This is a genomic window from Methylobacterium sp., assembly GCF_019745455.1.
Taxonomy (GTDB): Bacteria; Pseudomonadota; Alphaproteobacteria; order Rhizobiales; family Beijerinckiaceae; genus Methylobacterium.
In genome coordinates this window covers 1-111,500 of the sequence record NZ_JAIETD010000017.1, presented here as the reverse complement: position 1 = coordinate 111,500, position 111,500 = coordinate 1, and the positions used below count along the sequence as shown (strand labels likewise).

Annotated in this window: 105 protein-coding genes, 1 pseudogene and 2 riboswitches (1 of these 108 running past the window's edge); of the genes and pseudogenes, 41 read left to right on the top strand and 65 right to left on the bottom strand. The window is 67.1% G+C overall.

Going from position 1 to position 111,500, the window contains the following annotated elements:
- A protein-coding gene (locus tag K2Y56_RS02715; protein ID WP_292504672.1) for a hypothetical protein crosses the window boundary here: on the top strand, positions 1-341 show its 3' portion. 103 nt of this gene lie to the left of the window's left edge; only the last 341 of its 444 coding nucleotides appear in the window; the start codon falls outside the window, past its left edge; its stop codon occupies positions 339-341.
- Between the two features lie 7 nt (positions 342-348).
- Here K2Y56_RS02715 and K2Y56_RS02710 read toward each other — a convergent pair whose 3' ends face one another.
- Together K2Y56_RS02710 and K2Y56_RS02705 are read right to left on the bottom strand one after the other, a co-directional pair.
- Positions 349-648, bottom strand: a complete 300-nt coding sequence (locus K2Y56_RS02710) for an antibiotic biosynthesis monooxygenase family protein (protein ID WP_292504669.1) — start codon at positions 646-648, stop codon at positions 349-351.
- 48 nt (positions 649-696) lie between these two features.
- The gene (locus K2Y56_RS02705; protein WP_292504667.1) at positions 697-1,563 is read right to left on the bottom strand and encodes a Kdo hydroxylase family protein; all 867 of its coding nucleotides are present in this window, start codon (positions 1,561-1,563) and stop codon (positions 697-699) included.
- A gap of 239 nt (positions 1,564-1,802) precedes the next feature.
- On the opposite strand from K2Y56_RS02705, the gene K2Y56_RS02700 reads away from it, so the two are divergent.
- Both K2Y56_RS02700 and K2Y56_RS02695 read left to right on the top strand, forming a co-directional pair.
- Positions 1,803-2,273 carry an RNA polymerase subunit sigma-70 gene (locus tag K2Y56_RS02700; protein ID WP_292504664.1) on the top strand — a complete coding sequence of 157 codons (471 nt, stop codon included), beginning with the start codon at positions 1,803-1,805 and terminating at the stop codon, positions 2,271-2,273.
- A 141-nt stretch (positions 2,274-2,414) separates the two neighbouring features.
- Complete coding sequence (locus tag K2Y56_RS02695; RefSeq protein WP_292504662.1) at positions 2,415-2,726, top strand: hypothetical protein; 312 nt, start codon at positions 2,415-2,417, stop codon at positions 2,724-2,726.
- Between the two features lie 28 nt (positions 2,727-2,754).
- On the opposite strand, the gene K2Y56_RS02690 is transcribed toward K2Y56_RS02695, so the two are convergent.
- Together K2Y56_RS02690 and K2Y56_RS02685 are read right to left on the bottom strand one after the other, a co-directional pair.
- Positions 2,755-2,994: a hypothetical protein gene (locus tag K2Y56_RS02690; RefSeq protein ID WP_292504659.1), complete on the bottom strand. Its 240-nt coding sequence runs from the start codon at positions 2,992-2,994 to the stop codon at positions 2,755-2,757.
- Positions 2,995-3,262: 268 nt separating this feature from the next.
- Positions 3,263-3,736, bottom strand: coding sequence for an Hsp20 family protein (locus K2Y56_RS02685; RefSeq protein ID WP_292504656.1), 474 nt, complete (start codon positions 3,734-3,736; stop codon positions 3,263-3,265).
- A gap of 179 nt (positions 3,737-3,915) precedes the next feature.
- Between K2Y56_RS02685 and K2Y56_RS02680 the strand changes: the two genes are divergently transcribed.
- Positions 3,916-4,905, top strand: a complete 990-nt coding sequence (locus K2Y56_RS02680) for an alpha/beta hydrolase (protein ID WP_292504652.1) — start codon at positions 3,916-3,918, stop codon at positions 4,903-4,905.
- 97 nt (positions 4,906-5,002) lie between these two features.
- The gene (locus K2Y56_RS02675; RefSeq protein WP_292504649.1) at positions 5,003-5,485 is read left to right on the top strand and encodes a peroxiredoxin; all 483 of its coding nucleotides are present in this window, start codon (positions 5,003-5,005) and stop codon (positions 5,483-5,485) included.
- 7 nt (positions 5,486-5,492) lie between these two features.
- Here the strand turns inward: K2Y56_RS02675 and hisN are convergent, their stop codons facing one another.
- The 3 genes from hisN to K2Y56_RS02660 form a co-directional block, all read right to left on the bottom strand.
- Complete coding sequence (hisN, locus tag K2Y56_RS02670) at positions 5,493-6,281, bottom strand: histidinol-phosphatase (protein WP_292504646.1); 789 nt, start codon at positions 6,279-6,281, stop codon at positions 5,493-5,495.
- Positions 6,282-6,357: 76 nt separating this feature from the next.
- The gene (locus K2Y56_RS02665; protein ID WP_292504644.1) at positions 6,358-8,331 is read right to left on the bottom strand and encodes an AI-2E family transporter; all 1,974 of its coding nucleotides are present in this window, start codon (positions 8,329-8,331) and stop codon (positions 6,358-6,360) included.
- Between the two features lie 118 nt (positions 8,332-8,449).
- Positions 8,450-9,214: a 5-oxoprolinase subunit PxpA gene (locus K2Y56_RS02660; protein ID WP_292504641.1), complete on the bottom strand. Its 765-nt coding sequence runs from the start codon at positions 9,212-9,214 to the stop codon at positions 8,450-8,452.
- 482 nt (positions 9,215-9,696) lie between these two features.
- Here K2Y56_RS02660 and K2Y56_RS02655 point away from each other — a divergent pair, with 482 nt between their 5' ends.
- A complete protein-coding gene (locus K2Y56_RS02655; protein ID WP_292504639.1) occupies positions 9,697-10,752 on the top strand; it encodes a methyl-accepting chemotaxis protein in 1,056 nt (351 codons plus the stop codon).
- A 175-nt stretch (positions 10,753-10,927) separates the two neighbouring features.
- Here the strand turns inward: K2Y56_RS02655 and K2Y56_RS02650 are convergent, their stop codons facing one another.
- A complete protein-coding gene (locus tag K2Y56_RS02650; RefSeq protein WP_292504636.1) occupies positions 10,928-11,287 on the bottom strand; it encodes a helix-turn-helix domain-containing protein in 360 nt (119 codons plus the stop codon).
- 106 nt (positions 11,288-11,393) lie between these two features.
- Here K2Y56_RS02650 and K2Y56_RS02645 point away from each other — a divergent pair, with 106 nt between their 5' ends.
- Entirely contained in the window at positions 11,394-12,140 is a 747-nt protein-coding gene (locus K2Y56_RS02645; RefSeq protein ID WP_292504634.1) for a glucose 1-dehydrogenase, read from the top strand.
- A 173-nt stretch (positions 12,141-12,313) separates the two neighbouring features.
- Here K2Y56_RS02645 and K2Y56_RS02640 read toward each other — a convergent pair whose 3' ends face one another.
- The 3 genes from K2Y56_RS02640 to K2Y56_RS02630 form a co-directional block, all read right to left on the bottom strand.
- Complete coding sequence (locus tag K2Y56_RS02640) at positions 12,314-13,606, bottom strand: nicotinate phosphoribosyltransferase (RefSeq protein WP_292504733.1); 1,293 nt, start codon at positions 13,604-13,606, stop codon at positions 12,314-12,316.
- A 117-nt stretch (positions 13,607-13,723) separates the two neighbouring features.
- Positions 13,724-14,227, bottom strand: coding sequence for a pyridoxamine 5'-phosphate oxidase family protein (locus K2Y56_RS02635; RefSeq protein ID WP_292504631.1), 504 nt, complete (start codon positions 14,225-14,227; stop codon positions 13,724-13,726).
- Positions 14,228-14,358: 131 nt separating this feature from the next.
- Complete coding sequence (locus tag K2Y56_RS02630; RefSeq protein WP_292504628.1) at positions 14,359-15,240, bottom strand: NAD(P)H-hydrate dehydratase; 882 nt, start codon at positions 15,238-15,240, stop codon at positions 14,359-14,361.
- Positions 15,241-15,460: 220 nt separating this feature from the next.
- Between K2Y56_RS02630 and K2Y56_RS02625 the strand changes: the two genes are divergently transcribed.
- Positions 15,461-16,585, top strand: coding sequence for an Mrp/NBP35 family ATP-binding protein (locus K2Y56_RS02625; protein ID WP_292504627.1), 1,125 nt, complete (start codon positions 15,461-15,463; stop codon positions 16,583-16,585).
- A gap of 4 nt (positions 16,586-16,589) precedes the next feature.
- Positions 16,590-17,210: a molybdenum cofactor guanylyltransferase MobA gene (mobA, locus tag K2Y56_RS02620; protein ID WP_292504626.1), complete on the top strand. Its 621-nt coding sequence runs from the start codon at positions 16,590-16,592 to the stop codon at positions 17,208-17,210.
- Between the two features lie 92 nt (positions 17,211-17,302).
- Here the strand turns inward: mobA and K2Y56_RS02615 are convergent, their stop codons facing one another.
- The 10 genes from K2Y56_RS02615 to K2Y56_RS02570 all read right to left on the bottom strand — a co-directional run bounded on the left by K2Y56_RS02615 (position 17,303) and on the right by K2Y56_RS02570 (position 27,374).
- Entirely contained in the window at positions 17,303-18,214 is a 912-nt protein-coding gene (locus tag K2Y56_RS02615; RefSeq protein WP_292504625.1) for an EamA family transporter, read from the bottom strand.
- A 99-nt stretch (positions 18,215-18,313) separates the two neighbouring features.
- Positions 18,314-18,775 (bottom strand): peptidylprolyl isomerase, encoded by a 462-nt coding sequence (locus tag K2Y56_RS02610; protein WP_292504623.1) that lies wholly within the window; start codon positions 18,773-18,775, stop codon positions 18,314-18,316.
- A gap of 2 nt (positions 18,776-18,777) precedes the next feature.
- A complete protein-coding gene (locus tag K2Y56_RS02605) occupies positions 18,778-19,278 on the bottom strand; it encodes a hypothetical protein (RefSeq protein ID WP_292504620.1) in 501 nt (166 codons plus the stop codon).
- A gap of 12 nt (positions 19,279-19,290) precedes the next feature.
- Entirely contained in the window at positions 19,291-19,812 is a 522-nt protein-coding gene (locus tag K2Y56_RS02600; RefSeq protein ID WP_292504730.1) for a peptidylprolyl isomerase, read from the bottom strand.
- 74 nt (positions 19,813-19,886) lie between these two features.
- A complete protein-coding gene (gene coaD, locus K2Y56_RS02595) occupies positions 19,887-20,387 on the bottom strand; it encodes a pantetheine-phosphate adenylyltransferase (RefSeq protein ID WP_292504617.1) in 501 nt (166 codons plus the stop codon).
- Between the two features lie 159 nt (positions 20,388-20,546).
- On the bottom strand, positions 20,547-21,371 hold the full coding sequence (locus tag K2Y56_RS02590; protein ID WP_292504616.1) for a porin family protein: 825 nt from the start codon (positions 21,369-21,371) through the stop codon (positions 20,547-20,549).
- Between the two features lie 206 nt (positions 21,372-21,577).
- A complete protein-coding gene (gyrA, locus tag K2Y56_RS02585) occupies positions 21,578-24,307 on the bottom strand; it encodes a DNA gyrase subunit A (RefSeq protein WP_292504614.1) in 2,730 nt (909 codons plus the stop codon).
- Between the two features lie 249 nt (positions 24,308-24,556).
- Positions 24,557-25,498, bottom strand: a complete 942-nt coding sequence (locus K2Y56_RS02580) for a GAF domain-containing protein (RefSeq protein ID WP_292504611.1) — start codon at positions 25,496-25,498, stop codon at positions 24,557-24,559.
- An 88-nt stretch (positions 25,499-25,586) separates the two neighbouring features.
- Positions 25,587-26,147 (bottom strand): single-stranded DNA-binding protein, encoded by a 561-nt coding sequence (gene ssb / locus K2Y56_RS02575; RefSeq protein WP_292504609.1) that lies wholly within the window; start codon positions 26,145-26,147, stop codon positions 25,587-25,589.
- 210 nt (positions 26,148-26,357) lie between these two features.
- The gene (locus K2Y56_RS02570; RefSeq protein ID WP_292504606.1) at positions 26,358-27,374 is read right to left on the bottom strand and encodes an NADP-dependent oxidoreductase; all 1,017 of its coding nucleotides are present in this window, start codon (positions 27,372-27,374) and stop codon (positions 26,358-26,360) included.
- Between the two features lie 159 nt (positions 27,375-27,533).
- On the opposite strand from K2Y56_RS02570, the gene K2Y56_RS02565 reads away from it, so the two are divergent.
- On the top strand, positions 27,534-27,902 hold the full coding sequence (locus K2Y56_RS02565; RefSeq protein ID WP_292504604.1) for a DUF4174 domain-containing protein: 369 nt from the start codon (positions 27,534-27,536) through the stop codon (positions 27,900-27,902).
- A gap of 67 nt (positions 27,903-27,969) precedes the next feature.
- Here the strand turns inward: K2Y56_RS02565 and K2Y56_RS02560 are convergent, their stop codons facing one another.
- Complete coding sequence (locus K2Y56_RS02560) at positions 27,970-28,482, bottom strand: hypothetical protein (protein ID WP_292504602.1); 513 nt, start codon at positions 28,480-28,482, stop codon at positions 27,970-27,972.
- A gap of 308 nt (positions 28,483-28,790) precedes the next feature.
- Between K2Y56_RS02560 and K2Y56_RS02555 the strand changes: the two genes are divergently transcribed.
- Positions 28,791-29,510 (top strand): phosphodiester glycosidase family protein, encoded by a 720-nt coding sequence (locus K2Y56_RS02555; protein WP_292504726.1) that lies wholly within the window; start codon positions 28,791-28,793, stop codon positions 29,508-29,510.
- Positions 29,511-29,517: 7 nt separating this feature from the next.
- On the opposite strand, the gene K2Y56_RS02550 is transcribed toward K2Y56_RS02555, so the two are convergent.
- Complete coding sequence (locus K2Y56_RS02550; protein WP_292504600.1) at positions 29,518-29,871, bottom strand: hypothetical protein; 354 nt, start codon at positions 29,869-29,871, stop codon at positions 29,518-29,520.
- A 2-nt stretch (positions 29,872-29,873) separates the two neighbouring features.
- Positions 29,874-30,992, bottom strand: coding sequence for an NADH:flavin oxidoreductase/NADH oxidase (locus K2Y56_RS02545; RefSeq protein ID WP_292504597.1), 1,119 nt, complete (start codon positions 30,990-30,992; stop codon positions 29,874-29,876).
- Between the two features lie 291 nt (positions 30,993-31,283).
- Here K2Y56_RS02545 and K2Y56_RS02540 point away from each other — a divergent pair, with 291 nt between their 5' ends.
- Positions 31,284-33,086: a hypothetical protein gene (locus tag K2Y56_RS02540; protein WP_292504596.1), complete on the top strand. Its 1,803-nt coding sequence runs from the start codon at positions 31,284-31,286 to the stop codon at positions 33,084-33,086.
- A gap of 19 nt (positions 33,087-33,105) precedes the next feature.
- Here K2Y56_RS02540 and K2Y56_RS02535 read toward each other — a convergent pair whose 3' ends face one another.
- Positions 33,106-35,040 carry a propionyl-CoA synthetase gene (locus K2Y56_RS02535; RefSeq protein ID WP_292504593.1) on the bottom strand — a complete coding sequence of 645 codons (1,935 nt, stop codon included), beginning with the start codon at positions 35,038-35,040 and terminating at the stop codon, positions 33,106-33,108.
- Between the two features lie 175 nt (positions 35,041-35,215).
- Positions 35,216-35,392, bottom strand: coding sequence for a DUF465 domain-containing protein (locus K2Y56_RS02530; protein ID WP_292504591.1), 177 nt, complete (start codon positions 35,390-35,392; stop codon positions 35,216-35,218).
- Between the two features lie 213 nt (positions 35,393-35,605).
- Here K2Y56_RS02530 and K2Y56_RS02525 point away from each other — a divergent pair, with 213 nt between their 5' ends.
- From K2Y56_RS02525 to K2Y56_RS02510, 4 genes are all read left to right on the top strand, one after another.
- Positions 35,606-35,824 (top strand): DUF465 domain-containing protein, encoded by a 219-nt coding sequence (locus K2Y56_RS02525; RefSeq protein WP_292504589.1) that lies wholly within the window; start codon positions 35,606-35,608, stop codon positions 35,822-35,824.
- 94 nt (positions 35,825-35,918) lie between these two features.
- Positions 35,919-36,416, top strand: coding sequence for a 5-(carboxyamino)imidazole ribonucleotide mutase (purE, locus tag K2Y56_RS02520; RefSeq protein WP_292504587.1), 498 nt, complete (start codon positions 35,919-35,921; stop codon positions 36,414-36,416).
- Entirely contained in the window at positions 36,413-37,528 is a 1,116-nt protein-coding gene (locus tag K2Y56_RS02515) for a 5-(carboxyamino)imidazole ribonucleotide synthase (protein ID WP_292504585.1), read from the top strand. Before purE ends, K2Y56_RS02515 begins: the two co-directional genes overlap by 4 nt.
- Positions 37,529-37,818: 290 nt before the next feature.
- The gene (locus K2Y56_RS02510; RefSeq protein WP_292504584.1) at positions 37,819-38,691 is read left to right on the top strand and encodes a tetratricopeptide repeat protein; all 873 of its coding nucleotides are present in this window, start codon (positions 37,819-37,821) and stop codon (positions 38,689-38,691) included.
- A 20-nt stretch (positions 38,692-38,711) separates the two neighbouring features.
- Here the strand turns inward: K2Y56_RS02510 and K2Y56_RS02505 are convergent, their stop codons facing one another.
- The 4 genes from K2Y56_RS02505 to K2Y56_RS02490 form a co-directional block, all read right to left on the bottom strand.
- On the bottom strand, positions 38,712-39,164 hold the full coding sequence (locus K2Y56_RS02505) for a GNAT family N-acetyltransferase (protein ID WP_292504582.1): 453 nt from the start codon (positions 39,162-39,164) through the stop codon (positions 38,712-38,714).
- Between the two features lie 11 nt (positions 39,165-39,175).
- A complete protein-coding gene (glpX, locus tag K2Y56_RS02500) occupies positions 39,176-40,174 on the bottom strand; it encodes a class II fructose-bisphosphatase (RefSeq protein WP_292504581.1) in 999 nt (332 codons plus the stop codon).
- Between the two features lie 113 nt (positions 40,175-40,287).
- On the bottom strand, positions 40,288-41,610 hold the full coding sequence (locus K2Y56_RS02495; protein ID WP_292504579.1) for a homoserine dehydrogenase: 1,323 nt from the start codon (positions 41,608-41,610) through the stop codon (positions 40,288-40,290).
- 152 nt (positions 41,611-41,762) lie between these two features.
- On the bottom strand, positions 41,763-42,458 hold the full coding sequence (locus K2Y56_RS02490; protein WP_292504576.1) for a ceramidase domain-containing protein: 696 nt from the start codon (positions 42,456-42,458) through the stop codon (positions 41,763-41,765).
- Positions 42,459-42,549: 91 nt separating this feature from the next.
- Here K2Y56_RS02490 and xth point away from each other — a divergent pair, with 91 nt between their 5' ends.
- Together xth and K2Y56_RS02480 are read left to right on the top strand one after the other, a co-directional pair.
- A complete protein-coding gene (gene xth, locus K2Y56_RS02485) occupies positions 42,550-43,347 on the top strand; it encodes an exodeoxyribonuclease III (RefSeq protein ID WP_292504574.1) in 798 nt (265 codons plus the stop codon).
- A gap of 82 nt (positions 43,348-43,429) precedes the next feature.
- On the top strand, positions 43,430-44,053 hold the full coding sequence (locus K2Y56_RS02480; RefSeq protein ID WP_292504573.1) for a glutathione S-transferase family protein: 624 nt from the start codon (positions 43,430-43,432) through the stop codon (positions 44,051-44,053).
- A gap of 31 nt (positions 44,054-44,084) precedes the next feature.
- On the opposite strand, the gene K2Y56_RS02475 is transcribed toward K2Y56_RS02480, so the two are convergent.
- The 12 genes from K2Y56_RS02475 to K2Y56_RS02420 all read right to left on the bottom strand — a co-directional run bounded on the left by K2Y56_RS02475 (position 44,085) and on the right by K2Y56_RS02420 (position 56,378).
- Positions 44,085-44,990, bottom strand: a complete 906-nt coding sequence (locus K2Y56_RS02475) for a tetratricopeptide repeat protein (protein ID WP_292504571.1) — start codon at positions 44,988-44,990, stop codon at positions 44,085-44,087.
- On the bottom strand, positions 44,977-46,707 hold the full coding sequence (gene ilvD / locus K2Y56_RS02470) for a dihydroxy-acid dehydratase (RefSeq protein ID WP_292504723.1): 1,731 nt from the start codon (positions 46,705-46,707) through the stop codon (positions 44,977-44,979). The genes K2Y56_RS02475 and ilvD overlap by 14 nt, the downstream gene beginning before the upstream one ends.
- 316 nt (positions 46,708-47,023) lie before the next feature.
- Positions 47,024-47,824 carry an ethanolamine ammonia-lyase subunit EutC gene (eutC, locus tag K2Y56_RS02465; RefSeq protein ID WP_292504568.1) on the bottom strand — a complete coding sequence of 267 codons (801 nt, stop codon included), beginning with the start codon at positions 47,822-47,824 and terminating at the stop codon, positions 47,024-47,026.
- Positions 47,821-49,203, bottom strand: coding sequence for an ethanolamine ammonia-lyase subunit EutB (locus tag K2Y56_RS02460; RefSeq protein WP_292504565.1), 1,383 nt, complete (start codon positions 49,201-49,203; stop codon positions 47,821-47,823). The genes eutC and K2Y56_RS02460 overlap by 4 nt, the downstream gene beginning before the upstream one ends.
- 43 nt (positions 49,204-49,246) lie before the next feature.
- On the bottom strand, positions 49,247-50,107 hold the full coding sequence (locus tag K2Y56_RS02455; RefSeq protein ID WP_292504722.1) for a transglutaminase family protein: 861 nt from the start codon (positions 50,105-50,107) through the stop codon (positions 49,247-49,249).
- 83 nt (positions 50,108-50,190) lie between these two features.
- Complete coding sequence (locus tag K2Y56_RS02450) at positions 50,191-50,796, bottom strand: LUD domain-containing protein (RefSeq protein WP_292504564.1); 606 nt, start codon at positions 50,794-50,796, stop codon at positions 50,191-50,193.
- Positions 50,793-52,415: a lactate utilization protein B gene (locus K2Y56_RS02445; protein WP_292504562.1), complete on the bottom strand. Its 1,623-nt coding sequence runs from the start codon at positions 52,413-52,415 to the stop codon at positions 50,793-50,795. The genes K2Y56_RS02450 and K2Y56_RS02445 overlap by 4 nt, the downstream gene beginning before the upstream one ends.
- On the bottom strand, positions 52,412-53,155 hold the full coding sequence (locus K2Y56_RS02440; RefSeq protein WP_292504560.1) for a (Fe-S)-binding protein: 744 nt from the start codon (positions 53,153-53,155) through the stop codon (positions 52,412-52,414). Before K2Y56_RS02440 ends, K2Y56_RS02445 begins: the two co-directional genes overlap by 4 nt.
- A 59-nt stretch (positions 53,156-53,214) precedes the next feature.
- A complete protein-coding gene (locus K2Y56_RS02435; protein WP_292504557.1) occupies positions 53,215-53,508 on the bottom strand; it encodes a helix-turn-helix transcriptional regulator in 294 nt (97 codons plus the stop codon).
- Between the two features lie 18 nt (positions 53,509-53,526).
- Positions 53,527-53,865: a type II toxin-antitoxin system RelE/ParE family toxin gene (locus K2Y56_RS02430; protein ID WP_292504554.1), complete on the bottom strand. Its 339-nt coding sequence runs from the start codon at positions 53,863-53,865 to the stop codon at positions 53,527-53,529.
- A gap of 87 nt (positions 53,866-53,952) precedes the next feature.
- Entirely contained in the window at positions 53,953-55,713 is a 1,761-nt protein-coding gene (gene poxB, locus K2Y56_RS02425) for a ubiquinone-dependent pyruvate dehydrogenase (RefSeq protein ID WP_292504552.1), read from the bottom strand.
- Between the two features lie 53 nt (positions 55,714-55,766).
- Entirely contained in the window at positions 55,767-56,378 is a 612-nt protein-coding gene (locus tag K2Y56_RS02420) for a cysteine hydrolase family protein (protein ID WP_292504548.1), read from the bottom strand.
- A 200-nt stretch (positions 56,379-56,578) separates the two neighbouring features.
- Between K2Y56_RS02420 and K2Y56_RS02415 the strand changes: the two genes are divergently transcribed.
- The 6 genes from K2Y56_RS02415 (at position 56,579) to K2Y56_RS02390 (ending at position 61,509) form a co-directional block, all read left to right on the top strand.
- A complete protein-coding gene (locus tag K2Y56_RS02415; RefSeq protein ID WP_292504546.1) occupies positions 56,579-59,056 on the top strand; it encodes a PBP1A family penicillin-binding protein in 2,478 nt (825 codons plus the stop codon).
- 141 nt (positions 59,057-59,197) lie between these two features.
- Positions 59,198-59,398, top strand: coding sequence for a hypothetical protein (locus tag K2Y56_RS02410; RefSeq protein ID WP_292504545.1), 201 nt, complete (start codon positions 59,198-59,200; stop codon positions 59,396-59,398).
- A 157-nt stretch (positions 59,399-59,555) separates the two neighbouring features.
- A complete protein-coding gene (locus tag K2Y56_RS02405; protein WP_292504543.1) occupies positions 59,556-60,833 on the top strand; it encodes a cytochrome P450 in 1,278 nt (425 codons plus the stop codon).
- A 19-nt stretch (positions 60,834-60,852) separates the two neighbouring features.
- On the top strand, positions 60,853-61,029 hold the full coding sequence (locus tag K2Y56_RS02400) for a hypothetical protein (protein WP_292504541.1): 177 nt from the start codon (positions 60,853-60,855) through the stop codon (positions 61,027-61,029).
- Positions 61,030-61,105: 76 nt separating this feature from the next.
- Positions 61,106-61,291, top strand: coding sequence for a hypothetical protein (locus K2Y56_RS02395; RefSeq protein WP_292504538.1), 186 nt, complete (start codon positions 61,106-61,108; stop codon positions 61,289-61,291).
- Entirely contained in the window at positions 61,291-61,509 is a 219-nt protein-coding gene (locus tag K2Y56_RS02390; protein ID WP_292504535.1) for a hypothetical protein, read from the top strand. Before K2Y56_RS02395 ends, K2Y56_RS02390 begins: the two co-directional genes overlap by 1 nt.
- Positions 61,510-61,659: 150 nt before the next feature.
- On the opposite strand, the gene egtD is transcribed toward K2Y56_RS02390, so the two are convergent.
- The 5 genes and pseudogenes from egtD to ubiG all read right to left on the bottom strand — a co-directional run bounded on the left by egtD (position 61,660) and on the right by ubiG (position 67,825).
- The gene (gene egtD, locus K2Y56_RS02385; RefSeq protein ID WP_292504533.1) at positions 61,660-62,634 is read right to left on the bottom strand and encodes an L-histidine N(alpha)-methyltransferase; all 975 of its coding nucleotides are present in this window, start codon (positions 62,632-62,634) and stop codon (positions 61,660-61,662) included.
- Positions 62,631-63,575, bottom strand: coding sequence for a class I SAM-dependent methyltransferase (locus tag K2Y56_RS02380; RefSeq protein ID WP_292504532.1), 945 nt, complete (start codon positions 63,573-63,575; stop codon positions 62,631-62,633). The genes egtD and K2Y56_RS02380 overlap by 4 nt, the downstream gene beginning before the upstream one ends.
- Before the next feature lie 350 nt (positions 63,576-63,925).
- Positions 63,926-65,899 carry an oligopeptide transporter, OPT family gene (locus tag K2Y56_RS02375; RefSeq protein WP_292504529.1) on the bottom strand — a complete coding sequence of 658 codons (1,974 nt, stop codon included), beginning with the start codon at positions 65,897-65,899 and terminating at the stop codon, positions 63,926-63,928.
- 185 nt (positions 65,900-66,084) lie between these two features.
- A pseudogene (locus K2Y56_RS02370) lies at positions 66,085-67,055 on the bottom strand (NADPH:quinone oxidoreductase family protein).
- A gap of 23 nt (positions 67,056-67,078) precedes the next feature.
- Positions 67,079-67,825, bottom strand: a complete 747-nt coding sequence (ubiG, locus tag K2Y56_RS02365; RefSeq protein ID WP_292504527.1) for a bifunctional 2-polyprenyl-6-hydroxyphenol methylase/3-demethylubiquinol 3-O-methyltransferase UbiG — start codon at positions 67,823-67,825, stop codon at positions 67,079-67,081.
- A gap of 203 nt (positions 67,826-68,028) precedes the next feature.
- Between ubiG and K2Y56_RS02360 the strand changes: the two genes are divergently transcribed.
- The 5 genes from K2Y56_RS02360 (at position 68,029) to K2Y56_RS02340 (ending at position 75,280) form a co-directional block, all read left to right on the top strand.
- Complete coding sequence (locus K2Y56_RS02360; RefSeq protein ID WP_292504524.1) at positions 68,029-69,264, top strand: aspartate kinase; 1,236 nt, start codon at positions 68,029-68,031, stop codon at positions 69,262-69,264.
- 83 nt (positions 69,265-69,347) lie between these two features.
- The gene (gene ptsP, locus K2Y56_RS02355; RefSeq protein ID WP_292504523.1) at positions 69,348-71,612 is read left to right on the top strand and encodes a phosphoenolpyruvate--protein phosphotransferase; all 2,265 of its coding nucleotides are present in this window, start codon (positions 69,348-69,350) and stop codon (positions 71,610-71,612) included.
- A 72-nt stretch (positions 71,613-71,684) separates the two neighbouring features.
- On the top strand, positions 71,685-72,770 hold the full coding sequence (prfA, locus tag K2Y56_RS02350; protein ID WP_292504521.1) for a peptide chain release factor 1: 1,086 nt from the start codon (positions 71,685-71,687) through the stop codon (positions 72,768-72,770).
- A gap of 35 nt (positions 72,771-72,805) precedes the next feature.
- Positions 72,806-73,672 carry a peptide chain release factor N(5)-glutamine methyltransferase gene (gene prmC / locus K2Y56_RS02345; RefSeq protein WP_292504719.1) on the top strand — a complete coding sequence of 289 codons (867 nt, stop codon included), beginning with the start codon at positions 72,806-72,808 and terminating at the stop codon, positions 73,670-73,672.
- A gap of 408 nt (positions 73,673-74,080) precedes the next feature.
- Positions 74,081-75,280 (top strand): DUF4167 domain-containing protein, encoded by a 1,200-nt coding sequence (locus K2Y56_RS02340; RefSeq protein ID WP_292504518.1) that lies wholly within the window; start codon positions 74,081-74,083, stop codon positions 75,278-75,280.
- A 42-nt stretch (positions 75,281-75,322) separates the two neighbouring features.
- Here the strand turns inward: K2Y56_RS02340 and K2Y56_RS02335 are convergent, their stop codons facing one another.
- Complete coding sequence (locus tag K2Y56_RS02335; RefSeq protein WP_292504516.1) at positions 75,323-76,096, bottom strand: hypothetical protein; 774 nt, start codon at positions 76,094-76,096, stop codon at positions 75,323-75,325.
- Positions 76,097-76,378: 282 nt separating this feature from the next.
- On the opposite strand from K2Y56_RS02335, the gene K2Y56_RS02330 reads away from it, so the two are divergent.
- Complete coding sequence (locus K2Y56_RS02330; RefSeq protein WP_292504717.1) at positions 76,379-76,543, top strand: YqaE/Pmp3 family membrane protein; 165 nt, start codon at positions 76,379-76,381, stop codon at positions 76,541-76,543.
- Between the two features lie 8 nt (positions 76,544-76,551).
- On the opposite strand, the gene K2Y56_RS02325 is transcribed toward K2Y56_RS02330, so the two are convergent.
- The gene (locus tag K2Y56_RS02325) at positions 76,552-77,805 is read right to left on the bottom strand and encodes a cellulase family glycosylhydrolase (protein WP_292504514.1); all 1,254 of its coding nucleotides are present in this window, start codon (positions 77,803-77,805) and stop codon (positions 76,552-76,554) included.
- Positions 77,802-79,067, bottom strand: a complete 1,266-nt coding sequence (locus tag K2Y56_RS02320; RefSeq protein ID WP_292504513.1) for a VpsF family polysaccharide biosynthesis protein — start codon at positions 79,065-79,067, stop codon at positions 77,802-77,804. Before K2Y56_RS02320 ends, K2Y56_RS02325 begins: the two co-directional genes overlap by 4 nt.
- A gap of 203 nt (positions 79,068-79,270) precedes the next feature.
- Here K2Y56_RS02320 and K2Y56_RS02315 point away from each other — a divergent pair, with 203 nt between their 5' ends.
- The 3 genes from K2Y56_RS02315 to K2Y56_RS02305 are packed head-to-tail and all read left to right on the top strand — an operon-like array spanning position 79,271 to position 83,403.
- Positions 79,271-80,422, top strand: coding sequence for a glycosyltransferase family 4 protein (locus tag K2Y56_RS02315; RefSeq protein WP_292504510.1), 1,152 nt, complete (start codon positions 79,271-79,273; stop codon positions 80,420-80,422).
- An 18-nt stretch (positions 80,423-80,440) separates the two neighbouring features.
- Positions 80,441-82,339, top strand: coding sequence for an asparagine synthase (glutamine-hydrolyzing) (asnB, locus tag K2Y56_RS02310; protein WP_292504509.1), 1,899 nt, complete (start codon positions 80,441-80,443; stop codon positions 82,337-82,339).
- Positions 82,336-83,403 (top strand): glycosyltransferase, encoded by a 1,068-nt coding sequence (locus K2Y56_RS02305; RefSeq protein ID WP_292504507.1) that lies wholly within the window; start codon positions 82,336-82,338, stop codon positions 83,401-83,403. Before asnB ends, K2Y56_RS02305 begins: the two co-directional genes overlap by 4 nt.
- Here K2Y56_RS02305 and K2Y56_RS02300 read toward each other — a convergent pair whose 3' ends face one another.
- Both K2Y56_RS02300 and K2Y56_RS02295 read right to left on the bottom strand, forming a co-directional pair.
- Positions 83,404-84,567, bottom strand: a complete 1,164-nt coding sequence (locus K2Y56_RS02300) for a GNAT family N-acetyltransferase (protein ID WP_292504506.1) — start codon at positions 84,565-84,567, stop codon at positions 83,404-83,406. It abuts the gene before it with no gap.
- Positions 84,568-85,500: a hypothetical protein gene (locus K2Y56_RS02295; protein WP_292504505.1), complete on the bottom strand. Its 933-nt coding sequence runs from the start codon at positions 85,498-85,500 to the stop codon at positions 84,568-84,570.
- A 132-nt stretch (positions 85,501-85,632) separates the two neighbouring features.
- On the opposite strand from K2Y56_RS02295, the gene K2Y56_RS02290 reads away from it, so the two are divergent.
- A complete protein-coding gene (locus tag K2Y56_RS02290; protein ID WP_292504504.1) occupies positions 85,633-87,051 on the top strand; it encodes a lipopolysaccharide biosynthesis protein in 1,419 nt (472 codons plus the stop codon).
- Positions 87,052-87,056: 5 nt separating this feature from the next.
- Here K2Y56_RS02290 and K2Y56_RS02285 read toward each other — a convergent pair whose 3' ends face one another.
- From K2Y56_RS02285 to wecB, 3 genes are read right to left on the bottom strand one after another with little or no spacing between them, the layout of a single operon-like run.
- Positions 87,057-87,839 (bottom strand): WecB/TagA/CpsF family glycosyltransferase, encoded by a 783-nt coding sequence (locus K2Y56_RS02285; RefSeq protein WP_292504503.1) that lies wholly within the window; start codon positions 87,837-87,839, stop codon positions 87,057-87,059.
- Positions 87,840-87,870: 31 nt separating this feature from the next.
- Entirely contained in the window at positions 87,871-89,133 is a 1,263-nt protein-coding gene (gene wecC / locus K2Y56_RS02280; protein ID WP_292504501.1) for a UDP-N-acetyl-D-mannosamine dehydrogenase, read from the bottom strand.
- A complete protein-coding gene (gene wecB, locus K2Y56_RS02275) occupies positions 89,130-90,350 on the bottom strand; it encodes a UDP-N-acetylglucosamine 2-epimerase (non-hydrolyzing) (protein ID WP_292504499.1) in 1,221 nt (406 codons plus the stop codon). The genes wecC and wecB overlap by 4 nt, the downstream gene beginning before the upstream one ends.
- Positions 90,351-90,889: 539 nt before the next feature.
- On the opposite strand from wecB, the gene K2Y56_RS02270 reads away from it, so the two are divergent.
- The 4 genes from K2Y56_RS02270 to K2Y56_RS02255 all read left to right on the top strand — a co-directional run bounded on the left by K2Y56_RS02270 (position 90,890) and on the right by K2Y56_RS02255 (position 96,272).
- Positions 90,890-92,632: an alginate lyase family protein gene (locus K2Y56_RS02270; RefSeq protein ID WP_292504497.1), complete on the top strand. Its 1,743-nt coding sequence runs from the start codon at positions 90,890-90,892 to the stop codon at positions 92,630-92,632.
- Positions 92,633-92,703: 71 nt separating this feature from the next.
- Positions 92,704-94,770 carry an exopolysaccharide transport family protein gene (locus K2Y56_RS02265; RefSeq protein ID WP_292504496.1) on the top strand — a complete coding sequence of 689 codons (2,067 nt, stop codon included), beginning with the start codon at positions 92,704-92,706 and terminating at the stop codon, positions 94,768-94,770.
- 111 nt (positions 94,771-94,881) lie between these two features.
- Positions 94,882-95,790, top strand: a complete 909-nt coding sequence (locus K2Y56_RS02260) for an NAD(P)H-dependent oxidoreductase (protein WP_292504715.1) — start codon at positions 94,882-94,884, stop codon at positions 95,788-95,790.
- A 32-nt stretch (positions 95,791-95,822) separates the two neighbouring features.
- Positions 95,823-96,272, top strand: a complete 450-nt coding sequence (locus K2Y56_RS02255; protein ID WP_292504493.1) for a GNAT family N-acetyltransferase — start codon at positions 95,823-95,825, stop codon at positions 96,270-96,272.
- Positions 96,273-96,275: 3 nt separating this feature from the next.
- Here K2Y56_RS02255 and gcvP read toward each other — a convergent pair whose 3' ends face one another.
- From gcvP to gcvT, 3 genes are all read right to left on the bottom strand, one after another.
- Positions 96,276-99,122: an aminomethyl-transferring glycine dehydrogenase gene (gene gcvP / locus K2Y56_RS02250; RefSeq protein ID WP_292504491.1), complete on the bottom strand. Its 2,847-nt coding sequence runs from the start codon at positions 99,120-99,122 to the stop codon at positions 96,276-96,278.
- Positions 99,123-99,199: 77 nt separating this feature from the next.
- On the bottom strand, positions 99,200-99,562 hold the full coding sequence (gene gcvH / locus K2Y56_RS02245; protein ID WP_292504488.1) for a glycine cleavage system protein GcvH: 363 nt from the start codon (positions 99,560-99,562) through the stop codon (positions 99,200-99,202).
- Between the two features lie 24 nt (positions 99,563-99,586).
- Positions 99,587-100,741, bottom strand: coding sequence for a glycine cleavage system aminomethyltransferase GcvT (gene gcvT, locus K2Y56_RS02240; RefSeq protein WP_292504486.1), 1,155 nt, complete (start codon positions 100,739-100,741; stop codon positions 99,587-99,589).
- 56 nt (positions 100,742-100,797) lie between these two features.
- Positions 100,798-100,893, bottom strand: a riboswitch (glycine riboswitch).
- Between the two features lies 1 nt (position 100,894).
- A riboswitch (glycine riboswitch) is annotated at positions 100,895-100,994 on the bottom strand.
- A 190-nt stretch (positions 100,995-101,184) separates the two neighbouring features.
- Between gcvT and K2Y56_RS02235 the strand changes: the two genes are divergently transcribed.
- Positions 101,185-102,321 (top strand): hypothetical protein, encoded by a 1,137-nt coding sequence (locus K2Y56_RS02235; RefSeq protein ID WP_292504483.1) that lies wholly within the window; start codon positions 101,185-101,187, stop codon positions 102,319-102,321.
- A gap of 3 nt (positions 102,322-102,324) precedes the next feature.
- Here the strand turns inward: K2Y56_RS02235 and K2Y56_RS02230 are convergent, their stop codons facing one another.
- The 3 genes from K2Y56_RS02230 to K2Y56_RS02220 all read right to left on the bottom strand — a co-directional run bounded on the left by K2Y56_RS02230 (position 102,325) and on the right by K2Y56_RS02220 (position 104,300).
- Positions 102,325-102,717: a hypothetical protein gene (locus K2Y56_RS02230; protein ID WP_292504480.1), complete on the bottom strand. Its 393-nt coding sequence runs from the start codon at positions 102,715-102,717 to the stop codon at positions 102,325-102,327.
- Between the two features lie 163 nt (positions 102,718-102,880).
- Entirely contained in the window at positions 102,881-103,540 is a 660-nt protein-coding gene (locus K2Y56_RS02225; protein ID WP_292504478.1) for a 3-oxoacid CoA-transferase subunit B, read from the bottom strand.
- Positions 103,541-103,562: 22 nt separating this feature from the next.
- Positions 103,563-104,300 carry a CoA transferase subunit A gene (locus K2Y56_RS02220; protein ID WP_292504477.1) on the bottom strand — a complete coding sequence of 246 codons (738 nt, stop codon included), beginning with the start codon at positions 104,298-104,300 and terminating at the stop codon, positions 103,563-103,565.
- A 361-nt stretch (positions 104,301-104,661) separates the two neighbouring features.
- Between K2Y56_RS02220 and K2Y56_RS02215 the strand changes: the two genes are divergently transcribed.
- The gene (locus tag K2Y56_RS02215) at positions 104,662-106,575 is read left to right on the top strand and encodes an AsmA-like C-terminal region-containing protein (RefSeq protein ID WP_292504474.1); all 1,914 of its coding nucleotides are present in this window, start codon (positions 104,662-104,664) and stop codon (positions 106,573-106,575) included.
- 25 nt (positions 106,576-106,600) lie between these two features.
- Here the strand turns inward: K2Y56_RS02215 and K2Y56_RS02210 are convergent, their stop codons facing one another.
- From K2Y56_RS02210 to K2Y56_RS02195, 4 genes are read right to left on the bottom strand one after another with little or no spacing between them, the layout of a single operon-like run.
- A complete protein-coding gene (locus K2Y56_RS02210) occupies positions 106,601-107,374 on the bottom strand; it encodes an ABC transporter permease subunit (protein ID WP_292504472.1) in 774 nt (257 codons plus the stop codon).
- Positions 107,371-108,276 (bottom strand): ABC transporter permease subunit, encoded by a 906-nt coding sequence (locus K2Y56_RS02205; protein ID WP_292504470.1) that lies wholly within the window; start codon positions 108,274-108,276, stop codon positions 107,371-107,373. The genes K2Y56_RS02210 and K2Y56_RS02205 overlap by 4 nt, the downstream gene beginning before the upstream one ends.
- Positions 108,273-109,355: an ABC transporter ATP-binding protein gene (locus K2Y56_RS02200; protein ID WP_292504468.1), complete on the bottom strand. Its 1,083-nt coding sequence runs from the start codon at positions 109,353-109,355 to the stop codon at positions 108,273-108,275. The genes K2Y56_RS02205 and K2Y56_RS02200 overlap by 4 nt, the downstream gene beginning before the upstream one ends.
- A 19-nt stretch (positions 109,356-109,374) precedes the next feature.
- Positions 109,375-110,067 carry a Crp/Fnr family transcriptional regulator gene (locus K2Y56_RS02195; RefSeq protein ID WP_292504466.1) on the bottom strand — a complete coding sequence of 231 codons (693 nt, stop codon included), beginning with the start codon at positions 110,065-110,067 and terminating at the stop codon, positions 109,375-109,377.
- Between the two features lie 160 nt (positions 110,068-110,227).
- On the opposite strand from K2Y56_RS02195, the gene K2Y56_RS02190 reads away from it, so the two are divergent.
- A partial coding sequence (locus K2Y56_RS02190) for an ABC-F family ATP-binding cassette domain-containing protein (protein WP_292504712.1) occupies positions 110,228-111,500 on the top strand: 1,273 nt, incomplete at its 3' end.

Sequence of the window (111,500 nt, the reverse complement as noted above, 5' to 3'; positions counted from 1 at the left end):
CCGCCGAAGAGGTCGCCCTTCGCAGCGAAGCCAGGGAACGGCTCAAGGCCGGCTACCAGGACAATCGTCGGGCATCGAGGAGGCCGGGCGCCGATGGGGGAGCCAGGGCACAATCCTCGAAGTCATGGCCGCTCTGGGCCGTCTTCGACATCCTGCTGCTGTTGCTGATCGTGCCGCTCGTCGTTTCGGTCCCGCCGGTTCTCGATTGCAGGCGTGTTCACCAGGACATCGGGTTCTTCGCCGAGAACTCCTTCGAGAAATGCGCAAGGAAAGGCATCTCCGAGCGCTGGGAGATCCTCGACAACCGACTCAAGATGCTTGTGCGCGGCTCGGGCCAGTGAGCCGGTCTCAGAACGCCTTCAGTGACAACTCGGTATGCTCCACCTGCGGCGGGCTCTCGAAGTACGGAGAGACCAGCGCCCGGTAATCCTTCCAGGGCTGCGTGTTCACGAACCCGGTCGTGTGGTCTTCCAGGGTATCCCACTCGATCAGCAGCCGATAGCGGAGCGGCTTCTCCACCGAGCGCCTGACCATGAAGCTGCGGCATCCCTTGGCGTTCTGGAAATAGATGGCGGCCTTGGCGATGGCGCCTTCGAAATCCGCCTCGGTGCCGGGCTTCAGGTCGATCTGCGCGATTTCGAGGATCATTCGTCTGTTCCTGCTCACTCGTTGGCCGGCGTTGAAGACGGCTCTGGCTTACCGAAGTGCGCGCCCGAGCTTCCTTGCAAGGATGCGTTGCGGACTGCGCTCGGGATCGGCCTGGTCGGCGACACGCAGGTATCCCGTCTGCTCAAGCATGTAGCGCCCGCCCATGGCCCCATGCATCACGAGATCGGAGAAGGTCACCCAGGTCTGGCCGGGGGCGAAGGTCACGTCCGCCTGGGGTGCGCTCGTCTGGTACGCCTCGTCCTGCTTGAGGGCGTCGTGCAGGTGCAGCATCAGGTGGTCGTATTCTGAGCGCCGCGCCTTCGTGATGCGCAGGGCCGCGAGGAGGCGCGCGGAGAGCGGCGAGTAGCCCGGCAGCCGCGGCAGGAACCGCTCCGCCATCGATCCGAAATCCTCGCCGACCCGCCAGAGCCGCGGCTGACCTTCCGGGTTGATGTTGCGGAAGATCCTGAGGATCCGCTTCTCGCCGATCGGGTTCGATGGGAAGGCGTCGACATGAAGGCGGGTGTCGTCGCGCCGCCAGCTCAGCTTTCGCTGGTCGACCTCGAACGGGCGATACGAGGTGCCCGCCAGCGTCACCTTGCCGGCATAGGCCGGCAGATGGGTGCGGATGAGGTCTTCCGCGAAGCCGCGATATCGGATGAGGAGCGCGCGCAGGGCCGCCCGCTCCTCCTCGGTTCCGGCTGCGCCCTTCAGGATCGCGGCCTCGCCGCGGATGTTCACGTTCTTGGCCTTGCCGTCGGCGAAGGGACGCTCGACGAAGCGCTGCTCGAACGGGCTCAAGGGGAAATCGAGATCCGGGAAGACCAGCACGGCACCGCCTTCGAGGGCCTCGACGAGGCTCGAAGTCTGGGCCGGGACGCCGCCTTGCGGAACGGACACGATGGGGCTGATCATCGGTATGACACTCCGGGCGGCGACAGGGCCGCGGCGGTGTAGCCGATGCGATGGCCGAAGGCCAAGCGCCTCGAGGCCATGGGCGCGCGCCGCTCGGCGACAGGGAGAGGCTCTTTGCGGTGGATGACGCTTGCCGACGGTTGTCACCAGTGGCGAAGGAGACCACGGTCCTCGGCAACCGCGCTATCATGGGTAGCGTTATGCTTTAACCGCTTGCCGAGCCGACGGGGATCACGCCGATGGCGACGTTGAAGGAATTCGAGGAGGCCCTGCGCGAGCACGGCATGCTGATGGCGCTCGCGCTGCTCGAGCGCCTTCGCGAGCGCGACCGCGCGACGCGGACGATCAAGCCGGCCCGCCGCCTCACCGGCCAGAAGATGACACCTGAGCTCGCCCGCGCGATCCTCGACCTTCACGCCACGACCGGGATGACCCAGCAGGAGATCGCCTTCAAAGTCGGCGTCAACCAGGGCCGGGTCAACGAGGTGATCAAGCGCGGAAAGTGGCTGAACGACGACCCGCATTCCGAGGAGGCGGTGGCCCGCGATCGTGCCAAGGCGAAGATGCGCGGCGATGCCAAGCCCCGGCCCCCGGTGCGGTCGAGTGCGGCGAGGAAACCGCCGGCCGCCGATGCGGCAAAGTCGGACCGGGCCGCGCCCCGGCCCAAGCCTGCGAGTCCTCAAGGGCAGTTGATCTTCGGCGATCTTTAGGCGTTGCAGGGATCGATCAATGCGAACGTCCGATGTGCGCGAGACGATCTCGTGCGCGTCGGGAGGTTTCGCGCGTTTTTGCATGGACCCGAGGCGCCGGCCCACAGGTTTCCCAAATAATATCAAGGGAAAGGGCTGATCATGGATAAGAGGTTCGCGGCCGCGGCTTTCTGTGCCATCGGGGCCGCTGCCCCAACGCCGGCCGAAGCGCAGCGCGCCTCCACCGTCGACATGACATGCCGGCAGGCGCAAGGCACCGTCGCCCGCGCCGGCGGCATCGTGCTCGGGACAGGTGGCGCAACCTATGATCGCTTCGTCCGCGACCGTGGCTTCTGCGAGGTGACCGAGATCACGACGCGCGCCTTCGCTCCGACCCGCGACACTCCGCAATGTTTCATCGGCTATCGTTGCAAGGAGCCGGGCCGCGAGGATCGCTTCGGCAGCGGGTTCTGACGGATCGACGTTGACGGCGGGGAGAGCTCTAGCGGCTCAGCCAAGTTCCAACGAAACACAGAACGGCGGAATAGACGGGATGGCCCTGCTCATCCGTCACCAGCACCGTGAAGCTCTGGCGCTCGCTATCCTTCGGAACTTCGTTAAGCACGATCTCGGGAAGCAGGCGCTTCGCCATATGGGCTGCGGCTCGCGTATCGTCGCACACGGTGCCTTCTTGGTCGCGCTCGATGTGACCGTCATGAACATCGAAGAAGTAGCGAGGCATGACTTGCTCCACGCAGAAAAAGGCGGGAGCACACACGTCTCTCAAGCGCGAAAGCCGAAACGAGTATCGCGACAGGGCGAAGCTAATAGACTTGGCCAGATCGGCAATAACATAGGCGATTTATGCCAATCTCGGTGGCATTTGGCTCAGCTACTCTGTGACCTGCGATGTTGAGGGTCTACTCGATAGTAAAAAAGGCGCCCCGGTTCTTGGCCGGGACGCCCGAACGATCACGCCTTCGCTACGTTCGGCGAAGCCCGCTCATCGCTCACGCGGCTTGCTGGACATGACCCTCAATCACCGGCTTGGACGCAGTCGCGCCAGCGGCGATCTGGATGGTGCGCGGCTTCTTGGCCTCGGGAATCTCGCGGACGAGATCGATGTGCAGGAGACCGTGTTCCAGCGCAGCACCCGTCACCTGAACGTAGTCGGCGAGCTGGAAGCGTCGCTCGAAGCTCCGGGCGGCGATACCCTGGTGAAGCATCTCGGATTTCGGGGCGTTGTCGGCTTTGCGCTCGCCCTTCAGGGTCAGCGCATTCTCCTTGACCTCGATCGAAAGATCGGCCTCGGTGAACCCGGCCACCGCCACGGTGATCCGGTAGGCGTTCTCGCCCGTCCGTTCGATATTGTAGGGGGGATAGCTTGGCACCGCGTCGCTCGCCACGAACTGGTCGAGGGCGGAGAACAGGCGGTCGAAGCCGACAGTGGAACGGTACAGGGGTGCAAGATCAAACTGGCGCATTACACATCCTCCAAGAGAAGCAACATGCATAGTGATGTCCGCCCGAGGGCCGGACCTGCGCACCGCCGTATTGGCCGGTACCACCGATAAGTCGGCATTTGCTTCAGAGCTTGCAAGGGGGCGATGCATCCTTGCCTGCGAATTTTTTCGATCGGTTTACTCATATTCCGGACGTCTCGATGTTGACCCTGACCGATACTCCCGGAAACCCGGTGCCCCCTGGGGGTGTCTTGGTTCCTGTGACGACCGAAGACGGGGTTGCCCTGCGGGCGGCACATTGGCGGCCGACGACCCGGACCGTCAGGGGTACGGTCTGCCTGATCCAGGGCCGGGCCGAGTTCATAGAGAAATACTACGAGACGATCGCGGATCTGCGGGGGCGAGGCTTCGCCGTAGTTACCTTCGATTGGCGCGGCCAGGGGGAATCCGCCCGTGACGTACCAGACGCCCATTGCGGCCATGTCGGCCGCTTCGACGAGTTCCGTCTCGACCTCAAGGCCATCGAAGAGACGATCCTGCGACCGCTGACGCCGCGCCCGCATATCGGCCTCGCCCATTCGATGGGCGGGGCGGTGGCGCTGACTGGCGCGATCGACGGCTGGCTGCCCTTCGAACGCATGGTGATGGTGGCGCCGATGCTGGGCATCAAGATGGTGCGCTGGCCGCGCGCATCGAGCCTCCTCGCGCGTGCACTCCATCGGCTGGGTCTGGGCCGCCGCTACATCATCGGGGGCACCTCCGTTTCGATCGCGACGAAGCCGTTCGAAGGTAACCGCCTCAGCGGCGACCCAATCCGCTACGCCCGGAACGCGCAGGCGGCACGGGCAGTCGAGGCCGGCGCTGTCGGCGATCCCAGCATCGCCTGGGCTGCGGAGGCGTTCCGGGCAATGGCGCGTCTGCGCGACCTGCGTCTTGCCGGGGCGATCAAGATCCCGACTCTCATCATCGGAGCGGGGGCCGATCCCGTCTGCGACACGGCCGCGACCGAGCGCTTCGCCGCCAGGATGCGGGTCGGCGACATCATCGTCCTTCCGGGAGCCCGTCACGAGATACTGTCGGAGAGCGAGGCGATCCGGCAAGATTTCTGGGCAGCCTTCGACGCCTTCGTGCCGGGTACGGTGCCTGCCGAGCTCGGCCAGAAGGCCGTGGCTGCTCCAAGCGTGATCTGAGACGAGGTCCCCGACCTCGACACCCCACGACGGTCACGCTAGACCGGCCGCGCATCGGGCGGGGCCTAAGTCCGGCCAGCACTTCAGGAGACCAGCGATGACCATCGAGGTTGGCCAACACCTGCCGCAGGCGACGTTCCGGGTGAACGGGCCGGACGGTCCCGAAGCCAAGACCACCGACGACCTGTTCAAGGGCCGCCGCGTCGTCCTTGTCGGCGTGCCCGGCGCTTTCACGCCGAGCTGCCACCGCAACCACCTGCCGGGCTTCGTCGCCAAGCTCGACGAGATCAAGTCGCGCGGTATCGACGCGATCGCCGTCACATCCGTGAACGACGTGTTCGTTCTCGACGCCTGGCAGAAGGCGAGCGGTGCCGAGGGCATCGAGTTCCTGGCCGACGGCAATGCTGAATTCGCTCGCGCCACTGGCCTCGACATGGATGGCGCCGGCTTCGGTCTCGGCCCGCGCTCCAAGCGCTACTCGATGCTGGTCGATGACGGCGTCGTCCGCATCCTCAACCTCGAAGAGGTCCCGGTGAAGACAGAGATCTCGGGCGCCGAGGCGCTGCTCAAGGTGATCTGAGCGGGCTTCAGCCCCTCAGGATCTCCAAGGCGATCTTGTGCAGGCGGGCATCGCCCGCCGCGACGATGCGGCCGCCCTGGTTTGCCGGGCCGCCGTCCCAGTCCGTGACGACGCCTCCCGCCCCCTCGATGATCGGGATGAGCGCGACGATGTCGTAGGGCTTGAGCCCTGACTCGACCACGAGGTCGATCTGGCCGGACGCCAGCATGCAATAGGCGTAGCAATCGGTTCCGTAGCGCGAGAGTCGGACGCGGGCCTCGAGGGCCGTAAAGCCGTCGCGCTCGCGTCCTTCCGCGAAGAGGCGGGGGTCGGTGGTAGCGAGAACCGCCTCCGACAGGGTGCCGAGGCGCCGCGTGCACAGGGCGCGCTCGCCGCGAGGCCCCTTCAGCCGGGCATTGCGACCATCGCCCGAGAAACACTCGCCGATATAGGGCTGGTGCATGAGGCCGCGTACCGGGGTTCCCGCACGGGTGAGGCCGATCAGCGTCCCCCAGGTCGGAAGACCGGCGACGAAGGCGCGCGTGCCGTCGATCGGGTCGAGCACCCAGACATATTCGGCGTCGAGACGCTCGTCTCCGAATTCCTCGCCCAGAATGCCGTGGGTCGGGAAAGTTCTGCGGATCAGGTTGCGAAGGGCAAGTTCCGCCGCCCGATCGGCCTCCGTGACCGGATCGAACGGCGCCGTGCCGCGAGTCTTGTCGTCCATGCCGAAGGCTGCGCGGAAGAAGGGGAGGATGGCCTGGCCCGATTGTGCGGCCAGATCCTCCATGAACCGCGCGAGATCCACCACAGCCATCGCATCGCCCTTGACCCATCCTGCTGCAAGGCAAGCCGCGACCGGGAGCGACCGTCAAGGATTATTCGCGGGAGCCTCACACAGTCGCGGCAGCTGGCTCCTCGATGGTGCGGCCGACGAGGAGGTCCACCGGCGAGATCCCCGGCGCGGGTTCTTCCCGCGTAAGGATGTCGGGACCTGGGGAAGCCGTAGCTGCGGCAGCTACCGCGTCGAGGGAGGAACGGAACGAGACGAGGTCGTCGTCGGCCCCGACGGATCTGCGTGTCGCCTCGTCCTCAAGGGGCGTATCCTCGGCTTGCCAGAGGCCTACCCCGACACGCGCATCCGGAATCTTACGCTTGAGTCGCGTGACCAGCCGCCGCAGATGCGTCGGCTCGCCGTTGATGGCCAGCGACACGACGCAGATCATCCTCGCCGGGCCCGGATCGAATTCGTCGATCTTCGCGCGAGACACCTCGGAGAACGGCACGATCCGCGTTCCGAAGCCGCGTTTCGCCAGGAGTTGGGAGAGGATGGCGCAGGCCGCTTCGTCGACGAAGCTGCGGCCGGCAACACACAGGACGGCGCCGGGCTGACGCCAGGCCGGTGGCACCGGCGCCGGATCGGCGCTCGCGTCGGCGACGACCTCCCGGTCGGCCATCTCCTCCACAAGGCCGGCGATCGACGCCCGGATATCCGTCTTCTGCTCGGCGGCGAGAACCCCCCTGGTGGCGTCTCGCGCGGCGAGCTCGAGACCCTTGAGGACGACGTCGTCGTAGTAGCTGAGGAGGGAGCATTTCTGCAGGAGCAACTCGGCATGCTCCTGTGCTTCCTCAGGGTCGTCGGCGAGGATGCGCTGATAGAAGTTCTCGACTGGCGTCAGCGCCGGCCTGTCGCCGAACAGCACTTCGAGGAATTCGAGCTTGTCGACATGCCGCCCGAGGACGACGAGGCAGACCGTGAGCGGCGTGGACAGGATGAGACCCACCGGTCCCCAGAGCCAGGTCCAGAACAGGGCCGAGACGAGCACCGCGAAGGGCGACATGCCCGTCGACTGCCCATACAGCATCGGCTCGATGAAATGGCCGACCAGCGGTTCGAGGACGAGGAACAGGATCAGGGTGGCGATGACCATGGACCAGCCAGGATCCACCGCCGCTGCGAGGGCGACCGGGAACAGGGCCGAGACGACGGCGCCGATATAAGGCACGAACCGCATCAGCGCCGAGAAGATCCCCCACAGGACCGGGTTCGGCACCCCGATGAAGTAGAGACCCACCCCGACGACCACACCGAACGAGACGTTGAGCCCGAGCTGGACGAGAAAGTACCGGCTCAGGCGTCTTGCCGCATCGTCCATCGCCAGGGTGGTCCGGTGGAGGTCGCTCGACCCCGCCAGGCGGATCATGCGGTCGCGAAGATCTTCTCGCTGCATCAACAGGAACAGCAGCACGATGAAGATGATGCCGATCGTCGCCAGCGGGTGGAGGATCGGCGAGAGCAGCGTGTTGGCAAGCTCGATCGGGGTCGGCGAATGTTCACGCACCTCGACGAGAACCGGCTTCTCTGCAGGCTTCTCGGGGGCATTCTGCGTCGTCGGCGCCGTCGCTGGCGCTTCCTCCTTCGACTTGTCGCCCTCCCGCATCGAGCGGCCGATATTCGCGACGTAGTCGGTCATTCTCCCGGCCGGACTGTCGCGCAGGCCTTCGATCTTGCGCTCGATCGTGTTGCGGTAGCGGGGCACGTCGCCGGCGAGGTCGGCAAGTTGGACTCCGATCAGCGTCGCCAAGGCCGCGGCGATGCCGAGGGTGAGCAGGACCGAGGACGCCACGGCGAAAAAGCGTCCGAGCCGGAGCTTTCGCAATAGGTTGACCAGGGGGCCGAGCACGAAGGACAGCAGGATCGCGATCGCGATCGGGATCAGGACCTCCCGCCCGAGGTAAAGCCCGGTGACCAGGATCGCCGTGACGATGATCGGCGAGACGAACATGGCCGGCGGCGTCTCCGCTGCCGTGACGCGGGTACCCCTCAGGGGTGCGAGGGGCGGCTTCGCGTTCGTTCTGGTGACCATGCCGGCTTCGTCGACCTCGCGGGCGGACCGCCCGGGTTGAGGAACGGAGATCAGCCTGAAATGATCCAAAACGAGCGCACGATTTCTGACGGAAACGTGATTGGCCTCGCCGGACTCGTCAGGGATCGGTAAATGGGGCCAACCTGTAGCCGGCATTTTCGAGTGCGGCGCGCACCGTTCGGGCCGTCGCGACGGCGCCCGGATTGTCGCCGTGGATGCAGATCGTGTCGATCTGCACTGGGATCAGGCAGCTGCCGACGGTTTCTATGGCGCCCACCTGCACCATCCTCAGGACACGGCTTGCCACCATTTCGGCATCGTGGATGACGGATCCCGGTGCATCCCGGCCTGCCAGATGACCATCCTCCGCATAGGCGCGATCGGCGTAGATCTCACGCACGACCCGGAGGCCTTCGCGCGACGCTGCCCGCTCGGCGCATAGGCCAGGCATCGCCACGACCGCGAGGGTCCGGTCGACGGCGCGCACCGCCCGCGCGATGGCCGCCGCCACGTCGTCTTCGCGGTTCGACAGGTTCGCGAGGGCGCCATGTACCTTGACATGGCCGACCCGGTGGCCGGCCATGGCGGCGCAGGCCTGGAACGCGCCGATCTGGTAGGCGATGTCCGCCTCGATCTGCGCGGTGCTCATACGCATCGGCCTGCGGCCGAAGCCGCGACGATCCTCGAAACCCGGATGTGCGCCGATGGCGACGCCCCGTGCCTTCGCCGCCGCGGCGGTCGCGACCATGATCCCGGGGTCGCCGGCATGGAAGCCGCAGGCGACGTTCGCCGATGTCACCATGTCGAGGAGGACTGCGTCGTCGCCGATCGCGTAGGGGCCGAAACCCTCGCCGAGGTCGGCGTTGAGATCGATGACATTCATGCCGAGTTCGTCTCTGCGCTTTGGGTAAAAAGTCGAAAGGACGGGTCGGGCTTCCGAAGCTCGGCGGCTCCATCCGGTTACCCATCGCTGCCATCACTTGTCGCCCAACCCGAATGCGATGAGAAGCCGATGCGGTGTCGGGGCGCGCCAAACGATGCTTGCCGATGGGGCGCGGGGGCGAAATCACTTCAATAAATTTTGCGCCGCCACGAAGCGTCCCGAGATATTGCAATTACGCCGATCGGCTTAGGCCCAATAAAAACGTCCGAACTAGATCCCTTACAGACCGTACTTAACCTGCATTACTAATCTTCGGCAAATGCTCTCAATTTAAGCATACCTTGCAACCGTAGGAGGTTAAAAACCACGCGAGATTGGTAAATCGTTAATCCGTTTATTGAGATAAGTCAGCGGTCGCACAAGCTGGAAATGGGGTTGCCGTGACGAGATTGATCAACGCCGCCGGGGCGTCAGGTCCTTCGATGACCACATCTCCCCCAGGGAAGGCGAACGGATTGGGCCTTGCCGAAGAGATTGCCGAGATCCGCCGCATTTCCTCCGACAAGAGCCGCCGGATTCAGGGCATCACCGGCCAGGTCAAGATCCTGGCGCTCAACGCGTTGATCGAGGCGGCGCGTGCCGGTGAGATGGGTCGCGGCTTCTCTGTGGTGGCGCAGGAGGTGCGGTCGATCGGGTCGGAGGTGGAGGCGATCGCGAAAGCCCTCGACGCCGAGCTATCGGGCCGGATAGCAAGCCTGCAGGACCGTTTCCGGACCATGTCTGAGGCGACCGAGAACGACCGCCTCATGGACCTCGCTCTCAATGCTGTCGAACTGATAGATCGTAACCTCTATGAGCGGACCTGCGACGTGCGCTGGTGGGCCACCGACACGGCGATCGTGGATTGCGCGGCCGGGCCAACCCGTGAGAATGCCGCCTATGCCGGCGAACGCCTGAAGGTGATCCTCGGAGCCTACACGGTCTATCTCGACCTTTGGCTTTGCGATCTCGACGGTCGTGTTCTCGCCCATGGGCGGCCCGACCGCTATCCTGGCGTTATCGGCCGCAACGTTTCCACCGAAGCGTGGTTCCAGGAGGCCGCCGCTCTGCACAACGGAGACGGCTACGTCGCCGCCGACGTGGCGCGTCAGGACCTCCTCGGTGGCGCCCAGGTCGCGACCTACTGCGCTAGCATCCGCGCCGGCGGCAGCGCGAGCGGCCACCCCCTTGGGGTCCTCGCAATCCATTTCGATTGGGAATCGCAGGCGCGCGCCATCGTGGAGGGAGTGAGGGTCTCGACCGAAGATCGGCCGCGGACCCGCGTACTTCTCGCCGATGCGCAGGGCCGTGTACTTGCCGCCTCCGACGGCCAGGGGGTGCTAGCGGAAACGGTGAACCTTCCATCCGCCGGACAGGCGAGCGGGGCCCAACGCGACCCGAGGACCGGCATCGTTACCGCCTTCCACCGCACCCCCGGCTACGAGACCTATGCGGGGCTGGGCTGGTACGGCGTCATCGTGCAGAAGCCAGCCGGCTGAGACGCCCTACGGGCGACCTCCTCGGTCCACCAACCCATGTTCCGTATCGTGCAAGGTCAGCCTGGAGCCGATCCAAGGCGCAGCATGAGGTTCGGTCGCATCGGCGGCACGATCCTCTGCCGTGGATGGATATCTAGTCTGCCTCGAGGATCGGATGAACGCTGGCTCGTTGCTCCTACCATTGTGCGCCCGGCGCGCAGGAGCCTTCTCCCCCCTCCGCCGCGTAGGCGTTGATGATCGCCGCAAGCAGTCCTGGAAAGCGTGCCTCCACCTCAGACCACCGCGAATGGTTCCGCATCTCGACGCCGTGACGCTCGCTGCGGATCAAGCCAGCCTCGCGGAGCACCTTGAAGTGATTGGATAACGATGATTTCGGGATGACCCGATCGCCCAATGCGGAGACCGCCGAGCAGGCCTGGACGCAGCCGGCGCGCATGATGTTCGCGAAGATCGCCGCGCGGTTCGGATCCGAGAGCGCATGCAAGATCGCTTCGGGCTGGACGTCCTCGATGGCGGGGTGAAACAGAGGCCTCATGATTTCTTCATATGGGGACTTGAACTGAGTTCCCATAGTTCCGAAGTTCCGAACTATGGGAACGGGCGATCATCTCGGCACCGGCCCACATCGGAGACTAGCACACATGTCGAAGCTTCAGGGCAAGGTCGCCGTCGTGACCGGCGCATCCAAGGGCATCGGGGCGGGCATCGCCAAGGCCCTGGCGAAGTACGGCGCCGCGGTCGTGGTCAACTATTCATCGAGCAAGGCCGGCGCAGACGCCGTCGTCGAAGCGATTACCTCATCGGGAGGAAGGGCCATCGCCGTCCAGGCGGACGTCACCAAGGCAGCGGAGGCGCAAGGATTGATGGCTGCGGCGGTTGAACAGTTCGGCCGCCTCGACGTGCTGGTCAACAATTCCGGCATCTACGAATTTGCATCGATCGAAGAGGTTACCGAGGAGCATTACCGCCGGCTCTTCGACGTCAACGTCCTGGGCGTCCTGCTGGCGACGCAGGCGGCAGCGAGGCATCTCGGGGAAGGCGGCAGCATCGTCAACATCTCTTCGGCCATCACCCATGTGCATACGCCGACCGCGGCAGTCTATGCCGGGACCAAGGGTGCATTGAATGCCATCTCGGGTGTGCTCGCCAACGAGCTTGCTCCGCGCAAAATCCGGGTCAACGTGGTCAGTCCCGGCTTGGTGATCACCGAGGGCACGCATACGGCCGGCGTCGTCGGGTCCGAGATGGAGGCGGGCATCATCGCACAGACCCCACTTGGACGTGCCGGCCAACCCGAGGACATCGCGGGAGTCGTTGCGTTCCTAGCCTCCGACGATGCCCGCTGGCTGACCGGCGAGGACATCACCGCCAGCGGGGGCATTCGCTGACACGCAGCGCCGATCCTACGCGTGCTCCCCTTTGAGGAGCGCACGTTGGAATTGGGAAGAGGGGATGAGAGGCCGCGCGCTGCCTGCGGATTGGCTCCTCCTCCCGTCTTGTACCCAAAATCGGCTCGGCAAATGCCAGCCTCGACGGGCGCAACGAAGAGTCTGGCTCGTCGTCACACCACGACCGGCATCGCTTCGAGGTCGCCGATGCCGAACACCCGCTTGTAGCGGGCGACTTCCGATTCCGGCCCGATCGCCTTAGAGGGGTTGTCCGAGATCTTCACCGTCGGCCGGCCATTGGCCGAGATCACCTTGCAGACGATGGAGATCGGATCGAGCCTTCCCTCCGGCACGAGTCCGCGGAAATCGTTGGTGAGCAGAGTGCCCCAGCCGTAGCCGATGCGCATGCGGCCGTGGAAGCGCGCGTGGATCGCCTCGATGGTGTCGATGTCAAGACCGTCCGAGAAGATCGCCAGCTTCTCGCGCGGATCGGAGCCGCGTGACGTCCACCAGCGGATCACTTCCTCGCCGCCCTCGATCGGCTCCTTCGAATCGATGCGGATGCCGGTCCAGGCATCGATCCAGTCCGGGGCATGGCTCAGAAAGCCGGTGGTGCCGTAGGTGTCGGGCAGCATGACCAGGAGGTTGCCGGCATAATCCTGCTGCCAATCCTTGAGGACGGCATAGGGCGCTTCGGCGAGCGCGGCGTCGTCCTCGGCGAGCGCGGCGTAGACCATCGGCAATTCGTGCGCATTGGTGCCTACAGCCTCGACCTCGCGCCGCAGGGCGATCAGGCAGTTCGAGGTGCCGAGGAAGGCCTCGCCCAGCCCTTCGCGCATCGCCTCGACGCACCAATCCTGCCACAGGAAGCCGTGCCGCCGCCGCGTGCCGAAATCCGCGATGGAGAGGCCGGGCAGGCGCTTCAGCCGCTCGATCTTCTCCCAGACCCGGGTCATGGCGCGGGCATAGAGGATCTGCAGGTCGAACTTGCCGAGGTGGCGCAGCACGCCACGCGAGCGCAGCTCGTTCAGGATCGCCAGCGCCGGCACCTCCCACATCGTGGTCTCGATCCAGGATCCGTGGAAGGTGAGCACGTACTGCCCGTCGCGCGCCTCGAGCTCGTATTCGGGCAGCCGGAAGCCCTCGAACCATTCCATGAAATCGGCCGAGAACATCTGGCGGCGGCCGTAGAAGGTGTTGCCGCGCAACCAGGTCGACTCGCCACGGCTCAAGCGCAGCGAGCGGGCATGGTCGAGCTGCTCGCGCAACTCGCCGAGATCGACGAACTCGGCGAGGCGGATCTGGCGGCTGCGGTTCTGGATGCCGAAGGTGACGGCGGTGCCGCGATGGCGGCGAAAAATCGTCTGCGCCATCAGGAGCTTGTAGAAATCGGTGTCGAGCAGCGAGCGGACGATCGGATCGATCGAGAAGTTGTGGTCATGGACCCGTGTCGCGAGATCGACCATGGCGTTCGACATCATCCCCGCGGAACCTCGAGCGCCCGCCGGCGGCAGAGGCGCATGGGTCCGGCGGCCGAGTCAACGGGGCGATGCGAGCGACGCGCACCGCCCCGGATCGATGCCTCAGGCGAGGTTGACCTTCTTGGTCTCGGTCTTTGGCGACTCGCCCGTCACCGCGGCTTTCACGTAGCCGTAGAGGTGCAGCATCGTGGCGTTCGGGCTGTCCCAGTACTCGCCCTTCTCGGGATGGACGCGGATCAGCGCCACCTCCGGATCGTCTTTGCCGTTGGGGAACCAGGTCTTGAGGGCCTCGGACCACTTGTCGTTGATGATCGATTGGTCGGTGACGATCTCGGCCTTGCCCGCCACCGAGACGTAGGTCTGGCTCGACGGATCCGAGTAGGCGAGATTCACTTGATTGTCCCGGCTGATCTCGGCGGTCTTCGGGCTGTGGAGCTTCGTGAAGAACCACAGGTCCCCTGCCCCATCGGTGTCCTGGCTCCACATCGGCCGGCTGTAGAGCTTTCCGTCGGCATCGGCCGTGGTCATCATCGCGACCTTGATGTCCTTGATGAGGTCGAACAGTTTCGCCGCGCCCTCGTGGTCGCGGTGGTTGTGGTCCTGCATGGTCGATGCTCCGTCGATCGGTCTGTGTCCGAGGATTAGGATGGGCTGAGCGCCGGATCAGGCGGCTGGGCCAGCCTCGGATGTCGCCTCGACAACGGGCGGGCTCACGGATGGTTTCGACGCGCGGTCCCTCACCCACCGATCTCCGCGAGGAGCCGGGGCACCTCCGCGGCGATCTCTCTAGCGAGGAAGCCGAGAGGACCGACCGAGCGCGCCAGCCGGGCACCAGCCTCGCCATGAAGGAAGACGCTCCAGATCGCCGCCCTCACCGGGCCGGCGCCGCGAGCGAGAAGGCCTGCGATCAGCCCGGCGAGAACGTCCCCCGAGCCCGAGGTCGCGAGGCCGACGCCGCCCCCGGCATAGTGCCAGCGCTCGCCCTCGGGGTTCACGATCCAGGTCTCGGCCCCCTTCATCACGACGACTGCCTGGAGCAGGCCGGCGGCTTCCAGGGCCGCGCCGGCCGGATCGGTCTCGACCGCGTCCCGGTCGATGTCGAGGAGCCCGGCCATCTCTCCGGCATGCGGCGTGAGGATGCAGTGGCCTGAACGGGAGCGCATGGCGTCGGCATTCTCGCGCAGGCCTCCGAGCGCCCCCGCATCGAGCACGAGGGAAGAGGCATGGCGCGCCAAAAGGTCCAGCGTCAGCGCTCTCGTCCCCCCGCTGGACCCCATGCCAGTGCCGATCAGGATCGCATCGCATTTCTTCGCCAGGCCTGAGACCTGGACCTCGGCGCGGCCGGCATCGATCTCGCCACCCTCGTCCTCGGGGAGTCCGACGACCCTCGCCTCGGGCATCGCCACGGCCATCGCCACCGCTACGCTCGCCGCGGTGGCGATCCTCAACCGACCGGCGCCCGCCCGAAGGGCCGCGGTGCCCGCGAGGAGCGCCGCGCCGGGAAGCTCGATCGAGCCCCCGACGACCAGGAGAGTGCCGCGCTCTTCCTTGCTCCCGGCCTCTGGCAAGGGCAGCGGCAGCTCCCGTAATCGGTCCGCTGTGAGCTCGATAGGAGCCATCGCTTCGCCTTTGAGGCCGCATCGGATGCGTTCGTCGCCGTCGCCTGCGCCAACCTCACCTGCCGGGCTAATGTTCTTGCCTTCGCCGGCGATCGACCTTCCTCATGTTCAGTCCGTCCGGTGCACTGGTGTTTCGCTGCCGGGCGGTTACATGGTCGGGACAGGCGGATCGCGGGCCCTGAGGCAGCGAACCGCTTCCTCTACAGAAGGACGTGTGCCCGTGGCGATGACCCGTGACGATGTGATCAAGGCGCTCTCCGCCGTCACCATCGATGAGAGCGGGACGACGCTGCCGGCCTCCGGTCGGCTCTCGCAGGTCGTGGTCGACCCGACCAACCGAGTCATGTTCTCGATCCTGATCGATCCGAGCGAGGCGACGCGGTTCGAGCCGATCCGGCGCAAGGCGGAAGGGGCGGTGCTCGCCATGGCGGGGGTCTCCGGCGTCTTCGCGAGCCTCACCTCCGAGCGCGGGCCGAACCAGCCGGCTCCCGCGCCGGCTCGTCCCCCATCCCCAGGTCAGGCCGCCGGGCCGCGCACCGGCCCTGCCCTTCCCGGCGTCCGCCACATCGTCGCGGTGGCGTCGGGCAAGGGCGGCGTCGGCAAGTCGACCACCGCGTGCAACCTCGCTCTCGCCCTCTCTGCTCAGGGCCTGAAGGTCGGGCTTCTGGATGCCGACATCTACGGCCCCTCGGTGCCGAAGCTGTTCGGCCTCTCTGGCAAGCCCAAAGTGATCGAGGAGCGCCTGCTCGCGCCCATGGACGGCTACGGCATCAAGGTGATGTCGATCGGTTTCCTGATCGAGCCCGAGACGGCGATGATCTGGCGAGGGCCGATGGTGCAGTCGGCGATCACCCAGATGCTACGCGAGGTCGCCTGGGGCGAACTCGACATCCTCGTCGTGGACATGCCGCCCGGTACAGGCGACGCCCAGCTCACCATGGCCCAGGCAACGCCCCTTTCGGGCGCCGTCATCGTCTCGACGCCACAGGACCTCGCGCTCATCGACGCCCGCCGCGGCGTCACCATGTTCCGCAAGGTCGCGGTGCCGATCCTCGGCGTCATCGAGAACATGGCGACCTTCGTGTGCCCGAATTGCGGCCACAGCTCCCACATCTTCGGCCATGGCGGCGCCCGCGCCGAGGCGGCACGGCTCGACGTGCCGTTCCTCGGCGAGATCCCTCTCAACATGACCATCCGCGAGACCTCCGATGCCGGCCGGCCGGTGGTGGCGGTCGATCCCGACGGACCTCAGGCGCAGATTTACCGGACGATCGCGGCGCAGCTCTGGTCGAACCTCTCGGGTGGCCCCGCGACACGTGCCGCGCCCCGCATCGTCATCGAGTAACTTCATGGCGGAGGTCCTGGGTGTCATCCTGGCTGGTGGCCTCTCGCGCCGGATGGGTGGGGGCGACAAGCCGCTGATGCAACTCGCCGATCGCACTCTGCTCGATTGGGTCCGCGAGCGCTTCGCGCCGCAATGTGGAGCCGGCGTGATCCTCAACGCCAACGGCGATCCGGGGCGGTTCACAGGTTTTCCAGGAGCCATCGTGCCGGACGGAGTACCCGGCCATCCGGGGCCGCTGGCCGGCATCCTGGCTGCCCTGGACCATGCCGCCGCTCACCACCCGGACGTCACCCATGTGGCGAGCGTCACCGGTGACGCGCCGTTCCTGCCCCTCGATCTCGTGGCTCGGCTGAAAGCCGGGCTCGGCCAAGCCCCCATCGCCATGGCGGCTTCCGGCGGTCGTCAGCATTTCACCACGGCCTTGTGGTCGGTCTGCTTGACCGACGACCTGCGGACCGCCCTCGTCGAGCGAGAGGAGCGCCGAGTCGGCTCCTATCTCGCCCGCCATGGCGCCACCGCGGTGGAATGGTCAGCTAAGCCGGTTGACCCGTTCCTCAACGTCAACACGCCGGAGGATCTGGTGCTAGCGGAGGAGCTTATGCCGCTGTCTACTGCATCCGGATAATCGCATCGATTCGTTCAAGCTAAACGCGCTCCCGTCCCTGCAAGAGGTATGAGAGACGCGCGCGCCTGATCGAAGCGACGAAACGGCAGGTCTCAAACGGCCGGTGGCAAGCGGGTGGCAGCGGCCCGATCACGCCAGCGCGGATAGAGGACGCCGATCGCGAGGCCGCCCATCACGAGGAGGGCCGCTCCGATCTTCCAGGCGGGCAGCGACTCCCCGAGCCAGAAAGCGGACGCCCCCATGCCGAAGACCGGCACCAGGAGCGCCATCGGCGTGATCAGGGCGGCGGGGTGCCTCGCCAGGAGCCAGCCCCAGACAGCGTAGCCGAACATCACGTTGCCGACCGCCTGCCACAACACAGTCCCCCAGGTGATGACGTCTGCCCGTGCAAGGCCGTCGCGGATCGCGTCCCAGCCTTCGACGGCAAAGGAGAGGACGAAGAGCGGCGGCGCCGAGAACAGGCTCCCCCATATCACGTAGGGGAGCATGTTGCGGACGCCCCCCGCCTTAGCCACGGTGTTGCCGCTGGCCCAACTCATCGCCGCCAAGGCCACGAGGGCAAGGCCCAGCGGCGTCGTCGTAGCGTCGGTATGGGCAGCGATGACGCCGATCCCGGACGCCGCCAGAGCCAGGGCGGCCCATTGGTAGCCACGCACCCGTTCGCCGGTAAGTGCGATGGAGAGTCCGATCGTGAAGAAGACCTGAAGCTGGATCACCAGGGAGGCGAGGCCCGGCGAGATATGGCCGCTCAGCGCGACGAACAGCAGGCCGAACTGCCCGGTCCCGATCAGCAATCCGTAGGCCGCGAGGTTCGCCCAGGAGACCTGCGGACGCGGCAGAAGCAAGACGCCCGGAAGGGCCGCGAAGAGGAACCGCAGGGCCGCGAAAAGCAGCGGCGGCAGATGGTCGAGGCCGACCCGCATGACCACGAAGTTGGTACCCCAGACCGTCACCACCGCCACGGCGAGGAGGACGTCGCGAAGCGGAAGTGACGCGGCGCTCATCGGGACGCTTTCACGGATCGCCTGGGCCTTGCCGGGCGCTCGTCCCGAACGAAGGGGAGCGCCGGCAAGGGCGCTCCCGAAGAATCAGATCGGCCTCGTTCAGGCCGCAGCGCCGACCGTCGCCTTGACGATCTTGTCCGGCGAGCGCGGCGGCTCGCCCTTGTTGAGGGTGTCGACGACGTCCATCCCTTCGACGACCTTGCCCCAGACCGTGTACTGCTTGTCGAGGAAGCGCGCGTCGTTGAAGCAGATGAAGAATTGCGAGTTGGCCGAATGCGGAAAGTTGGTGCGGGCCATCGAGCAGGTGCCGCGCACGTGAGGCTCGGCATTGAACTCGGCGTTGAGATCGGGAAGCTCGGAGCCGCCCGAGCCCGTTCCGGTCGGATCGCCGGTCTGGGCCATGAAGCCGTCAATGACACGGTGGAACGGCACGCCGTCGTAGAACCCCTGCGCGGCCAGCGTCTTCAGCCGCTCGACATGGTTGGGGGCGAGGTCGGGCCGAAGGCCGATCACGACGCGGCCCTTGGTGGTCTCGAGGGTGATGGTCTCGTTGTCAGCCATGGTCAAACTCCCTGTCCTGCGGGTCCTTGATAGACGAAACGAAGCGCGATGGGGCGCCCCGCGATGGCGCCGCCGAGCGCTGGCGTGATTCTGGCCGGCGTAGAGCGGCGGATGGCGTCGCGAGCGGCTTCGCTGAGCAGCCGGAAGGCTCGGCTGTCGCTGGGCTGCGTTGCGAAGGTGATGCGCGGCTCCCCGATCACCGAGCCGTCGCGTCTCAGGGCGAAGCGCGCCGTGACTTCGGCGCGCTCCAGGCGGGCAAGCCCCGCGGGCGACTTCCAGCAGGAGGCGAGCCTCGCGTAGAGCTCCTTCAACGTATCCGCCGCCCGGCTGTCACCCTGCCGTTCCGCCGGGACCTGGACGGTGCCGCGCAACGTCGTCGGGAGTGAGAGGGTCGGGCCGCGCCCGTAGGTCCACGCCGCGACATCTTCGGCACCGAGCCCTGTCAGCGCGGCCGCCAGGATGGCCCTGACGGCGTGCCGGCCGAGGATCCCTGCGGCTGCCATGCCACTTCCCGGCTATCGCGCTCCCTGAGCGAGCTTCATCGTCAGGATCTTGTCCGGGTTGTCCACGGCACCGCCCGGTGCACCGGGGGCGGCCTTCTTGATCTTGTCGACGACTTCCATTCCCGACGTCACGACGCCCACCACCGTGTACTTGCCGTCGAGGAACGATGCGTCGCCGAGACAGATGAAGAACTGCGAGTTCGCCGAATCCGGCGAGGACGAGCGGGCCATGCCGACGGTGCCGCGCTTGAACGGCGCCTGGGAGAACTCGGCAGGGATGTTGGGCAGGGTGGAGCCGCCGGTGCCGTTGCCCTTGGGATCGCCGGTCTGGGCCATGAAGCCGTCCATGACGCGGTGGAACTTGAGGCCGTCATAGAAGCCCTGGCGGATCAAGGCCTTCAACTGCGCCGCATGCTTGGGGGCGATGTCGGGCCGCAACTCGATGGTCACGCGCCCGTCCTTGGTCTCGAGATAGACGGTGTTCTCACCGGCAGAGAAAGCCGGCAGGGCAGAAAGGCCGAGGCCCATCGCCATAGCGGCGGTGACGATTCGGCGCGTGAACGGGCTGCTGGTCGTCATGTGTCGTTCTCCGGTCTTCTATTGGGTGGTCAGGATTTGCGGAAGCGCGCAGCCAGGCGTTCGGCGACCGCTCCAGGCACGAAGGGCGAGACGTCTCCGCCCATCGCGGCGATCTGGCGTACAAGCGTTGCGGTGATCGGCCGGACTCCCATGGAGGCGGGCAGAAACACCGTTTGCACCTCGGGCGCCATCGTGCCGTTCATGCCGGCGAGCTGCATCTCGTAATCGAGATCGGTGCCGTCGCGGAGCCCACGAATGAACAACGTCGCGCCGTGTCGGCGGGCGGCAGTCACAGCGAGGTCGTCGAAGGTGGTGACCGAAAGCTGGGTGCCCTCCGCTGCCGCCAGCGGCTCGCAGGTGGCTCGCAGAAGCTCCAGCCGCTCCTCCGGAGAGAACAGCGGCGTCTTGCCGGGATGGACGCCCACGGCGATGACCAGACCCTGCACGAGGCGGCAGGCTTGCCGGATCACGTCGAGGTGGCCGTTCGTCACCGGGTCGAAAGAGCCGGCATAGAGCGCGGTGCGGATCATCGAGGGGCGGCGTAGAGCATTTTGGACGGGAACGGAACCACCGCCCGCCCATCATCGCTCAACCTCCGGATCTAAACGAAAAAGAGCGGGCGCCCCGTTGAAGGAGCACCCGCCCTGATCGTTCGATCCCTGGCCGGTTTATTGCACCGGCCGAAGGTCCTAGTAGGAGCCGAACTTGTAGTTGATGCCGGCGCGGGCGATGCTGCCCTCGTTCTGGAACCGGGTGTTGTAGCCGATGCCGGGGCCGCCGACGCTGGCAACCAGAAGGTTGCTGCTGCCGAGGTCGTAACGGAGGTACTCCGCCTTGATCGTCACGGCGCTGGTCTTGAAGAAATTCAGGAACGAGTCGGTGGGGAGCGCGTATTCGACGCCGCCGCCGTAAACGTAGCCGGTCTCCATCTGGTTGCGCTGACCCGAGTAGGTGATCGGCACGCCGGTCTGGAACTGGACACTGTGCGTGACGTCGCCGTAGGCGAAGCCGCCGGTGCCGAAGACGAGGAACCGGTCGAAGGCGTAGCCGACGCGGCCGCGGACGGTGCCGAGGAACGACATCTCGGTACGATAGATGTTGGTCAGGCGGTTCGGGTTGGCGGCCGGGATGAAAATCGAGCGGGTGACGCTGCTGTCGAGATCCGTGTACTGGGCGTCAGCCTCGACACCGACCACCAGGCCGTTGCCCGGGGTGAACTGATAGTTGTAGCCGACCTGGCCGCCGGCGGTGAAGCCTTCGGTCGAGACACGGACGCCCGGCTCGCGCAGGCCGAGATTCACGTTGTTCTGGAGGGCGCCGATGCCGGTGGTGCGAGCGGTGTCGCTCTCGCTGAAGACGTAGCCGGCGTTGATGCCGAAATAGGCGCCGGTCCAGGTGAAGACGGGGACCGGAACGAAGACCGGCGGCGCGGCGCGGCGCGGAAGGTCGGCAGCAGCCGCGGTGCCGGCCATCATGGCGAGGGCAGAGCCGGCGAGGAGGATCTTCTTGAACACGGGGCCGTCCTTCGTGAGGAGGTGTTTCACTGACCCCAGACTTAGCCGTTTCCCGCCGTGGCACCTATGACTTTGCGGCAACACTGAGATTGGAAGAACGATTTCGCACGATTCAGTTTTGCACACGATCGGATGGCGATCGTCATCCGCGATGATTGGTAAAATCCGCGTGAGCGCCGCCCAGATCGGAGCGGCGCTCGCGCTGATCAGGCGATGTCGTCGCCGGTCTCGTCCTCGCCCTCGATGTGCTCGACCGAGACCACGCGTTCCGTTTTCTCGGTGTTGAACACCGTGACCCCCTGCGAGGCACGTCCGACGATGCGGATATCGTCCACGGGCACTCGGATGAGCTGACCGCCATCGGTCACCAGCATGATCTGGTCCGAGGGTTGGACCGGGAAGGAGGCGACAAGATTGCCGTTGCGCGGGTTCACCCGCATGGCGGTGATGCCTTTGCCGCCGCGCCCGGAGGTCCGGTACTCGAACGACGAGGTCCGCTTGCCGTAGCCGCGCTCCGACAGGGTCAGCACGAACTGCTCGGCGGCGCCCATCTCGTTGTAGCGATCGAGGGAGATCGCCGTGGCCTCGGCACTCACCTCTTCCGCCTCGGCGCCGTTGGTGTCTTCGCCGTCGGCTTCGCCGATGACGGCGCGCCGCATCTTGAGGTAGCCGGCCCTCTCCTCCGGCGAAGCCTCGAAGGCGTTGAGGATGGTCATCGAGATGACGCGGTCGTCCTTGGCCAGGCTGATGCCGCGCACGCCGGTCGAATCGCGACCCTTGAAGACGCGGACATCCTCGACGGGGAAGCGAATGCACTGGCCCGCCGCCGTCGTGAGCAGCACGTTCTGGTCGGCGCGGCAGATCTCGACATGGACGATGTGATCGCCCTCATCGAGCTTCATGGCGATCTTGCCGGCGCGGTTCACCTGAACGAAGTCGGACAGCTTGTTGCGCCTGACCGATCCCGAGGCGGTGGCGAACATCACGTCGAGCGTCTCCCACGACGACTCGTCCTCCGGCAGCGGCATGATCGTGGTGATGCGCTCGGTCCCGGCCTCCATCGACAGGATGTTGACCAAGGCCTTGCCGCGGGCGTTCGGGGCCGCCATCGGTAGGCGCCACACCTTCTCCTTGTAGACTTGGCCCTCGTTGGAGAAGAACAGGATCGGCGTGTGGGTGTTGGCGACGAAAAGCCGGGTGACGAAATCCTCGTCGCGCGTCGCCATTCCGGAGCGGCCCTTGCCGCCGCGGCGCTGGGCCCGGTAGGTCGAGAGCGGCACGCGCTTGACGTAGCCGGCATGGGACACGGTGACGACCATGTCCTCGCGCTGGATCAGGTCCTCGTCCTCGACGTTGGAATCCCAGTCGAGGATCACGGTCTTGCGCGGCGTCGCGTAGGCCTCGCTGACCTCCGCGAGCTCATCCTTGACGATGGTCATGATGCGAAGGCGCGAACGCAGGATGTCGAGATAGTCTGCGATTTCGTCGGCGAGCTTCTTCAACTCGTCGCCGATCTCGTCGCGGCCCAGGGCGGTGAGGCGCTGCAGTCTCAGGTCGAGGATGGCGCGGGCCTGGACCTCGGAGAGGCGGTACGTGCCGTCATCGGCGACGCGATGGCGCGGATCGTCGACCAGGGCGATCAGCGGAGCGATGTCCTGTGCCGGCCAATCGCGGCCCATCAGCGCCTCGCGGGCGGTGTTCGGGTCGGGCGAAGTCCGGATCAGGCGGATGACCTCGTCGATATTGGCGACCGCGATGGCAAGACCACACAGCACGTGGGCGCGTTCGCGCGCCTTGCCGAGCATGAACTTGGTACGGCGGGATACGACCTCCTCGCGGAAGTCGACGAAGGCCTGCAGCAGGTCCTTCAGGTTCATCAGTTCGGGGCGGCCGCCGTTGAGCGCAACCATGTTGCAGCCAAACGACGATTGCAGCGGCGTGTAGCGGTAGAGCTGGTTCAGCACGACGTCGGCCATGGCGTCGCGCTTGATCTCGACGACGATGCGCATGCCGTCGCGGTCGGATTCGTCGCGAAGGTCGGAGATCCCCTCGACGCGCTTCTCCTTCACCAACTCGGCGATCTTCTCCATGAGAGTCGCTTTGTTCACCTGATACGGAATCTCGGTGAAGATCAGCGCCTCGCGCTCCTTGCGCAGCTCCTCGACGTGGGACTTCGCCCGCATGACGATCGAGCCGCGGCCGGTGGCATAGGCCTGTCGGGTGCCGGCGCGCCCTAGGATCGAGCCGCCGGTTGGGAAATCAGGACCGGGCACGATCTCGGTCAGCGCCTCGACGTCGAGGCTCGGATCGTCGATGAGGGCGATGCAGGCGTCGATCAGCTCGCCGAGATTGTGCGGCGGGATGTTGGTGGCCATGCCGACCGCGATGCCGCCGGCGCCGTTGACGAGGAGATTCGGGAAGCGCGCCGGAAGGACCTTCGGCTCCTCGCGGGACTCGTCGTAGTTCGGCTGGAAGTCGACGGTGTTCTTGTCGATGTCGGCGAGCAGCGCGTTCGCCGGCTTGGCGAGCCGAGACTCGGTATAGCGCATGGCCGCGGGCGGATCGCCGTCCACCGATCCGAAATTTCCCTGGCCGTCGATGAGCATGAGGCGCATCGAGAAGTCCTGCGCCATGCGGACCAAGGCGTCGTAGATCGATTGGTCGCCGTGCGGGTGGTAGAGACCGATCACGTCGCCGACGATGCGGGCCGACTTGACGTATTTGCGCTCGGGCAGGAACCCGCTCTCGAAGGCCGAGTAGAGGATGCGGCGGTGGACCGGCTTCAAGCCGTCACGCGCATCGGGAAGCGCCCGGCTCACGATCACGCTCATGGCGTAATCGAGGTAGGAGCGCTTCATCTCGTCGGTGATGGAAACGGGGCGGATATCGCTGGCGGGCGGCGTCGCGCCGGCGCCGTTCTCGTCGTTCTCAGCCAAGGTCTTCGATCTCTATCGTGTGCGGGCTCGGCATCCCGCCGCCGAGGTGGCGATCAGGATCTCGCCGTGAGGCGAGGCGAGCGTTTTTGGAAGCCGCCGCCAGGTTGCGATGGCAGGCCTTTATTCCCCTTCAATATAGGCTATCGCCATGGGCGGCGCCACCGCAGCCAGGGCCTTAACCGCGAGGAAAAAGCCGCTCCGGTTCAGAAACTTAGGCGATGTGCTCGTCCCGCTTCCCGCAAGGGACGTTCAGAAATACCAGGCGGCCACGGCCGTGAGGCGTGCCTCGCGGCTGAACACGGGAATGGCGACGAGGGTAGTCAGACCAGCCTCGGCGAGGCTGCGCGAGATCAGAGACGGCTCATGCGAGAAGTCGGTGGTGATCACCGGGAGCCCGGTAAGCAGAATCTTGCCGATCGTTCCGTCCTCCCTGGCGAGGCTGAGGGAGCCGTAGGTTTCCAGCAAGTCGCCCTCGACCTCGCAGAGTCCCGCCTCGTAGATGAGGTGTTCGCCATCGTGCTCCGCCTTCCAGACCTCGAACCGTCTCGCGATCGGCGTGCCGAGCGCCGAGAGGAAGGTCATTACCCAGTCGCGGGTCCGGTCGCCGTGACAGGGCATGCCGAATGCGGTGGTGCGTCCGATTTTGAGCGCCTCCGCCTTGCGCAGGAAACGATGCGAGCCGTAGTGCTCCTTGACGACGATCGGTCGGTCGCGCTCCCAGACCTCTCCCGGCAGGCCCTCGCCTTTGCCGAACTGGATTGCCTTCGAGTTGCGCTCGAAGAATTCTGCATTGCCGTAATAGCCGTCCTGGACCTCCATCGCGCTCGATTGGGCCGGATCGTTGGCCCAGACCTCAATGGCGCCGACCTTCTCGGCATCGTCGGCGCAGAAGAAGGTCACCACCGCGCGCAGGGAGTCGCCGGCGAAGATCGGCAGCGCCAAGCCACAGGTCAGGCCGGCGTCGGCAGCCGCCGCGCCGCGCTTGAAGTAGGAATTCTGCAAATTCTTAAGGACGATCGGCCGGCGCGTCGCCCAGGCCTGACCCGGCAGACCTTCGCCATAGCCGAAAACGGTCTGGTGGCTCTCGGCGTGAAACCCGTGGAGGTCCCCGTAGCTGCCGGTGCCGAACTCCAGCCTCGACCCATCTCGCGATGGAACCCAGACTTCGGTGACGCGGATGAAGGATGCCATGGCGCCTGCTCACTCCCTCGTTTGCCGAGGGGAGAGCAAATTCCAGGCCGGGCCAGCCTCCCGCGACGTAGCCCGGCTCGCGACGATCCTAGAACGGAATGTCGTCGTCGAGGTCGTAGTTCGGCTTTGATCCGCCGCCGGATGTCGGTGCCGGACGACGCTCGCTACCCGAGGAGCGTCCGCCGCCGCCGTAATCGCCACCGCGATCCGAGCCGCCACGTCCGCCACCGCCGTAGTCGCCGCCTCTGCTGATCTGGCCGCCGCTCTCTTCCTCACCCGCGAACTCGCCGCCGCCACCGCGGCCGTCGAGCAGCGTGAGTTCGCCGCGAAAACGCTGAAGCACGACTTCGGTCGTATATTTCTCGACGCCCGACTGGTCGGCCCATTTGCGGGTCTGAAGCTGACCCTCGATATAGACCTTCGAGCCCTTGCGTAGATACTGTTCGGCAACCTTGGCGAGGTTCTCGTTGTAGATCACGACCGAGTGCCACTCGGTCTTCTCCTTGCGCTCGCCCGACATCTTGTCTTTCCAGGACTCGGACGTCGCAATGCGCAGGTTGACGACGGGATCGCCCGAACCGAGTCGGCGCGTCTCGGGATCGCGCCCGAGATTGCCTACCAGGATCACCTTGTTGACGCTGCCGGCCATGCTTCTCTCCTGTCGATCGATCTCACCCGCGGCCACGCCGTGCCGTCGCGACGTGCCTTTCATGGTCCCTGGCGCCGGTCGCCGCAATCGCGAGATGCAGCTTGTCCACGGGACTCGCAGGCTCGCTGCCGACGGCGCTTAAACGCGCGTTTGTTCTACTCTTGTTCTCATTGTCGAGCAAGATCGCTTCTGCTCCGAACTGCCCTTCGTTCAAGAGATCCGGACCAGCATCTTTCCGAAATTGCGGCCCTTGAGGAGCCCGATGAAGGCCCCGGGCGCCTTGTCGAGACCTTCCACGATGTCCTCGCGGTGCTTGACCCGCCCGTCCCTCAGCCACGTCCCGACCTCGCCGAGGAAGGCGGCCTCCTGCTCGGCGAAATCCCACACGATGAAGCCCTGGATGTGCAGGCGCTTCGTCAGCACGGCGCGCATGAGGAGTGGCGACCGGTCCGGGCCGGGCGGAAGGTCGGTGAGGTTGTAGCCCGAGACGAGGCCGCATACCGGGATGCGGGCGAAATCGTTGAGGAGCGGCAGCACCGCCTCGAACACCGCGCCGCCGACATTCTCGAAATAGACGTCGATACCGTTGGGACATGCTTCTGCGAGGGCTCCTGGGAGATCAGCGCCGCGGTGGTCGACCGCCTCGTCGAAGCCGAGCTCGTCGACGAGGTAGGCACATTTATCCGGGCCCCCGGCGATGCCGACGGCACGCGCGCCCTTGAGCTTGGCGATCTGGCCGACGAGCGAGCCGACCGGTCCGGCGGCGGCGGCCACCACCACGGTCTCGCCCGGCTTCGGCCGGCCGATATTGAGGAGGCCGGTATAGGCGGTCATGCCCGGCATGCCGAGGATACCGAGCGCCGTCGAGAGCGGCGCCGCCTCCGGATCGAGCCGGCGCAAGCCCGCCCCGTTCGACACCCACAGGTCCTGCCAGCCGCCGAACCCGGCGACCAACGTGCCCTCAGGAAAATCCGGGTTCTGCGAGGCGACGACCTCGCTCACCGTGCCGCCGACCATGGTCTCGCCGATCTCGACGGGCTTGGCGTAGGATTTCGCTGCGCTCATCCGCCCCCGCATGTAGGGATCGAGGGAGAGGAAGCGGTTGCGCAGCAGCACATCGCCCGCCTTCGGAGTCGGGGCCCGCGTCTCTTCCATCCGGAAATGGGCCGGGCTCGGCTCCCCGTGCGGACGCGAGGCCAGGACGATGCGACGGTTGATGTCGGTCATGGGCACTTTCGGTGGCGGTACACGTTCCCTCGCTCAGAGAACGGGCGCAGGGCGCCCCCGGATCCTTGCATCGGCGCTTCCACGGGAAGGGCCCGGCTGAGGCTTAGAATAAGGGTGACGATGCATCTTCGGATATTGGCGATCGCGACGGCCGGAGCCATGTCGACGGCCTCCAGCGCCACACCCGCCGAACGCGATCCGCTCGCCGTCTATCAGTGGGAGTCGCGCCTCGTCGTCATCTCGGCTCCGGACGCGGGCGATGCCGCGGCCCGGTCGCAGCGGGCCATCCTGGCCTCGGCCAGGTCCGAGGTGACCGGTCGGGACGTCGTCACGGTCGAGGCCTATGGCGACGACGCCAAAGCCGTCGCGATCAGGCGCCGGCTCGGATTGCCGGCCGGATCGTTCAGGGCGGTGCTGGTCGGCAAGGACGGCGAGGCCAAGCTCATCTCGGGCGAGCCGCTCCCGGCATCGACTCTGTTCTCGACCATTGACGCAATGCCGATGAGACGAGGCGAAATGCGTCGCTGACGTTCAGCCCCACAAACGAGAAGGGGCCGCCACCGGCGACCCCCTCGTTTCTTCGATCCGACCCGGATCAGTAGCAGCGCTCGACGAGCACACGGCGATAGCCGTAGGGCGTCCAGCGGGTCCGCGGAACGGTGTAGCACTCGCCGTAGCCGCCGTAGGAAACGGGTGCGTAGCCATGACCGTAACCGTAAGAGGCTGGGGCGTAGCCGTAGCCGTAGCTCGGGTAGTAGCCGCCCCCATAAAGGCCGCCGGCGGCAAGGCCAAGTCCGAGGCCGAGACCCACTGCGCCAATCCCGATGCCACGGCCATATCCAAAGCCGCGTCCGCCATAGAAGCCGCGGCCGCCGTAAAACCCGCCGCGATAGCCACCGAAGCCGGCCGGGCGGAACCCGCCGCGATATCCCCCGAAACCGCCCCGATAGCCGCCGAACCCGGCGTTGCGGAAGCCGCCGCCAAAACCACCGCCGCCAAAGCCACCGCCGTGGAAACCGCCGCCGCGGAAACCGCGGGCATCGGCAGTTGCCGGGATCATCGCCAAGGCGCCGACCATCGCCGCGGAAGCGAGAAGCACTCGTTTCATCACATCATCTCCGAACGACGTTCTCTCCCCCACGGCCGTCAAACGCTCGGGTGTTGTGAACGGTTCATTCACCATTCCGCCTCGCCCCATATCCATCCATGCTCGCCGGTGCAGCCGTGATTGAGCGGATGCGGCGGTCTTGCTATCCCAACCCCCATCTTCGGCGAGGCTTCGTTCGGCCGTGCCGCGTCGCGTTGCCGTCCGCAGCCAGACGGCAGGAGCCAGTCTTGATCTCACACCGAAACAGCCCGTTCGAGAAGGCTCCTCGTTTGAGTGGGAACGTGACAAGGTCCTGGCGCCGCCTCGGCCTGGCTGCCGTCGTCCTGTTCCTCGGACTCGCGCCGCGCGAGGGGTCGGCTGCGACGCCGTGCCGTCCGGTTCAATCCGAGGGCGAGACGTTCACGGTCTGTACCGTGGACCTTCGCCGCGAGCGGGTTCGCCTCTACTGGCTTGGTTCGGACGGGCTGCCCTATTCCTCCTTGTCGAGCCTTGCGGCCAGGCAGGGCGCTCAGCTCGGCTTCGCGATGAATGCCGGCATGTACGACAAGGGCCAGGCACCGGTCGGGCTCTATGTGGAGGAGGGGCGCGAGATGAAGGGCGTCTCGACCGCCAACGGCCCGGGCAATTTCCACCTCAAGCCGAACGGCATCTTCTACGTGAAGGGCGACCGCGCCGGGGTGCTGGAGACCGGGCGCTACCTAAAGGCCAACCCGAAGCCGGATTTCGCGACCCAGTCCGGCCCGATGCTGGTGGTCGACGGCAAGATCCACCCGAAGATCTCGACGGACGGCCCGTCGCAGAAGATCCGCAACGGCGTCGGCGTCCGCGACGAGGGCCGCACCGCGATCTTCGCGATCTCCGAGCGCCCCGTGACCTTCGGGGCCTTCGCCCGGCTGTTCAAGGACGAGCTCGGCTGCCGCAACGCCCTGTTCCTCGACGGCAGCGTCTCGAGCCTCTACGCCCCGAGCCTCGGCCGCTCCGACCTCAGCCGTCCCCTCGGGCCGATGGTGGGCGCGGTCCCGCGCTGAGGAAGCGTCACACCCGCGACACCCTCCGGCCGAAGGCGAGGCTCAGGCGGTTGCGGGCCCGTTCGGGGATCTCGGTCTCGGATTCGATCCGCACCATCGGCATCTCGGCTCCGATCGTGCTCAGGGGCTCGAAGGTGAAGAGCAGGTGGCGCAGGCCGATCTCGAGCGCGGCGACGCCGTCCGATTGCGTCAGGTCCTCGCCGAACACCTCGATGAGCGGCCCGTCCGGGTCGCCCTTCTCGATCTGTATGATGAAGTAGCCGGCCGGCTCCTCCTCGTCGTCAGCGCCGGAGATCAGGCAGATGCCGTTCTCCTCGTCGTAGCGGACCCGGCCTACGGTGAAGGCGGTGATGTCGTCCATGCTCAGCGCTGCCCGTGGCTGGCGTCGCGGAACAGAGCCTTGAACTCCCTCGGCTGGCTCCGGAAATATTGCTTGGGTGCCCGCACCTGCGCGCCGAGTTCGGCCGCCGCATGCCAGGGCCAGCGCGGATCGTACAGGATGGCGCGGGCGAGCGCGATCGCGTCGGCCTTGCCCTCGGCGAGGATCGCCTCGGCCTGGGCTGCCTCGGTGATGAGGCCGACCGCGATGGTGGTCATGCCGGTCTCCGCCTTGATCCGCTCCGCGAAGGGTACCTGGTAGCCGGCCGAGAGTGGAATTGTCTGTGCCGTCGACAGCCCTCCGGTAGAAACGTGGATCGCGGCCGAGCCGCGGCGTTTCAGCTCGCGGGCGAGTTCGACGGTCTCGTCGAGGCTCCAGCCATCCTCGACCCAATCGGTCGCCGAGACCCGCATCCAGACCGGCTTGCCGGCGGGCACGACCTCGCGCACGGCCTCGAAGCATTCGAGCGGGAACCGCATCCGGTTCGCGAGGCTGCCGCCATAGGCATCGGTCCGCTGGTTGGAGAGCGGCGACAGGAATTGGTGCAGCAGGTAGCCGTGCGCTCCGTGAAGCTCGAATCCGTCGATGCCGATCGCGAGCGCACGTGTCGCGGTGGCGACGAAGCCATCGCGGATGCGCTTCAGGCCATCCGCGTCGAGGGCGCGGGGCGGAACCTCGCCTTCGGCGTGTGGGATGGCGGACGGCGCCTCCGTGCGCCAGCCATCCGGTGCGTCCGGGGCGATCTGTGCGCCGCCATCCCAGGGCGCCCTGCTCGATGCCTTCCGGCCGGCATGATTGATCTGGATCGCGATCGGGATCGGCGCATAGCCTCGCACCGCGTCGAGCGTGCGGCCGAGCGCCCGCTCGGTCTCGTCTGAGTAAAGCCCGAGATCGGCCGGCGAGATCCGCCCCTCCGGCGAGACCGCGCTCGCCTCGAGAGTGAGGAGCCCGGCCCCCGACTGGGCGAGCTGCCCGAGATGCATCAGGTGCCAGTCGCCCGCCTGACCGGCATGGGCCGAGTACTGGCACATCGGCGCGACGATGATGCGGTTCTCGAGGACGAGGTCGTCGAGGCGCAGAGGTTCGAACAGGCGTGGCGTCATGCGGGGTTCCATGATGTGCGTATGAGCGTTGTAGGACAAAATAGCCGGTCGTGAGAGGTCCGCCTCTCCCGGAAGTTAAGGCGTTCTACGAGACGAAGGCCGTCGCGATGATCGACACTACATTTCCGAAAAGGATCGACGACAGCGAGACTGTCCCTTGGCTCTCGTCGGCAGCACCCGGCCATCGCGGTCGGCGATCGGCAGCACTCGCCGTTCAAAGAAACGCAATGCCTACGCAGGACACTGCACCTCACGGGTGAGGCATCGGCCTCGACGCGCGAGGCCCGCCCCATGGCCAAGGCTCTTCGGTACTATCTCATCGTCACCGGCGTGCTCGGTCTGCTCGCCGTGGCGGTTCCGAGCCTCGTCATCATCGGGGCGATCGCGCTTATCCTGCCAGGCCTGATCCTCGGATTGATGCCGACCGCCTTCCTCTACGGCGCCCTGTTCGCACTCCTCTGGTATCCGAGCCGTCGCCGTCTCGGCTCCTGGATCGCCTCGCTCACCGGGCTGGCATTCGCGGCCGGCATGGCCGCGGCGTTGCCGCTCCTCGGGAACGCTCGCATCGACGGCGTCGTCGCGCAGGCCCGCGACGGCGACCGGGAACCCCAGACGCCGGCCGTGATCGCCGGGACCCTGCGCATTGAGAGGGAGAGGGGCACGGGCAGTACCGTCGGAATCGGTAATGGGAGAAGGCGGGCCTATGCCTGCGACGATCTCTGCGCCGCTGCCCTCTTCACGCCCGGCGTGACGGCCGTCGTCCTGGCTGCAGCCTTCGACGCGGACGGGGCCCCGGCACGTCGTGCCAAGGACGATGTCACGGCCACCTATCGGCTGACCCCGCAGCTGGCGTCGTCGACCTGCCCTGATCCGATCCTCCCGACCGAGGGGAATGGCGGGGTCGATGCCTGGCCAGAGGCGCCGTCCCTTCGCATCGCCTGGAAGCTCGCCCTCGCCGCCGGAACCTGCCTCATACGGGATCCCCATGACGCGGCACCGCCGATGCCGGATTGGACCCTGCGGCTGACCAAGGGACCACTCCTCAGCGGCTCGGGGGACTGGAGCTTTCGTCCCACGGCCTCCTCCACCCGCGTCATGCTTGCCGACCGAGGAGGGGAGGTCGTGCGCCGGACGGCGGTGACCGCGCGCCGGCTTCAGGTTCCGCTCTGGATCGAACCCAATGGCGGCTTGGAGAATTTCCATTTCGAATGGGCGCGGCGCCACAACACCGAGGGTGCCTACGGGACGCTCGATGTTCTTCGGCGGACGACGAATCTCGGCCTGACGCCTGCCCCAGCGACCATCCAGTCGAGCGCTCTCGACATGCGTGCGACGCTCGTTGCCGCCCTCGACGATCCCGCCGTCCCGGCGGGCGCCGCAGCCTTCAGCCTCGTCCGGCCCCTCTTCGACACGATGGACTCCTTCGGCAAGCGGCCCGATATCCGCCCCGGTGATGCCGCCCTGGTCGCTCGACTGATCGCCGATACCCGCCTTCGCGACTTCTTCGGCATCTACTATCCGATCAAGGCCCTCGGGCCCGATGCGGCGACCCTGCGAGGTCCGATGGTGGCCCGAATCCTCGCCGCCCGCATGCCGGAGGACCGCGAGCCGGCCCGCACGCTCGGGAGGGCTCTGTCGGCGCTGCCGCCCGGGGTGTTTGCTGAGCGTACGGCCGACGAGGCGCTGCTGCTGGCCGATCTGGACCGGCGCCGCTGGGCGGTGGGCCTCGTTCTGCGTCAGGCAGATCGCGGCGGGACCGCTGCGTCGGAACTCGTCCAGATCATCGCCCGGGCCTATGCGCGACCCGTTCCGAAGACCTCAGACCCCGACCGCCTGGACGATGCGAATGCGGCGGCGCAGGCTCTCTGCCTGCTCGGACCCGAAGCAGCGCACGTGCTTCCGGATCTCGAGGCGCTGATAGAGACCGGCACCGTCCCGTTTCGCGTGTCCGGCGAGTGGCAGCTGATGCTGGCGCGCCTCGGCAAGTCCGTCGAGAGCTTCACCGCGCCCGAGAGATATTCGGGAACACAAGAAGCCTTTCAGGAGCGCCTTCGCAGCAGGATCAGACGCTTCCAGCCGAACCATTGCCGCTGACGCGGGTCCGCATCGGCCTTCACCCTCCGATCCCCCTCCCCTTGAGGCTCTCGCCGATCTCCTCGAGGACGGCCGCGTCGTCGATGGTCGGGGGCGTGGTCCAGGTCTCGCCGTCGGCGATCTTCTTCATGGTGCCGCGCAGGATCTTGCCCGAACGCGTCTTCGGCAGGCGCGCCACGGTCAGGGCGAGCTTGAAGGCGGCGACCGGGCCAATGCGATCTCTGATCGAGGCGACGAGTTCGCGCTCGATCTCCGAGGGCTCGCGGGTCACGCCCGATTTCAGAACGACGAAGCCGCAGGGCTGCTCGCCCTTGAGCGCGTCGCGAATGCCGATGACGGCGCATTCGGCCACATCGGGATGGCTCGCCAGCACCGCCTCCATTCCGCCGGTGGAAAGGCGGTGGCCGGCGACGTTGATGATGTCGTCGGTGCGGCCGAGCACCGTGACGTACCCGTCGGCATCGACGATGCCGGCATCGGAGGTGTCGTAATAGCCGGGGAAGGTCGTGAGATAGCTCTGGCGGAAGCGCTCGTCGGAACCCCAAAGCGTCGGCAGGCAGCCGGGCGGCAGCGGGAGCTTCAACGCAATGGTACCCATCGTGTCGGCAGGGAGCGGCTTACCAGCCTCGTCGAGGACGTGGAGGTCGTAACCCGGCATCGGCACACAGGCGCTGCCGTGCTTGACCGGCAACTGGCCGATCCCGACCGGATTGCCGGCGATGGCCCAGCCTGTCTCGGTCTGCCACCAATGGTCGATGACGGGCCGGTTCAGGGCGCGTTCCGCCCAGGCCACCGAATCCGGGTCGGCTCGCTCGCCGGCGAGGAACAGGCTGCGAAAGCCCGTCAGATCGTATGATCCGACGAGTTCGGCCCGCGGGTCTTCCTTCTTCACCGCGCGCAAAGCCGTCGGCGCCGTGAACAGGCAGGCGACGCGATATTCCTGGATCAGGCGCCAGAAGGCGCCGGCATCGGGCGTGCCCACCGGCTTGCCCTCGTAGAGCACCGTCGTGCAGCCATGGAGGAGCGGCGCGTAGACGATGTAGGAATGGCCGACGACCCAGCCGATATCCGAGGCGCAGAAATACACCTCGCCAGGTTTCACGTCGTAGAGGTTGCCCATCGACCAGGCGAGGGCGACGCCATAGCCGCCGGTATCGCGCACCACGCCCTTGGGCTTTCCCGTCGTGCCGGAGGTGTAGAGGATGTAGAGCGGGTCGGTCGCCGAGACCGCGACGCAATCGGCCTTCCGCCCCGCTGCCCGCGCCGCCGACACCGTCTCGGCCCAATCATGGTCGCGGCCCGGAACGAGCTCAGCCTCGCGCTGGGGCCGCTGCAGGATCAGGCAGGCATCGGGCTTGTGCGCCGAGGCGGCGATCGCCGCGTCGAGGAGCGGCTTGTAGGGGACAATGCGGCTCGGCTCGATGCCGCAGGACGCAGCGAGCACGACCTTCGGCGTCGCATCGCTGAACCGCACCGCGAGCTCGTTGGCGGCGAATCCGCCGAACACGACCGAATGCACGGCGCCGAGGCGGGCGCAGGCGAGCATCGCGAACAGGGCCTCGGGCACCATCGGCATGTAGATGACGACGCGATCGCCGCGTTCGACCCCGAGATCGGCGAGCACGCCGGCCAGCGTCGCCACCGCATCGCGCATCGCGGCGTAGCTGATCCGCCGCTTCTCGCCGGCCACGGGCGAATCGTAGAGGATCGCCACCTGCTCGCCGCGCCCGGCGGCGACGTGCCGGTCGACGGCATTGTGGCAGATGTTGAGCCGGCCATCTGGGAACCAGCGGCCATAGGTGCCGGCGTCACGGTCGAAGGCGCGGCTCGGAGCAACCTCCCAATCGATCGCCTCCGCGGCGACGAGCCAGAAGCGCTCGGCGTCGGCGAAGGAGGCGGCGTGGACCGATGCGTAGCGGCTCATCGCCGACGTGGCGTTGTTGTCCGTGGCCATGACGTGCCCTGTGTCCCTATCGGCCAGTCTTTTCCGCCTGTGCCTTGTCCGAAACGATACAGCGGCGTGCGATGGCCTGGGAGATGGCTAAATGGCTAAGCCAAATAAAAACCGCCGCGCTGGAGACCAGCAACGGCGGCGAACGCAGGAGACTGAGGGATGGTACCGGGGTGACCTAATGGATCGAGTCGGTCTTTATCCGGTTCATCGAATCCTTGAGTTGGAGTTTGCGTCTCTTGAGCTCTGCGATGCGCAGATCGTTCGCCGATGGGCTCTGGATGGCTTCGTGGATCTCGCGCTCCAAGGCTTCGTGCTTGCGGGCGAGCTGGGTCAAATGTGTCTGCAGCGACATGGATCGAACTCCTGTCATCGTTTCGACCTGGACAGAGTGACACACCTTTCGCCGGCTTTGGAAGCCCAAAAATTGGACGTGCTTGACGGCTCCTTATCAACAGGCCGCGACCGCCGGCGCGGAATTGCCAAGCCTGATCCGGGTGGCGGATCTTGCCCCGAGCCGGGGCGTGCCGCATGGTCGACGGCGTGGGTTTCGGGGACGTCGGACAGTATGCCGGACGCATTGAGTGACGATGCGAAAGCCGAGTACGAGGCTGAGCTCCTGCGACTGAAGCAGGAGCATCGCGACCTCGACGGCGCCATCGACGCCCTCGAACTCGTGGTCGCGGGTGACCAGCTTCAGATACAGCGGCTGAAGAAGCGTAAGCTCGGCTTGCGCGACCGGATCACGTATCTCGAGGACCAGATCACCCCCGACATCATCGCCTGACCATGCCCTTCGCCTTGCCGCGCAACTGCGGCGCGCGTATGCGGCGAGGCAAGCGACGGAATGGCGCCTTGCGCCCAGCAACGGATTCGAGACGATGGCCGGCCAGCCCCGGATCGCGATCATCATGGGGAGCCAGTCCGACTGGGCGACCATGCGGCATGCAGCCGAGACGCTGGACGCTCTCGGTTTAGCCCATGAAGACCGCATCGTCTCGGCTCACCGCACCCCTGACCGACTCGTCTCCTTCGCCAAGGGCGCGAAGGCCGCCGGGTTCCAGGTCATCATTGCGGGTGCCGGCGGCGCCGCCCACCTTCCCGGGATGTGCGCCGCGATGACGCCGCTGCCGGTCCTCGGCGTGCCCGTGGAATCGAAGGCATTGTCGGGCCAGGACAGCCTTCTCTCCATCGTGCAGATGCCGGCCGGGATTCCGGTCGGGACACTGGCAATCGGCCGGGCCGGAGCGATCAACGCGGCACTTCTCGCTGCCGCCATTCTGGCCCTGTCTGACGAGGACTTGGCAGAGCGGCTCGACGACTGGCGCACGGCGCAGAGCGCGGCGGTGGCCGAGCATCCACGAGACGAGACTCCATGACTGGACGAGTCATGACCGCCCTCTCCCCCGGCGCAACACTCGGGATCGTCGGCGGCGGCCAGCTCGGCCGAATGATCGCCCTCGCCGCCGCGAATTACGGTCTGAAGGTTCACGTCTTCGCCCCCGATGCCGACAGCCCCGCCTTCGACGTCGCCGCCGAGAGCACCCTCGCCGCCTACGACGATGCCGACGCGCTCGCCCGCTTCGCCCGGTCCGTCGACGTCGTGACCTACGAGTTCGAGAATATCCCGGCCGAGACCGCCGACCTCTTGTCGGCGATCGCGCCGCTCCATCCGAACGCCGCCGCACTGGCGACGACGCAGGATCGCTTGAGCGAGAAGGCCTTCATCAACGGTCTCGGCATCCCGACCGCGCCGTTCCGCAGCGTCGGCACGGCAGGGGACCTGGCGCAGGCCATCGTTGAGATCGGCCTGCCCGCCGTGCTCAAGACCCGACGCTTCGGCTATGACGGCAAGGGCCAGCGCATGCTGAGGCCGGGTGAGGCAATCGACCCGGCGGCGATCCTTGCCGAGTTCGGCGGTGTGCCCTGCATCCTCGAGGGGTTCGTCGCCTTTGAGCGGGAAGTCTCGGTGGTGGCCGCCCGCGGCGCCGATGGTACCTTCGCGGCTTTCGATCCCTGCGCCAACACCCATCGCGATCATATCCTCGCCCTCACGCAGGTCCCGGCCCCCGGCATCGCTTCGTCCACGGCGGACTCGGCCATGGAGATCGCGCAGCGGATCGCGGATGCTTTCGATTACGTCGGGGTGCTCGCCGTCGAGATGTTCCTGGTAGCGGAAGCCGACGGATCGGAGCGGGTGGTGGTCAACGAGATCGCCCCGCGGGTCCATAATTCCGGGCACTGGACGATCGAGGGCGCCCTCACGTCGCAGTTCGCGCAGCATGTAAGGGCAGTCTGCGGCTGGCCGCTCGGTGATCCGAGACGCCCCGGCGGCGTCGCGGTCGAGATGCGCAACCTCATCGGCGACGATGTCGATGAATGGGCTGCGCTGCTGGCCGAGCCGGGCGCGCACCTTCACCTCTACGGCAAGGGCGAAGCGCGGCCCGGCCGCAAGATGGGGCACGTGACGCGCCTCCTGCTGCCGCCGTAGCGGACCGATAGACAGCGGGACTGCGTCTGGCGGGACTGCGTCTGGGATGACACACCAAGCGGCGTATCGGAGGACTTGGGGCGTTCTCGTCCCGCTTCGCCGGACGGGCCATATCTTCGCCACACGCTGACGATTGAGCGGGTACGTGATCCGGTTTTAAGCGGGTGTTCACCACCATCGGGGACGGTTCGGCGAAGACGGGCGCCTGCGGGTGGCCGGCTTAGCGATCCAGGCGATGAGGACGAGGCAGCCACCATGCCGAGGCATGGCCTGCCGAAGGGAGCGGGGCGATGACGGTTGTGATGCTGCGGGCATCGAAGGCGGGTCTGCTCGGAGCTGCGGCTCTGGCTGCTGCCGCACTCGGCGGCTGCGAGACCTATGGCAACGCCTCGGCGCCGCGCCAATTCGCGGTGCTCGAAGCCGACAAGACCGGGGCCACCACCGCCAATATCTCTTCGCTCAGCGAGGTGATCCAGCGCAACCCGAACGATGCCGGCGCCTATACGACCCGCGGCGCGGCTTACGCACGCGCCGGGCAGTTCAACGACGCCATCGCCGACTTCTCGAAGGCGATCCAGATCGATCCGAATTCTGGCTCGGCCTACAACAACCGGGCGCTTGCCTACCGCCAGACCGGCCGCAACGACGCCGCGATCGCCGATTTCTCGAAGGCGATCTCCGCCGATCCGAACTACGCCCCCGCCTATATCGGCCGCGCCAACGTGCTGCGCGCCCAGGGCGACCTCGACGGTGCCTCGTCTGACCTCAACCAGGCGATCCGCCTCGCGCCGGAATCGGCGGAAGCATACCACGCCCGCGGCCTCGTGCGGCAGAAGCAGGGCCAGAATACCCAGGCGATCGGCGATTTCGACGCCGCGATCGACCGCAACCCCTTCGTTAGCGCGCCTTACGCTGCTCGCGGCCAGAGCCTCATCGCCACGAACCAGTTCGACAAGGCGATCGAGGACTACAACGCGGCTCTCAACGTCAACAACAAGGATGCGACCTCCTGGGCCTATCGCGGTCTCGCCTACGAGAAGTCTGGGCGCCGCAAGGAGGCAATGGAGAACTACACCCGCGCGACCTCGCTCGAGCCCGGCAATGCGGTTGCGAGCCAGGGCCTGGGACGGGTTCAGGGCGGGGTCGGCACGCTGTTCAACTGACCGGCGCGGCGACGGTAGCTTTAGAAGATCCTCCGATACTGAATGAAGCCGGAGCGGCTCGCGAGCGTGTCGTAGAGGGTGCGGGCGGCGGCATTGTCTTCCATCGTCAGCCAATGGATCCGGTTCGCGCCCGCCGAGCGCGCCGCTTCGGCCACCGCCTCGATCAGAGCGCGGCCGACACCCCGGCCACGGGCCTCGGCTGCGGTGAAGAGGTCCTGCAAGTAGCAATACGGGCCGACGGTCCAGGCCGAGGCGTGGTAGACGTAATGCGTCAGTCCGACGAGCCGGCCCTCGACCTCCGCCACGAGGGCGTGGAGCGGTACGAGCGGATCGTGAAGCCGCGCCCAGGTGGCATCGCGGACTTCAGGGCCGATCGAGGCGCGATAAAAGTCGAGGTAGTCCGACCATAGCCCTTCCCACGGCTCGCGCTCGTCCGTGCGAACCGGACGGATGACGAGGGAGGAAGCAGCCATCCGGGCTCCCGTCAGTCGCCTGAGGGATCGGTGCGGCGACTGTGCTCGCCGAGGATACGGCGGACGGTCCCGGTGGCGGAGCGGTAGACCACGGTCTCGGTCTCGATCCGGCCGGGCTTGAAGCGCACCCCCTTGAGGAGTGCCCCGTCCGTGACACCGGTGGCGGCCACGATGACGTCGCCGCGGGCCATGTCGGTCAAATCGTATTTGCGGTTCGGTTCAGTGATTCCCATCGCCGCCGCCCGCTCGCGCTTGTCGTGGCTGTCGAGGATTAGCCGGCCCTGCATCTGGCCGCCGATGCAGCGCAGAACTCCGGCAGCGATCACGCCCTCGGGTGCCGCGCCAATGCCGAGATAGATATCGACGCCGGTTTCGTCCGGGCTCGTCGTGAAGATGATCCCGGCAATGTCGCCGTCCGAGATGAGACGGATGCCTGCGCCGGTCTCGCGTACGGCGGCGACGAGGGCCGCGTGCCGCGGACGGTCGAGGATGATCGCCGTGATCTGCGAGGGGCTGACGCCCTTGGCTCGGGCGAGGGCCGCGATGTTGTCGGCCGGCGACGCGTCGAGGTCGACGAGACCGGCGGGGTAGCCCGGCCCGATGGCGATCTTCTGCATATAGACGTCGGGCGCGGCCAGGAGGGAGCCGGCCTCGGCCATGGCCATCACGGCGATCGCGCCCGGCATGTCCTTCGCGCACAGGGTCGTGCCCTCGAGAGGGTCGACAGCGATGTCGACCCTCGGCCCATCGCCGGTGCCGAGGCGCTCGCCGATGTAGAGCATCGGCGCCTCGTCGCGCTCGCCCTCGCCGATCACGACCCTGCCGTCGATGGGGAGGCTGTTGAGCTCCGAGCGCATGGCGTCGACGGCGGCCTGATCGGCCTCCTTCTCCTTTCCCTGTCCGCGGAGACGCGCCGCGGCGATGGCCGCCCGCTCGGTCACTCGCGCGAGTTCGAGGGTCAGGGTCCGCGCCACGGGGATGCCCGCAGCCGCATTGGTCGCATCCGTCATGGTCTCGTACTCTCGCAACCCGAGGTGCCGCGTCGTCGCGTTTCACGTCCCCGAGGGAGCCCTATAGCTGCGCTATCTTGCCGAACGCCATCCCGTCGGATGAATTTTGGGAGTTATTCCCGCTCGATCCGGATCAGTTGCGGCGCCTCGGCCAGCAGCCCGTCGGCCGCGATGGCGTCGAGGGCGGCGCGGATCGTCCCCTCGGTAGCCGCGTAGGTGATCAGCACGAGGGGAACGGGCTGTCCCGAGCGCCCATGCGGGTCGGTCATGGCCGCGCTCTCGGAGCGTCGCTGGAGGATACTCTCGATCGAGATGTCGCGCTCGGCCATCCGGGTCGCCACGCCCGCCGCGACGCCCGGCCGGTCATGGACGGTGAGGCGGATGTAATAGCCGCCCTCGTGCCGCTGCATCGCGACCCGGGGCGAGGACGGGAGCGTCTGTGCCGGCTTTCCGAAGGTCGGGCGCTTGGCTCCGGCCGCGATGTCGGCGATGTCGGCGACCACCGCCGAGGCCGTTGCCTCTCCGCCCGCACCCGGGCCGATCAGGGTCAGCTCGCCGACCGCGTCTGCGTCGATGGTGACGGCGTTGGTGACGCCCATTACCTGGGCGATCGACGAGGATTTCGGCACCATGGTCGGGTGGACGCGCTGCTCGATGCCGCCGGCCGCGACCTGTGCGACGCCCAGAAGCTTGATGCGGTAGCCCAGTTCCTCCGCCATCCTCAGGTCGAGGGGCTGGATCGCCGAAATTCCCTCGACGGAGACCGCTTCGGAATCGATCTCGACGCCGAAGGCGAGGCTCGTGAGGATCGCGAGCTTGTGGGCGGTGTCGAAGCCCTCGACGTCGAAGGTCGGGTCGGCCTCGGCATAGCCCAAAGCCTGCGCATCCTTGAGGCAGGCATCGAAGGTCAGGCCTTCGCGCTCCATTCGGGTCAGGATGTAATTGCAGGTACCGTTCATGATCCCGTAGAGGCGCGAGACCCGGTTTCCGGCAAGACCTTCGCGCAGGGACTTGATCACCGGGATGCCGCCGGCCACGGACGCCTCGTAGGCGAGGGCCACCCCCTTCGCTTCCGCTGCCTTGGCGAGGGCTGCGCCGTGGCGGGCGAGCAGCGCCTTGTTGGCGGTGACGACGTGGTGACCGGCCGTGATCGCCGCCTCGACGGTCTCGCGCGCAGGCCCTTCGGCGCCGCCGATGAGTTCGACGACGCAATCGATGTCGGCAGAGGAGGCCAGCGCGACGGGATCGTCGAACCAAGTGATGCCCGTCATATCGAAGCCGCGGTCGCGCGACCGGTCGCGAGACGATATGGCTGTGACGCGGATCGTCCGACCGGTCGAGGCGCCGAGCGACTCGGCTTGGCGCGCGACCATGCGGACGACGGCGGCACCCACGGTGCCGAGACCGGCGACGCCGAGGCGGAGGCTCTGTGACATGGGTTCGTTTCCCGGCTGAGGTCGATGCCGCCAGCGCGCCGTCTGGCGGCCAGACCGGGCGGCGCATGAGCGGGCGTCATGGCGTTGAAGCGCCCCTGCGGGGCGCGATCGTTCTGCAACGAAACCCGGGTGTTCGCAAGAAACCCGGCTTCTCAGGCGGTCTGTCGAAACCGGAGGGCGGTTGCTCCAAGTCCGAAAAGCACTGCGGCGTTGAGGAGATGCCAGAGGAAATGCGTGCCGATCGGCCAGACCGTGCAGAGCGCGACATCCAGGGTACGAAGGGTCAGGGAGACAGCGAAGAGGCCGGCAATCAGGACCAGCGCGCGGGCGGCGCGCCTTTCAGGGCCGTCCGCAGCGGGTTTGAGGACGAGGCCGATAGCGACGCCGGCGAGGGCCAGCACCGCCGGCAGATAGGCGAGCGATCCGTTCGTCGCCGCTTCCATCGAATGCCCGGTCAGCGCATCGAGGGCAGGCTCGAGTCCCATGTTGAAAGCCGCGAAAAGAAGTGTCGCCCCGACCGCCGAGATAAACCCAAGCCCGAGGAAGCGCCGCATCGCCAGGAGGAAATAGGCGTAGATGAACAGCGCGATCGGGATGACGTCGGCCAGGAGCGACCAGCGCACCGCGAGGGTGTGGAACAGGAACGAGCCGATTCCCACCAAGGCGATCAGGATCGCGAGGCTTAAGACTGCCAGATCTCCACCTCTGCTCACTCGTTCGCGCCAGACAAGCGCCGCCGCCGCGATGAGGAAGGCGCCGTTCGAGACGGCGTTCAGCGGTTCGGCCCAGAACGAGGCGTCGCCGCGCTCGCAATAGGTGCGGATCGGCGCGAACCACATCTCGTTCATGCCGCTTCTCCTGCTCGAGCTCGGTCTGCCTTGCCAGCGGCACGCGAAGGCCCGATGACGGGCCGCCTCCCCTCTCACGACGTCTGAGCCCATGCGGATCGCCACCTGGAACGTCAATTCGATCAAGCAGCGGGTCGGGCATCTCACGGCATTCCTCGCCGAGGCCAAGCCCGACGTGGTCTGCCTGCAGGAGCTGAAATGCCAGGATGCCGCCTTCCCGCGCGAGGAGATCGAGGCGGCGGGCTACGCGGTCGAGACCCTGGGGCAGAAGGCCTATAACGGCGTCGCGCTCCTCGTACGTGCTCCCCTGGCGATGAGCGAGATCCGCCGTGGCCTGCCCGGCGACGAGGCCGACGAGCAGGCCCGCTACATCGAGGCGCTTGTGACCGGCGAGGACTCCGCCCCCGTCCGCGTGGCCTCGATCTACCTGCCGAACGGCAACCCGGCGCCGGGTCCGAAATACGAATACAAGCTCGCCTTTTTCGAGCGGCTGACGGCCCATGCCCGCACGCTCCTGGCCGCCGAGGAGGCTGTGGTGCTTGCGGGCGATTACAATGTCATCCCTGCCGCCGAGGATGCCTCGGAGCCTGAGGCTTGGATGGGGGACGCGCTGTTCCTGCCGCAGACGCGAATGGCGTTCCGGGCACTCCTGGCCAAGGGCTTCACCGAGGCGCTGCGCGCCTGCGACCCGAAGCCCGGCCTCTACACGTTCTGGGACTATCAAGCCGGCGCCTGGTTCCGAAACGCCGGCATCCGCATCGACCACCTGCTGCTCTCGCCGCAGGCCGCCGACCGCCTGGTCTCGGCCTCGGTCCAGAAGCACCTGCGCGGCCTGGAGAAGCCTTCCGACCACGTGCCCGTCACGGTGGAACTCGCCGACCGGACGTGACGCCCCATATGGGGCCGGCCGCCGGACCGATCGCATTGCGACATTCACCGGCGTCGTCCCTTATCCCACAGGTAGTTTCCGCATGATCCTCTACGGCACCAGCCTCTCACCGTATGTCCGCAAGGTCCTCGTCGTCCTCGCCGAGAAGGGTGTCGCCTTCGAGCACGTGCCCTGCTTCTTCCATTCGCCCGATGCCGCGTTCCAGGCGGCGAGCCCGGTCGGCAAGATCCCGGCTATCGACGACGAGGGGTTCAAGCTGGCGGATTCAACCGCCATCATCGTGTATCTCGAAGCCAATCATCCCTCTCCCGCCCTGCTGCCGGCAGAGGCCAAGGCTCGCGCACGGGCGACCTGGTTCGACAAGTTCGGCGATACCGAGCTGTTTCCGGTGATCATCAAGCCGTTCTTCAACCGCGTGGTCATGCCCAAGATGATGGGCAAGCCAGGTGACGAGGCGGCGGTCCGGAAGGCGCTGACAGAAGATCTGCCGAAGCTCTACGATTATCTCGAAGGCGAGGTCGTCGGGCCGTACCTCGTCGGCGACGCCTTCTCGATCGCCGACATCTCCATCGTCACCGGTTTCCACAACCTTCGGCTCGCAGGCGAGGCGGTCGATGCGGGGCGCTGGCCGAAGCTCGCGGCTTATGTCGAAGCGACGCTGGAGAGGCCGAGCTTCGCGAAAGCCGTTGCGGCGCCCGCGAACTGACAGGTCAGGGTCCGGCGCTGAAGTTTCTGCTTCAGCGCCGGCGCTTCGCCGACCCAGTGACCTGGCTCTGCGCCTGCATCTGGGCCTCGGCGCGATCATTCTCGTTGGCCTGGTTCCAGGCCTTGTCGTAGAGGGCAACGATCCAGTCGTCCTTTCGGCCCTGCGCCGCCTCGCGCGCCAGCGACAGCCACATCAGGCCGCGTGAACGCTGCGCCGGGATACCCTGTCCGTTGATGAGCAACTGACCGAGCAGAGCCTGCGCCGGGGCGTGGCCCTTCTCGGCGGCGAGGTTGAACCAGCGCGCGGCCTGGCGCGGGTCGGCCTCGACGCCGGTGCCGTCGAGATAGAGCCGGGCGAGGTTGTACTGCGCGTTCGGGTCGCCGAAATACGACGCCGCGTAGTTGAACATGTCGTAGGCGCGCTCGGGGTTCGGGCGCACATAAGTGCCCTTGATCCCGTCGAGGAAATAGGCGCCGAGCGCCGTGAAGGCGCTGGCGACGACGCCGGAATTCTGCGCGTCCGGGCCATCGTCGGTGGTGTCGTCGGCGATGCGAGAGAAGAACTCGAAGGCCTTGAGGTCGTCGTGAGGCACGCCGTCACCTTCGGCATACATCCGGCCGAGCTTCCACAGCGCCAGGGCGTGGCCCTGGCCGGCGGCGTATTCGAGGGCGCGGGCGGCGCCTTCCTTGTCGCCGGCATTGTAGTCGCGCACGCCCGAGCGCAGGGCCTCGCGCGCAGAGCGGTAGCTCTGGCTCGGTACAGGAGTGCGCGCGGCCGCATCGAGGGCGTGGCTCTGCTGGACCACAGGCAGCATCATCCCGCCCGCTAGGACGAAGGCGGCGAGCGCGATCGACGCCAGGCGACGTCCTTCTGGCCGACCGGGATCGGCCCCCGCCGGCCGCATCGGCCGGCTGAGGTCAGTCCTAGACATCCGCATAGGTCTGAATCTCCTCGGCGCCGCCCGGATGGGTCACCGCGCCGTTCACCGCAGGCCCGACGGTCTGCATGTATTTCCAGAGGTATCCCGAGGTCGCGGTGTTGGTCCGCGGGGTCCATTCCGCCCGGCGCTGCGCCAGTTCCTCGTCCGACAAGGCGACGTCGAGGGTGCCCTTGATCGCGTCGAGGGTGATCATGTCGCCGTCGCGGATCAGGCCGATCGGACCGCCGATCGCCGCTTCGGGGCCGACATGGCCGACGCAGAAGCCGCGGGTGGCGCCCGAGAAGCGGCCGTCCGTTATGAGCGCGACCTTGTCGCCCATGCCCTGGCCGTAGAGCGCCGCGGTGGTCGAGAGCATCTCGCGCATCCCGGGGCCGCCCTTCGGCCCCTCGTAGCGGATGACCAGAACCTCGCCTTCCTTGTAGGTGCGGGCCTGCACGGCCTCGAAACAGGCCTCCTCGCCGTCGAAGACGCGGGCCGGGCCGGTGAAGACCTGCTTCTCGGCCGCCATGCCGGCGACCTTCACGATGGCGCCCTCCGGCGCGAGGTTGCCCTTCAGGCCGACGACGCCGCCCGTGACGGTGATCGGCGCGTTGGCCGGACGGACCACGTCCTGGTCCGGGTTCCAGGCCACGTGCTCCATGTTCTCCGCCATGGTGCGGCCGGTGACCGTCATGCAGTCGCCGTGCATGTAGCCGTGGTCGAGGAGCGTCTTCATCAGGAGCGGTATGCCGCCCACCTCGAACATGTCCTTGGCGACGTAGCGCCCACCCGGCTTCAGGTCGGCGATGTAGGGCGTGCGCTTGAAGATCTCGGCGACGTCGAACAGGTCGAAGGCGATGCCGCATTCATGCGCGATCGCCGGCAGGTGCAGGGCCGCGTTGGTGGAGCCGCCCGAAGCCGCGACGGCGGCGGCCGCGTTCTCGAGGCTCTTGCGGGTGACGATGTCGCGCGGGCGGATGTTCTTGGCGATGAGCTCCATCACCTTCTCGCCTGCGGTCATGCAGAATCTGTCGCGGATCTCGTAGGGCGCCGGCGCGCCGGCCGAATAGGGCAACGCGAGGCCGATCGCCTCGGAGACGGTCGCCATCGTGTTGGCGGTAAACTGCGCGCCGCAGGCGCCGGCGGAGGGACAGGCGACCTGTTCGAGCTCGTCGAGGTCGTCGAGGCTCATGTCGCCGACGGCGTGCTTGCCGACCGCCTCGAACAGGTCCTGCACCGTCACGGGCTTGCCGCGGAAATTGCCGGGCAGGATCGAGCCGCCATAGATGAAGATCGACGGCACGTTGAGGCGCACCATCGCCATCATCATGCCGGGCAGGGACTTGTCGCAGCCGGCAAGGCCGACGAGAGCGTCGTAGGCATGGCCCCGCATGGTCAGCTCGACGGAATCGGCGATGACCTCGCGCGATGGCAGGGAGGCGCGCATGCCGGCATGGCCCATGGCGATGCCGTCGGTGACCGTGATCGTGCAGAATTCGCGCGGAGTGCCGTTGGCGGCCGCGACGCCCTTCTTCACCGCCTGCGCCTGGCGCATCAGCGAGATGTTGCAGGGCGCGGCCTCGTTCCAGCAGGAGGCGACGCCCACCAGCGGCTGGTGGATCTGCTCCTTGGTGAGGCCCATCGCATAGAGGTACGAACGGTGCGGCGCCCGCTCGGGCCCCTCCGTGACATGACGGCTCGGCAGCTTCGACTTGTCTGTTGTACGCACGTCCATCGTCTGTCCCGCGACCCCGGTCTGTGACGCCAGGATCTCGGTCCATCCGGCCGCACGAAGGAGCGTCACCGCTTTGGTCGAGCGATGATCGGCCCCTTCGATCGCGTGGGGAAAGTGGCACGGAACCCTGCGGTAAAGCGTTGGGGGAACTGCCGTTTACCGCGGGGTCTGAGGTGGTCCCGGTTTATGGCGGGATCGCGGCGGATCAGGGCGGCTGACAAGGCAAACTTGGGATGCTTTCGCGGTGTTGCGAGGCCGCCACAGCCACGGTTGCGGCCTGATCAGATCGGGGGAGCGTCGGATCGAAATGACGGTGTCAAGCTTGCGCCGTATCGGCGGTCGCAGCATCGATGAGGGCCGCCTGCCCGGGCTGAGCCGCCAGCGCCGGACCGCTGCCGTCCTTGAGGTTCACTCCCGAGATGCCCCTTACGAAGGCCTCGCGCAGGAGCCAGTCGAGCTTGAACGCGGCAAGATCGTGCGAGAGCCCGGCGGGTCGCACGTTCGAGATGCAGTTGCGATCGGCATCGGTGCGGCCGATGCGCGGGTCGAGGGTGAGATAGATCCCGAGGCTGTCGGGCGAGGACAGGCCAGGCCGCTCGCCGATGAGCATGATGACCGCCCGCGCCTTCAACGCCGCGCCGACGCCGTCGCCCAGGGCGACGCGGGCTTGGGTCGCGACCACGACCGGGGCAAGGCTCCAGCCGGCCTTTTCGATATGGGGCTTGAAGGCGGTGAGGAAACCGGCGGCGCCTTCGTGGACCGCACGGGCCGACAACCCGTCGCCGACCACGATGGCGAGGTCGACAGGTTCGGACGGCACCGCCGCCAGGGCGTCGCGGCTCTCCTCGCCCAGAGTGCGGCCGAGATCCGGCCGGCGCAGATAGGTGGCCCGGTCGGGCGCCGCGGAGGCGAGGACCGAGGTGTCGAAGCCGAGTGCCGCTATGCCCTTCGCCACCTCCTCCGCATCCATCGGCGTATGGACTGCGTCGCGGGCCTGGGCATGGGCGAGGCCGAAGGCCAACACCTCGCGGGTCGGCAGGCCGGCACCGGCGCGCCCGAGGCCGATGCGGGCGGGTGTCAGGCGCGCGAGGCGCGCCCAGGGATCCTCGCCGGTCATGCGGCCAGGCCCGGTGCCGCGGCGATGAGGCGGGCGCTCGGGCCTTCCGGCAGGAGCGTGCCCTCGGCATCGGTGAGCCCGATCTGTTCGAGCCAGGCCTCGAATTCCGGGGCGCGCTTCAGGCCCAGCACTTCGCGGATGTAGAGCGAGTCGTGGAACGAGGTGGATTGGTAGTTCAGCATCACGTCGTCGGCGCCGGGAATGCCCATGACGAAGGTGCAGCCTGCCGCCCCGAGCAGCGTCAGGAGCGTATCCATGTCGTTCTGGTCGGCTTCGGCATGGTTGGTGTAGCAAACGTCGCAGCCGAGCGGCAGGCCCATGAGCTTGCCGCAGAAGTGGTCCTCCAGGCCTGCCCGGATGATCTCCTTGCCGTCGTAGAGGTATTCGGGCCCGATGAAGCCGACGACGGTGTTGACCAGAAGCGGCCGGAACGGCCGGGCCACCGCATAGGCACGAGCCTCAAGCGTCTGCTGGTCGATGCCGTGATGGGCGTTGGCCGAGAGCGCCGAGCCCTGGCCGGTCTCGAAGTACATGCAGTTGTCGCCGACCGTCCCGCGCTTGAGGGCGAGGGCCGCCTCATGCGCCTCCTTGAGGATCGGCAGAGTGACGCCGAAGCTCGCATTGGCGGCTTGCGTGCCGGCGATCGACTGGAACACGAGATCGACCGGCAGGCCGCGATTCATCGCGTCGATCGTCGTCGTCACATGGGTCAGGATGCAGCCCTGCGTCGGGATCGCGAGGCGCTGGATCAGGTCGTCGAAGAGGTGAAGCAAGCCGCTCAAGGTCGAGATGGAATCCGAGGCCGGGTTGAGGCCGATCACGGCGTCGCCGCAGCCATAGGACAGGCCGTCGACGATGGCGGCCGTGATGCCGGCCGCATCGTCGGTCGGGTGGTTCGGCTGCAACCGCACCGAGAGGCGACCGGGCAGCCCGATCGTGTTGCGGAACTTCGTGACGACGCGGCACTTCCGGGCGACGAGGATCAGGTCCTGGTTGCGCATGATCTTCGAGACAGCCGCGGCGATCTCGGGCGTGATGCCGGGGGCGATCCGGGTCAGGGTCTCGGGCGATGCCTTGATCAGGAACTCGCGAAAATCGCCGACCGTGAGATGCGCGATCTCGGCGAAGGCCTCGGCATCGTGCGTGTCGAGGATGAGGCGGGTGACGTCGTCGTCCTCATAGGGAATGAGGGGCTTGGCCAGGATCTCGGATAGGGTGACGTCGGCGAGCGCCCAGCGCGCCGCCATGCCTTCCTCGGCGGTCTCGGCCGCGATGCCGGCCAGCCGATCGCCCGAGCGAACCGGTGTCGCTTTGGCCATCAACGTGGCGAGGTCGGCGAAGACGTGGGTCTTGGGGCCGACGACGTGACGGTAGGGCATGCGCTCACGGTCTCCTTGCGTTGGCCTCTCGGCGAGGTGTGCCCTAAGCCGCCCCGGCATTCGGCGCAGGCACCTCGGTCGAGATCGCGTCGACCGTACGCTGAGGCGGGCTGCCCTGGCCATCGGAGCGGACGATCCGGATCTGCTGGTTGACCGGCTGCATGTTGCCGTAGGGCGTCGAGAACGCGATCTCGGCCGCGTCCCGCCCGACGCCGATGCGCACGAGGCCGTCGAGATCGGCCTGACGCGTGGCGTCGAACAGCCACCAGCGCCCGTCGAGATAGGCCTCGAACACGGCGTGGAAATCGCTCGGGACGAGGCCGTGGGCGTAGCAGCTCACGAACCGGGCTGGGATACCGAGCGCCCGGCAGAAGGCGGTGCCGATATGGGCGAAGTCCCGGCAGACCCCGGCACGCTTCAGCAGGCTCTCGTCGGCGGTGGTCTCGCCGTCGCTCGTTCCTGGCTGGTAGGTGATGTGGTCGTGAATCCAGTTGCAGATCGCGCTGACGCGCTGATGCCCCTTCGGCAGCGCGCCGAACTCGGCCTGCGCGAAGGGCGTGAGCCGATCCGACGAGACGAAGCGGCTCGGGAGCAGGAATGGCAGGATGTCGAGGGGGAGCTTCCCGATCGGCGTCTCGTCGATCGTCGCCGGGTCGGCGCGATGGACCGTGAGCTCGACCTCGGCCTCGTATTCCAGCGAGAACGGCCCGGTCGGCACGTTCACGCCGAGATAGCGGTTCAGGAGGTCGGGTGTCGTGTAGACCTCCCGCTTCAGGTCGGGCTTCAGCGTCAGCGTCTCGCTCAAAATCTCGAGACTCCTCAGCCGGGCCACCTCAAGATTGAAGATGAAGGTCGTGTCGGCGAGTACGTTGTAGGAAAGAGAACAGCCCAGCCTATATCGCACCATCCACCCCGTCCCCTTCGATGATCCCGCGCGCCTAGTCCTGCCGAACGAAGCAAGGACCGAGCCTCAGCCGTGCAAAGGCGTCATTGCTCGGCTGAGTTCCGCGGCAGCAGGATGACGGTGAGCGATCGCACGCCTTGAGCGCCGTGGATCAGCACGCCCTCGATGTCCGCCGTGGCCGAAGGGCCCGTATGGAGCACGGCATAGCTGGCCTGGGCAAAATCCGGGCGGCGGTAGGCGGTCTGGATTGTGTCGAGGATGTCGGCCGGATCGAGCAACACCACGAGGTGCTGGGCGAGATAGGCGACCGAGTTCACCTGCAACTGCTCTTGAGTGAACAGCACCGACCCTGTCTCGGCGACACCGAACACGGCCCGCACGACGGCGACATCGACATCGGCGAGGTCCCTAGGCAGGGCCACCCGCGCCAGGTCGCGGTTGCCGGTGATCTCCGGCACGGTCGAGGCGATCACCTTGGCCGTCTCCAACCGCTCGCGGACCGAGGCGAACGGGTCCTCGCCGGGGACGACATCGGCGACCCGCCCGCCCATCCGCTTGAGGCGCTCGCCGAACTCGGCCACGAGGTCGTCGCCGACGAGAGGAGCGAAAAGCGGAATCTCCGGCAGCGGATGGTCGCCTGCCGGGCGATTCTTCCGGATCGTGGCAAGGGTGGTCTCGCGGGCGCTCAACGAAGGGCGTCCTTCTTGCCCATGTCGTTCTTCTTGCCCATCCGGTTCTGCTTGTACCAGGCGTGAAAGCTCTGGCGTGGCACGTCGGGCATCTCGCGGCCCTTCCCCCAGGTGTTGAGCGGGTTGTAGACGGCAAAGCGCGGCAGCGCCCGTAAGGCGGAATCCGCCGCTCCGATCGCGGCGCGGTAGGCCGCCGGGCGGCTCAGGACCTGACCCGCCGCCTTCATCATTCCCTGCTTCAGGAGCGGGATCTGATGCTCCTCGGCGAGCACCTTTCGCCAGGCGAAGATCTGCTCGTGGATGTTGATCTTGACCGGGCAGACATTGGTGCAGGAGCCGTTCATCGTCGAAGAGAACGGCAGGGTCGAGTATTTCCGCTTGTTGAAGGTCGGATCGATGATCAGCCCGATCGGGCCGGAATAGGTCGCTCCGTAGGAGAGGCCCCCGCTGCGCCGGTAGACCGGACAAGTGTTCATGCAGGCGCCGCAGCGGATGCATTTGAGCGAGGTCCAGAACTCCTCCATCCCGAGGCGTTCCGAGCGGCCGTTATCGACCAGCACCATGTGCATCTCGGTCCCCGGCCGGGGCTTCCGGAAATGCGAGGTGTATTGCGTGATCGGCGATCCGAGCGCCGAGCGCGCGAGAAGGCGCAGGAACACGCCGAGATGCTCGATGCGGGGGATCAGCTTCTCGATGCCGATCGAGTGGATCAGGAGCTTCGGTACATTGCCGGAGAGGTCGGCATTGCCCTCGTTGGTGCAGGTCACCACCGTGCCGGTCTCGGCGATGGCGAAGTTGCAGCCGGTCAGCCCCGCATCGGCCTCGAGGATGAGCGGGCGCGTGTGCATGCGCTGGCTCTCTGCGAGATAGCGGGCGTCGTCGTTCTCGGGATCGGTGCCCATGGTCTTGGCGAAGACCGCGGCGACATCGAAGCGGGTCTTGTGGACCGCCGGCACCACGACGTGGCTCGGCTCCTCGTTGTCGAGCTGCTGGATGCGCTCGCCGAGATCGGTCTCGATCACCTCGATTCCCGTCGTCGCCATGTAATGGCGAAAACCGCATTCCTCGGTGAGCATGGACTTCGACTTGATCAGGCTCCTGGCGCCGTGATCCTTGAGGATGCCGTGGACGATGCGGTTATGCGCAGCCCCGTCGGCCGCCCAGTGGACATGGACGCCGTTGGCCTTGGCCTGCGCCTCGAATTGTTCGAGGTACTCGTCGAGGCGCGAGAGGGTATGCGCCTTGATCTGCGAGGCGAGCTCGCGCAGCTCCTCCCATTCGGGGATGCCGAAGGCGGCGGTGTCGCGCTTCTTGCGCAGGTCCCACAGGCGCTCGTCGTGGGCCTTCTGATGCAGCGGAGCGGCGAGGAAGCGCTCGGCAGCCTCTGCCTGATCGATCGGACGGTCGCCGCGGATCTTGGCGCCGCGCGGCTGCGGCTCGCGCGCCCTCGCCGCCTGCGGTTCCGCGCTCAGTGGCTTCGTCGTCGCTTCGGCATGGTCGAGGCGGCGCCCGTCCTGGCTACGTGCACTCTCGTCGGCGGGTTTGGCGATCTCGGGATGGATGAGCCCGTCGCGGTCCGAGGCGCCGTCCTGGACCCGAAGGTCGTCCTGAGCGCTCATGCGGCGGCTCCGTTGAGGATGCGGGCGATGTGGATGAACTTGAGGGGAACGCCGACGCGGTCGGCGCAGCCCTTCTGGTGCATGAGGCAGGAGGAATCGGCCGAGACGACGTAATCGGCACCGGCCTGGGCTTGATCGGCAACCTTGTCGTAGCCCATCTTGGCCGAGACGGCGGGCTCGAACACGCTGAAGGTGCCGCCGAAGCCGCAGCACTCGTCAGGCCGGGCGAGCTTGACCACCTCGACGCCCGGCACCTTGGCAAGGAGATCGAGAGGCTTCGAATAAGCCGGCTTGTTCAGCTCCGACGGTTTGGCGTGATGGATGCCACGCAGCGCGTTGCAGTTCGAATGGTAGGCGACCTTGTGCGGGAACTTCGCCCAGGGGAAGGCCTCGACCTTGAGGATGTCGTGCAGGAACTCGACGAGCTCGAAGGTCCGCTCGCGCACCGCCTTGACCTCCTCGGTCTGCGGGATCGCGGTGAGGTGCTCGCGAACCTGATGGGCGCAGGAGCCCGACGGCGTCACGACATAGTCGAAGCCGGTGAAGTTCCTGACGAACAGGGCTTCGGTGGCGGCCGCTTCGGCGTGGCAGCCGGTATTGGTCATCGGCTGGCCGCAGCAGGTCTGGTCGAAGGGATACTCGACGTCGAGGCCGAAGCGTTCCAGCAATTCGAGCGTGGCGATCCCGACCTCCGGCTCGAAGGCATCGACGTAGCACGGAACGAACAGTCCGATGCGCATGGCGTTTCTCGTTGTCGCATGGTGTTTTGTGGACCCTACACCTGCCAGTGCCGGGTGAGCTATGAGAGTTCGAGCTTCAGCTTGCGGCCAATGACCGTCGCCGCCCGCTCGATGGTGTTGATCGTGACGTTGCCATCGTCAGGGTTCAGGAGCCGATCGAGTTGGGCGCGGCTCGTATCCATCAGACGAGCCATCGACGTCTTCGTCATCTTGCGTTTCGCCATCTCCTCCCTGATCTGCCAAGCGATGACCCGCTTGATGGAGGTATTGTCGGCCTCCTCAAGAATGCCATCCTCGATGAGAAATGATTCAAGGGACGAGCCGCGATGTGGATTGCCCGCTTCATAAGCCATGACACGTCCTTTGTTGAATTATCGTCCGATTTGGAACGAACGCTTGCGTGACAATGCGAGAGACAGCTCGCTGGCGGGCGTCTTCTGCGACTTCTTGATAAAGCCGGCCACGACGATCAACTCGCTGCCGTCCTGAAAGAATAGAACCCGGGCTTCGTTCTTCGATGGCAGGCTCGACCTGACTTCATAGATACCGTTTCCCATAGGACGGCAGAGCGGCATGCCGATGGGAAAGCCGCGTTCGACCGTACGCAAATCGAAGCCGATCACACGGCGCTCTTCCGGTGCGAGTCCTTTCAACCAATCCCGCACCGGCTCGTTGCCGCTGGTGGTGCGAAAGAACCTGACGGAAAACACGCTGACTCCTGAGCATCGATCGATTTGTACCGCATATGGTACGATCGTCAACGGCCGACGACGTAGCGCCCGCCGCGCTGGAAGGTGTCATCGAATGAGGTTCGTCTTCGCCAGATCGAGCACGGAATCGCCCCGTCCGCTCATCACCGCGCGAAGCACGTAGAGGCTGAAGCCCTTCACCTGCTGGCCATCGACTTTCGGCGGGATCGAGAGCTCCTGCCTAGCCACCACGACGTCGAGGAGGGCCGGCCCCTCATGCGCGAGGACGTCGCGTGCGGCGCTCTCCAGTTCGCCCGGGTCCTCGACGCGGATGGCATGGATGCCCGCCGCCCGCGCCATCGCGGCGAAGTCAGGATTGTCGAGGGCGACTCCGGTCTCGAGAAAGCCTGCTGCCTTCATCTCCATCTCGACGAAGCCGAGGGTGCCGTTGTTGAACACCACCACCTTGAGCGGCAGGTTTTTCTGCCGGAGGGTGAGGAGATCGCCCATCAGCATGGTGAAGCCGCCATCGCCGGAGAGCGACACCACCTGTCGCCCCGGCTGGGCCGCTTGCGCGCCGAGCCCCTGTGCCATCGCATTGGCCATCGAGCCATGCACCCAGGATCCGATCAGCCGTCGCCGACCATTCATTGTGAGATAGCGCGCGGCCCAGATCGTCGGGGTGCCGACATCCGCCGTGAAGATCGCGTCTTCCGTTGCCGCTTCGCTCAGGACCTTGGTGAGGTATTGCGGATGGATTGGGGTCTCGCCTGCCTTCCGTCCGAACCAGCCCTTCTCCGGCACCCCGGTGGCGAGATCGTCGAGGCCCTCGCGGGCTTTGGCGTAGTGCTCGAGGCTCGCATCGAGCCAGGCCCGGTCGGATTTGACAGCGAGCTTTGGGAGAAGCGCCCTGATCGTGTCGCCGACATCGCCGACGAGGCCGAGATCGAGGCGGGTACGCCGACCGAGCTGATGCGGCCTGAGATCCACCTGCGCGACCTTGGCCTTCTTCGGGTAGAACTGCTTGTAGGGAAAATCAGTGCCCAGCATCAGCAGGGTCTCGCAGCCCATCATTGCGGCGTAGCCCGACGAGAAGCCGATCAGGCCCGTCATCCCGACATCGTAGGGGTTGTCGTATTCCAGGATGTCCTTGCCGCCGAGCGCATGGACGATGGGGCTTTTCAGCGCCTCGGCCAGGGCCATGAGATCGGCGCGGGCTCCGGCACAGCCGCGACCGCACAGCAGGGTGATCCGCGACGAGCCGTTGAGGAGTTCGGCCAGCGCATTCAGCTCGGCATCGGCGGGCCGCACCAGCGGGCGCGGCGGCAGGAGCCCGGCATTGGGCGAGACGGCGCGGGCGGGTGCGTCCTGCTGGGCGACATCGCCGGGAATGATGACGACGGACACACCACCCTGCCCGATCGCGGCGCGAACGGCGTTCTCAAGCACGAAGGGCAGTTGCGCGGCGTCGGTGACGAGCTCGCAATAATGGCTGCACTGCGCGAACAACGCCTTCGGGTCGGTCTCCTGGAAGTAACCCGAACCGATCTCGGACGAGGGAATATGCGCGGCGATCGCCAGGACCGGCGTGCGGGTGCGGTGGCAATCGAACAACCCGTTGATCAGGTGGACGTGTCCCGGCCCGCAGGAGCCGGCGCAGACCGCGAGCCGACCCGTGACCTGGCTGTCGGCCCCGGCCGCGAAGGCGCCGACTTCCTCGTGGCGGACCGGCACCCAGTCGATGATCCCGCGGGCTCGGATCGACTCGGTGAGCGCGTTGAGGCTGTCGCCGACCACCCCGTAGATTCGCCGGACGCCCATCTGCTGCAGGGTCTCGACGACGAGGTCGGCGACGGTGTCGATGGTCATGGCTCGGCTCCAGCTCTCGGGAGCCGAACCGAACGGAACGGTGTCCCGTTCCGTCAGGCTCCGATCGTGTCGACCCGTGGCGCGATCACCGCGAAGAGATCGCCCAGGGTCGCGAGGCTCGCGGCCTGGAGCGCCGAGGCCGGGACGATCGCGCCGTCGGGTCCGGGCAGGTTGCGGGTTGCGGTGGCCGAGGCCACCACGGTCGGGCTGAAGCCGAGGTTGAAGGCGCCGCGCGCCGTCGAGTTGATGCACATATGCGTCATGAAGCCGGCCAGGATCAGCGACTTGACCCCAGCCTGTTCGAGGCGGGCCTGGAGATCGGTGCCGACGAACGAATTCGGGTAGTTCTTCACGATCACCGGCTCGTCACCCTGAGGTGCCACTTCGTCGCTGATTCGCCCGATCGGCGCGGTGATGTCGTAGGGCGAGCCGGGTCCGGTATCGTGCTGGATGTGAAAGATCGGGATGCCGGCGTCACGGGCACGGTGCAGCAGTTCTTTCGCCTCGCGGAGCGCGGGCTCGACGCCGTCGAGGCGCATCACGCCTTCGCGATAGGTGTTCTGCAGGTCGATCATCACGAGCGCCGATCCGGCGAGGGTCGCGGGAGCCGGGCTGAGGCCCGAGACGTCGCGCAGCGTCTTCGGCAGGGTATCCGTGGCGTTCATGGCTGGCTTCTCCGAGAGTGATAGTTTTCAAGCACCGAGAAGCGGACTCGGCAAGATGCGGTCAAGACAATCCGCTGAGATCTCGGCGAGCATGCCCTACCCTTCAGCCTAGCTTCGCCGGGCCGAACGCGGCTAAGAGTGTCGCTCCGACGCCATCAGCCCACCGGCGAGCGTGCTTGCCGTTCAGGACATCGTATCGGATGCAGCCATCCAAGCCCGACGAGACGGAAGGACGGGACGGCGCAGCCGATGCGCCGTCATCCTCGGCGACCGGCGCACCCGATACCAAGGTCGCTGCCCGCGAGGCCGTGGCTGCCGCCCGAACACTCGGAAAGCAGCTCGGCATCCTTGCCTTCGGCGTCGCCAGGGCGGCGGGCAGAGGCGGTCGCGACGCCGGCGCCCAACTCGCGGCCCTGGCCAGGAAGGCGTCGTCGGCCCGGGCGGCCGCCGGTATGGCAAAGACGGTTCAGGGAGCGCCCGACGTCGATGCAGCCCCGCGCGAAGCCTCTGCGAGGGGTCGGAGGCGGCCTCTCGTCACCGGCGTCCTTGCGGTCTGCGGAGTGGCTGCCATCCTGCTCGGCGGGTTCGTCATCTGGGTTCTCGCCACCCTGCCGCCGCTCGGGGGCATCGTCACCGAGAACGAACGCCGGGCGATCACCGTGGAGGCCGATGACGGCCGGGTCTTCGCCACGCGCGGCGTGTTCCGGGGGCGCAAGCTCGCCGAGGCCGACATGCCGCCGCATCTCGAGCAGGCGATCATCGCCATCGAGGATCGGCGCTTCTACTCGCATTGGGGTGTCGACCCGCGTGGATTGGCTCGCGCAATCTGGCGTAATCTCGCCAGCGGCGGCGTGCGCGAGGGCGCTTCGACGATCACGCAGCAATATGTCCGCCTGACCTCGCTGAGCCAGGAGAAGACCCTTCGGCGCAAGCTACAGGAGGCCTTTCTCGCCCTGAAGGCCGAGAGCCAGATGACGAAGCGGGAGATCCTGCTCGGCTACCTCAACACCGCCTATTTCGGAGCTGGCGCCTTCGGGATCGATGCGGCGGCGCAGCGCTATTTCGGCAAGTCGGCGCCCTCGCTCACCTTGCCGGAATCCGCGATGCTCGCCGGCCTGCTGCGGGCGCCCTCGCAGCTCTCTCCCACCCGCAACTTCGGCGGCGCCAAGGAGCGCGCCGACGTCGTTCTGCAGACCATGGTGGAGACCGGCGCCATCACCACGGCCGAGGCCGACAAGGCCCGTGCGACGACCGTCACCCTGCGCATCCCGCCCGAGACGCCGCCCGGCACCAACTTCTTCCTCGACATGGTCGCGGCCGACGCCAAGCGCCTCGCCGATACGAGCGGCGACGTCACCGCCCGCACCACCCTCAATCTCGACCTTCAGAGCCTCGCCGAAGGCGTCGTCGCACGCCGCATGGATGCCGAGGGCGAGAAGAAGAAGGCGGGCCAGGCGGCGATGGTGGTGCTGTCGAAAGAGGGCGCCATCCTGGCGATGGTCGGAGGCCGCGATTACGAGCAGAGCCAGTTCAACCGCGCCATCCAGGCCAAGCGCCAGGCCGGCTCGCTGTTCAAGCTCTTCGTCTATCTGGCCGGCTACGAGAAGGGCTACACGCCCGAGACCGTTCTCGTCGACCGCCCGATCCAGATCGGCGATTGGGAGCCGCAGAACTCCAACAACCGCTTCCGCGGCGCCGTGCCCCTGCGCAGCGCCTTCGCACAGTCGATCAATATCATCGCCGCCCAGATCGCCGACGAGGTCGGCATCCCGGCGGTCATCGAGACCGCGCGTCGCCTCGGGGTGCAATCGGACTTGCCGAACGTGCCGAGCCTCGCCCTCGGCTCCGCCGAAGTCACGCTGCTCGAGATGACCCGCGCCTATGCCAGCGTGCTCGTCGGCGGGGCGGTGGAGAGTTTCAGCGTCCATACGATCCGAGGCGCGGCGCCCCAGCCCCTCTATCTCCGGCCCGATCCGAAGCCCGCAGCCGCTCTCGCCGGCGAGAGCAGGACGATGATGCTCGATTCGCTGCAAGCGGTGGTGGATGGCGGTACCGGAAAGGCGGCGCGGGTCGCCACCATTCCCGTCGGTGGCAAAACCGGAACGACCCAGGACTATCGCGACGCCTGGTTCGTCGGGATGACGCCGGATCTCGTCGTCGGGGTCTGGGTCGGGAACGACGACAACAGCTCGATGAACAAGGTCAGCGGCGGAGACATTCCGGCGGCGATCTTTCGCGATTTCATCGCCCGTGCCTCAGTGCAGATGGCCAAGGCGCGCAAGCGGCCATCCGCCGCGAAGGCGGAGCCGGCACCGGCGGCTCCGGTCGCAGCCGCGCCCGCCACGGATCTGCGCGGCGTGCCCGAAGTCATAGATACCGGCACCCTCGCCTTCCGCGGCCGGGTCGTCCGTCTCGCGGGCGTCGAGGGCGAACGGGGAGCACTGGCACGCCAGCTCGCCCGCTACCTTCGCCGCCGTGAGGTCGTCTGCGCCGCTCCCGCCGACGCAGCGGCCGGCGAGCCCGAGGGCCTGCGCTGCCGGATCGATGGCGACGATCTCGCGTCGCTCATCCTGGCTGCCGGCGGCGCCCGCGCGGCGGAGAACGCTCCTTCCGACCTCCTCGCCGCCGAGGAGCAGGCCCGCTCGGAAAGGGCGGGTCTCTGGAGCCGTATGCGCTGAACAGCGAAGCCCTCGACCGTGTCCTCAACGACGCTAACGGCAAAGCAACGTATCAAACCGTCAACGCACCTTTACACTTTTCGATCGCGTGCCATATTCGATCCCGACCCGGTCGGGGTCGGCGGCGAGGAGACGGGCAAGATGGCATTCTTCCTAGGGATCGGCGGGCCTTGGATCGTTCTCATGATCCTCGATCTCCTGTCCACGAAGCGTGGCCTTGATGCTCTCCCCGCGGAACAGCGCCGGCCCTTGCAGGAGCGCCTCGAATACTTGCTCCAGCGCCGCGAGCGCGTTCCCTCACCGCTCCGCGCCAGGATTCGCCAGACCCCTGCGCCGAACTAAGCGGTCTCGGTGTTATCAGCCGGATCAAGGCCGCCAAAGGACTGAGCGTCCGACGCTCGCGAATATCTCTTGCGACAGGCTGCTTTTCTGAACACTGGGTCAGCTCCGGAGGTTTCCGTGGCGCCGGGCGTCGACTCGGCGCAAGCCGGATGGTCGGATGTCGTCGAACCCTGCAGCCGTTGCTCGTCGCCGGAGCGCTGCGCTCCCTCGTGACAGCGCGCCAGACAGCACCCTCGCCCTGCTTCGCGAGGGCTACGCGTTCATTTCGAACCGTTGCCGACGCCATGGTTCGGACCTGTTCGCTACGCGGCTGATGCTGAGCCGGGCGATCTGCATGTCCGGCTCCGAAGCGGCGAGCCACTTCTACGACGACCACCGCTTTACCCGTCGTCACGCGCTCCCGCCCACCTCCTTCGCGCTGATCCAGGACCACGGCAGCGTGATGGTGATGGACGGCGACGCTCATCGGCGGCGCAAGACGATGTTCCTTTCCCTCGTCGGCGCCGAGGCACTGCAACGCCTCGCCGATGTCGTCGTGAAGCACTGGCGCGAGGCGGCATCGCGCTGGTCGCGGATGGACGAGGTCGGTCTACTCGACGAGGCGCACTTCGTTCTGACCGCTGCCATCTGCGAATGGGTCGGCCTCCCTTTGACGCCATCGGAGGCGTGCGATCGGGCAACCGAGTTCGCCGCGATGGTCGACGGTACCGGTGCGATCGGTCCGCGCAACTGGCGTGGCCATCTCTACCGCGCTCGCACCGAGCGCTGGGCGCGCCGGATGATCGAGGAGATGCGGTCCGGCCGCCGTGAGGTGCCGGACGGCGCCGCCCGCACGATCGCCGGGCATCGCGACGCCGAGGGCAAGCTGCTCGACGTGAAGACGGCTGCCGTCGAGCTCATCAACGTGCTTCGCCCGACGGTGGCGAATGCCCGCTACGTCGTGTTCGCGGCCATGGCCCTTCGCGACCAACCGCAGTATCGCGAGGATCTGAGGAGCGGGGACGAGGCGCGACAGCGTTTCACATGGGAAGTCCGCCGCTTCTACCCCTTCATCCCCTTCATCGGAGGGCGAGTGCGCGCACCCTTCGAGTGGCGCGGCCACGCTTTCGAGGAGGGAGATTGGGTGCTGATGGACCTCTACGGCACCAACCACGACCCTCGGCTGTGGCATGAGCCGGAGCGGTTCGATCCGTGCCGGTTCGAGCGCGACCGGATCGACGCCTTCAACCTGATTTCGCATGGCGGCGGGTCGGCCGCGAGCGGCCATCGCTGCCCCGGCGAGGGGATCACCCAGTTCGTGGTGGAGACGCTCGCCGGCGAGCTCGCCACGATGTCCTACACGGTCCCGGATCAGGACCTGACCCTCGACCTCGCCTACATCCCTGCGCGCCCGCGTAGCGGCTTCGTCATGCGCGGCGTGCTGCCAAGGCAATGACTTCCACGAGGAGGTGACCATGGACCGCGAAAAGGACGACGCGACCGAGAAGCCGGACTCGACGGGGCCGAACTCACGACCCCGCGACGATTCGATCGGCCAGACCGAGTCCGGCATTCCCGACGACAGCGGCAGGCCCGTCGACATCGACGAGACGGAGGCGAAGCGGATCGAGGAGAGGATTCGCCAGCTCTGACAGGTCCCTCGCAGCGGAACTTGTCGGGAACAGGCGCTTCCAGGCGAGGTTGGCTACCGACAGAGAAGGAGACGTCATGACGACCAAGCCACCTCCTGTTCCCCCCGCAAACCGCTCCGACAAGGGCCCGGGCAGCGCGCCGGACGTCCCGGTCTCCACGGGTCCGAAGGGCTCGTCCCAGACCAAGGATCCGGACAAGATCGGCCAGGCCGGCAATTCGAAGGTGAACACGACCAACCAAGGCTATCAGCAGGATCGGTGATGAGCACATCGACGAAGACACCGGCCGCCGACCGGCACCACGGCGGTCCAGGCAGCAGCCATCAGGATGCCTCCAAGCCGAACCCGCCTGACCATAAGGGGCCGACCCCCGGGTCGCCGACGAGTGATTCGAAATCGCATGTTTCCGGCGGCGGCGGCGAGCGTGACAGCCATCACACTCACGACCCGGCCGGAAAAGCGAGCCATCGCTCGCATTGATGAGATGCTTCGGGTCGCGTTGTTCCTGAAGGGTCCGCCGGCCTCTGCCGGCGGACAGCCCGTATGCCGTCGCCGGCAAGGACCGCGCTGGAACGGGTCTGCGGGCATGATCGACCTGGGGCCGACGGGCCGCCGCATCATCTCATGGAGTCATCTCATGCCGGCATCGGATCGAAGGAGATGCATACTGAACAACCCATTTCGATCAATCCATTGCGCGGCCGACTCCCATCCGGCTTGGACCGCAAGGCTTCGAAACGCCTCCACCGAGTATTTGTGCGACACGTCCGTTCTGAAGCCCTCGCCGGCCGTGAAGGCGATGACCTGATCGCCAAGCTGAGCCTTCGTCGCGCGATGGGCAACGAGGTGAGCCTCGACCCGGAACGGATCATCAAGCACGCGGGCTTGATGACGGAAGGCCTCCCGATCGAAAACGGCGCCGAGTTCGCGGCTCATGCGTGTCAGCAGGTTGAGGTGGAAGGCGCCCATAAGGCCGCCGCAACCGCCATAAGCCTGTAACAGCCGGGCTTCGTCCCGGTTGGGATCCGCGCCGATCATGAGCCAGCTCGGTCCGAGGGCATCGCGGATGCGCTTCAGGAACGCCTCGGCCTCCGCCGGAGCGAAATTCCCGATCGTCGTTCCCGGAAAGAAGCCGAGGACAGGTCCGTCGCCGGGTGCCTCCGGGAGGCGGAACGGCCGCGAGTAATCGGCACAGACAGCCGTCATCGCGATGTGAGGGTAATCAGGCGCGAGCCGTGCCACCGAGGCATGGAGGTAATCCCGCGAGATGTCGACCGCGATGTAGCGCGCCGGCCGCGCCAGGCTGTCGAGCAGGGCGCGGATCTTACGGCTTGCGCCGCTGCCGAACTCGACGATCGTCGCGCCCGGTCCGACAAGACCCGCGATATCCCGAAGCGCCCCGGGCATGAGCGCCCGTTCGTGCGCCGTCGGATAGTAGTCGGGGTCGTCGCAGATGCGATCGAACAGGATCGAGCCTGTCTCGTCCCACAGGAACTTACCGGGGACCCGTCTGGGGTGGTCCGCGAGTCCGGCGATTGCTTCGCTGAGGAACTCCCGCCGCTCGGATTCCTGCCGGTCCGCGTCGTTCGCGACGATGTCCGTCATCGTGCGTTTCCGCGCGTTGCCGTCAGCACCACCAGGGCGATCCGGTCGGCCTCCGCATAGGCGGGGTCGTCGAGTTCCTCGCCGTACTCGTCAGGGTCGAACTCCAGGTAGGTCACATCCAGCCCTGCCCTCTCGCAGGCGGCCGTCGCGGCCGCCCTGAACGGATCCTCGCCGTCCACGATCACCGAACCCGTGAAGAGCACGAGGCTCCCGCCCGGCACGAGGCGCTCGGTCGCCGCCTCCACCACGGCGAGGGACAACCCCTCGCCGAACCTGCCACCGCCATGCCGATAGGTGCGCCCGCTTCGGTCGACCATGAAGGGCGGGTTGGAGACGATGAGATCGAAAGAACCGTCGACGGCAGCGAGCAGGTCGCTCTTGCGAGGCTTCACCTCGATGCCGGCCGAGCACGCATTGATCGCCGCTGTCCTGAGCGCCGCATCGTTGATGTCGACGAGGACGACCTCAGCATCCGGTGAACGTTTGGCGATCGCGATGCCGGCGGCACCCGAACCGCAGCCGATGTCGACCGCCCTGCGCACCGGCGAGGCACGGCCATCGAGATGCGCGACGACGGCCGTGACGAACCGGAAGGTGTCCGGACCGAAGAAGACGGCATCGACTGCGCTCGGCGGAAATGCCGAATGGACGAACAACTCGCCGTCGAGGCTCGACACGCGGATCGCCGAACGCCAGCGCTCCCCGTCTCGCACGAGTACCCCTGCGCGGCGCATGGTCTCGACGATCTCTGCCGGCAGCAGCGCTTCGTCGAATGGCCGGCTCCAGCCGAACACGTCCCTGAGGTTACGCGCCTGCTCCGCACAGGGGCGGCGATTCACTCGTTCATGGGTGGACGGAGTCACCGTCGTGAAGGTGTAACCCAGCCGCTTGAGAGCCTCGATCAACGCGACCAGGGCGCCCGCATCCTCGCCTTGAACCATTACCGGGCTCCCCTCGCATTCCGGTGCCAGACACACGGTCGAGTTCTGATGTCAGCCCTCCGATGCGAGGCGGGGTGATGCGAGAAGATCTGCGAAGGTCGGAACATGAGCACCTGTTCGGTCATCGATGGGCGATGTCTTTCCGGAATCGCCTGTGACTGAAGAGAGATCGTGGAGCGATGGCCATCCGTTGAGGACACGCGGCACGCTGCTTGCGGTGATCGGCAAACCTGGCTTTTGCAGGCGTTGTTCCTGACCATCGGCGCGAACGGCAATGCCCGCCGGTCGCGACATGGGTCCGGGGATGAAGCGACCTCCCGTGCGATTGCCGATGCGGAGCGTCTTGCCTGTTACGCCGGCCGTGCGGACACCAGGCGAAAGAACACGCCAAGTCCGCCCGCGAAGACCGCGAGGCCCAGCCAGGTCGTGAACGCTGCTCCTTCTCCGGCGAGTGCCAGCGACGAGGAGCGGCCGAGGGTCAGGTCGGCGGCCGCGAGGAGCACGCCGACGAAGCTCTCACCGACGAGGAAGCCCGATGCGAGCAGGACGCCGCGGCGGCGAGCGCCGTCCACGATCTCGTCTTCGGAACCGTCGGGGCGCACCGAACGCTTGAGACTTCTCTGGGCGAGCCAGCCGAGCACGCCCCCGATGGCGATCGTCACCTCGACCGCGAGCGGCAGATACATGCCGATGCCGACCGTCAATGCGGGAAATGTCAGGCCGCGCCGACGCAGCTTGGTCTCGACGACCACCAGCACGGTGCCGAGGCCCGCGCCGATCAGGACCATCGCCCAGGGCAACCTCCCCTGCACGATGCCGTCCGCGATCTGCGTCATCAGCGCGGCCTGAGGCGCCGGCATGGCGTTTGCCGCGTCCATCCCCTCGCGCGGCAACGCTCCGACGAAGCCATAGGCATGGTAGAGAAGCGCCAGAAGCGGCGCGATGACCGCCGAGCCGACGGTGACGCCGATGACGAGCGCGACCTGCTGGCACCACGGAGTGGCGCCGACGAGCTGCCCGGTCTTGAGATCCTGCAGGTTGTCGTTGGCGATCGACGAGGTGGTGACGATGACGGCTGCGATGAGCAGCGCCATGCCGGTGACGAAGCGATGGCCTTCCGGACCGGCCGCGGAGCCGATCACCAGCGGCAGCAGCAGGGCCGTCGCCATGGTGGTGAGGACGCCGATCCCCGAAATCGGGCTCGACGAGGAGCCGAGGAGGCCGGCGAGGTAGCCGCAAGCCGCCGCCATCAGGAATCCGAACAGCACCACGAACGAGGTGCTGGCGATCACGAGAACCGGCATGAGGTTGCCGAGGTTCGCCCCCGCTGCGAAGACCGCGAACAGACCGGCAACGATCGGACAGAGCGCCAAGGCCGCCCCGCCGACCCAGGTGATCGGCAGGTCGCGCTCCTCCCGCGGATGGTCGGCGCCGAGGCTCCCTCCTCCGGTGGAGGCCAGTGCTGCCCGAATGCTGACAAGGATGGGGCGGGCGAGCGAACCGACCGTCCAGAGTCCCCCGACCGCGATGATCCCCGCTCCGATCAGTCGAACCTGTTCCGACCAGACCGCCTCGGCCGCCGCTTCGGCGCTCGCGGCTGGATCGGACGAGAGCGCAGTGAGGATCGGCACCGCGATCCCCCAAGCGATCACCACGCCGGTGAGGAGCGCGAGGCAGGCGCCGATTCCGACGAGGTAGCCGACGCCGACGAGAGCCAGCGAGAAGCCCGTACCGAGCCGGAACACTGCCCCGCCAAGGCTGACCGCTCCGTGCATGCCGTCGGCCAACAGCTTCAGGCCGACGGTCCCCAAGCCGATCGTCCCGGCGGCGCCCGCGGCGCCAAGGAGGTCGCGAAGCCCCTTCTCCCCACCCTCCTCATGGCCCGTGCGCAGGACCTCGGCGGCGGCGACGCCTTCCGGATAGGGAAGATCCGAGCCGGCGATCAATGCGCGTCGCAGTGGAATCGAGAAGGCGACGCCGAGCAGGCCGCCGAGGAGGCAGACGAGGCTCGTCTGCCAGAATGGAAACCCGTGCCAATGTCCGATCAGGACGAGCCCGGGCAGGACCAGGATGACGTTGCACAGCGTGCCGGCCGCGGAAGCCTGAGTCTGCACGATGTTGTTCTCGAGGATGCCGGCGCCGCCCATGAGGCGAAGCGCTCCCATCGAGATGAGAGCCGCGGGGATCGACGATGAGAACGTCATCCCTGTCTTCAGGCCCATATAGACGTTGGCGGCCATGAACACGACCGTGATGGCAGCGCCGATGACGAGCCCCCGCAGCGTCAGCTCGACCGTGCGTTGGATCGGTGTTTGGGCGTCCATCGGGGGCGATCCGGCTTAAGCTGGTCCTTGCCGCCAACCCGTCACGTTGGAAATCGGTCCCGCTGCGGCGTTGCGCACGCCTTCTTCAGGTCGGATCGAGTACCGTCGGAACCCGGTCCCTCAGCGGAGGATGGTCCGAACCCAGCCAGATCACGCCCTCGATGGGTTCGACTTGCCGTGGCGGATCAGAGCCGGAGCAGCACTTTGCCCACTGCCTCGCGGCGCTGGAGGATGCCCAATGCCGCGACGAAATCCTCGATCCGATGGATGCTGTCGACCTTCGCGGTCAGGCGGCCCTGCCCGACCCAGTCGAGGAGCTGCGCCTGGTTGCCGCGATGCGCCTCGGGCTCGCGCTCGACGAAGACGCCCCAATGGACGCCGAGAATGTCGATGCCCTTCACGAGGGCGAGGTTGAGCGGGATGCGCGGGATCTCGCCCGCAGCGAAGCCGATGACCAGATGGCGGCCCTTCCAGGCCAGTGACCGCAACGCAGGCTCGGCGTAGTCGCCGCCGAGTGGGTCGTAAACAACGTCGACTCCGTCGGGGGCAAGGCGACGCAGTTCCTCGCGAAAATTGTCCTTGGCGTAGTCGATCAGCGCATGGGCGCCGTGGGCCTCGGCCACCGCCAGCTTCTCGGGCGCCGAGGCGCAGGCGATGACCCGCGCGCCCATGAGCGCGCCGAGCTCGACCGCCGCCAATCCGACGCCGCCGGACGCGCCGAGGACGGCGAGCGTCTCGCCCGGCTGCAGCCGCGCCCGGTCTCGCAGGGCGTGAAGCGTGGTGCCGTACGTGATGGTGAGGCCGGCAGCCTGCTCGTCGCCGACACCCTCGGCACGAGAACGAGGCTCTTCGCAGGCAGCACGATGCGCTCGGCGCAGGTGCCGTACTTGGCATGGACGATCACCCGATCGCCCACCGAGACGCCCTCGGCGCCTTCTCCCAGTGACTCGACGATCCCGCAGGCTTCTCCGCCCGGCGAGAATGGCAGCTCCGGCTTTACCTGGTAGCGCCCGGCGATGATCAGCGTGTCGAAGAAGTTGAGAGCGGCCAGCGTCACACGCACCAATGCCTCGCCCGGTCCCGGCACGGGATCGGGAAGCGTCTCGATGGCGAGATCTTCCGGGCCGCCGAGGCGGGAGCAGACGAGCGCCTTCATCCTGTCGTTCTCCTGGAGGCCCGTCAGGCCCTGCGCGCAGCGCTGAGCATGTAGTTGACGCCTTTGTCGCGCGACGGGCTCCAGCGGTCGCTTAAGGGATTGTAGACAACACCGGTGACGTCGGTGACCGCAAGTCCGCCGGCCTCGATATCTGCGGTGAGTTCCTCGGGCGTGACGAACTTGTCCCAGTCATGCGTGCCTTTCGGCAGCCAGCCGAGGACGTATTCTGCACCGACGATGGCGAGTGCGTAGGAGCGCAGGGTTCGGTTGATGGTGGCCGCGAAGAAGAGGCCGCCCGGCTTCACGGCGCGGCAGGCGGTGGCGAGAAAGGCGCTGCGGTCGGAGACGTGTTCGACGACCTCCATGGCAAGCACGATGTCGAAGCGCTCGCCGCCGGCGACGACTGCCTCGATCGTCTCCTCGCGGTAATCCACCGGCACGCCCTCGGCTTCCGCATGGGCGCGGGCCACTGCGACGTTGGTCGGGGCCGGGTCGAGCCCGACAACGCGTGCGCCGAGGCGCGCCAGAGGCTCCGAGAGCACTCCGCCCCCGCAGCCGACGTCGACCAGGGTCAGACCTTCCAGGGGGAAGGGTTTGAGGGGGTCGCGATCGAAATGGCGGCAGGCGGCGTCCCGGATGTAGCCGAGGCGGACCGGGTTGAAACGGTGCAGGACCCGCATGGGGCCGGTCTCGTCCCACCAGGTCGCCGCGATGGCCTCGAACCGGGCGACCTCGCCGCGGTCGATCGAAGACGGGATTGGTCCGCTCATGATGCCTGCCGGGTCCGTGCTCGCCGCGGCGCGGCGCTGGTCTGAAGGCGTCGGATTGTTGACACCTTCGGATGGCCCTTGTACCCGCCGGACGCCCGCCCGGTGAAGCCCTGTGGACCGACCCTTCGGCCGTTATGGCCGCGGCAGCCTGGCGCGCGGTTCAGCCAGAACAGATCGCACGAGAGAGCAGACACGGACGCGACATGCCCCGTTTGGTGATGAAATTCGGCGGCACCTCCGTCGCGAACCTCGACCGGATCCGCAACGTCGCTCAACACGTCGCCCGCGAGGTTCGGGCCGGTTACGATGTCGCGGTGGTGGTCTCGGCCATGTCGGGCAAGACCAACGAGCTCGTCGGCTGGGTCAAGGATGCCAACACGCTGTACGACGAGGCCGAGTACGACGCCGTCGTCGCTTCGGGCGAGCAGGTGACCTCGGGCCTCCTCGCCATCGCGCTGCAGAAGGACGGCTTCAAGGCCCGGTCCTGGCAGGGCTGGCAGATTCCGATCCTGACCTCCGAGGCGCATGGTTCGGCACGTATCGAGGAGATCGACGGTGTTCGCCTCATGGCGGGCTTCGCGCGGGGTGAGATCGCCGTCATCGCCGGCTTCCAGGGGATGCATTCCGATACCGGCCGGATCACCACCCTCGGCCGCGGCGGCTCCGATACCAGCGCGGTGGCGATCGCCGCCGCCATCGGCGCCGAGCGCTGCGACATCTACACCGACGTCGACGGCGTCTACACCACGGATCCGCGCGTCGTGCCGAAGGCGAAGCGCATGGAGCGCGTCACCTTCGAGGAGATGCTGGAGATGGCCTCCCTCGGGGCCAAGGTGCTCCAGGTCCGCTCGGTCGAGCTCGCCATGGTCCACGGCGTGCCGACCACCGTCCGCTCCAGCTTCGATCCGCCCGACAATGCCCGCCCAGGCACCCTCATCTGCGACGAGGACGAAATCGTGGAACAGCAGATCATCACCGGCATCGCCTTCTCGAAGGACGAGGCGCAGATCACCCTGCGCAACCTGAAGGACAGTCCCGGCATCGCCGCCGCGATCTTCGGGCCGCTGGCCGACGCCAACATCAACGTCGACATGATCATCCAGACCGTTTCGGGCGACCAGGCGACGACCGACATGACCTTCACGGTACCGGCCGCCGATTACGACCGAGCCCGCACGATCCTCGACGCTCAGAGCGGCACCATCGCTTTCGGCCAGATCGAGGGCGCCACCGACGTGGTGAAGGTCTCGGCGATCGGGGTCGGCATGCGCAGCCACGCGGGCGTCGCCGCCAAGGCGTTCCGGGCTCTCGCCCAGAAGGGGATCAACATCCGCGCCATCACGACGTCGGAGATCAAGTTCTCCGTGTTGATCGATGCCGCCTATACGGAGCTTGCCGTTCGCACGCTGCACTCGCTATACGGCCTCGACGAGGCCTGACATCCGCGTCGAGCGTTGCGCAGGAATTGCATCGCGCACAGCGCAGGATCTGCGTAAGGCGCCGAAGCTGGATTGACGACACCATGCCCGCTGCGCCCGGAGGCCCGCGCCTGCTGCTGCGCCGCCTCCGCGAAGCGATGGCGGAGCCGGTCAGCCCACAGGCACGCCTCGACCGCATCGTCACACTGATCGCCGCGAACGTCATCGCGGAGGTATGCTCGGTCTACGTCCTCAGCGACGACAGCACGCTTGAGTTGTTCGCCACCGAAGGTCTTAACCGAAGCGCCGTCCACATGACCCGGATGCGGGCGGACGAGGGTCTCGTCGGGCTCATCGCCAAGACGGCCGAGCCGCTCTCGCTGTCCGACGCCCAGTCCCACCCGGCCTTTTCGTATCGCCCGGAGACCGGGGAGGAGGCCTATCACGCCTTCCTCGGCGTGCCGCTCCTGCGTGCTGGCAACACGCTGGGCGTCCTCGTGGTGCAGAACCGCACCTACCGGGTCTATTCGGAGGAGGAGATCGAGGCGCTTCAGACCACCGCCATGGTGCTTTCGGAGATGATCGCCTCGGGCGAGCTTCAGTCTCTCGCGCCCGGCGCCGGCTCGTCGGTCCGGCGCCCCGTGAGCCAGCGCGGCGTCGCGCTCGCCGACGGCATCGGCCTTGGCCATGTGGTGCTGCACGAACCCCGCATCGTCGTGAAGACCCTCATCGCCGAGAATGTCGAGCGCGAGGTCGAGCGATTGGAGGAGGCGATCGGCGAGGTCCGCTCGGCCATCGACGACCTCGTCGAGCGGGGTGACGGAATCGGCACCGCCGAATCGCGCGAGGTGCTCGAGACCGTGCGCATGTTCGCGCACGACAAGGGCTGGTTGCGCCGGATGCGCGAGGCGGTCCATTCCGGCCTCACCGCCGAGGCCGCCGTCGAGCGGGTCCAGTCGGACAACCGCGCCCGGATGATGCGCCAGAGCGATCCTTATCTCCGCGATCGGCTGCACGACCTCGACGATCTCGCCAACCGCCTGCTCAGGACCCTCATCGGCAACGAGGCTTCCGGGGCCCTGCGCGTTTTGCCCGAAAACGCGATCCTGGTGGCCCGCTCGATGGGTCCGGCCGCCCTCCTCGAATACGACCGCACCGCCTTGCGTGGCGTGGTTCTGGAGGAAGGTGGCCCGACGAGCCACATCGCCATCGTCGCCCGCGCCCTCGGCATCCCGGCCGTCGGTGAGATCGCCAACGCGACCGCGCTCTGCGATTCCGGCGACGCCATCATCGTCGACGGGGTCTCGGGTGAGATCCAGGTCCGGCCCGGCCCCGAGATCGAGGCGGCCTATGCCGAGATGGTGCGCCTGCGCGCTCGCCGGCAGGAGCAGTACCGGGCGCTCCGCGACGTTCCGGCGGTGACCAAGGATGGCGTCGCCATCGGCCTGCAGCTCAATGCCGGCCTGCTCATCGACCTCTCGCACCTGCAGGAGACAGGCGCGGACGGCATCGGCCTGTTCCGTACCGAGCTGCAGTTCATGGTCGCCCAGCGCATGCCATCGGCCGCCGAGCAGCAGGCCCTTTACGAGGCCGTCTTCGCCGCCACCGGCGATCTGCCGGTGACGATCCGGACCCTCGATATCGGCGGCGACAAGATCCTTCCCTACATGCCCGCCCTCGAGGAGGAGAATCCGGCTCTCGGCTGGCGCGCGATCCGCATCGGACTCGATCGGCCGGCCCTTCTGCGGGTGCAACTGCGCGCGCTCCTGAAGGCAGCCGGGGGGCGGGCTCTGAAGATCATGTTCCCCATGGTGGCGACGGTGGACGAGTTCATCCGCGCAAAGGCCATCGTCGAACGCGAAAAGGCGCACCTTCGCCGACACGGCCATAAGCTGCCGAGCGATTGCCGCCTCGGCGTCATGGTCGAGGTGCCCTCGCTGCTGTTCCAGATCGACGAGATCGCGAAGGTCGCCGACTTCCTCTCGGTGGGGTCGAACGACCTCATCCAGTTCCTCTTCGCCGTCGACCGCGAGAATCGCCGCGTCGCCGATCGCTTCGATACCTTGAGCGTTCCGGCCTTGCGTGCCCTGCGGCTCATCGCCGAGCGTGCGGATGCCGCCGGCTGTCCGGCGACAGTCTGCGGCGAGGTTGGAGGCAGGCCTCTGGAGGCAATGGCGCTGATCGGTCTCGGCTTCCGGCACCTGTCGATGTCGCCTGCTGCGATCGGGCCCGTGAAGGCCATGGTGCTCGCGACCGACGCGGCCGCGGTCACGGCGGTGATCGATACCGAGATGGCGAACGCGCCCGATGGCGCTACGCTGCGGCCGGCGCTGGCCGCCTTCGCCAAGGCGCACGGCGTGCCTATCTAGCGGGCCGAAGGCCCGGCGAATTGGCTTGAGGGCCGAGACCAGTTTCCACAGAGCAAGAGTACCAAGCGGGCGATGACCCCTATTCCCCCCGAACGCCTCGACGCGATCCTGACCCGCCACGACATCGTCACGGCGACGCTCAGCGCCGGCTCGGCCGATTCCGAGACCTTCGTCCAGCTCTCGCGCGAGTTGTCGGAACTGGAGGGCGTTGTCTCGGCGATCCACGCCTATCGTGCCGCGGCCGAGAACCTCGCCGGGATCGAGGCCATGATCGACGAGCCCGGCAGCGATGCCGAGATGCGGGCGCTCGCCGCCGCCGAGAAGCCGGAGGCGGAAGAGGCGGTCGAGCAGGCTCATCGCGCGCTCCAGCTCATGCTGCTGCCGAAGGACGCCGCCGACGAAAAGAGTGCGATTCTCGAGATCCGCGCCGGAACCGGCGGCGACGAGGCTGCGCTCTTTGCGGGAGACCTCTTCCGCATGTACGCGAAGTACGCGGAGGCCAAGGGCTGGAAGGTCGAGGTGATCTCGGAGAGCGAAGGCACCGTCGGCGGCTATCGCGAGGTGATCGCAGAGGTGAAGGGCCGCGGCGTCTTCGCCAAGCTCAAGTTCGAGAGCGGTGCCCACAGGGTCCAGCGCGTGCCCGATACCGAGACGCAGGGCCGCATCCACACCTCGGCGGCCACGGTTGCGGTCCTGCCGGAGGCCGAGGAGGTCGACATCGTCGTCAACGATGCCGACCTGAAGATCGACACCATGCGCTCGCAGGGAGCCGGCGGCCAGCACGTCAACAAGACCGAATCGGCGATCCGGATCACTCACTTGCCGAGCGGAATCGTGATCTTCGTCCAGGAGGAGCGCTCGCAGCACAAGAATCGCGCCCGGGCGATGTCGCTGCTGAGGGCCAAGCTCTACGATGCCGAGCGTACCGCCAAGGATTCGGCGCGCGCCGCCGACCGCAAGTCCCAGGTCGGGTCGGGCGACCGCTCCGAGCGCATCCGCACCTACAATTTCCCTCAGGCCCGCGTCACCGATCACCGCATCAACCTGACCCTCTACAAGCTCGAGGAGGTGCTGGCCGGAGAGGCCCTCGACGAATTCGTTGACGCCCTGATGAGCGAGCACCAGGCCGAGCTCCTGGCCGCCGACGGAATGGCGTGACGGATTTCGGCCCGGATCTGACGCGAAAGGCGGCCCTGGCCTTGGCCGGCCGGCGTCTCGCCGAGGCTCCCGTCGATGCCGGGCCGGGCGATGCGCGGTTCCTGCTGCTTCATGCCCTCGGCTTGAGCCAGACTCAGCTTCTCCTCGACGGCGGTCGCCCCATCGGAGATGCGGGAGCGTCGCGCCTCTCGGGCATGATCGAGCGGCGCCTCGCTGGTGAACCCGTGGCGCGGATCATCGGTGTCTGGGAGTTTTGGGGCCTGCCCTTCGCGCTGTCGCCCGACACGCTGGTGCCCCGGCCCGATACCGAAACATTGGTCGAGGCCGCCCTGGCGCGCTGTCCGGAACGAACGCGGCCGCTGCGCATCCTCGATCTCGGCACCGGATCGGGCTGCATCCTAATCGCGCTGCTCACCGAGTGTCCCGCCGCCTTCGGCGTCGGGATCGATCGATCGCATCGGGCTCTCGTCACGGCGAGCGCCAATGCCTGCGCCAATGCTGTCGCGGAGCGGTGCGCCTTCGCCGCCGCCTCCTGGTGCGATGCCCTCGCCGGCTCCTTCGATCTCGTGGTGGCGAATCCCCCCTACATCGCGACCGGCGTGATCGCTGGCCTCTCGATCGAAGTCCGCTGTCACGACCCGTTGCTGGCGCTCGATGGCGGCGAGGACGGACTCGACGCCTATCGCGGGATCCTGACGGCGATGACGCGCCAGGGCATCCTGGCGCCGGGTGGCTCGCTTCATCTCGAGATCGGCTACGATCAGGCAGGTGCGGTATCCGAGCTCGCAGGAGCCTGTGGCTTTCAGGAGATCACCGTCCGTGTGGACCTTGCCGGCAATGACCGGGTCGTCAGCTTGGCGATGGCTCGAATGCAGAGTGGTCGGGTCCCGGAAGTTGACTGATGGAGAAAGGGCTTGTTGCGGAGGCCGTGAACCGCTAACGTGAGTTTGCAGGTCGTAAGCGGACTGTTAAGTCGGCTTGAAGTAAGAACGGATGTGGCACTGTCCGCGACGTTTTTAGACGATCTCCCCACGATCAGGCAGACGCGCATCAGGGATGCTGCCGGGGCCTGATCCCTTCGAACCTGATATGCGATGGGTTCCTGCAAAGGCTCCTGAGCACGAGCGCAATCCCCGGTTGACGGACGGACCGCAAGCACGGCGACAGATCGATCGCGCATAGCTCTCACGTGATCCGGCGACGGCGACGTGTCCCGATGGGGCGGCTGCCTCGGAGCCTGCACTACCTTCAGACGCTTCTATACGAACGAGGGTCAATCGAGACCGATGAGACCAAACCAGAACAGACGGATGCGCGGCCGCAACCGCCCCAAGGGTCCCAATCCCCTCACCCGGTCCTACGAATCCAACGGACCCGACGTCAAGATCCGGGGAACCGCCCAGCATATCGCCGACAAGTACGCCCAGCTTGCCCGCGATGCCCAGGCGAGCGGCGATCCGGTCGCAGCTGAGAATTACTTCCAGCACGGCGAGCACTATTTCCGCATCATCTCGGGAGCTCAGGAGCAGAACCGGCAGCAGGCCGGCGGCTATGCCCGCGGTGCGTTCGACGACGACGGCGACGAGGGTGACGACGACGGCCAGGGCGCCAGCCCGCAGGGCTACGCCGCCAATGGCTACGCCGACGAGTACGCGGAGCAGCCACAGCCTTTTGACGGACGGCAGGATAGCCGCCAGGACGCGCGCCAAGAGACCCGGCAGGAGATGCGCCCTGACATTTCCCCCGACAACCGCCAGAACCGCAACGATCGGCAGAACCGCAACGACCGGTTCCAGAACCGTAACGACCGGCCGCAGCGCTTCGACAACCCGCGCTTCGATAACAATGCCCGCGACGGCCAACGCCAGGATTATGGCCGCCAGGACCAGCCGCGTGGGGATTACGGCCGCCAGGATCGACCGCGCAACGACCAGCCCCGCGACGGCAACCGCCAGGACTTCGTCCGGCAAGACCGCCAACGGAACGACCAGGGCCGCCAGGATCAGAACCGTCAGGATTTTCCTCGCCAAGATCAGCCGCGCCAAGATCAGCCGCGCCAAGATTACGGCCAGCAGGAGCAGCCGCGAGCCGACTTCAACCGGAACGGTCCGGCGAGAGGCGATTTCCAGCGCGGCGATTCGGGGCCGCGGCAGGATGGTGGGCGAAACGAAGAGAGCCTGCAGGAGGCTCGCAACGATGTCCGGCCGGAGCCGGTGCGTCCGGAGTCCGCGCGGTCCGAAGCGCCCACGCGCAGCCGCCGCCGTCGCGAGGAGCCGGCGAGCCGTCTTCCACTGGAGGAGCCCGCGGGGCTTCCCGCTTTCCTGATGACGCCGCCCCGTCCGGTCCCAGCCCCCGAGCCGGTCGCTGCCCCCCCGTCGGTCTCCGATCGTTCGGACGACGATGTTCCTGTCGCCCCGGCAAAGCCGCGACGTCGGCGTCGACCCCGCTTCGAAGGGGTCGAGGCTGGTGAGGGCGGTCCTCAGGGCGACGGCAGTTCGGACAGCGAATAGAATTTCGGCAACGGCCGTCCCATTCGGGGCGGCCGTTTCATGTCAGCGGGATGGCCGCCAGTCGCTGAAGCCATGAACGCGATGGACGAGGCGGGAGCCGCGGGCCGCCTCGCCGAACGGGGCGAGGACCCAGTCCCATTCCTGATCCGGCGACCCTGCGTCGACGCCGTGCAGGAGATCGCTGCGATCGAGAACCTGGCCGCTACGGTCCTCCTCCCGTTGCACCGTGTCGGTGACGAGGCAGATCCGACATCCGATCTGCGCAAGGGCGTCGAGATGAGCGCTGACGATCCGCGAGCCAAGATCGGGCATGATGTCCTCTCCCTCGCAGAAGTGATCGAGCGGCAGGATCGGTAGTTGCGAGAGCACGTTGGCCGACACCACCAAGTCGACGTCGCCACCGAGGCAGACCGCCGGCAGGGTTAGCCCGGGCTCGGTCCTGCGACCGAGCATCCAATCGGCGCAGCCGCTGAGATCGAACGTCAAGAGGCCGACATGGGGGTGGCGCCGGGCAGCCAGGCGCGCCGGCCAGGGATGGACCATGTCGACGAGGACAACGGAATTGAAGCTATCGGCGAGACGGTCGAGGGGGATGTCGTCGAGAAGCCCGGAACCCAGCACCACGGCGGTCCGGCCCCTCCCGATTTCTGCGACGGCGCCGGCGATAAGGGCGCGCGAGCGATCGAGGTGCGGCTTCCACGCTTTCCTGCATCGGCGAGAGCGCGATTGTAGCCAGATGCTGTCGCGCACGAAGCCGAGGCGGCGAGCATCCCACGGAGCGGGCGTCGTCAGATAGCTGAGCCAGTCCAGCAGCATGATGTCTTCCCGGTCGCCACATCCTCATCAGCCGAAGGCGTAGCCGGTATCGTCACCATTTTACGGGTTGAGCCGAGACACACCGATATCCTCCGAATGGCGTCGGCCTACGCGATGTCGGCCGGCCACAACTCCGGCACGGTCTCGTCGCGTCCGGCACTTTCCACACCGCAGCGCCGAGGATGGAACAAGATTCCTAAGAAACTCCTTGGTCGGGAACAAAACCGGCCTTACCGCCTTTCTGCGCCGGGGCGGCGGATCGCTCCGATACCGGGAGCTACCGTGTCTACCTTCATTCGCATTCTGCTCGCCATCTTTCTGCCGCCGGTCGCCGTGCTGATCACAACGGGGATCGGGGTCCAGTTCTTCCTCAACATCGTCTTGACGATCCTCGGCATCGTGCCGGGAATGGTTCACGCCATCTGGATCATCATGCGAAAGGATTGAAGCACCCTTCAGGGCGCCGATGGGTCCTTGAGGCCCAGCGCCCGCAGGGTGCCGGGATCGAGGCTGGTGCCGCCATCCGTGGCGACGATCGCCATGCCGCCGGTACCCGTCAGCGCCCAGATCGCCCACCCGAAGCCGCGCGCTTCGGCCTCGCTCCGGACATCGCGGATCCAGGCCTCGTACGAAAGCGTGTCTCCTGCACGATGATTGTCGTAGGAGCGCGTGGCGCCGAACTCGCCGAGGAAGATCCTGTCCGACGCGACGCCGTTGCGTCTCGCCCAGTCGCCGACCTCGTCGAAGGCCTTGGCGATCGATGCGCGGTCGAGGCCGCTGGCGAGATAGGCCGAGACCTTGGCCGCCGCCTCCTTCTCCACCTGCCTGCGCGTCATTGGATCCAGGGCAGCGTCGGCTCCAACATTTCCCCTCACTGTATCCTGCGCCAGCGCGGCCGGCAGGCTGCCCACCGGGTAGGGGAGCCCCGACAGGTATTGCCGGTAACGCCCCGCGAGGCCTTCCTCCGGAACGCCCTGATGGGTGAAATCGTGCGGCTCGTAATGGTGGAACGAATACAGCACGGCGCTGCCCCTGAAGGGCGTCGGGTCGAGGTCGAACAGGCCCTGCCGGTCACCGCCATGGCTGCCGGTGAGAACGAGAAGAAGGTCGGGCGCCTCTGCGCGCGCGGCCGCGTGCAGGGTCTCCATCATCCCCTGCCAGCGTCGTCGGCTGACGGGGTCGTAGCCATAGGGCGGCTCGTTCATCAGTTCGAAGGCGAGACGGCCTCCCTTCATGCCCGACAGAATGCGTGACGTGCGGCGGACGAGGCCGACATAGGAGCGGAAGAGCGCCGAATCCGCCGAGGCGATGACTCGCTGCGGATCGTATTCGGGCACCTGGGTATTGCCGTGGAGGTCGACCACCACGCCGAGCCCGAACTCCTGCAGGCGGCGCACCGTCGCGAGGAGGAGAGTATCGAGGGCGTCGCGATCCTTTCCCGAAAGCTGCAAGAATGGGCCTGGATCGATGGTGAGGCGCACGAAGTCGAACCCCGCCAGCGCCACCGCACGGAGCAGCGTATCGGGCACCTCGTAATCGGAGCCGTCGAAGGGGCGCGGCTTATACCGGTCGGGTCGCCCGGGTTCGAGCGCACCCCAGTTCAACAGAGAGTGGACACCGACCCCTCTTCGAAACGGCGCGGGACCCGCTTCGGCGAGCGATCCGCCGAAGGCCACGAGCGCCCCGAGGATGAGGAGAACGCGGATCATCGCCGGACCTGCCCGCGCTTGGAGTCGGGCCTGAAGGCGACGATCAGCGTGAGTAGCGTGAAGACCGACGAGCCCTTCGAGGACAGCCCGTTGCTGCTCAGGATCACGATGAAGAACACGAGCGTGCCGAGCAGCACGGCGGGTTTCGCGCCAGTCAGGAGCACCCGCAGCAGCCAAGCGAAGAGGCTCACGAAGAACAACGTGCCGATCACGCCGAACTGGCTGACGAAGATGACGATCGAGCTCTCGATGAATTCGAGCTGGAGTCGGTCGCGAGCGATCTTGCGCACCCAGGCGATGTCGGTCCCGAACAGGATGTCCTGCCAGCTCAGGTAGTCGAAGACCCGATAGATATCGACGCGGGCGCGGGCGTTCGAATCGGCGATTCCTCCTTGAAAGCGATCGAGGGCGCCTGCCGCGTAGAGCGCGCCGATGATGAACGGCACCACGAGGATGGCTCCGGTCAGCGCGATGATCCGCCATTCCAGCCGCTTGCGCGCCGAAAGGCCGGACCCGGTCGCCGCGATGGCGATGATCAGGGCGCTGGTGAGCCCGACCATCAGAGCGAGCCTGGCGCCCGACGCGCCGAGGGCGACGAGGAGGATGGCGCCGACGGCCAGTTTCGTACGCCTCGACCAGTCCGTTGCGGCGCAGAAGCAGAGGGCCACCGCCGTCCATAATCCGAGGTCGAGGGGATGCCCAGCGAAGCCGATCGGCCGGAAGCTGTACTCGGTCTCGGTGAAAGGCTGGAACCGGATTTTGAGGCCGAACTCTACGAGGGCGACGATTGCGCTGATTACCAGCCAGCCGACGACCACCTGCCCGACCACGTTGCGCCAGGCCGGCGGGAACAGGAATAGGAGGACGCAGAAGCATGCGCCGGCATAGGTGTCGATCAGGAAGCCGGCATTGCCGCCGCGGCCCGCAAGCGTCGCGGCGAGGATGAGGACGATCAGCCCACCGACGAAGGCCAGTATCGCCCGCACCACCCGCACCTCCCAGGCATCGAGAGCGAGGCGGAAGCAAATCAGGCCGAGAAACCCCACGAGCACGAAACCGTAGAGGGCCGGATGCAGCTTCTCGGCGATCGAGCCCTGGTCGGCAGTGTAGTTGATTGCGAGGTCGAGAAGCAGCGGCGTGAGGCCGATCCGCATGAGGACGAGGCCCGCGAACAGCAGGAACATCGCCGAAAGAAGCGGCGAGGCCCGGCTTGCCGCGGGCACCGTCACTGCGGAAGGGGAATCCATGATGGCCGAAGGCATGGAGGAAGATCTCGTGCGTCTCGCTCGGTCCGCACTGAACGCTATCGCCGAGCAAACGGGAACCGGGGTGTGGAAGAGTTTTGGAAGCGGTGCTTAACCGAACCCAAGGTTCTATCGACTCGGGGGGAACGCGGAGGGCGCGCGGGCGCTTAAGCTGCGCCGGTCGAACCGGGGGAATCAGGACGCTTGGACGAGATGCTGCCATGACCGACCCGCTGAGGGTCCTGTGCGTGACGCCGTCAGGGCCCGAGGGGCGCGGCGGGATCGACCGCCTCTACCACTACTTGCGCGAAGCAGCCCCGGACGGCCTCGCGGGAATCGACTTGCGCTATGCCGCTGCCCGCGGTGAGGCAGGAGCGCTGTGGCCGCTCGCCTTTCCGCTGCGCCTGTTGCGCGTTGCGAGGGTGCTTCAAAGCTTCCGGCCGCAGGTCGTCCATATCAACTTCGCCAATCGGGGCAGCGCCTGGCGTAAATACGCCGTGCTCAGACTGGCGCGTGCCTTTGGCGCCCGTATCGTCGTCCATCTCCACGACAGCCTTCCGGTCGATGCCCTAAAGAGCCAGGCCCTCGCCGGGCGCCTCTTCCTGGCGATTTGCCGCGGCGCCGACAGGGTCGTCGCACTCGGCGAAGCGTCGGCCCGCGCGCTCGTCATGCACGGCGTCGCGACCGAGAAGGTGCGGGTCGTGCTCAACGGCATCCCGGATTTCGCCGCCGACATCGCGCTGCCGAAGCCGGTGGGGGACGATGTCGTCATCCTGCTCGCCGGCCGCGTCGGCACGCATAAGGGCGTCGGAATCCTCATCGACGCTCTGTCACTTCTCCATCGACGTGGCCTTGGCGGCTGGCGCTGCGTCATCGCCGGCGACGGCGAGGTCGAGGATTATGCCGAGCGCGCGGTTCTGCTCGGCCTGTCGGAGCACGTCTATTTCACCGGCTGGATCGAGGCCGACGGTGTGCATAGCCTCATGCGGCAGGCAGACATCGTCGTTCTGCCTTCTGTCGCCGAGGCTCTCCCTCTGAGCCTCGCCGAGGGTGCCTGTGCCGGTGCCGCGCTCGTTGCGACCCCGGTCGGCAACGTACCGGAGATCCTTCGAAACGGCGTCAACGGCCGGCTCGTCACCCGCGATCCGATCGCCTTGGCTGAAGCGCTGACGGTCCTGATCGAGGATCGGGGGCTTCTCGGACGGATGCAGCTCGCCTCGCGGATGCATTACCGCGAACGGCTGACACTCGATGCCTTCGCGTCGAATCTCGCCGCGATCTATGCGGAATTTACGGCGCTCCCCGGCACGGAGTCTGCCACCGGACGTGGGCCTGGCCCTTCCGCGCCAGCTCTTCCCGGCTCTTCGGCCTGAAACGGGACACCTGAACCTATGTGCGGCATCGTTGGCTGGATGGCCTCTGCGGGATCGTCCCCCGGCGAGACAGTGCTCCGGCGCCTTGCCGAGATCCTGCATCACCGCGGACCGGATGGCGGCGGCACCTGGACGACCCTGACGGCCGACGGCGGCTTCGAGGTCGCGTTCGCCCATCGCCGCCTCTCGATCATCGACGCGGCTGGCGGCCATCAGCCGATGGCGAGCGCCGACGGCGCGATCACGCTGACCTTCAACGGCGAAATCTACAATTACGTCGAGTTGCGCGAGGAGCTGCGCCGCCTCGGCCACGACTTCCGGACCGGTTCCGACACCGAGGTCCTGATCGAGGCCTACCGTGCCTGGGGCGAGAAATGCGTCTCGCGGCTGCGCGGCATGTTCGCTTTCGCGCTGTTCGATGCGGCGAACCAATCCGTGCTCATGGCCCGCGACCCCTTCGGCAAGAAGCCGCTCTTCCTGAGCCAGACCCGTGGCCGCATCGCCTTCGCCTCTGAGATCTCGGCGCTGACCGCCCTCCCCGGTTTCGACGTCGGTCTCGATTGGGGGGCGCTCGACGCCTTCCTCGTCGACCGCTACGTGCCCGGACCTGCAACGTTCTTCCGCGGCATCCGCAAACTGCCCCCGGGCTGCCTCGCCACCTGGCATGGTGGTGCTCTCACGATGCGGCGCTACTTCACCCCGCCCTTCGCCACTACAGAGCCGGATGTCACCGATTTCGGCGAGGCGGTACGCCTGTTCGAGGTGGGTTTCGACGAGGCCGTACGCCTCAGGATGCGCAGCGACGCGCCGTTCGGTGCGTTCCTCTCTGGCGGTCTCGATTCCTCGGCCGTCGTCGCGGCCATGGCCCGGCACGCGACGACGCGGCTGCGCACTTTCGCAGTTGGTTTTCCCGAGGCTGCTTATTCCGAGCTCGACCACGCCAGAACGGTCGCGGAGCTGTTCGGCACGGACCACACCGAGTGCGTGATCACGCCACAGGATTTCCTCGACGCCTGGCCGGACGCACTCGCCCACCGCGGCGCCCCGGTCTCGGAGACCGCCGATATCCCGATCCTGCTGCTGGCCCGGCGGGCTCGGGAAAGCGTCAAGATGGTCCTCACCGGCGAAGGCTCGGACGAGTTGCTCGCCGGCTATCCGAAGCACAGGGCCGAACATTTCCTCGGCCTCTATCACCGCCTCGTGCCAGGCGGAGTTCATGAACGACTGATCAAGCCGGCCGTCGGCGCCCTGCCCTATCGCATGCGCCGGCTGAAGATCCTGGCCAACGCCCTCTCCGAGCGCGACCCGCAGGCGCGGATGCGGCGCTGGTTTGGCGGCGTATCTCAGGCCGAGCGCGCCGTTCTGATCGGACGGCCGGCGCTTGAAGCCGTCGACGACTTCCCGTTCTCGTCGACCCGCGGGTCGGCCCTCAGGAAGACGCTGTTTTTCGACCAGACCTCGTGGCTGCCCGACAACCTGCTGGAGCGCGGCGACCGCATGATGATGGCGGCTTCCGTGGAGGGACGCATGCCGTTCATGGATGTCGAACTCGCCCGCCTCGTGGCACGCTTTCCAGACCGTTTCCTCGTCGGGCACCCGAAAGGCAAGGCTGTGCTGCGCGCCGCCACAGCCAAGGTTCTGCCGACCTCGATCCTGAACCGGAAGAAGGTCGGGTTCCGGGTGCCGATCAACGAGTGGTTCCGCGGGCCCTTCCGAGAGCGGCTCGGCGACCTCCTCGCATCCGGCGAATCCGAGACGCGGCGCCTCCTGAGTGCCCACGAGCTCGACCGCCTCGTCGGCGAGCATGTCGAGGGGCGTAGCAATCACGAGAAGGTTCTGTGGTCGCTGTGCAACCTCGAGCTCTTCCTGCGCCGCTTCAAACCGGATCTCGGGGCGGGCGTCTCGGAGGCGGCGTGACGGCCTCTCGCCCGCGCAGCATCGCCGTCTACGTTCCGAGTCTCCAGGCGGGTGGCGCCGAGCGCACGGCAGCCGTGCTCGCATCCGGGTTCCGGGCCGCCGGCATCCCGACCGCCCTTCTGGTCGATCACGACGCCGAGGCCCAGGACGGCTTTCTCGATCAAGGAGTCGAACGGGTCCTGCCGCTAGGCGGTCACGGCCGAAGCATCATGCGCCTTGCCCGCTGGCTGGTGCAGGAGCAGCCCGAGGCTGCCGTTGCGATCGATGCCACGGCGAGCCTCAAGCTCGTCCTCGCACGGGTGCTGTCCCGCGCGCAGACCCGCATCTACCTGTCCTATCACGGCTATGGCGACATCGTGCGAGGCCGCATCGGACGGCTCGCCTACTGGCTCGCTCCGCTGCTCACGCGCCTGTCGAATGGGACCGTCTGCGTCTCCGAAGGTCTCGCGCGGCATCTCGTCGAGGATTGGGGCGCGAAAGCCGGTACGGTGACCGTGATACCGAACCCGATCCCGGTGCAGCATGCCCGCCCTCCCGCCGACGCTGCAGCCCTCGCCGCGCGCCCGGCGACGATCATCGCGGTCGGGCGGATGGTTCCGGAGAAGCGCCACGCGGATCTCATCGCGGCCCTCCGCCTGCTGCCGCCTGAGACCCGCCTCGTCATGCTCGGCGATGGTCCGGCGCGCGACACCCTCGTTGCCATGGCCGCCGACCTCCAAGAGCGCGTCAGCCTGCCCGGACACCGCGAGCCATGGGCGGCCTACGAGGCGGCGCGGGTCTTCGCCCTTACCTCGACCAGCGAATCCTTCGGAAATGTCGTGGTCGAGGCCCTGGCCTCTGGCCTGCCTGTCGTCTCAACCGATTGCGGCGGCCCGCGCGAGATCCTCGAAGACGGGCGCTTCGGAAGCCTCTACCCTGTGGGCGACGTCCAGGCGCTCGCCAATGCACTCGAAGAAGCCCTGATCACCCCTGGCGATCCGGCCCCACGCGTCGCGCGGGCGTCCGTGTACGCTACGAGCCATGTGGTCGATGCCTATCTCGACCTCTTCGAGAGGCGCCGCTGATCAGCGGCGCAGCAGCGTGTTGGCGAAGCGGCGCAGGGCGGGCCGACGGCGCACGAAGTTGCGGGCGCGACTCTCGACGCTCGTCGTCACGCCGCGCCAGCCGAGCGGTTGGACGAGATCGACAAGCGGCGTCGGCTCGACGCCGAATCGGCGCTTGTAGTCATAGTCGCCGATGCTGAAGTCGAAGGCGCGATACCCTCGCTCGTGGAGATAGGCCATCGAGCGATCGATGATGAGCTTGCCGGGCGAAGCATTCGACCATTCGCCCTCGGCATTGCTGATCCGGACCATGATGTAGTCCTGCGCATCCCGCAGTCCGAGGAGCGCCGCCACGACCTCATCCCCTGCCATGAGCGCAGTCAGGGTCACGGTCTGGTCGTCTTCCGGCGCGTCGACGAGGTTGCGGTAGAAATTTGCCGCGGACGGCGCATCGAGCACGTAGGACTTGCCCGTCGCCTGCATCCGCAAGGGCTGCTGCTCCTCGATGGCGGCGAGGACGCGGCGGCGCTCCGCAGGGTCGCTCACGGGCTTGAATGTGGCCTCCGGGTGCCGGGTGAAGACCCGCCAGGATCGCTCGAGCTCCTTGCGCACGGTCTTGCGCAGGGTCCGATGATAGCTCTCCCAATCGTCGCCGGTATGCACCACGTTTCCGCTCAAGGCGCAGGGCAGAGCGTCGAGCAGTGCGAACGGATTTGGCTGCCCGCCGATGGTGGCGGGCATCTTCCGGAGTTCAATGACGTCGGCGGACGGCAGTGCCCGGCGCAGGGCTTGCCACAGCGACGCTGCACCGGTCCGATCCTGCGGGGCGGCCGGACCCAGGATCGGGGCATTGTAGTCGATGAGACCGAGGTCGGCGAAACCGATCGTCCGCACCTGTCCAGACGTCGTGCGGACCAGGGCGAGGCTCGCTGCCGCAGCCCCGGTCGCGGCGTCGCGGATCGTGACGATCAGCGGCTCGATGCCCGGCTGGGCGGCCATGGCCTCGAACCACGCCTCCATCACGACGAGGCGCTGGAACGGGGTCGCCCGTCCATCCGCTAGGGCGGCCGCCCAGCCGATCCGGGCCGCCGCCCAATCGGTGGCGATCGCGACCTCGAACCCGCGGCTCCTGCGCGCCGGCACCGATATCGGAGCCGTCGCCATGGCATTGACCAAGGGGATCACTCAGGCCGCCTTGAGATCGACGATCTCACCGAGCTGCTCGCGGTCCAGCCGGAAGCTGATGGGCCGAAGGGCCTTCCGCTCGCGCTTCAGGCCGGCGCTGTCGCGCAACAGGCGCTGGGCGACGCGCTTGCCCCAGAAGCTTAGGCCCTCCGTCGACCGGCTCTTGGCCGTGCGGCCAAAGCGATGGCGCATGATGGCGTTGGCAAGGGTGACCACCTGGGCCCGTTTGAACTCCTCGGTCCAGTACTCCATCGTCATCGAGACGTTGAGGCAGTTGAGATTCTCGATCCGGTGCGGCGCGTTCAGCGGCCAGTTCAGCATCTCGCCGGCCTTGAATTCGAAGACCTGCGCATGCTCGTCGTACCACTCCTGGTAGGGCATGTTCACCTCGACACCGAGGAGAGCGATGTCCTCGAGGTGTTCGGGGGCGAGGAACGGCTTGACCGCCGGGTAGATGTAGACCCGCTTGGCGCCGTGGATCTGCCAGAGCGACTGGCCCGGCAGGTCGGCGTGGTAATAGACCTGGGCGTTCGGCGACGAGATCAGGATGCCGATGCTTTCATCCTGCGACTCGAAACCGGGCACCCGCTCCCCGAGCTCGCCGAAGATCGCGTTGACGAGATCGCGGTAGCGGCTGTCGACATGGGCGACGCGGCGCAGGTTCAGCCACATCCGCCCCTTGGCAATGGCCTGGATCACCTCTGCGCCGGAGAGGTTGCCGATCTCGCCCTCGCGCCAGAGCTTGCGCTGACCGGGCGCGCCCATCTGCACGAGGCTGTAATGCTCGCGCGGATAGCGGTCGATGAGGTCTGCGAGACCCTCCATGCTGAACATCGGTGAGCGGTTCAGGCTGTGCCCGACGCGCACCGGCTGGTTCCCCCAGAGATGGCTGTGCTGTTCGGTCCAGTTTGTGAAGACGGGTTCGGTGTGCATCGGGTCGGTCTCCTGGTGGCCGTGCCGCAACGGCACAGGCTGATCACGGGATGGCGCGGAGTTTCCTGACTCCTCGTCGTTCAGAATGCAGCGGTCGCCGGATCACGGCTGGTCGCGCTCGGTTCAGGCTCGATGCTCCTTCGCCAGACCTTCGCCTACCTGCCGGCTCAGCTCGTCGGCCCGCTGGCCCAGTTCGTCGCCGTGCTGGCATGGACGCATTGGCTCGCTCCCGCCGATTACGGGCTGATCTCGCTGATCCTGGCGGTGCAGGAACTCGCCTTCCTCGTCGGCATGTCGTGGTGGACGCACTACACCGTCCGCTACTTGCCGGCGCTCGCCGACCCCGAGCCGTATCGCAGGGCCGAGGGAGCCGTCATGGCGCTGTGCGGCCTGTGCCAGATCCCCGTCATGGGGTTGGCGCTCGGGCTCACCGGGCATCTGGACGAGCCGGCCCTCGTCGCCGCGACTCTCGCCTTCGCGGTGAGCCGCAGCCTCAACAGCCATCTCGGCGAGCGGGCCCGATCCCTTGGCGACGTCGTGACCTACACCATCGTCCAGCTTACCGGCCCGATCCTGGGTTTCGGCCTCGGCCTCGCGCTCATGGCGGTCGCGCCCGGCACCACCGCGGTGGTCGCGGGCTTCGCCGTCGTCCAGGTCGCGATCCTGCCGCTCCTCGCCGGACGCCTGAGGCTCCTCAACCGGATCCTGCTGCCTGTCGATGGCGCGATCCTGCGCGCCGCCTTCGGCTATGGCGGACCGCTCCTCATCGCCGGGGGCCTCGGCTGGCTGTCGGTGAACGGAATTCGCCTCGTGGTCGAGCATGGCGAGGGGCTCGTCGCGCTCGGCCTTCTCTCGGTCGGCTGGAATCTGGGCCAGCGCCTGATCGCCGTCGTCGCCACCCTCGTCACCGCGGCGGCCTTCCCCCTCGCCGTGCGTCAGGCCGCGCAAGGGGGAACCCAGGCTGGCATCGACCAGATCGGCCGCACCGCGATCCTGCTGTTCGGCCTGCTGGTGCCCTCGGCCATCGGTATCGCGGCCATCACCGACCCGCTGATCCGCGCCGTGGTCGGTGCCGAGTTCCAGGACGCGACGCGGTTGATCCTGCCGCTCGCCGCGGCTGCGGCTACGATCCGAAACCTGCGCATGCATCTTGCCGACCAGGTCTTCCTGATCGCCGAACACCCGCGCTCGCTCCTGGCCCTCAACGCTGCCGAGGCCGTGCTGACGATGCTGCTCTGCGTAATCGGCCTCCTCGCGGGAGGACTGCCGGGCGCCTGCCTCGGAGTGCTTGCCGGCACCACGTTCTGTGCGGTGGCGGGGTTCGCCATCGCCTCGCTGCGTTACGGCTTGAGGCTGCCGCTGCGCGATATCGCGGCGCTCACCGCGGCCTCCGTCGCAATGGGACTCCTCGTCCGGCTCGACGTCTATCCGGCCGAGAATTGGGGCCTGGCGGTTCAGGTGGCGGCCGGTGCCGCGATCTACCTTCTCTTGGCAGGCCTGGTCATGAGGCCGATGATCGCCACGATCCTCGCATCGCGCAGCAAAGCGTGACGCGATCATGGCCGGCTGCCCCCTGCCGGCCGCACGATGCCCAGCCGCGCCCTCATTCGCATGCCGACCTCTCGCAGGATCAGGCCCGCGAAGACGGCGTTGGTCTTCACGTACCGTCCAGCCAGGCGCCGCGGCTCCTGCGCGAGGCGGTAGAACCATTCGAGGCCGGCGCGCTGGACGAGACGCGGGGCGCGGCGGACCTCGCCGGCGATGACGTCGAGGGTTCCGCCGATCCCCATCACGAACGGGATGCCCAGCCGCTCGCGATTGCGCAGCATGAAGCGCTCCTTGCGCGGCGTCGGCATCGCCACGAACAAGCCGTCCGCGCCGCTCTCGGCGATCATCCGGCAAAGGCCTTCCTCGTCCTCCGCGCCGAAATAGCCGTGATGATGGCCGGCGAGCTCAAGTCCCGGATAGCGTCGCTGGAGATTGAGGGTGGCGGCCTCCAGTACCTCGGAGGTCGCGCCTAGGAGATAGGGCCGGAAGCCTTCGCGCGCGCTCACCGCCATCAAACCCTCGAACAGGTCGATGCCGGCGACCCGTGCGGGCGTGTGGCGGGTGAACATCCCGATTGCCCAGGCAATTCCCATCCCATCGATGCCGACGATGTCGGCTGAGCGGATGTCGCGGTCGAGGTCCGGGTCGCGGCGGGCGTTGACCAGCTTGGCGACGTTGAGCGCCACATGCTGACAGGGTAGCCGGTCGCGCATCGCCTGCGTTGCGACCTCGATGGTCTCGTCAGACGTGAGGATGTCGACCGGCAGTCCGAGCAGATGCGTGCGCATCATGGTGTCCCCTTGGTGTCTTCTTGCCGCCGCGTCAGGCGAAGTCAGTCGCAGCGAGGAGACCGACCGAATCGATCACGACCTTTTGTGCGAGAACGCCGCGGTTGAGCCCCTTGAAGCGGTTATGCGCGACGAGGATCACGACGACGTCGGCCTCGGCCACCGCCTCGTCCAGAGAGGCGACGGCAACGTCCGGATGTCCGGCGAGCGCCTCCGGTAGACCTTCCACATGCGGCTCGACCACGAGGAGGCGGCCGACCCGTCGCTCGGCGAGGTCGCGGGCGATCTTGAGCGCCGGGCTGTCGCGCAGGTCGTCGACGTTCGGCTTGTATGATAGCCCGAGCAGGGCCACCGTGGGCTCTCGAAATCTCGCGGCCACCTTCGCGACCCTCTCCGCCAGGAAGGCCGGCTTGGCGTCGTTGACCTCGCGGGCCGCGCGGATCAGCGGCGTGTGGTCGGGCAACGCGTCGTGGATGAACCAGGGATCGACGGGGATGCAATGTCCTCCGACGCCGGGACCGGGGCTCAGCACGTTCACGCGCGGATGCAGGTTGGCCAGCTCGATCACCGACCAGACGTCGAGACCGAAGGCATCGCAGACCACGGACAACTCGTTCGCGAAGGCGATGTTGACGTCGCGGAATGCGTTCTCGACGAGCTTGGACAACTCGGCGGCCGGTGCCGTCGTGATGCGTTGCGGGCCCCGCGCGAAGACCGAGTAGAGGTCACGGGCTGCCACCGCGCTGCGCCGGTCGAGGCCGCCGAAGGTGCGGGCGTTGTCGACGAGTTCGCGCAAGGTATGGCCGGGCAGGATCCGCTCCGGGCAATAGGCCATGAGGATGTCGGCGCTCTCAGGTGCTTGGTCGGGGAAGCTCAAGTCTGGCCTCGCCTCGCGCAGAAGCCGGGCCGCCCATGCCGTGGTCCCGACCGGGCAGGTCGACTCGATGATGATGAGATCGCCGCGCTTGAGCACCGGCGCGATCGACGTGAGGGCCGCCTCTACGAACGACAGGTCGGGACTGTGGTCGTCCCGGATCGGAGTCGGCACGGCGATGAGGAAGGCTTCGGCGGGCTCGGGCGTCGCGACCGCCCTCAACGTGCCGCCGGTGACGACGGCTCGCAGAACGATATCGAGGTCAGGCTCGATGAAATGAGCTCGTCCGGCATTGATCCGCCCGACCGTCTCTTCGCGGACGTCGACGCCGATCACCTTGAGCCCGCGTGAGGCGAAGGTCGCGGCCGTCGGCAACCCGACATAGCCGAGCCCGACGACGGAGATGGTCTCGAAGGTCGTCATTGGAAATGCCCCTTCCGGACGTTGCCGTTGGATGAGATCGAGAGCGGGGTGGGGAAGGCGGGAAGAGGAGGTGCGGCGAACGGCTCGGCCGTGACGCCCTGAATCTGGTCGAGAAGGTCGGCGACGATCCGCTCGCTGGCGTGACCGTCGCCGAACGGGCTCGCGCCATTGGCCATCGCCGCGTACAGGGCTGGATCATCGAGGAGCGCCGAAACGCCCGCGACGATGTCGGCCGAGTCCGTTCCCACCAGGCGCGCCACACCGGCTTCGATCGCCTCGGGCCGCTCGCTGGTGTCGCGCATTACGAGCACCGGTTTGCGAAGGGCCGGCGCTTCCTCCTGGATGCCGCCCGAATCCGTCAGGATCAGGTGCGCTCGCGCCATCAGGGCGACGAAGCGTGGGTAGTCCAGCGGCTCGATCAGCCGGATGCCTGCGACATCTCCGAGCAGAGGAAAGACTGCGTCGCGAACGTTCGGATTGAGATGGACCGGAAACACGATCTGGATGTCGCGTCGGCTCCCGAGGATGCGCAGAGCCCTGCAGATGTTCTGGAAGCCGGTTCCGAAGCTTTCGCGCCTGTGACCCGTCACCAGGACGAGACGCTTGTTCGGGTCGATCCAGCTGAATTCGGCCTCGATCGAGCGCTTCAGCGGTCCCTCACGGTCCAGGACGGCGACGGTCTGAAGGAGGGCATCGATCACGGTGTTGCCGGTGACCTGGATGTTCGAACCAGGGTAGCCCTCCGCCAGCAATGCGGCCCTCGCCCGCGGCGTTGGCGCGTAGTGGCGGGAGGCGACGACGGCGGTGAGACGCCGGTTCCCTTCCTCCGGCCACGGGCTCGTCATGTCGCCCGTGCGCAGGCCCGCCTCGACATGACCGACCCGTGTGTGGCGGTAGAAAGCCGCCATCGCTGCTGCGGTGCTCGTCGCAGTATCACCCTGAACGAGGACGAAGTCTGGATTCCAGGCGGCCAGGATGGGATCGAGACCGGCAAGGATGCGGGCGAAGACCTCTGACAGGCCCTGGTTCGGCCGCATCACGTCGAGATCGTAATCCGCCCGGATCTCGAGGGCGGACAGCACATCGTCGAGCATGGACCGATGCTGACCGGTCACGCAGACACGGCTCTCGACAGCCTGGGTCCGAGCAAGGGCATTCACGAGCGGAGCCATCTTGATGGCTTCCGGCCGCGTGCCGAAAACGCTGAGAACTTTCATGGTGCGATTGATCTTTTTGAAACGCTGCCGAGATTTTCTCGCCTCACCGTCAGCATTTAATAGGTAGTCGCTGCGTTGAGTGTCAAACAACGTAAGAGCGATCAAACGGTTGCATTAAAAACCACTTGTCCTATTTTAGCACATACAGGTAACTTCAGTGTCTAAGAATGAAACATACTATGATTTCCAATTTGATTACGGATCTTAAGCTACTCGTTTCCTTATTGGGATGACCCATGGCGCTGCAATTGTCGAAGCTTTTTTGGTATGCCACTCGATTCAAGGCGATGACGGTGGCTGAAGCCTTTCATCGGGTACAGGAAGCTCGGGTTCGCTGGGCTTGGCGAAACCGCTGCGTAGAATGGTCCGACTACGTATCAGAACGAGACATTCACGAAATCGCGAGACTCCGTGATCGCCTTGTGAATGCAGCTCGGCTGCCGACCGTCGCGGCGAGTGCCGCAGGTGCGCTGGCAGGCCAGCTGCGATTCTTCGGCCGGGGTTGGCCTCCCGTGTCATGGGAATCGGGAGCCGGCGCCTTGTGGAGCCGTGATGTCGTCACAGGGCGATCATGGCCGACAGGAGAAGCCGGATTCCTCGACGTCGACCTACGGGCGACCGGGCACGATCCCAATGGCCCCAACCGCGGCGACGTGAAATTCATCTGGGAGCCAGCGCGTCTGCAGGTGCTGCATCCGCTCGCAGCCGCGGCTGCGGCCGGCGACGAGGAATCCGCACGACTCGCCCTCGCGGTGCTCAGCGACTTCATGCGGGCGAACCCGCCGCATCGGGGCGTACATTGGTGCTCCGGGATCGAACTGGCTCTGCGCCTCGTCGCCGTGACTCTCCTCCGGTCGGGCTTGGAGCGACACGAGCTCTCATCCGCCGATGCAGGGCTGATCCGCGCCTTCGTCGCGGCGCATGCCAGCCAGATCGCCGCCTTTCCCTCTCTTCACTCCTCCGCCAACAACCATAGGATCGCAGAGGGGCTGGGCCTGTTCCTCGCCGGCACCCTCGTTCCCGACATCGATGCCAGCTGGGAGCGGGAGGGAAGGCGGATCCTGGAGACGGAAGCCCTCCTGCAGATCCTGCCGGATGGCGCCGGAGCGGAGCAGTCGCCAAGCTATCAGGCGTTCTCCTGCGAGATGATCGCCTTCGCGGCCCTCGTGGCAGGTTGCCAGGGAAGGCCGTTCGCGGCCCCGGTACTCGATCGTCTCGCGGCCTCCGCCGTCTTCCTGCGAGCGCTGATGGATGAGACAGGGCGTGTCCCCGCCATTGGCGACGACGACGAGAGCCGTGTGATCGCCCAGCCGCCCGATGACGAGCCGCGCTACGTCGCCTCGGTGGTGGCGGCGGTCGCGGGGCTGACCGGCCGGCCCGACCTCCTGCCTCCCGCCCGCGACCCGCATCTGCGGGACGCGATCTTCTCGACGCCGGCAGGAGACCGTCCCGTCGCTGACGAAGTCCTGCTGTTCCGTGACGGCGGCTACACCGTCGCGCGAGACACCGTCGCGGGACGCCGCCTGCACCTCGTCTTCGACCACGGGCCGCTCGGCTATCTGAGCCTGGCGGCTCACGGCCATGCCGACGCCCTGTCCCTCTGGATGAGCCTCGACGGGATCCCCGTGCTGATCGATCCGGGCACCTTCCTCTACAATGCCGGCGGCGCGATGCGTCTCGCCCTGCGCGAGAGCCCGAGCCACAACACCCTGTGCCTCGCCGGGGCCTCGCAGAGCCGGTCGTCCTCGGCCTTCACCTGGACGAACCGCGCCGAGGCGACCCTCGAGGAGTGGCGTTCGGATGCGGATGGCTGGTGGGTATCGGCCCTGCACGACGGCTATCGTCGGCGTTATGGCGTTCACCAGCGCCGCCGGCTCGGTCGGCACGGCGACACGCTTACGGTCACGGATCGGCTGGTCGGGTCAAGGAGGGAGCATGACGTCGAGATTGGCTTTCTCATCGGCGCCGGCCTCGATCTCGACGTCGAAGCCGACACCGTCTTCGTGATGCAGGGCGCGGATCGGCTCTGCCGGTTTCGGGCCCCTGACGGGTTCGCCGTCGAGGTTCGGCGAGGTGCCGGCCAGGGTGCGGTCCGCGCCCGCCGCTTCGGGGAACTTGTCGACGCCCAGAGAATCGTCTTTTCCGGCCGTATGCGCGACGCCGAGGCGACCACGCGGATCAGCGTTCTTGCGCGAGGTCCCATTCCGGGTGCCGACACGCTGGCCCGCGATCTGCTCGACGACCCGTCCCTGCGTAATCCGGCGAGGTCCGACCATGTCTGATGTTTCGATTTGGAGCGGATACGTCCCATGACCGCACGACGCGTCCGCTTCTCTGGGTTCGCGAGCCGCCGATGACCGCCATCGATCGCCGCTTCTCCATGGTCCAGATCGACGCCGAGACCCCACCGGCCGCAGTGGTCGACCTGCGTGGCATCGGGCGCGCCCTGTGGCGGCGCCGGCTCTGGATCATCGTGCCGGCCCTGATGCTCGGGGGCCTTGCCCTGATCGTCGTGCTGTCGATGGATCCACGGTATCGGGCAAGCGCCAAGGTGCTGCTCGACCCGCGCGGCATCCAGGTCTTCCAGAACGATATCCGTCCGAACAACACCACCGGCGACGAGACCGGAGCCGAGGTCGAGAGCCAGATCCAGGTCATCGCCTCGACGAGCGTGCTCGGCAAGGTCGTTCGCGGCCTCGACCTCGCATCCGATCCGGAATTCGCCGCACCGAAGCCGAGCCTGCAGGCACGCATCGCTGAGGCAATCACATCGCTGGTTTCGCCACCGCCAGTGCCCGCGCCGGAGGATCGGATGCGGACCGTGTTGCGCACCCTCCAGAACGCCGTCGCAGTCGTCCGGTCTGAGAAGACGTTCATCCTCGACATTACCGTGACGACCGCCGACCCCGATAAATCGGCGCGGATCGCCACCGCGATCGGCGATGCCTTCCTCGCCGAGACCAACGCCGTCCGTTCCGAGGCAGCCCGAAAGTCCGGCGAGGCCTTGAGCGGACGCCTGGAGGAATTGCGCCAGCGCGTCCAGCGGAGCGAAGCCGCGGTGGAGACCTACCGAAACGGCAACAACCTGATCGGCGCCAACGGTCGTCTCGTCGGCGAGCAGCAACTCGCCGACCTCAACAATCAGCTGACCCTGGCGCGGACGCGAACAGCCGAGCAGGAAGCGCGAGTGAGCGAGGTCCGCCAGCTCGTCCGTTCCGGCAAACCGGCCGAGGCCCTGGCCGAGGTGTCGACCTCGCCGACCATCGCCGCCTTGCGAACGCAATATGCCGACGCGACCCGCGCAGAGGGCGAGGCGAGACTCGCCTATGGGCCGCGCCATCCGGCCATGGCCGCCGCCGCCGAGCAGGTTCAGGTGGTCCGGCGGCGCCTGTCGGAGGAACTCGGGCGCCTCGCCCGCACCGCGGAGAGCGATTACGAGCGCGCCCGCGGCAGCGAGGCGGCCATCGCCCGCAAGATCGAGGGCCTGAAGAAGGAATCCGGCAGCGCCAACCAGGCGCAGGTGCGACTGCGCGAGCTCGAACGGCAGGCGAGTTCCGACCGTACGCTCTACGAGAGCTTCCTCAACCGCGCGAAGGACCTTCAGGAGCGTCAGGGCGTCGAGACTGGCGCGGGCCGGATCATCTCCGCCGCGATGCCGCCGCTCGGCCGGTCCGGGCCATCGCGGATCGTTCTGGTCCTCGGCGCAGTCATGCTGGGCGGCATTCTCGGCGTCGGCCTGGCGCTCGTCCGCGAGCAGTTCGACGGAACCATCCGCTCTGGCCGCCAGGTGACGGCAGAGACGCGGCTGCCGGTGCTCGCCGTGATGCCCGGTACGAAACCGGGCGAGAACGCGGTCTGGCGCCTCAGGGACATGCTGACGCCGGCGATTCAGTCCGAACGGGCGCGGGTCGTCGTCCTCGCCGGCCTCGGGGCCGCCAATGCCCGCACCGCCCTTGCCCAGCACTTCGCCAAGCTGATCCATGGCGGCGGCGAGCGCACGCTCCTGATCGACGGCGACATGCAGGTGCGCGGCCTGACCCGCATGCTCGGTGCCGAGCGCTATCCCGGCCTCACCGACCTCCTCGCCGGAGCGCCGCAGGGGTTCTCGGACGCACCTCGCTTCTTCGATGGGCTGCGCGTCATCACCGCCGGCACACACAATGACGGGGCAGTTCTCGCCACCGCGCCGAACCTTCGCGAGGCGCTCGGCCATTTTCTGCGCCAGGCGGGCGTCGTCGTCATCGATGCAGGCTCCGTCGGCCCGACCCTGCGCGCCTTCGCCGCCATCGCCGACGACATCGTCCTCGTGGTTGAGGGTGGCCGGACCGCCCTGACCGAGCTGCAGGACGCGGTCGACGGCTTCGGACCGGACGGTGCCCGCGTCCGCGGCGTCGTCCTTGCCGGTCGGATCGAGGCCTGAGGCTCGTCGAACACGATATGATGAGGCATAGGGGCCGCAGGAACAATTGCCTGCGGAGCCCGGTTCGGATCGAGCATCATCGCGAGACAAGAAGACGCCGACTTGACCGCTGTGAAAGCCGAGATCGACGTGTTGCCGCTGGAAGAGCGGCCGCTGCAGGTGCTCGTGATCGCCGGCTCTGCGCGCCGGCTCGATGGTTGCCCGGGCCTAGACGGCAAGGCCCGCTTTCTCATGCACAGGATGCTCGGCCGCCTGCCGCCACGATGGCAGGCCGACGCCGTCGATATCGGCAACGAGCACGGCAAACCCAAGATCCAGGGCTGTAACGGCTGCGTCGGCTCGTCGATGGCGCTCTGCGTGTGGCCCTGCAACTGCTACGGGCCCGGCAGCGATCACCAGCCCGACCTGATGTGGAACGAGAAGATCTACCAGCGGCTCGCCAGGGCCGATGCCTGGGCGATCATCGGCCCGGTTTGGTGGTACGGACCCACGACCAACCTCAAGGCGATGTTCGACCGCCTCGTCTGCATGAGCGGCGGCAACCCGCGGCCCGACCTCATCGACAAGAAGAGCACTCTGAAGGCACAAGCCCTGGAGAGGTCGCCGCTCTGGCGCGAGCTGACGAAGAACCATCTCGAAGGACGCTCGGCCGCTTTCTTCTGCTACGGCAACGAGGGCGGCAACGAGCTCGACAACGATCATCGACCTCGCATTCTCGAGCACAAGGCTTGGTTCGACCCCGACCACGAGCCCTACCAGGGCGACGAGCGACGTTCCTATCAGGGACTCGTCTGGCAATGCCGGTACAGCGGTATCGAAGTGCCGGACGAACTTTGGCGGCACGCCTCTGTCGGCCTCTATCAGCCCTATGCGGACGACCAGGCCGACGACATGGCGGATGACAGCGAGGCCATGGCCTGCTTCGATGCCTGGGTCGACGCCTTCGTCCGGCACGTCACTGCCAAGGGTCCCGTACCAGGGACGACGGAAGCGGAACGCGGAGCGCAATCGACGACGTGATCATGGCCTTTCGCGCTTGAGCGGGGAATCTTTTGGGTAGTCGTTACGGCCTGGAGATCCGCGCTGCTCAAGCCGGCGACGCCCCTGGGCTCGCCGAACTCCTCGGAGCCGCCGGTTACGTCGTGGCGGGCGCGGCCCTCGCCGAGCGGATAGAGGCCCTGCGCCACGGACCGAGCGCAGCCCTCGTCGCCATCGAGTGGGGGCCGCCGAGCGGGCTCGTCGTACTGCACTGGTATCGCGGTCTCGACGCCGACGCGCCGGTCGCCCAGATCACCACGCTTCTCGTCGGGTCGGACGAACGCCGTCGCGGGATCGGGCGGCTCCTCGTGAAGTCCGCTTCTCAGGCCGCTCGCATGGCTGGGTGCGGCAGCCTGCAACTTCTCGTTGGTCCAGGCCTGCCCGCCCTCGACGCCTTCTGCGCCGCGACAGGGTTCGAACAGGCCGGGACCTTCTATGGTCGTCCCCTGCGCAAGGGGCGATGAGGACTACTCCGCCGCCTTCACGTATGTCTCCGGCGGCGGGCAGGAGCACATCAGGTTGCGGTCGCCATAGGCGTTGTCGACGCGGTTGATCGGCGGCCAGTACTTGTCGATGCCGCGCGAGCCCGCCGGGAAACAGGCGGCCTCGCGCGAATACGGGCGCTCCCACGAGCCGACGAGATCCTGCACCGTGTGCGGCGCGTTCTTGAGCGGGTTGTTCTGCTTGTCCATGCGACCGGTTTCGATCGCCCGGATCTCCTCGCGGATCGCCAGCATCGCGTCGCAGAAGCGGTCGATCTCGCCCTTGGTCTCGGATTCGGTCGGCTCGACCATCAGGGTCCCGGCCACCGGCCAGCTCATCGTCGGCGGGTGAAAGCCACAATCGATCAACCGTTTGGCGATGTCTTCGACCGAGATGCCGGCGCTCTTCTGGAACGGCCGGACATCGAGGATGCACTCATGGGCCACGCGCCCGTTCTCGCCCGCGTAGAGGACCGGGAAGGCGCCCTCCAGGCGCTTGGCGATGTAGTTGGCGTTGAGGATGGCGATGCGGGTCGCCTGGGTGAGCCCCCGCCCGCCCATCATCAGGCAGTAGCTCCACGAGATCGGCAGGATCGAGGCCGAGCCGTAGGGCGCCGCCGAGACCGCCCCTTCCCCGCCCGTCTCCGGGTGCCCCGGAAGGAACGGGATCAGGTGCGCCTTGACGCCGATCGGCCCCATGCCGGGCCCGCCGCCGCCATGGGGGATGCAGAAGGTCTTGTGCAGGTTGAGGTGGCTGACATCGGCGCCGATATCCCCGGGCCGCGCGAGGCCCACCAGCGCGTTGAGGTTCGCCCCGTCGAGATAGACCTGTCCGCCGCGCTCGTGGACGATGTCGCAGATCTCTTGCACCCGCGTCTCGAACACCCCGTGCGTGGATGGATAGGTGATCATGCAGGCCGACAGCCGGTCTGCGTATTGGTCGGCTTTGCTGCGGAAATCGTCGAGATCGACATTGCCCTGCGCGTCCGCTCCCACGACGACGACGCTCATCCCGCACATCTGCGCCGAGGCCGGGTTGGTGCCGTGGGCCGAGGACGGGATCAGGCAGACGTCGCGATGCGCCTCTCCCCGCGCGTGATGATAGGCCCGGATGGCGAGGAGCCCGGCGTATTCGCCCTGGGCGCCGGAATTCGGCTGCATCGAGATCGCGTCGTAGCCGGTGATCTCGCAGAGTTTCGCCGAGAGGTCGCCGATCATCTCGTGATAGCCCGCCGCCTGGTCGTCGGGAACGAAAGGGTGGATCTCCGAGAATTCCGGCCAGGAGATCGGCAGCATCTCGGCGGTGGCGTTGAGCTTCATCGTGCAGGAGCCGAGTGGGATCATCGCGCGGTCGAGCGCCAGGTCGCGGTCGGCGAGGCGGCGCATGTAGCGCGTCATCTCGCTCTCGGCCCGGTTCATGTGAAAGATCGGGTGCGTGAGATAGGGAGAGGTCCGCATGAGGTCGGCCGGCAAGCGCTGCGCCGGCCAGGTCTCGTTACAGGCGAGGTGGTCGCCGCCAAAGGCCCTCCACACCGCTTGGATGATGTCGGGACGGGTGCGCTCGTCGACCGTGATGCCGATGCGGTCGGTGCCGACTTTTCGCAGGTTGACGCCGTTGGCGACCGCGTTTCTCAGGATCAGTTCCTGGAAGGCCCCCACCTTCACGGTGATCGTGTCGAAGAAGCTTTTCGGTTCGACCGTGAAGCCCAGACTCGTCAGCCCGTCGGCAAGGCGCACCGCATCGCGGTGGACCCGGTCGGCGATGGCGCGCAGACCCCGCGGCCCGTGGAACACCGCGTACATCGAGGCGACGACGGCGAGGAGCACCTGCGCCGTGCAGATGTTGGAGGTCGCCTTCTCGCGCCGGATATGCTGTTCGCGGGTCTGCAGGGCGAGGCGATACGCGCGGTTGCCGCGGGCATCGACCGAGACGCCGACGAGCCGGCCCGGCAGGGTGCGCTTATGCGCGTCCCGCGTCGCCATGTAGGCGGCGTGCGGCCCGCCATAGCCCATCGGCACGCCGTAGCGCTGCATCGAACCGACCGCTATGTCGGCGCCCATCTCGCCCGGCGGCTTGAGCAGCGTGAGCGCCAGCGGGTCGGCGGCCATCACCGCCACCGCGCCGGCCTCATGGAGACGTGCGATCGCTCCGGAGAAGTCTTGGATCGCGCCGCAGACGCCCGGATATTGGAAGATCGCGCCGAACACCGTGTCGGGATCGAGATCCTTCTCCGGATCGCCGACGACGATGCGCCAGCCCAGCGGAGCGGCCCGCGTCCTCAGAACCGCGATGGTCTGCGGAAGGCATTCACGGTCGACGAAGAAAGTGTCGGCCTCGCTGGTGGCGATGCGTTTGGACATGCCCATCGCCTCGGCGGCCGCGGTGGCCTCGTCGAGGAGGGAGGCGTTGGCGACGTCGAGACCGGTCAGGTCGCAGACGAGGGTCTGGAAATTGAGCAGGGCTTCCAGGCGCCCCTGGCTGATCTCGGGCTGGTAGGGCGAATAGGCCGTGTACCAGGCCGGGTTCTCGAAGATATTGCGCTGGATCACCGGCGGCATCGTGGTGCCGTGGTAGCCCTGGCCGATCAGCGAGACCAGGAGCCGGTTCTTGTCCGCGATCTCGCGCATCCGCTCGATCGCACGGCGCTCGGTGAGCGACGCCCCGAAATCGATGCGCTCGGCTTGGCGGATGCCGGCAGGTAGGGTCTCGTCGATGAGAACATGGAGGGTCGGCGCCCCGACCACGTCCAGCATCTGGCCGATCTCGGCCGTGGTCGGCCCGATATGGCGGCGATTGGCGAAATCGTAGGGATCGTAGCGATCGTCGCTCATGGAACTGCCTCAACAATTCAGAACAGGTGACAGAAGGCTGGGCGTGCTTCCCTCCCCATTGGGAGGAGAGCTCGCGCCTATTTCGGAAAAGCCGCGTAGGCGGCCTCGTCCATCAGGGCCTCGAAGGCGGCCGGATCGTCCAGGCGCATGCGGTAGAGCCAGCCCGCGCCCTGCGGGTCGCTGCCGACGGTGCTCGGGTCCTCGACGGCCGCCGTGTTGACCTCGGTGACCGTGCCGTCGAGGGGCGCATAGACGTCGGAGGCCGCTTTCACGGATTCGACCACCGCCGCCGCCTGCCCCTTCTTCAGCTTGGCGCCGACGTTCGGTAGTTCGATGAAGACGAGGTCGCCGAGCTGGTCGGCTGCGTGTCCGGTGATGCCTACGGTAGCGACGTCGCCCTCGCGCTTCAGCCATTCGTGCTCGTCAGTGAATCTCATCATGGTTCTCTCCGGGAGGTCGAGGGATCAGCGCCGTTTGAAGCCGGCGGGAACGAAAGGAAGGGCTGTGACGTCGAGCGCCAGGCGCTGGCTGCGGACCTCGGCGAACAGGCGTATGCCTGGCTTGGCGAGTGGCGCCGGCACGTAGCCCATGGCGACGGGAGACCCGAGGCTCGGCCCGAAGCCGCCGGAGGTGACGGTTCCGATCGCCTCCGCATCGTCGCGTCCCGCGAAGAGCGGGGCTCCGGCCCTGACGGGAAGGCGGCCTTCAGGTCGCAGTCCGACCCGCCGACGACTCGGACCGGTCTCGATCGCCTGCAGAATCCGGTCGGCACCCGGAAAACCTCCGGCGCGGGCGCCGCCCCGCCTGCGAACCGGCTGGATCGCCCAGACGAGCCCGGCCTCGATCGGATCGGTGTCCGGGCCGATATCGGCGCCGTAGAGGCACAGGCCCGCCTCGAGACGCAGGGAGTCGCGGGCGCCGAGCCCGATCGCCATCACGCCGTCCTGGGCCAGAAGCGCCTCGGCCGCAGCCATGGCCTGATCTTCGGGGAGTGAGATCTCGAAGCCGTCCTCGCCGGTATAGCCGGAGCGGGTGACGATGGCCTCGGCCCCGAGAATTGAGACGCGGCGGACATCCATGAAGCGCATGGTCGCGACGTCCGGGGCGAGGGCGGCGAGCGCGCCCCCCGCTTTCGGTCCCTGAAGAGCGAGCAGCGCCCGTGCCAGCATCGCGACGTGGCAGGTCTGCGCAAGATGCCGTTCGAGATGGGCCGCATCCGCCTCCTTGCAGGCGGCGTTGACGACGAGGACCAGGTGGTCGCCGAGATGAGCCACCATGAGGTCGTCGAGGATGCCTCCGGAATCATCGGTGAAGACGCCGTAGCGTTGGCGGCCCGGTGCCAGCCCGAGCACGTCGATCGGGATCAAGGTCTCGAGCGCGAGCGCCGCGTCGGCCATGTCGCCCGAGCGCGGCGTGACCGCGATCTGGCCCATATGCGAGACGTCGAACAGCCCGGCCGATGCCCGCGTGTGCAAGTGCTCCGCGAGAAGGCCGGCCGGGTATTGCAGCGGCATCGCGTAGCCCGCGAACGGCACCATCCTGGCGCCGAGGCGCTGATGGAGAGCGTGAAGGGGTGTTTCGATCGGGGAAGTCGTGTCTGGAGCAGGCACTGGCTGCATCAGGTCACCTCGCGACAGAATGGCCCCGGAAGCTCGAACGAGCGTCCCGGTTGCCCCCATCTGTCGCGGTTACCTGAGAGCTTCTATCAAGCGCCGGAGCGACTTGAGATTTCTCCTTCGGTGGACGCCGTCAGGCGCCTCTCTCCAGATTGTCCAACGATTGCGGTGATTGTGCCTGAGAGTTTCCGGGGGTGGTTGCTCCGTCGGCGCCATGACGAACGAACGCTCGTCTGGGCTCTCCCGCATCGTCGTATCGGACGGCGTCAAGGTGTCACGTCGGCTTGGTTCACGCAACCCCGGATCGGTGGCAGGGCTGGATCGGTAACCGGCCAACGCGGGTTCCGATCTTCCTGAGCGCACAAGACCGCCTGCGGTGTCATTGCCTCTCGATTCGTCCGAGGACGATCGCTATGGGGGCAACGGACATCGTCAGGAATACAGAGGTGCGACTACAGATCCGAGCCGGTTTCGCAGCCGCGCTGAGCCTGCTCGGCGCGTGCCCTGCCAGCGCCGTCGACACCCGGCTCCTGCCCGCCCGCCCCGCCTATGCCCGCGATGCGGCCTGCCGCCCGGTGCGAATCGCCCTGCCCCCGAGCACCCATCGTCTGCCCGGCGGCGCGCTGGTCTCACCGCGGCCGGCCGACATTCCGGTGGGCCAGGGCGACAGCGCCATCTGCTATGCCTACGCAACCGCCGACATGATCTCGCAGCGCGTCGGCGTCGCCGTCTCGCCCCTCGATGTCGCGACGAAATTCTACTTCGCCGACCCCGAGCGGCTTTCGGCGATCCCGGACAAGGCGCTCCAAGCCCATCTCAAGTCCCATCCGAACTACCTTGCCGACATCGCCTGGGCGCGCAACGCTGCGGAAGTCTCGAAGGACCGTAACCCCGGTCTAGAGCCCTACTTCGACAAGCTCGAAGGCGGCGAGGAGGATTCCTCGGCGCTCCTCTACAATATCGGCGGCCTCTGCGAGGAGCGCGACCTGCCTAGCCACGAGGGCTACTCGCATTTCACGAAGCGTTTCGCCGCCCTGCGCTATGGCGCGCCGCTTCGCAGCCCCCGCCAGTGCTTTCGCGATGTCGGCGCCTCCGTCGCCGGTCTGCGCAGCCCGCGCGCCGACGCGTTCAACGCCGCCTGGCTCCGCAACGTCGACACGCTCTGCCGGCGCCGGCCGCTGCCGGTGCCGCTCCTGCCGGTCTCCTACCGGGTCGCGTCGAGCCAGCTCGAATTCATGGACAAGGTGGCCGCCGGCCGGGGACCCGGTCGAGCCGAAGTCGCCCGCATGCTCGCGATGGTCGATTACGCCCTCGACCATGCCCGTGCGCCGACGATCGGCTACAGCTGGTACGAATTGCAGGAGCGCGACCCCAAGGATCCGGACATCGCGGCCGACCATTCGAGCACCGTCATCGCCCGTCGTCGCGAGGGCGGCGAATGCCGCTACCTCGTCCAGGACAACACCGGCGAGTACTGCGCCCGGATGCGGCCGGGCGTCCGCGAGCGCTGCGAGGATGGCCGCGTCTGGCTCCTCGAGAGCGAGCTGCGGCGAACCCTCTACAGCGTCATCTACCTGCGCTGATTCTCAGGCCGGCTGGTCGAACAGGAAGTGGTCGACGGCCGGGATCGTCACCGCCTGACCGCCGCCATAGGCGGCCTTGGAGACGCGCCAGGGCCTGTCGGTGCCGGCGCGGATCGCCTCCGACGGGCGCAGGCGGCGGCTCTCGCCGTTCTCCCCGATTTCCTCGACGATGAGGAAGCCGTAGACCTGGAGGCGCGAGGCGATCAGCTTCGTCTCCCGATCTCCCGCCGCCACGGCAAGGCTGCCGGTGGCGTAGACCGCATCCATCAGTGCGCGCTGGTCGCCGCGCCTGGCGGCCAGGGCAGGATTGGGCGCCAGATCGAGGGATGGAGTCCTGCCGCCGAGCCGCCTGAAGGGCACGACGTTATTCTCGACTTGCAACGCAACGCTACGCATACGCCTCGACCCTTGTCGCCTTCACGATCCACCAGGGCCTGCTCCGCCACCCAGCGGCGCGGCCCCGTTGATCCGGAGAATTCGACGAGTCGGCTTAACGCGCGCTTAGCCATGCCGAAGCGATCGGCCGACGGATCGTCCCGAAACGACCCGCCGCTTTTCCTCAAGCCAGGGCGACGCTGTAGGCGGCCTCGGTCTTGGCCCTCACCTCGTCCTCGCTGACCCCCTCGGCGAGCTCGACCAATGTCATTCCGCCGCCGCCCTTCTTGTCGATGGTGAAGACCCCGAGATCGGTGATCACCATGTCGACGACGCCGGTGCCGGTCAGCGGCAGGTCGCAGGCCTTGAGGAGCTTGGCGCTCTCGGTGCCGTCCTTGTTCTTGGCGACGTGCTCCATGACGACGACGACCTTCTTGACGCCGGCGACGAGGTCCATGGCGCCGCCCATGCCCTTCACCATCTTGCCGGGGATCATCCAGTTGGCGAGGTCGCCGTTCTCGGCCACCTGCATCGCTCCGAGGATCGACAGGTTGATGTGCCCGCCGCGGACCATCCCGAAGGAATCCGAGGACGAGAAGTAGCTCGTGGTCGGCAGAGCCGTGATCGTCTGCTTGCCGGCATTGATGAGGTCGGGGTCCTCCTCGCCATCGAAGGGGAAAGGCCCCATGCCGAGCATGCCGTTCTCCGACTGGAGCTGCACCGACATGCCCTCGGGAATGTAGTTCGAGACGAGGGTGGGGATGCCGATGCCGAGGTTCACGTAGTAGCCGTCGCGCAGTTCCTTGGCGGCGCGCTCCGCCATCTGATCGCGGGTCCAGGCCATGATCGTGTTCTCCGTTGGATTGTCAGGCGACGCCGGCGCTGGCGGCGGGGTTGGCCGGCTCGCCGCGTTTGCGGGTCGTGCGCTGCTCGATCAGCTTCTCGCGGATGGCGACGTGCACGATGCGCTTCACGAAGATGCCGGGCGTGACGATCGCATCCGGGTCGAGCTCGCCCGGCTCGACGAGGTGCTCGACCTGAGCCACCGTCACGGTCGCGGCCGTCGCCATCATCGGATTGAAGTTTCGCGCGGTCTTTCGGTAGACGAGGTTGCCCTCGGTATCGCCTTTCCAGGCATGGACGATGGCGAGATCAGCGAAGAGCCCGCGCTCCATCACGTAATTCTCGCCGTCGAACTCCCGAACCTCCTTGCCCTCGGCGATCAGCGTGCCGACGCCGGTCTTGGTGAAGAAAGCCGGGATGCCGGCTCCGCCCGCACGGATGCGCTCGGCGAGCGTGCCCTGAGGGTTGAACTCGATGGCCAGCTCGCCGCCGAGATACTGGCGGGCGAATTCCTTGTTCTCGCCGACATAGGACGAGATCATCTTGGCGACCTGACGTGTTTGGAGCAGCTTGCCCAGGCCAACATTGTCGATGCCGGCATTGTTCGAGACGACCGTGAGGCCCTTCACACCCGAGGCCTGAATGGCGTCGATGAGTTCGTCGGGGATGCCGCACAGGCCGAAGCCGCCGGCCATGATCGTCATGTCGTCCTTGAGCAGGTCGGCGAGCGCCGCCGTCGCATCCGGATAAACCTTCTTCATCGAGCCGTTCCTCTCAAACCTCGTCGACGCCGCGTGCCGCCGTCCCGCGGCCCCGAGGAAGACGCGCCCTATGCATGCGCAAGGCCAAGCCCGCGGCGTCGGCGAAGCATCGCCACCCAGCCGGTCCCGTCCTGTTGCCCAGCGCCGTCCGCGCTCCTCTGACGGAGCGTGTTTGGGCCAGGTTCCAAACGAGGACAAGCCTCGTAGATCGTCGGAATGCCGTCGAGTCGAACCTCTACGGTGGACCGTCGTAGGTGCGGCTGAAGACAAAGCCCCATCGAGGCTTTAAGGGGATCGGGGGGCGCCGCCCGATCGCGACGGCCGCGACCGACGGCCATGCCGCCGACTTTGCCGGAGTGACATGCCGCTGCGCTTTCGCACGACCGCATCGACCGCACCCATCCGAAACTGGCTTCGCCTCGGATGGTCAGGCCTTGGTCTGTGCATTGTCGGCGTCGGCCTCATCGCGGCCTGCCTGCCATGGCCCGTGAAGGCGCCTCATCTGCTAGACTTGGTGGTCGACGAGGTCAGGCGGTCCTACGGCATCGCGCTGACGGTCGAGGGAGGCACCCACGTCGCCCTGCTGCCGTTCCCGCGCCTCAACATCGCGAGAGCCCGCCTGAACGCCGGGACGCCGGACGGCGAGTTGCTGGCGGAAGGCGGCAGCCTCTCGCTGCAGTTGAGCTTGCTCGCCATTTTGTCGGGCCGCATCGATGTTGATGCCCTATCTCTCGACGGTGCCGCCGTGACCCTACCGATGTCTTCGGCGGACCAGCGCTGGAACCTTCCGCTTCAGAACATCGCCGCGCGGATTCGCACGGCTTCCGGTGCCGAAGCGAAACCGTCGCGGTTCACTCTTACCCGTGCCACCCTCACTGGGATCGACCCCCGCGACGGCACCGTCCAGACCGTGACGGGTGCGGATCTCAGCCTGTCCTCCCCTTTCTGGAGTCACAGAACCGAACTTATGGCCCGCGGCAATTGGCATGGCAGCGAGAGTCGCCTGCACATCTCCGGCCTCGACATCGCCGCGCTCCTCGCAGGCCGCGAAAGCGGCTTCTCGACGAATACGAGCTGGCCGGCCGGCAGCTTGGCGCTGAGTGGAACCATGCGAGTCGACGGCGGCTTGCAGATGACCGGCCGGGCGAAGCTCGCCACACGTTCGGTCCCTGAGACCTTGGATTGGTCCGGCGGCGGCGTCGCGCTGGCACCGCTGATGTCAGGCGCCACCGTGGAAGCCGACTTCAAGGGTACGGGCAAGGACTTTCTGCTTCCACGCATGCGGATGGAGGTGGGCAGCAACCGGTTCGAAGGAGCAGGGGCGGTCTCCTTCGCCGACAACCGGGTCGCGATCCAGGCGACCGTGGCGGCGGACACGCTCAACGTCGCGCCGCTGGTCGGCGAACTGATCGGCGCACTCGGTCTCTCGTCTGAGCGACCCGACTGGAAGGAGCGGCGACTGTCGCTCGGCTCGTTCACCGCAGGCGATCTCGATCTGCGCCTGTCCGCCGCCAGCGCCCGCATCGGGCCTGTGCTCGTCGAGGATATCGCATCGGGCCTGATCGTGCGCGAGGGCAGTATCGAGGCAACCATCGGCCGTGCGACGCTCCAGGGAGGCGTCGTCAAGGGCCGGATCGCCTTCGGCCTCGCGCCGGACCGTCAGACGACGGACCTCAAGATGCAAGGCGCCTTCGACGGGCTGGATCTCGGTGACCTCCTTGCGGATCTGGGCGAATATCGCTGGCTCGTAGGCGCCGTCCGGGGGACTCTCGCGGTCGAGAGCCGGGCGGCGACCATGGGCGACCTTGTCGCGCGCCTCGGTGGACGCGCCACGATCGCATCCGATGACGGCGCCATCAGCGGCCTCGACCTCGTTTCTCTGATGCAGCGTGAGCGGAGCCCTGCCACGGACCTCCCGCTACAGCCAGTCGGACGGACCGACTTTGCCCGTGCCGGCGTGTCGCTGCGCGTGAAGGACGGGCTCTGCGAGATCGCCGAGGGCACGCTGACGTCGCCCAATCTGACAGCCGCGCTTGGTGGCACCCTCTCCCTCGTCGAGCGGCGGGTCGACGCGCAGGCTGATATCTCGTCTCAGGGTGGCGGCCCAGCCCGCTCCTTCGAGATTGCCGGGCCCTGGAACACCATCGTCGTGCGTCCGGCGGCCTTGCGCCGGTCCGAGTCTGACCCAGGCGGCCTCGCGGTCGTCAAACCGGACCCTATGCGATTTCCGCCGAAGGCCGACCTTCCGGGCTCTGCACGCGCCTACGCGCCCTGAGGGGCGGGCGGTCGTTTGACAATCCTCAGCGGTACTGGTGCCGGGCCATGAGCCACGAGGCAGACAGTGCGATGACGGTGACGAGGGCCACGATCAGGGTCGAGGCTGCATTGATCTCCGGGTTCACCCCGAGCCGAACCTGACTGTAGAGGCGCATCGGCAGGGTCGTGGCGCCCGGTCCCGAGACGAAGCTCGCGACGACGAGGTCGTCGAGCGAGAGGGTGAAGGCGAGGAGGAAGCCGGCCGCGATGGCGGGCGCCAGCAAAGGCAGCGTCACTGTGGCGAGGACGCGAAAAGGCCCTGCGCCGAGATCCGCCGCCGCCTCTTCGAGGCTCTGATCGAGTACCCGCAGCCGCGCCAGGACCACGACGGCGACGAAGCCGGTGGCGAGGGTGGCGTGGGCGATCACGATGGTGCCGACGCCCCTGTCGAGGCCGAGGCCGACGAAGAGCAGCAGCAGCGACAGCCCGGTCACGACTTCTGGCATCACCATCGGGGCGTAGACGAGACCGGTGAAGAGCAGTCGCCCAAGGAACCGGCCGCTGCGTCCGAGCGCTAGCGCTGCGAGCGTACCGAGCAACGTGGCGATGAGGGCCGAGGCCAGGGCCACGCGAAGGGAGATGAGGGCGGCGGCAAGGAGCGGTCCGTCTTGGAACAGGATGCCGTACCATTTGAGCGAGAACCCGCCCCAGACGGTCACGAGGGCGGAGGCGTTGAAGGAATAGACGACGAGGGCGGCGATCGGCGCGTAGAGGAACAGGAGGCCCAGGCCGAGGGCCGCGCGCGAGAACAGGCTCACTTCCCCGCCTCCTCACGTCGCGCCTCAGCCTCCCGGAAAAGCACCACCGGTCCGACGACAAGGACGATAAGGAGGATCGCCACCGCCGAGGCCAGGGGCCAGTCGCGGTTCGAGAAGAACTCGCTCCACAGAACGCGCCCGAGCATCAGGGTATCGGAGCCGCCGAGTAGATCCGGGATGATGAACTCGCCGACCATCGGGATGAAGCAGAGCAGCGCTCCCGCGGCGAGCCCCGGCCGGGCAAGCGGCAGCGTCACGGTCCAGAACACCCGTGCCGGCGAGGCGCCGAGATCGGCCGCCGCCTCGCGAAGGCGCGGGTCGAGGCGGTTAAGCACGGCGTAGAGCGGGAGGACCATGAAGGGCAGGTAGGCGTAGGTCAGCCCGATCAGCACTGCGGTCTGGGTATTCATGATCTCCAGCGGCGACGCTATCAGCCCGAGCTGCATCAGCGCTCCGCTCAGGAGCCCTTCGGGCTTCAGGATCGCGATCCAGGCGTAGATCCGGATCAGGAAGCTCGTCCAGAACGGCACGATGACGAGTGCGACGAGTGCCGGCTGCCAGCGGCCGGGCGCCCGCGCCATCGCATGGGCGATCGGCAGGCCGATGAGGACGAGGATCAGCGTGGCGGCGGCGGCGAGGGCCAGGGACGAGAGGGCTGCGTCCCGGTAGAGGCTGTCGCCCGCCAGGGTCTCGTAATTGGCAAAATCGAGGGCTTCGAGGAAGTAGGCCCAGCCGACCGGGCCGGCACTCCAGTCGAGGACCGGCAGGTATGGCGGCTGCGCCGTGGCGGCGGCCGAGAAGCTGATCTTCAGGGTGATGATGAAGGGCAGCAGGAAGAATGCGCCGAGCCACAGATACGGCAGCAGAGGCAGCAGGCGGACGAGGCGCATCCGCTCCCTCATGGCGGCAGGATCGCGATCGCGTCGGGTGCGAAGGCGACGCCGACCGGATCCCCCGGAGAAAGCGCATGCCCGCTCGAAAGCACGCTCGCCCGAAGGATCGTGCCGTCCGCCATGGTGACGCGATAGCGCAGCCGGTCGCCGAGATAGGTGCGCTCCGTGATCCTGCCCTCTAATGCCGCAGCACCGGCGACGAGCGTTACACGTTCGGGCCGGATTCCTATGGCGACAGCCTCGCCCAGACCCCAGCTCCGCTCCGTCGCAGCCTCGATCCTGCCGAAGCCTGTCTCGACGGCCTGGATGGCCCCCGCTGCGGGGCCTGCGATGCGGCCTTCGATGAGATTCACGTCGCCGAGGAGCCCGGCGATGAACCGGCTCGCGGGCCGCTCATAGAGGCTCGCGGCATCGCCGATCTGGACCAGGCGGCCCTGGTTCATCACGGCGATCCGGTCGGCCATGGTCATCGCCTCGCCGGCATCGTGGGTGACGACGACGAAGCTGGTGCCGAGGCGCCGCTGCAGCGCGCGCAGCTCGCCTTGCGTCTCCTCGCGCAGAGATCGGTCGAGGGCGCCGAGCGGCTCGTCGAGGAGGAGCACCTTCGGTTCGCGCGCCAGTGCGCGCGCCAGGGCCACACGCTGGCGCTGGCCCCCGGAAAGCGTATCGGGCGCCCTCCCCTCGAAGCCGTCGAGCCGCAGGAGCCGCAAGAGTTCGGCGACGCGATCTGCGACTGCCGTGCGACCCATCCCCATGCCCTTGAGGCCGTAGGCGATGTTGCGGCCGACGCTCATATGCGGGAACAGGGCGTAGAACTGGAACATCATGTTGACCGGGCGTCGGTGCGGCGGCAGCGCAGCCAAGTCCTCGCTCCCGAGCATGATGGTGCCGGAAGTGGGCGTCTCGAACCCAGCCACCAGCCTGAGCAAGGTGCTCTTGCCGCAGCCCGATGGCCCGAGTAGGCAGACGAACTCGCCGGCCGTAAGGTCGAGGGAGACATCGCTCAGGGCCGCGAACGCACCGAACCGCTTGCTGAGGCCCGCGATCCGCAGCAGCGGCTCGCCTTCGGTGTGATCGGGAACCGTCATGAGGTGCCGGGCGAGGGATTCAGGAATCCTCGCGCAGCGCTTCCGCCACGCGCGCTTCGAGGAGGTCCGGCCGGCGGATCACAAGGGCACCGCGCGTCCGGTCGATGAGACCGTCGGCGGCCATCACGGTGAACTCGCGCGTCACCTGTTCGCGCCGGCAGCCGATGCGGGCGGCGAGGACGTGGTGATAGGGCGGCGGCGTCACGACGCGGGCGCCGTCGCTGCCGGCCCGCGGCACCGAGAGGCGGAGCAATTCGGCGTAGAGCCGGTGGCGCAGGTCGAGGAGCGCATGCTCCATCAGCCGGGTGTTCAGCTCGCGCACCCGCTTGGCGAGCAGCCTGAACAGCCGGTCGGCGATCGGCTCCGAGGCGAAGATCATCTGGCGGAAGATCGGCGCCGGAACGACGCAGACCTCGCCGCGCGTGAGCGCCGTGACATTGGCCGATCGCCCGATCCCGTCGAGGGCCGCAAGCTCTCCGAAGAAGGCGCCGCCGCGCATCTCGCCGAGAATGACTTCCTTGCCGGATTGCGACCGGTTGAGGATGCGCACTTCACCAGCGATGATGAAATAGACGTCGGTCGAAACGTCGTCGTAATCGACGAGGACCTCGTTCTCGTCGAACTTGCGCCAGTGACAGCGGGTTTCGAAGGACGATAATTCGATTCCGGGTTCCCTGAAGAACGGTATTCCCGCCAGCCGTCCTGTGGTCACGCGTCGTCTCTCCTTCGTGTGATTCGATCGTTGCGCCCCTCGTTGCACCGGTCAAGTCGATGGCCAAGTTCCGATGGGGAAGACCGGGTCCTTCGCCGCACAGGCCGGCGGTGCGTGCCGGCCTCTTGCCTCCCTCGGCCCGTCCCCTCACAAGCGCGCCATGCTGCGCGTCAACGACCTCACCTACCGCATCGGCGAGCGCCTGATCCTCGACGGCGCCACCTTCTCGATTCCGGACCGTGCGAGGGTCGGGCTCGTCGGCCGCAACGGCGCCGGCAAGACCACCCTGTTCAAGGCGATCCTCGGCGAGTTGCCGACCGAGGGCGGTACGGTCTCGATGCCCAAGGGCATGCGCATCGGGGCGGTCGCGCAGGAGGCTCCGGCCGGCCCCGAGACGCTCCATTCCGTCGTCCTTGCCGCCGATACCGAGCGCTCCCGCCTCATGGCCGAAGCAGAAACCGCCGACGGCCTGCGCCGCGCCGAGATCGAGACCCGGCTCGTGGATATCGAGGCCCATTCGGCGCCCGCCCGCGCCGCCGCCATCCTGCACGGCCTCGGCTTCGATGCGGCCGCCCAGGCACGGCCCTGCGCGGACTTCTCGGGCGGATGGCGCATGCGCGTGGCGCTCGCCGCGGTGCTGTTTTCCGAGCCCGACCTGCTGCTCCTCGACGAGCCGACCAACTACCTCGATATCGAGGGCACGATCTGGCTCTACGACTATCTCGAGCGCTACCCGCGCACCGCGATCATCATCTCCCACGATCGCGACCTCCTCGACGAATGCGTCGACCACATCCTCCACCTCGATAAAGGTCGCTTGACGATCTATCGCGGCGGCTACACCTCCTTCGCCCGCCAGGTCGCCGAGAAGCGCGTGCTGCAGGCGAAAGCCAAGGCCAAGCAGGATGTCGAGCGCGCTCATCTCCAGAGCTTCGTCGACCGCTTCAAGGCCAAGGCGACCAAAGCGCGCCAAGCCCAATCCCGCGTGAAACGCCTCGCCAAGATGGAGATCATCGCCTCGGTCATCGAGGACGACGTGCCGGTTTTCCGTCTGCCGAGCCCGGAGCGCCCGCTCTCGCCGCCGATCGTCGCGATGGAACGGGTCCAGGCCGGCTATGCCGACCGGATCGTGCTGTCGGGCCTCAATCTCTCCCTTGCCCCCGACGACCGCGTCGCGCTGCTCGGCGCCAACGGCAACGGCAAGTCGACCTTCTGCAAGCTCATCGGCGGGCGGATGGCGCCGCTTTCCGGCGAGATGAAGCGTTCGGGCAAGATGGAAGTCGCCTATTTCGCCCAGCACCAGCTCGACGAGCTCAGGCCCTCCGAGAGCGCCTACGCCCATGTCCGCGACCTGATGCCGGACGTTCCGGAATCGAAGGCGCGCGCGGCCGCCGCCCGCCTCGGCTTCTCGGGCACGAAGTCGGAGACGCCGG

Bases quoted from the DNA above. Each gene is read 5' to 3' on its own strand.
- K2Y56_RS02710 (WP_292504669.1), bottom strand. From the start codon at position 648: ATGATCCTCGAAATCGCGCAGATCGACCTGAAGCCCGGCACCGAGGCG.
- K2Y56_RS02705 (WP_292504667.1), bottom strand. From the start codon at position 1,563: ATGATCAGCCCCATCGTGTCCGTTCCGCAAGGCGGCGTCCCGGCCCAG.
- K2Y56_RS02700 (WP_292504664.1), top strand. From the start codon at position 1,803: ATGGCGACGTTGAAGGAATTCGAGGAGGCCCTGCGCGAGCACGGCATG.
- K2Y56_RS02695 (WP_292504662.1), top strand. From the start codon at position 2,415: ATGGATAAGAGGTTCGCGGCCGCGGCTTTCTGTGCCATCGGGGCCGCT.
- K2Y56_RS02690 (WP_292504659.1), bottom strand. From the start codon at position 2,994: ATGCCTCGCTACTTCTTCGATGTTCATGACGGTCACATCGAGCGCGAC.
- K2Y56_RS02685 (WP_292504656.1), bottom strand. From the start codon at position 3,736: ATGCGCCAGTTTGATCTTGCACCCCTGTACCGTTCCACTGTCGGCTTC.
- K2Y56_RS02680 (WP_292504652.1), top strand. From the start codon at position 3,916: ATGTTGACCCTGACCGATACTCCCGGAAACCCGGTGCCCCCTGGGGGT.
- K2Y56_RS02675 (WP_292504649.1), top strand. From the start codon at position 5,003: ATGACCATCGAGGTTGGCCAACACCTGCCGCAGGCGACGTTCCGGGTG.
- hisN (WP_292504646.1), bottom strand. From the start codon at position 6,281: ATGGCTGTGGTGGATCTCGCGCGGTTCATGGAGGATCTGGCCGCACAA.
- K2Y56_RS02665 (WP_292504644.1), bottom strand. From the start codon at position 8,331: ATGGTCACCAGAACGAACGCGAAGCCGCCCCTCGCACCCCTGAGGGGT.
- K2Y56_RS02660 (WP_292504641.1), bottom strand. From the start codon at position 9,214: ATGAATGTCATCGATCTCAACGCCGACCTCGGCGAGGGTTTCGGCCCC.
- K2Y56_RS02655 (WP_292504639.1), top strand. From the start codon at position 9,697: ATGACCACATCTCCCCCAGGGAAGGCGAACGGATTGGGCCTTGCCGAA.
- K2Y56_RS02650 (WP_292504636.1), bottom strand. From the start codon at position 11,287: ATGAGGCCTCTGTTTCACCCCGCCATCGAGGACGTCCAGCCCGAAGCG.
- K2Y56_RS02645 (WP_292504634.1), top strand. From the start codon at position 11,394: ATGTCGAAGCTTCAGGGCAAGGTCGCCGTCGTGACCGGCGCATCCAAG.
- K2Y56_RS02640 (WP_292504733.1), bottom strand. From the start codon at position 13,606: ATGGTCGATCTCGCGACACGGGTCCATGACCACAACTTCTCGATCGAT.
- K2Y56_RS02635 (WP_292504631.1), bottom strand. From the start codon at position 14,227: ATGCAGGACCACAACCACCGCGACCACGAGGGCGCGGCGAAACTGTTC.
- K2Y56_RS02630 (WP_292504628.1), bottom strand. From the start codon at position 15,240: ATGGCTCCTATCGAGCTCACAGCGGACCGATTACGGGAGCTGCCGCTG.
- mobA (WP_292504626.1), top strand. From the start codon at position 16,590: ATGGCGGAGGTCCTGGGTGTCATCCTGGCTGGTGGCCTCTCGCGCCGG.
- K2Y56_RS02615 (WP_292504625.1), bottom strand. From the start codon at position 18,214: ATGAGCGCCGCGTCACTTCCGCTTCGCGACGTCCTCCTCGCCGTGGCG.
- K2Y56_RS02610 (WP_292504623.1), bottom strand. From the start codon at position 18,775: ATGGCTGACAACGAGACCATCACCCTCGAGACCACCAAGGGCCGCGTC.
- K2Y56_RS02605 (WP_292504620.1), bottom strand. From the start codon at position 19,278: ATGGCAGCCGCAGGGATCCTCGGCCGGCACGCCGTCAGGGCCATCCTG.
- K2Y56_RS02600 (WP_292504730.1), bottom strand. From the start codon at position 19,812: ATGGCGATGGGCCTCGGCCTTTCTGCCCTGCCGGCTTTCTCTGCCGGT.
- coaD (WP_292504617.1), bottom strand. From the start codon at position 20,387: ATGATCCGCACCGCGCTCTATGCCGGCTCTTTCGACCCGGTGACGAAC.
- K2Y56_RS02580 (WP_292504611.1), bottom strand. From the start codon at position 25,498: ATGGCATCCTTCATCCGCGTCACCGAAGTCTGGGTTCCATCGCGAGAT.
- ssb (WP_292504609.1), bottom strand. From the start codon at position 26,147: ATGGCCGGCAGCGTCAACAAGGTGATCCTGGTAGGCAATCTCGGGCGC.
- K2Y56_RS02570 (WP_292504606.1), bottom strand. From the start codon at position 27,374: ATGACCGACATCAACCGTCGCATCGTCCTGGCCTCGCGTCCGCACGGG.
- K2Y56_RS02565 (WP_292504604.1), top strand. From the start codon at position 27,534: ATGTCGACGGCCTCCAGCGCCACACCCGCCGAACGCGATCCGCTCGCC.
- K2Y56_RS02560 (WP_292504602.1), bottom strand. From the start codon at position 28,482: ATGAAACGAGTGCTTCTCGCTTCCGCGGCGATGGTCGGCGCCTTGGCG.
- K2Y56_RS02550 (WP_292504600.1), bottom strand. From the start codon at position 29,871: ATGGACGACATCACCGCCTTCACCGTAGGCCGGGTCCGCTACGACGAG.
- K2Y56_RS02545 (WP_292504597.1), bottom strand. From the start codon at position 30,992: ATGACGCCACGCCTGTTCGAACCTCTGCGCCTCGACGACCTCGTCCTC.
- K2Y56_RS02540 (WP_292504596.1), top strand. From the start codon at position 31,284: ATGGCCAAGGCTCTTCGGTACTATCTCATCGTCACCGGCGTGCTCGGT.
- K2Y56_RS02535 (WP_292504593.1), bottom strand. From the start codon at position 35,040: ATGGCCACGGACAACAACGCCACGTCGGCGATGAGCCGCTACGCATCG.
- K2Y56_RS02530 (WP_292504591.1), bottom strand. From the start codon at position 35,392: ATGTCGCTGCAGACACATTTGACCCAGCTCGCCCGCAAGCACGAAGCC.
- K2Y56_RS02525 (WP_292504589.1), top strand. From the start codon at position 35,606: ATGCCGGACGCATTGAGTGACGATGCGAAAGCCGAGTACGAGGCTGAG.
- purE (WP_292504587.1), top strand. From the start codon at position 35,919: ATGGCCGGCCAGCCCCGGATCGCGATCATCATGGGGAGCCAGTCCGAC.
- K2Y56_RS02515 (WP_292504585.1), top strand. From the start codon at position 36,413: ATGACTGGACGAGTCATGACCGCCCTCTCCCCCGGCGCAACACTCGGG.
- K2Y56_RS02510 (WP_292504584.1), top strand. From the start codon at position 37,819: ATGACGGTTGTGATGCTGCGGGCATCGAAGGCGGGTCTGCTCGGAGCT.
- K2Y56_RS02505 (WP_292504582.1), bottom strand. From the start codon at position 39,164: ATGGCTGCTTCCTCCCTCGTCATCCGTCCGGTTCGCACGGACGAGCGC.
- glpX (WP_292504581.1), bottom strand. From the start codon at position 40,174: ATGACGGATGCGACCAATGCGGCTGCGGGCATCCCCGTGGCGCGGACC.
- K2Y56_RS02495 (WP_292504579.1), bottom strand. From the start codon at position 41,610: ATGTCACAGAGCCTCCGCCTCGGCGTCGCCGGTCTCGGCACCGTGGGT.
- K2Y56_RS02490 (WP_292504576.1), bottom strand. From the start codon at position 42,458: ATGAACGAGATGTGGTTCGCGCCGATCCGCACCTATTGCGAGCGCGGC.
- xth (WP_292504574.1), top strand. From the start codon at position 42,550: ATGCGGATCGCCACCTGGAACGTCAATTCGATCAAGCAGCGGGTCGGG.
- K2Y56_RS02480 (WP_292504573.1), top strand. From the start codon at position 43,430: ATGATCCTCTACGGCACCAGCCTCTCACCGTATGTCCGCAAGGTCCTC.
- K2Y56_RS02475 (WP_292504571.1), bottom strand. From the start codon at position 44,990: ATGCGGATGTCTAGGACTGACCTCAGCCGGCCGATGCGGCCGGCGGGG.
- ilvD (WP_292504723.1), bottom strand. From the start codon at position 46,707: ATGGACGTGCGTACAACAGACAAGTCGAAGCTGCCGAGCCGTCATGTC.
- eutC (WP_292504568.1), bottom strand. From the start codon at position 47,824: ATGACCGGCGAGGATCCCTGGGCGCGCCTCGCGCGCCTGACACCCGCC.
- K2Y56_RS02460 (WP_292504565.1), bottom strand. From the start codon at position 49,203: ATGCCCTACCGTCACGTCGTCGGCCCCAAGACCCACGTCTTCGCCGAC.
- K2Y56_RS02445 (WP_292504562.1), bottom strand. From the start codon at position 52,415: ATGAGCGCTCAGGACGACCTTCGGGTCCAGGACGGCGCCTCGGACCGC.
- K2Y56_RS02440 (WP_292504560.1), bottom strand. From the start codon at position 53,155: ATGCGCATCGGACTGTTCGTTCCGTGCTACGTCGATGCCTTCGAGCCG.
- K2Y56_RS02435 (WP_292504557.1), bottom strand. From the start codon at position 53,508: ATGGCTTATGAAGCGGGCAATCCACATCGCGGCTCGTCCCTTGAATCA.
- poxB (WP_292504552.1), bottom strand. From the start codon at position 55,713: ATGACCATCGACACCGTCGCCGACCTCGTCGTCGAGACCCTGCAGCAG.
- K2Y56_RS02420 (WP_292504548.1), bottom strand. From the start codon at position 56,378: ATGAACGCCACGGATACCCTGCCGAAGACGCTGCGCGACGTCTCGGGC.
- K2Y56_RS02415 (WP_292504546.1), top strand. From the start codon at position 56,579: ATGCAGCCATCCAAGCCCGACGAGACGGAAGGACGGGACGGCGCAGCC.
- K2Y56_RS02410 (WP_292504545.1), top strand. From the start codon at position 59,198: ATGGCATTCTTCCTAGGGATCGGCGGGCCTTGGATCGTTCTCATGATC.
- K2Y56_RS02405 (WP_292504543.1), top strand. From the start codon at position 59,556: ATGTCGTCGAACCCTGCAGCCGTTGCTCGTCGCCGGAGCGCTGCGCTC.
- K2Y56_RS02400 (WP_292504541.1), top strand. From the start codon at position 60,853: ATGGACCGCGAAAAGGACGACGCGACCGAGAAGCCGGACTCGACGGGG.
- K2Y56_RS02395 (WP_292504538.1), top strand. From the start codon at position 61,106: ATGACGACCAAGCCACCTCCTGTTCCCCCCGCAAACCGCTCCGACAAG.
- K2Y56_RS02390 (WP_292504535.1), top strand. From the start codon at position 61,291: ATGAGCACATCGACGAAGACACCGGCCGCCGACCGGCACCACGGCGGT.
- egtD (WP_292504533.1), bottom strand. From the start codon at position 62,634: ATGACGGACATCGTCGCGAACGACGCGGACCGGCAGGAATCCGAGCGG.
- K2Y56_RS02380 (WP_292504532.1), bottom strand. From the start codon at position 63,575: ATGGTTCAAGGCGAGGATGCGGGCGCCCTGGTCGCGTTGATCGAGGCT.
- K2Y56_RS02375 (WP_292504529.1), bottom strand. From the start codon at position 65,899: ATGGACGCCCAAACACCGATCCAACGCACGGTCGAGCTGACGCTGCGG.
- ubiG (WP_292504527.1), bottom strand. From the start codon at position 67,825: ATGAGCGGACCAATCCCGTCTTCGATCGACCGCGGCGAGGTCGCCCGG.
- K2Y56_RS02360 (WP_292504524.1), top strand. From the start codon at position 68,029: ATGCCCCGTTTGGTGATGAAATTCGGCGGCACCTCCGTCGCGAACCTC.
- ptsP (WP_292504523.1), top strand. From the start codon at position 69,348: ATGCCCGCTGCGCCCGGAGGCCCGCGCCTGCTGCTGCGCCGCCTCCGC.
- prfA (WP_292504521.1), top strand. From the start codon at position 71,685: ATGACCCCTATTCCCCCCGAACGCCTCGACGCGATCCTGACCCGCCAC.
- K2Y56_RS02340 (WP_292504518.1), top strand. From the start codon at position 74,081: ATGCGCGGCCGCAACCGCCCCAAGGGTCCCAATCCCCTCACCCGGTCC.
- K2Y56_RS02335 (WP_292504516.1), bottom strand. From the start codon at position 76,096: ATGCTGCTGGACTGGCTCAGCTATCTGACGACGCCCGCTCCGTGGGAT.
- K2Y56_RS02325 (WP_292504514.1), bottom strand. From the start codon at position 77,805: ATGATCCGCGTTCTCCTCATCCTCGGGGCGCTCGTGGCCTTCGGCGGA.
- K2Y56_RS02320 (WP_292504513.1), bottom strand. From the start codon at position 79,067: ATGCCTTCGGCCATCATGGATTCCCCTTCCGCAGTGACGGTGCCCGCG.
- K2Y56_RS02315 (WP_292504510.1), top strand. From the start codon at position 79,271: ATGACCGACCCGCTGAGGGTCCTGTGCGTGACGCCGTCAGGGCCCGAG.
- asnB (WP_292504509.1), top strand. From the start codon at position 80,441: ATGTGCGGCATCGTTGGCTGGATGGCCTCTGCGGGATCGTCCCCCGGC.
- K2Y56_RS02295 (WP_292504505.1), bottom strand. From the start codon at position 85,500: ATGCACACCGAACCCGTCTTCACAAACTGGACCGAACAGCACAGCCAT.
- K2Y56_RS02290 (WP_292504504.1), top strand. From the start codon at position 85,633: ATGCTCCTTCGCCAGACCTTCGCCTACCTGCCGGCTCAGCTCGTCGGC.
- K2Y56_RS02285 (WP_292504503.1), bottom strand. From the start codon at position 87,839: ATGATGCGCACGCATCTGCTCGGACTGCCGGTCGACATCCTCACGTCT.
- wecC (WP_292504501.1), bottom strand. From the start codon at position 89,133: ATGACGACCTTCGAGACCATCTCCGTCGTCGGGCTCGGCTATGTCGGG.
- wecB (WP_292504499.1), bottom strand. From the start codon at position 90,350: ATGAAAGTTCTCAGCGTTTTCGGCACGCGGCCGGAAGCCATCAAGATG.
- K2Y56_RS02265 (WP_292504496.1), top strand. From the start codon at position 92,704: ATGACCGCCATCGATCGCCGCTTCTCCATGGTCCAGATCGACGCCGAG.
- gcvP (WP_292504491.1), bottom strand. From the start codon at position 99,122: ATGAGCGACGATCGCTACGATCCCTACGATTTCGCCAATCGCCGCCAT.
- gcvH (WP_292504488.1), bottom strand. From the start codon at position 99,562: ATGATGAGATTCACTGACGAGCACGAATGGCTGAAGCGCGAGGGCGAC.
- gcvT (WP_292504486.1), bottom strand. From the start codon at position 100,741: ATGCAGCCAGTGCCTGCTCCAGACACGACTTCCCCGATCGAAACACCC.
- K2Y56_RS02230 (WP_292504480.1), bottom strand. From the start codon at position 102,717: ATGCGTAGCGTTGCGTTGCAAGTCGAGAATAACGTCGTGCCCTTCAGG.
- K2Y56_RS02225 (WP_292504478.1), bottom strand. From the start codon at position 103,540: ATGGCCTGGACCCGCGATCAGATGGCGGAGCGCGCCGCCAAGGAACTG.
- K2Y56_RS02220 (WP_292504477.1), bottom strand. From the start codon at position 104,300: ATGAAGAAGGTTTATCCGGATGCGACGGCGGCGCTCGCCGACCTGCTC.
- K2Y56_RS02215 (WP_292504474.1), top strand. From the start codon at position 104,662: ATGCCGCTGCGCTTTCGCACGACCGCATCGACCGCACCCATCCGAAAC.
- K2Y56_RS02205 (WP_292504470.1), bottom strand. From the start codon at position 108,276: ATGAGGGAGCGGATGCGCCTCGTCCGCCTGCTGCCTCTGCTGCCGTAT.
- K2Y56_RS02200 (WP_292504468.1), bottom strand. From the start codon at position 109,355: ATGACGGTTCCCGATCACACCGAAGGCGAGCCGCTGCTGCGGATCGCG.